Source organism: Streptomyces sp. NPDC053560, from assembly GCF_044544605.1.
Classification (GTDB): domain Bacteria; phylum Actinomycetota; class Actinomycetes; order Streptomycetales; family Streptomycetaceae; genus Streptomyces.
Map to the genome: position 1 here is coordinate 451,946 of NZ_JBITXI010000001.1, position 115,343 is coordinate 567,288.

Below are 115,343 nucleotides of genomic sequence, written 5' to 3' on the forward strand. Positions count from 1 at the left end.
TCAGGCCGAACCGGGTCGGGCCTCGCCCGAGGTGCGTGACCTGTAGCTCCTCGTCTTCTTCGTTGCCGGGAATCCACGTCTTGACACCGCCGACGCACAGCCCGCAGGATCACCCCATGAACCTGTCAGACAGCCAGACAGGTGACCGGGTGCCGCGGCGCGTCAGCGCGATGGAAGCGGTGCTCGCCCACCTCCGCGGCGCCATCGAACGCGGCGACTACGCCATCGGCGACAAGCTCCCCTCCGAAGCGGAGCTGTGCCGCACTCTGGAGGTCAGCCGGCCCGTACTGCGCGAGGCCCTCCGGGCCCTGCAGACCATGGGCCTGACGGTCTCCAGGACCGGCAGGGGCACCTTCGTGGTGGCGACCACCGTCGAGGACCCCACCTTCGGCGACTACGCGGCCAGCGACCTGCTGGAAGTACGCCGCCACATCGAGATTCCGGTCGCCGGGTACGCGGCACTGCGCCGCACCCCGGAAAACCTGGATCACCTGTCCCACCTCCTCGACCGGATGGAGCGGGAGACGGACACCACCGCGTGGGTCGCGATGGACAGCCTCTTCCACCTCGCCGTGGCCGAGGCGGCCCAGAACCCGGTCTTCCGCCGGGTCATCGAGGAGATCCGCGACGCGCTGGCGCGTCAGTCGGCGTTCCTCAACGAGCTGGGCGGTCGGCGCGAGCGGTCCAACCAGGAGCACCGGGCGATTGTCGAGGCGTTGATCGACGGTTCCGAGCGCGACGCGGTGGCGGCCATGTCCCACCATCTCGACCGCGTCGACACCACCCTCACCGACATCGTGCGCCCCACACGTACGGACATACCTACGGAAGGCAGACCCGAGGCGTGAGCGAACAGCATCTCAAAGACGAGACGCGCCCCTCGTCCGGCCACATCGACGCCGGAGACGCGGGTTACAGCAAGTCCCTGAAGTCCCGGCACGTCAACATGATCGCCATCGGCGGTGCCATCGGCACCGGCCTCTTCCTCGGCGCCGGCGGCCGGCTCGCCGACGCAGGACCGTCCCTCTTCATCGCGTACGCCGTCTGCGGCCTGTTCGCCTTCCTCGTCGTACGGGCCCTCGGCGAACTGGTCCTGTACCGCCCCTCCTCCGGCGCCTTCGTGTCCTACGCCCGGGAGTTCATGGGCGAGAAGGGCGCGTACACCGCGGGCTGGATGTACTTCCTCAACTGGGCGACCACCGGCATCGCCGACATCACCGCCGTGGCCACCTACACCCACTACTGGGGCATGTTCTCCGACATCCCGCAGTGGGTGATCGCCCTCATCGCCCTGGCCGTGGTCCTCACCGTGAACCTCATCTCGGTGCGGATCTTCGGCGAACTGGAGTTCTGGTTCGCCATCATCAAGGTCGGCGCACTGGTGATCTTCATGTGTATCGGCATCTACCTGCTGGTCACCCAGCAGCCGGTCGACGGCACCACACCCGGCCCGTCCCTGATCACCGACCACGGCGGCATCTTCCCCGGCGGCCTGCTGCCCATGCTGCTGATCATCCAGGGCGTCGTCTTCGCGTACGCCTCCGTCGAGCTGGTCGGCGTCGCGGCCGGGGAGACCGAGAACCCCGAGAAGATCATGCCGAAGGCGATCAACTCGATCATGTGGCGGGTGGGCCTCTTCTACGTCGGCTCGGTCGTCCTGCTGTCGATGCTGCTGCCCTGGACCGCGTACAGCGCCGACGAGAGCCCCTTCGTGACCGTACTGTCCCGCATCGGCGTCCCGGCGGCCGGCGGCGTGATGAACCTCGTCGTGCTCACCGCGGCCATGTCCTCGCTCAACTCCGGCCTGTACTCCACCGGGCGCATCCTGCGCTCCATGGCCGTCAGCGGCTCGGCGCCGCGGTTCACCACCCGTATGAGCCGCAGTCAGGTGCCGTACGGCGGCATCCTGCTCACCAGCGGCATCTGCGTCCTCGGCGTCGGCCTCAACTACGTGGTCCCCGCCGATGCGTTCGAGATCGTGCTCAACTTCGCGGCGATCGGCATCCTCGCCACCTGGGGCATGATCATGATCTGTCATCTGCTCTTCTGGCAAAAGACCCAGAAGGGCGAGCTGACCCGCCCCGGCTTCCGGCTGCCCGGTTCCCCCTGGACCGAACTCGTGACGCTGGCCTTCCTCGCCTCCGTCCTGGTCCTCATGTACGCCGACGGCGGCGCCGGCCGTACCACCGTGCTGTGCCTACCGCTGATCATCGGAGCGCTGGTCGCGGGCTGGTACGGCATCCGTGGCCGTATCGGGCGTACCTCCACCGAGACCGACGCGTGACCCGCGTACCGGTCACGGCAAACCGCCCCAATTCGACACCCATGATCGACCACCCATGATCGAGACACTGATGCACACCCTGCAGAACCGTTCCCTCGCGGACTCCCGTTCCCTCGCGGAGGCACCCGCTATCTGCGAACCCCACCACGCTCCCGTCGCCCACGTCCTCCGTGGCGGCGTGATCGAGGGCCTCCACTACGGTTCCGTCGCCGTACTCGGCCCCGACGGCGAGGTCCGCTTCCACCTCGGCGACATCGAGACCGCTTTCTACCCACGCTCGGCCCTCAAGCCCGTTCAGGCCATCGCCATGGTGCGGGCCGGACTCCCGCTCGACGGCGAACTGCTCTCCCTCGCCGCGGCCAGCCACTCCGGCGAGGACCGCCACCTCGCCGGAGCCCGGCGGATCCTCGATCTCGCCGGCGCCACCGAGGACGACCTGCGCAACGTCCCGGACCTGCCGTACGACCCGGCCGTCCGCGACAGCTGGGTCCGCGAGCAGCGCCCGGCCTCCCGGCTCGCCCAGAACTGCTCCGGCAAGCACGCCGCGATGCTCTACACCTGCCTGCTCAACGGCTGGCCGCTGGAGAGCTACCTCGCTCCCGACCATCCGCTGCAGACGGTGATCGCCGAGACCGTCGAGGACCTCACGGAGCAGCGCATAGCGCAAGTCACCGTCGACGGCTGCGGCGCCCCGCTGTTCGCCGTCTCCCTGCACGGCCTCGCCCGCGCCGCCGCCCGCATCACCACCGCCGCGCCCAGCACCCCCGAGGCGCGCGTGGCGGACGCCGTGCGCGAGTACCCCGAGATGGCCTCCGGCACCGGACGGGACGTCGCCGCTCTGATGCGCGCGGTTCCCGGACTGCTGGCCAAGGACGGTTTCGAGGGCGTCCAGGTCGCCGCGCTGCCGGACGGCAGCGCCATCGCCGTGAAGATCGCCGACGGGGCGAACCGGGCGCGCACCCCCGTCGCCGCGGCTGCCCTGGCACGGGTGGGCGTCGACCCGGAACTCCTCACCGCGTTCGCCGGGGAGCCGATGCTCGGCGGCGGCCGGCCCGTCGGCGGCGTACGACCGGTCCCCGAGCTGCTCCCCCAGGCCGTCGCCACCCCCGCGTCACCCTGACCCGACGCGGGTCAAGCACCTGGCTCAGCCCACCTCACGAGCCCGACTCAGCACAGCTCCGCGAGCCCGACTCACCCACCCCACGAGCCGGGCTCCCCACCCCACGAGCCGAACTCACCCACCTCGAAGAAGAGGAACCGCACACCCATGACCGCCGCCACCCGCAGCGAACACGACCTGCTCGGAGACCGGGAGATACCCGCCGACGCGTACTGGGGCGTCCACACCCTGCGCGCCGCGGAGAACTTCCCCATCACCGGCACCCCGATCTCCGCCTACCCGCACCTGATCGACGCCCTGGCCACCGTCAAGGAGGCCGCCGCCCTCGCCAACGAGGAACTCGGCCTGCTGGATCCCCGGAAGGCGGCCGTGATCGTCGCCGCCTGCCGCGAGATCCGCGACGGCAAGCTGCACGACCAGTTCGTCGTCGACGTCATCCAGGGCGGCGCCGGCACCTCGACCAACATGAACGCCAACGAAGTCGTCGCCAACCGTGCGCTGGAACTGATGGGGTTCGCCAAGGGGCAGTACCAGCACCTGCACCCCAACGAGGACGTCAACCTCGGCCAGTCCACCAACGACGTCTACCCGACCGCCGTCAAGATCGCGACGGTGTTCGCGGTGCGTGGTCTGCTCAAGGCGATGGCCGTCCTCCAGGACGCCTTCGCCGCCAAGGCCGTCGAGTTCCGCGACGTACTGAAGATGGGCCGTACTCAGCTCCAGGACGCGGTCCCCATGACCCTCGGGCAGGAGTTCTCGGCGTACGCCGTGATGCTCGACGAGGACCGCAGCCGGCTCGCCGAGGCCGTCGAGCTGATCCACGAGATCAACCTCGGCGCCACCGCGATCGGCACGGGCCTCAACGCCCACGCCGGGTACGCGGAGTCGGCCCGCCGCCACCTCGCCGACATCACCGGCCTGCCTCTCGTCACCGCCGCCAACCTGGTCGAAGCGACTCAGGACTGCGGTGCGTTCGTGCAGATGTCCGGCGTGCTCAAGCGCATCGCCGTCAAGCTCTCCAAGAGCTGCAACGACCTTCGCCTGCTCTCCTCCGGCCCGCGTGCAGGCCTCGCGGAGATCAACCTGCCTCCGGTCCAGGCCGGTTCCAGCATCATGCCCGGCAAGGTCAACCCGGTGGTCCCCGAGGTCGTCAACCAGGTCGCCTTCGAGGTGATCGGCAATGACGTCACCATCACCATGGCCGCCGAAGCCGGACAGCTCCAGCTCAACGCCTTTGAACCGATCATCCTGCACTCCCTCTCGGAGTCCATCACGCACTTGCGCGCCGCCTGCCTCACTCTCGCCGAACGCTGCGTGGCGGGCATCACCGCCAACACGGAGCAGCTGCGCGCGACCGTCGAGAACTCCATCGGCCTGGTGACCGCCCTCAACCCGCACATCGGGTACACGGCCGCCACCGACATCGCCAAGGAGGCACTGGCCAGCGGCCGCGGCGTGGCCGAACTCGTCCTGGAGAGGGGATTGCTCCCGGCTGAGCAGCTCGCCGCCCTGCTGCGCCCCGAGGTCGTCGCGGGCAGCGGCGCGCCTCTGGCCTGATGCAGGACCGGGCGACGCCCGGCAGTGCGGACGTCGCCCGGTCCTGCTCCCTGTCAGTGCCTCTGGCCGGCCACCGCCCCGCAGCGGTCGGCGCCACTCGGTGTCCCATGTGAGCCGCCGACCGCCGTGCCCCTCGTCCAGGGGGCTTGAGCCGGTACGTCGCGGCACCGACGCGCCGACGGCGTCGGGCCGGGTGCGCAGCCGGCCCACCGGGCATCTCTTCCTGGCCATCGCGCCATCTACGCGGGCCAGACCGTGCCTAGCGGCGCCGGGTCCGCCGTCGGCGGCGCGCCCGGCCGAAGGCCGCCGCCCCAAGGCGTTCGCGGGGCGAGTTGACCAGCAAGGTACGCCTGACGGCCGAACGGCGCTGCCGTCCGCTGTTCTTCGTGCTCCCCCGGGCAGCGCGGACCTTGATGCCCCGCAAGCCGGGGGCGAACTGCGGACTGTCGGCGGCACCGATCGCCCCGGGTCAGACGGCGGTGGGTCGACCGAAACTCGCTGCCACAGTTCCCTCACACGCCTCAGCCCAGAAAGCTCAACCGAACCTGGCGCTGCGGATTATCCCCATTCGTGTCCACCAGGCAGACCGACTGCCACGTGCCCAGGGCGAGGGTGCCGTTGGTTACGGGGAGGGTGGCGTGAGGCGGTACGAAGGCGGGGAGGACGTGGTCGCGGCCGTGGCCGGGGCTGCCGTGGCGGTGGCGCCAGCGGTCGTCGGCGGGGAGCAGGTCCTGGAGGGCGGCGAGCAGGTCGTCGTCGCTGCCCGCGCCCGTTTCGATGATGGCGATGCCGGCCGTGGCGTGTGGGACGAAGACGTTGAGCAGGCCGTCACGGCCGGCCGCCGCCTCGGCGAGGAACGCCGAGCAGTCGCGGGTGAGGTCGTACACGGTCTCGCCGGAGCCGGTGCTGATGTTCAGTACGTGGGTCGTGAATGCGTTACTCATACTTCCCATGATCGGCGATCCCGTGGAAAGCACGGGTCTGACACACTGCCGCAACAAAGGTCCACGGGCCGAGACGGCGATTGACCGGCCTTCGTCCGCGCGGCTACGTTCTGCGACATGTCTACGTCAGCCTTGCTCACCACGCGCGGTCACATCGACCTGCTGCGGGTGGCTTCCGCCGCCTGTCGCGGCTGCTGACGCACCTTCAGGTTCGGGTCTGGCCGCTACTCACTGTCGCGGTTCCCTCCCCCACGCCCTTGTCGCGGCCGTCGCGTCCATAGCGCTCGTCGCACCCGTTTCCTTCCTCTGCTGTGCATCTGGATGCGCATGCGTACGTAGCTGAGTGCGGGGGCGGCGTTGTTGCGGTGCGGTGCGTTGTGTTGCGCCGGGCTGGTGCCTTGCCCTGTCGCCGCTCCCCCTTTCTTGCCTCTCGCTCGTGGAGCCCTTCATGTCGCTCGATCAGGCCGCTGTGGCCGGTCAATCTTCTTCGCCGCCCGGTGCATCTCCTGTGTTGGTTTCTTCGTCGGCGGATGCTTGCGCCGAGTCGGCCTCGGTGGCCGGCGGTGTCTCCGGGGCCCCGCCTGAGCTCGTTACGCTCGTCCCGGTCTCGGCGCGGCGGCGCTCCGTGCCGCGGTGGCTGCGGCGCACCGTGGGGCCGGTGGGGCTGCTCGTGCTGTGGCAGGTGCTGAGCGGGACGGGCGTGCTGCACCCCGACATCCTCGCCTCGCCCGGCACCATCGCCCGTACCGCCGGAGGCCTCGTCTCCGACGGCACGCTCCCCTCGGCCATGCTGGTGTCGGTTCAGCGCGTACTGGTCGGGCTGGTGCTCGGCGGGATCGTCGGCGTCGCGCTGGCACTCGCGTCCGGGCTGTCGCGGCTGGGTGAGGACCTGGTGGACGCGACCGTGCAGATGCTGCGGTCCATCCCGTGGGTCGGCGTCATCCCGCTCTTCATCATCTGGCTGGGCATCGGCGAGGCGCCGAAGATCGCGCTGATCGCGCTGGGCGTGGCCTTCCATCTGTACCTGAACGTGTACGCAGGGATCCGCGGCGTGGACGCCCAGCTGGTCGAGGCGGGGTCCTCGCTGGGGCTGGGGCGCTGGGGGCTGGTCCGGCACGTCGTACTGCCGGGAGCGCTGCCGGGCGCGATGACCGGACTGCGGTACTCGCTGGCCACCGCCTGGCTCGCGCTGGTCTTCGGGGAGTCGGTCAATGCCGACGACGGCATCGGCTTCCTGATGAACCAGGCGCGGGAGTTCTTCCGTACCGATGTGATCGTGGTCTGCCTGATCGTCTACGCGCTGCTCGGCCTGCTCGCCGATTTCCTCGTCCGTACCCTCGAAAGGCTGCTGCTGCAATGGCGACCGACGTTCACGGGGCAGTGAGCCCGAAGACCGCGGGAGCGCTCGCTCCCGATGCCGCTCCCAATGTCGATGTTGCTGTTGATGTCGATGTCGATGTCGAAGGGGGTTCCGCCGCTGTGCGGGTGGCCGGGCTCACTCGGTCGTTCGATGGGCGTGCGGTCATTGATGGGCTTGACCTGACCGTGCGGCCGGGCGAGTTCGTTGCCCTGCTCGGTCGCAGTGGCTGCGGCAAGTCGACCCTGCTGCGGGTCCTGGCCGGGCTCGACCGGGAGATCGAGGGCGAGGTGTCGGTACCGCGCCGCTCGGCCGTCGCCTTCCAGGCGCCGCGGCTGATGCCGTGGAAGAAGGTGTGGCGCAACGTCCTGCTCGGACTGCCCGGCAACCCCGAACGCGCCGTTGCCGAGCAGGCGTTGGGTGAGGTGGGACTCGCTCACCGAACGGACGCGTGGCCCAAGACGCTCTCCGGCGGCGAGGCCCAGCGTGCTTCGCTGGCCCGGGCGCTGGTGCGCGAGCCCGATCTGCTCCTGCTGGACGAGCCGTTCGGCGCGCTCGACGCGCTGACCCGCATCAAGGCACAGCGGCTGGTGGCCGAGTTGTGGCAGCGGCGCGGGTGCGCGGTACTGCTGGTCACCCATGACGTGGAGGAGGCGCTGCTGCTCGCGGACCGCGCGGTCGTCATGGACCAGGGTGTGCTCGCGTACGAGACGGCCATCGGTCTGCCGCGTCCCCGGGACATCACCGATCCGCGGTTCGCGGAGCTGCGCGGCCGGCTGCTGGAGCGGCTCGGCGTGGACGACACCGAGGCCACCCATGAGGGGCCGCCCGACAGTCGTGACAGCGGCGAGAGTACCGAACAACATTCAGATCCCGTTGACGGCTGACCATCCCGACGCCTGACCACCCCATCGCCTCGACACCTGCCCATTTACCCATCTGCCCACCTGATCGCCCGATCGCCCGATGGCGAACAGAACGACGAACGGAAACGCTGTGATGAGATCCCGCCGACCGGTCCCCGCACTGGCCCCTGCCGCCGCCCTGCTGCTCCCGCTCGCGCTGCTGCTGACGGCCTGCGGTGGCGCGTCCCGGACGGACGGCGGCTCCGCGGGCGGCAAGGGAAGTGGCTCCGACGGCAAGGGTTCGCTGACGCTGCGCGTCGGTGACCAGAAGGGCGGTTCGGAGGCGGTGCTGCGTGCCGCCGGTGAGCTGGACGGCCTGCTGTACCGCATCGAGTGGTCGACCTTCACCTCCGGCCCGCCGCTGCTGGAGGCGCTCAACGCGGGTGCCGTGGACATCGGCGGGGTCGGCAACACACCGCCGGTCTTCGCCGCGGCCGCACAGCAGAAGCTCAAGGTCATCGCCGCCACGCACAGTTCCTCGGCGGGCGAGAGCATCCTCGTGAAGAAGGACTCGCCGCTGAAGCGGCCGGCCCAGCTCAAGGGGAAGACCATCGCCGTCGCCCAGGGCAGCTCGGCCAACTACCAGCTCGTCGCCTCGCTCAAGAAGGCCGGGCTGACGACCAAGGACGTCAAGCTCAGCTATCTGCAGCCGGCCGATGCGCTGGCCGCGTTCACGCGGGGCCGGGTGGATGCCTGGGCGGTGTGGGACCCGTACACCTCGCAGGCGCTGGACCAGGCCGACGCCCGGGTGCTGACCACCGGGAAGGGCGTCGTCAACGGTCTGGCCTTCCAGGTCGCCGCGCCCGCCGCGCTGGAGGACAAGAAGAAGGCCAAGGCGCTCCAGGACTACAACGAGCGGTTGCGGCGCGCCCAGGCCTGGGTGTTCAAGCACCCGCAACGGTGGGCCGAGGTATGGGCGGAGGAGACGGGGCTGCCGGAGAGGGTGGCGCTGGACGCGGTCCGGCGCACCCGCGGCACGGCCGTACCGGTCGCTGTCGACAAGGCCGCCGTCGCCTCCGAGCAGCGCATCGTCGATACGTTCGCGGACGTCAAGCTGATTCCCCGCTCGTACGACTTCAAGGAGTACGTCGACACCCGCTTCAACGGCGACCTGCCGCCGTCGAGCACGGCTCCGCGGTCGTACGAGTCGCAGGAGGGGAAGGAGGTGAAGGAGTCGCGCGAGGGGAAGGGGGACTGAGACGGGGCCCGACCCATTCCGACACGGGGTCCGCTCCGCTCCGACACGGGCCCCGCCCCAGCCGGTGCGGGCATCGCCCCGCCAGGACGAGCATCGCCCTCCCCCGCCCGGGAAGACAACGGCCCCCACGCTGGTTAGTAGAAAAATGGACTACATCAGCGGGGCCCGTGACGTCGAGGTTGTCGTCATCGGTGCAGGTCAGGCCGGGCTCGCCGCCGCGTTCCACCTGCGGCGGCTCGGCTACGTCCCCGACCAGGACTTTGTCGCCCTCGATCACGCGCCGCGGCCGGGCGGCGCGTGGCAGTTCCGCTGGCCGACGCTGACCTACGGCCGGGTCCACGGCATGCATGCGCTCCCCGGCATGGAGCTGACCGGCGCCGATCCTGCCCGCCCCTCCTCCGAGGTCATCGGCGAGTACTTCACCGCCTACGAGGACACCTACGGGCTGCGTGTGCACCGCCCCGTGCACGTCACCGCGGTGCGTCCGGGGCCGGAGCCCGGCGGCCGGCTGCTCGTCGAGTCCTCTGAGGGGGTGTACGCGACCCGGGCGCTGGTGAACGCGACCGGCACCTGGGACCGCCCGTTCTGGCCCCACCTCCCCGGGCAGGCGCGCTTCCGCGGCCGGCTGCTGCACACCGCCGGCTACCGGGGCCCGCAGGAGTTCGCCGGGCAGCGGGTCGTCGTGGTCGGCGGCGGCACCTCCGCCGTACAGCATCTGATGGAGATCGCCGAGGTCGCTGCGGACACGGCCTGGGTGACCCGGCGGCCGCCCGCCTTCCGGGAAGGGCCGTTCGACGAGGGCCGCGGGCGCGCCGCGGTGGCCCTGGTCGAGGACCGCGTCCGCCAGGGCCTGCCGCCGCGCAGCGTGGTCTCGGTAACGGGCCTGCCGATGACCGAGGAGCTGCGCCGGGCGCGGGAGCGGGGCGTACTCGTACGCCGCCCGATGTTCGACCGGATCACCGAGACCGGGATTCACTGGCCCGAGGACGCGCGGGAGGACGGCGTCACCGCCTTCGACGCCGACGCCATCCTCCTCGCCACCGGCTTCCGGCCCGTCATCGACCATCTCGCCCCGCTCCACCTGCGGGGGCCGAGCGGCGGCATCCGGATGGCCGGTACCCGCGTCGCGGACGACCCCCGTATTCACCTCGTTGGTTACGGGCCCTCGGCCAGCACCATCGGCGCCAACCGGGCGGGCCGGGCGGCGGCACGCGAGATACGCCGGCTGCTGGAAGCCGGCGTCCCGGCCGCCGCCTGAGCGACCACGCGCCCCCTCGCGGACCGCTCGGACCGCGAGGGACCGCCCGAACAGCGAGAGGTCATTCGAACCGCGCGGGTGCGCCCGAACAGCGAGAAATCGCTCGAACCGCGCGGGATCACTCGAACCGCGACGGGTCGCCCGCTCCTCTGCGTACGATCTCGGGCTCGTCGCCGGAGAAGTCGATGACCGTGGTCGGCTCGGTGCCGCAGTCGCCGGAGTCGACCACCGCGTCCACCACGTGGTCCAGCCGCTCCTTGATCTCCCAGCCCTGCGTCAGCGGCTCCTCCTCGCCGGGCAGGAGGAGGGTGCTGGAGAGCAGGGGCTCACCCAGCTCGGCGAGCAGGGCCTGCACGACGGTGTGGTCCGGGATGCGGACGCCCACCGTCTTCTTCTTCGCGTGGAGCAGCTGCCGCGGCACCTCCTTCGTCGCCGGGAGGATGAAGGTGTAGCTGCCGGGCGTCGCGGCCCTGATCGCGCGGAACACGTCGTTGTCGATGTGGACGAACTGTCCGAGCTGCGCGAAGTTCTGGCAGACGAGGGTGAAGTGGTGGCGGTCGTCGAGGTGCCGGACCGACCGGATCCGGTCGATGCCGTCACGGCTGCCCAGCCGGCAGCCGAGGGCGAAACAGGAGTCCGTCGGGTAGGCGACGAGCGCACCGGACCGGATGCTGTCGGCCACGGTGGTGATGGTGCGCGGTTGCGGGTTGTCGGGGTGCACGTCGAAGTACTTCGCCATCCACCGACCCTAGGCGATGTGATCGAGAGACGCATCAGAGTGCGCGCCGGGCGCGATCATCGGAGGAGATCCGTACCGCGAGTCGGACATGTCCGGAGTAGCGTAACCGGAGCATCTAAATCCGTATGAAAATTCTGGCGCCGGTGCCGGAATTCCACTTGCGTCGATCCATGACTGACCCATCGCACCACCTCTCGGCGAGTGATCACGTCCGGCAACTCCGACGGCCCGGTCGGCCGGATCGGTCTGGACCATTCCGTATTCCCCGGCGGTCGCGCTCGCCCTGCCGAAAGCCGTTGACACGGCATGGCGCCGCTCGTTCGAATAAGGCGCCCTCGAGCAAACGGGAGTCACATGCGGTGACTTCCAGCTCGGGAATTACGGAGGGGAACGACATGAAGCGCATGCTCCTGACCGCCCTTGGCTCCGCCGCACTGCTCGGTGCGGCCGCTCTCGCCGCCCCGGCCGCGAGCGCCGCGGACACCGGCGTCCAGGCCACTTACTTCACCATCTACCAGCACGACAACTACGGCGGCGGCTGGTGCAACTTCACCGGTGACGACAGCAGCCTTGCCAACAACTACTGGACCAATGCGTCCGGGGCCTGCAACGACGGCGCCAGCTCGATGAAGAACCGCACCAGCCACGACGTCGTGCTGTACCAGACGAGCGGCTACGCCGGGGACAACTACTTCGCGAAGAAGAACTCCGTCGACGGCGACTTCTCGAACAACAGCTTCGACAACAAGGCCAGCTCCGTCGACTTCCGCTGAGCCGGAAGGGCTTACCGAAGGAGTGACCGACCGTCGGGACGCCCAAATGGAGACGCGCCTGAATGGCGACATGTCTGAATGGCGACGCGCCTGAATGACTGAGTGACCAGCGTGTGGGTGCCGGTGACAATCCGGCATCCACACGCTTTCGCGGCCCGAGGAGAACGATGAGAAAGCGCCGGGCGACCGCGGTCGTCTCGCTGGCCCTGCTGGCGGGCTGCGGAACCACCACCCAAGAGGCCCCGTCCGCCCGGGAGGCCCCACCTGCCGTCCCGGCGCCGCCGAGCCCCACCGAGCAGGTGAAGTCCCTGGCTCTCCCGTTCGACCGGTATGAGCTGACCCAGAGCCAGTACAACGCTTCGCAGAACGCGACGGACGTCCTCATCCGGCAATGCATGAAGCGGAAGGGCCTGGACTGGGAGGTCATCGAACGGCCGACCCGCGTCGCGGATCTGACGAACCGGCGGCGCTACGGAGTGGTGGAGAGCAAGGTGGCGCGGGCTTACGGATATCACGCCCCCATTGCGCTGCGTGACCCCGACGGAACGAAAAGGGCGGACGAGAGAAGGCTCCGCACGCTGTCGGCCGCACAGCAGAAAGCGGCCCTCGGGCAGGAAAACGGACAGGGGAGCGGGCAGGAGAGCGGGCAGGGGAACGGAGACAATCAGAATCAGGGCACCTGCAACGCCAAGGCCGCCGCACAACTCGACGATGCGGGCGGCGACTACACGCTCTTCAACGAACTGAGCCCGAAGTACCTCAAGGACTCCCAGCGGGAGCCGGAGGTGAAGAAGGCGATGAACGAGTGGTCCCGCTGCATGAAAGCGGACGGCAAGGACTACGCCACCCCGTACGACGCCATGAACACCAAGAAGTGGTGGCAGGACGCGACGGCTCAGATCGGCGGGGCGGAAGAGCGGGCGACGGCCGTTCGCGATGTCCACTGCAAGGAAGAAAGCGGCCTGGTCGACATCTGGTACACGGCGGAGAGCGCACTGGAGAAGGCGGCGGTCAAGAAGCACGCGAAATACTTCCGGATGCTGGAAGAAGGCAAGGAACGCCACCTGAAGGCCGTCGAGGAGGTTTTGTCGAGGTAGGCCGAAGTAGGTCGAGATAGGTCGGAGCAGATCGAACCCGAAGGCGGGCCCTCGTCTGTCGGGGTACCGGTTGGTTGGCGCCCGCCGCCGCTCAGCCCGGAAAGCGGTCGGTATTGCGGAGGTGCCAGCGGCGTTCGGCGTAGGCCAGGTCGTCGCGCCACAGGCGTCCGGCGACGGCCCGCATGAGGGGACGCAGTACGGGGGCCGCCTTGCGGGCAGCGGCGAAGCCGGGGCGTTCGGAAGCGGCCACGACCGCTTCGATCACCGCGGTGCGCGGCCGGCCGCGGCCGTCGGGGGCGAGCGGCGTGGCGTGCGTCTCGACCACGGAGCCCTCGCCCTCGCCGTCGGTGATGTGCATGACCACCGTGCGGGGCTCCGGTGCGGTGAACACCGCCCGGACGGGCACCACGAGGCGGCCGGCGAGCCGGAACGAGACGTCGACCGCGAAGCCGTCCTCGTACCCGTCCCTGTCCGCACTCGCGCCTGCGTCCCCGTCCCCGTTCCCGTCTGCCGACGCGACGTCCTCCCTCGGCGCCTTCTCCTCCCCCGACGCGATCTCGTCCGCCGGGCCGCTCTCCGGGGCCGTCACGACCGTGAGGTCCACGAAGGAGTACGGGTGGAACCAGGCGCCGTGCCACGGGTCGAGGCGGTTGGCCACGACGTCCTCCGGCTCACAGGTGCCGACGCCGGTGTAGACGGCCGCCACCGACCGGGCGAGCGGCGGACGTTGCGGAATCACCGGTTCGTCGAGCGGTTTCTCCCCGCCGACGTCGTCCAGGCGTACCCAGACCAGTACGCCGTCGTCGTGCACGGGAAGCGGTGACCAGCCGGCGAACGGGTTGCCGTCCAGGGCGAGGCCGTGCCAGTGGCAGACGAGCCGGCCGCAGCGCACGGGGCTGTCGCGCAGCGGCGCACCGAGATGGGGGCAGGCACCCGGGCCGGCGATCAGGCGTCCTTCGGGGCCGCGCCAGACGACCACTTCGTGTCCCGCGACGATGCGCGCCAGAGGGCGGGCGGGTCCGACGTCCCTGGTTGCGCCGACCACGAACCAGTTGCCCGAGGGACGGGCCAGCGCGCGCCGGAGTGCCGCGGCGATCACCGCGGGCTTGGCGTCGCGCCAGGTCGGCCGCTGGCGCTCCCACGGCACGGGGGAACGGCGCAGGCTGAGCGGGAAGCGCCCGCGTGCGGGACGGTCGTCGGCGGTCATCCGGTCTCCCCCGTTCCGGCCGGGCGCAGGAGCGCCTTCCCCGTGCTCGCCGGGCACAGAAGTGCCGCGGGCGCGGCGCCCTTCTGGGACGGAGCGCCGCCCGCCCGAAGTCGTGCGGCCGTCACCCTGGCGAGGCCGTCCAGAGCGACGGCCGCGCGGCGGCGCCTGGGTACGACAGCGCGTCGGTGGAGTACGGCGTGGCCCTCGGCGGCGATGGTGTCCAGGATCGCGCCGTAGAGCACGAAGGCGGTGCGGATGCAGGGGCGCGCCACGGGGTCCAGCATCGCCAGCCCCGGGGCGGCCTCCCGGTACACGCCTCGGGTGAGGTGTTCGGCGGCCCGCAGTGCCTCGGTGATGCGGCGGTCGCGCTGTCCGGTGTCCCGGCTCCAGCGGAGCAGCGGACGGTCGACGCCGTGTGCGGCGAGCAGGTCGGCGGGCAGGTAGATCCGGCCGCGGTCCAGGTCCTCCCCCACGTCCCGGAGGAAGTTGGTGAGCTGGAAGGCCACGCCCAGTGCTGCGGCGTGCGGGGCCGCCAGGTCGCGCGGCACGACCGTGCCGAGTACGGGCAGCATCTGCAGGCCGATCACCGCGGCCGAACCGTGCATGTAGCCGCGCAGCTCTTCGTAGGTGGCGTAGTCGGTGACCACGAGGTCGTCACGCATGGACGCCATGAAGTCGGTGAAGTGGCGGGGGTCGATCCCGTACCGTGCGGCGGTGTCGGCGAGCGCGTGCACCACGGGCTCGGTGCTGTGCCCGTCGCGCAGCCCGGTCTCCAGGGCCCGTTGGAGGCGCTGCAGGGCCGCGCGCCGCTCCGTGGGGGTGGCGCCGTCGTCGAGGTGGTCCACGATGTCGTCGGCCCAGCGGGCGAAGCCGTACAGGGCGTGCACGGCGGGGCGGCGGGCCGACGGCAGCAGGCGTGTGGCGAGGAAGTACGTCCTGCCGTGCCGGGCGTTCAGGTGCCGGCAGCGGGTGTACGCGTCGCGCAGGGCCGGGTCGGTGATGCCGGCGGCATCCAGTTCGCGGTCGGTCATCGCCGGGTGCCTTCCGTGGCCGGACGCGGGGCCCGGGGGCGGGTGCGGGAACGGGGCGGCGGGCCGGTCACCCGGGCGGCTGCCAGTTTGCCGGAGAGCAGGACGGTCGGTACGCCGACTCCCGGCGTGGTGCCGCAGCCCGCGAGAACGGCGTTCTCGGTGCCGCCGACCAGGTTGCGCGGGCGGAACGGGCCGGTCTGCGCGAAGGTGTGGGCGGCGGAGAAGGGTGTGCCGGCGGCGTGCCCTTGTGCGTGCCAGTCGGCGGGGGTTACCAGGCATTCCTCTTCGACCGCGGCGGCGAGACCGTCGAGTCCGCGGCGTTCCAGTTCGCCGAGGAGCCGCGCCCTGTAGCGCGGCGCGAGGTCGCTCCACTGTGCCGCGCTCGGCCCGATGTCGGTGTTGGGGCAGGGCGCCAGGATGTAGTGCAGATGGCGTCCCGGTGGGGCCAGCGAGGGGTCGGTGGCGGTGGGGCGGGTGATGAGCAGGGACGGGTCGGTCATCGGGCGGCCGGTCGCGGTGAGTTCCTCGAAGGTGCGCCGCCAGGCGCGCCCGAAGGACAGCGTGTGGTGCGCGAGGTCCGGCCAGGTGCGGTCGGTGCCCGCATGCAGGACGACCGCCGAGGGCGAGTGGCGCAGCCTTACGGGGCGGCGCGGGCGGCGGCCCAGCAGCCGGTAGGCGACGGGCAGATCGGGAGTGAGGACGACTGCGTCGCACGGGATGCGGCCCTGGGCGGTGTGGACGGCGGTGATGCGGTCGCCGGAGCGTTCCAGCCGGGTGACGTCGTGTTCGTAGCGGAGGTCGGCGCCCGCCTCGGCGGCGGCGTCCGCCATGGCCTGTGGCAGGGCGTGCATGCCGCCGCGCGGGAAGTACACCCCGGCGACGGTGTCCATGTACGCGATGACGGCGTAGGCGGCCAGGGCGCGGGCCGGCGGGACGCCCGCGTACAGGGCCTGGAAGGTGAACACCCGGCGCAGCCGCTCGTCGCGCAGGTGGCGGCCGATCCGGGCGTCGAGCCGGCCGAAGCCGCCCAGCGCGGCGAGCCGGGCCAGGTCCGGGTTGAGCAGTTGGAGCGGTGAGTCGAAGTTGGCGTCGATGAAGCGCCGCATCTGTGCCCGGTAGACCTGCTCCAGCCAGCGGCGCAGGCCCCGGTAGCCGGCCGCCTCGCCGGGGCCTGCGAAGCGTTCGATCTCGGCCTCCATGGCCTCGGCGCCGGTGTGCACGTCGAGGCGGCTGCCGTCGGCGAAGTGCGCCCGGTAGGCCGGGTGCAGGGGGACGAGGTCGACGCGGTCGCGGAGGCTGTCGCCGACCGCGGCGAAGGCCTCGTCGGCGAGGTCGGGCATGGTCAGCACGGTGGGGCCGGTGTCGATGCGGTAGCCGCCCCGCTCGATCCGGCCGGCCCGGCCGCCGGGCAGCGCGCCCCGTTCGAGGACCGTGACCCGGCGCCCGGCGCCGAGCAGGTGCAGGGCGGCGGCGAGTCCGGCGAGGCCGGCCCCGACCACCACGACGTGGTCGGTGGGACCCGGCAGAGTTCTGGTCATCGTGTTCCTCCGTCGGCCGGGCGAGATGGCGGACGCTGTGCGCGACGAGCCGTTTCATCTTCACTGCCGGTGCCCCGAGATCGGATGTCGACACGAGGGCGGGGCGCACTTCGGCGTGAACCGCACTCAGGTGCGATTCGGACAGCATTCGTGGGGCGTCGATCGTCTCGCCCGGGTACGGCGGGAGTCGCGCCCTGCAGGAGAGCGGAATGGCGTGCCTCCGCGTGCCGCGCCCCCGTCCGGCCGTGTGGCACGGGATCCTTCGGGCAGTCGCGTGTCGGGCGCCCGAACAGTGGGGCTCGCACCGGCGCACGGCCATCCGGCCCGCGCCGCCGTACCGGAGGAGGAAGTGCTGTGTTCGACGCCGATGTCGCCGTTGTGGGGGCAGGGGCCGCCGGTCTCTCCTTGGCCCACCGGCTCTCGGCGTCCGGAGCCGGCCGGCGGCCGAGGGTGGCGCTCATCGACGCGCCGCCGGGCCCGCTGCGGGCGCCACGGCGGACCTGGTGCTTCTGGGAGCCCGGCGACGGCGCGTACGAGGCGGCGGTCACCGCGTCCTGGCAGCGGCTGGCCGTGCACGATCACCGGGGCGGCACCACCTCCGGGTCCATCGCGCCGCTGCGCTACAAGATGATCCGGTCCGACGACTTCGAAGCGCTGGTGGAGCGCGAACTGGCGGAGCGCCCCGAAGTGCGCCGTATCGAGGCGGCGGTCGAGGCGGTTCGGGACGTGCCCGAAGGCGCCGAGGTGCACGGTACGACGGCCGGGGGAAGCCCGGTGACCGTGACCGCCCGGTGGGTGTTCGACTCTCGCCCCCTGACGAGTCTGCCGCCCGCCCGCACCACGCTGCTCCAGCACTTCCGCGGCTGGTTCGTCCGCACCGAGCGGCACGCCTTCGACCCCGGGGTCGTACGGCTGATGGACTTCCGTACGCCGCAGCCCTCGCACGGCCTGTCGTTCGGGTACGTGCTGCCCACGGGGCCGCACACCGCCCTGGTGGAGTACACCGAGTTCTCCTCGGCACCGCTGAGCACCGAGGCGTACGAGGCGGCGCTGCGCCACTACACCGGGGACGTGCTCCGGCTGGGCAGCCTGTCCGTCACCGGCACGGAGACCGGCGTGATCCCCATGACGGACGCCCCGTTCACGCGGCAGACCGGGCCGGCCGTCTTCCGGATCGGCGCGGCCGGCGGCGCCACCCGGCCCGCCACGGGGTACACCTTCGCCGCCGTCCAGCGGCAGACTCGGGCCATCGACGCCGCCTACCGCGCGGGGCGCCCTCCCGTGCCGCCCCCGCCGCACCCGGTACGGTCCCGGGCGATGGACTCCGTACTGCTGCGCGCCCTGGACACCGGCAGGGTGGACGGGGCCGACTTCTTCGCGCGGCTGTTCCGGCACGTCCCCGCGGAGCGGCTGCTGCGCTTCCTGGACGGCCGTACGCGCCTGCACGAGGACCTGGCGATCGGGCTGCGCACTCCTGTCCTGCCGATGCTCCGTACAGTGGCCGAGCTGCCGCTGCTGCCCCGCCGGCCCTTCGCGGGGCCGTGACATGCCCCCACCGCCACGCACCTTCGGGTGACCCAGGAGGCTCCATGTTCTTGCCGCGCGACGAGCCGCCCGTCACTGCCCGCCGTGGCCGCGACCGGCGTGCGCGCGTCCTGCAGCCCTCCCCGGGCCGCCCCCGCGTCGAGGGCGAACCGCCCTCCACGGCGGTGATCGGCGGGGGCATCGCCGGGCTGGCCGCCGCCACCGCCCTCGCCGAGCGCGGCGTACGGGTGACCCTGCACGAGCGGGAGCCGGCGCTCGGCGGCCGTCTCGCCGGCCGGCCGACGGAACTCGCCGACGGCAGCGGGGCGACGATGAGCCGGGGCTTCCACGCGTTCTTCCGGCAGTACTACAACCTGCGGGGGCTGCTGCGCCGCGCCGACCCCGGGCTGAGCGCGCTCACCGCGCTGCCCGACTACCCGCTCCGGCACAGCAGCGGACTGCGGGACGGCTTCCGCCGGGTGCCGCGGACGCCGCCCTGGAGCGCGCTGGGCTTCGTGGCGCTCAGCCCGACCTTCCGCGCCCGGGACCTGCTGCGCATGAATCCGATGGCGGCCCTGCCGCTGCTGGACGTCCGGGTGCCCGACATCTACGAACGGCTGGACGGGACCAGCGCGCGGGACTTCCTCGATGCCATCCGCTTCCCCGAGGCCGCGCACCATCTGGCCTTCGAGGTGTTCTCGCGCAGCTTCTTCGCCGATCCCCGTGAGCTGTCGGCCGCGGAGATGGTCCTCATGTTCCACATCTACTTCCTCGGGTCCAGCGAGGGGCTGCTCTTCGATGTGCCCGGAGAGCCGTTCCCGACGGCCCTGTGGGAGCCGCTCGCGCGCTATCTACGAAGCCATGGTGCCGAGTTGTGTACGGACAGCGCCGTGGGCTCCGTGGAACCGGCGCCGGAGGGCGGGTTCACCGTGACCGGTCCGGCAGGCGCCCGGCACCATGACGCGGTGGTGCTCGCGCTGGACACCGGAGGGCTGCGGTCCCTGGTCCACCGCTCCCCCGGCCTGGGGGACGCCGGGTGGCGCGGGCAGGTGGCCCGGCTGCGTACGGCGCCGCCGTTCCTGGTGTCGCGGCTGTGGCTGGACCGGCCTGTCGCGGCGGACCGGCCCGGCTTCCTCGGGACGAGTGGGTACGGCTCCCTGGACAACGTCAGCGTGCTGGAACGGTGGGAGGGCGAGGCGGCCCGCTGGGCCGCGCGCACCGGCGGCTCCGTGGTGGAACTGCACGCCTACGCACTGCCCGAAGGGGCCGACCACGAGCGGGAACAGCAGCGGCTGATCGCCCAGCTGCACGCGGTGTACCCGGAGACGCGCGCGGCCCGTGTGGTCGACGCGCGGCACGAGTGGCGTGCGGACTGCCCGCTGTTCCCGGTGGGCGGGTACGCCGACCGGCCTGCGGTGCGCACGCCGCACCCCGCCCTGATGGTCGCGGGGGACCTCGTCCGTACGGATCTGCCGGTGGCCCTCATGGAACGCGCGGCGACGTCCGGTTTCCTCGCCGCCAACGCCCTTCTGGAGCGCTGGGGCGTACGGGGGCAGACGCTGTGGACCGTCCCGGACCAGGGACGCTCAGCCCCGCTGCGAGCCCTGGCGAGGTGGCAGCGGGGCGACTGACGAGCTGTCAGGGAGCGGCGATTGCGGCCATGGCGCTCCCTTCATGCCTACGGTCTTGGTCTCCCTTCATGCGCACGCTCATGGCTGTCACCGCCCTCCTTCCGTACGGTCATGCCCCTTCGGGGGACGGCGGCATGCTGTCGATGTGGGCGGCCAGCGCATCGTGGGCCCGGTTGAGCACGCCGGTCGCCCGGGGGAAGTCCTTCAGCTGGCCGCCGATGATGTTCAGTGCGGGGAACAGGCAGTCCGGCGGCACGTCACGGGCCGCGAGGATGTCCGCGGTCCAGCGGATGAAGTCGGTGAAGAGGGTGTCGTCGTCCACGTAGAGGGTGGTGGCGAGGAAGTTCACGATGTGCGCGATGTCCTCTGCCGTGTACTGCCGCTGCCGTTCGGTGTAGGTCTTCATGGCGGGCACATGGTCCTCCAATGCGCCCAGCGTGTGCTGCACCAGTTGGACCGTGACCTTCGTGATGAGCGTGTACTCCTGGTCTTCCAGGTGGGCCAGGTCGTCGACCGGCTGCCGTACGGCCGCGGGGTCCGGCCGCGTGAGCCCCTCCTCCAGCCGGTCGGCGGCGCCGCGCGCGTCGTCGGCCCAGACCGCGCCGAGCCGGTGCGCGTACCGGCCGTCGTGGCCGAGTGCGGCGCCGCCGGCCAGCACGGGAACCCCCGCCGACCGGCAGGCGTTGATGGTGGTGTGGACGGTGGGGAGCCGGTCGGCGAGGGAGGCGGAGAGCGCGACGGCGTCGGCCCCGGTGCGGTAGAGGTGTGCGATGAGGTGCGGGGTGGGGACATGGGCGCCGAGGAAGTCCACCTGCCAGCCGCGCAGTTTGAGGACTTCGGCGAGCAGTCGGGCGGGCAGGGCGTGCCACTCGCCCGACACACAGGCGATGGTCAGCCGCCGGCCCGCGGTCCGGCCGCCGAGGCCCCGGCGGTCGGCGATACGGAGGGCGAGCGCGGCCATCACGTGGTCGTTGATGGCCGTGGCGGCGTGTTCCTGCGCGACGGTGATCCGGTTGGCGGCCCACTCGGCGCCGATCCGCTGTTGGACGTGCGCGATCGTGTCGAGCAGGACCGCCTCGGCGGCCAGACCGTCGTCGAGGGCCTTGAAGGCGACCCGCGCGGCCGTGTATTCGTCGCCCTCCGAGACGGCATCCCACAGCCGAGTGCGTACGGCGTCCAGCTCGGGAGCGGCGCCTGGAGTTGAGGAGGGAGTATTCATGTCGTGCACCTGCCTTATAGGTGTTCGTTTACCTGCCTCATAGGTGTGCGTTCGCCGCGGCGGCGTGCGCGGTGCGGGACGCGGTGATGGCGACGACGGCCATGTCGTCGTGGCGCCCCTGACCGATCCACTGCGTGGCGAGCATCTGAATCCGTTCGACGACGGCTTCGGCGGGCATGCCCAGGCACTCCGCCAGGGCGTTCCGCAGCCGCCCCTCGCCGAACATGGCACCCCCCAGCGGCCCGCCCTTGGCCTCCGTGATGCCGTCGGTGTACATCAAGCACGTCTCGCCGGGGCCGAGTTCGACCTCGGCCGTCCGCGCTTCGATCGCCGGCAGCACCCCGACGAGGGTTCCGTGCGTGTCGGCCTCCTCGACCGTGCCGTCGGCGCGCACGATCATCGGTGCCGGATGCCCGGCGCAGGTCAGCCGCAGCCGCACCCGGTCCGCGACGCGCAGCGCCGAGGCCAGGACGAGGGTGGCGAAGCGGGTGTGGTGGGAGGTGACGAGCGCGCCGTTGAGGAGGTTCAGGACGCGGAGGTGGTCGTCGGCCATGGGCAGCAGCGCCTGCAGCGTGTTGCGGATCTTGCCGGTGAGGACGGCGGCCTCCAGGCCCTTGCCGCACACATCGCCCAGGACGACAAAAGTCTCCTGCCGGTCGTCACTACCGGGGTGGACGTCGTAGAAATCGCCGCCCACCCGGGCCCCTTGGCCCGAAGGGCGGTAGCCACCGGCGAACTGTACGCCGTGCACCTGGCGCAGGGTGGGCGGCAGCAACTCCCGCATCAGGGTGGCGGTGATGCTCGCCTGCTCGGCGTAGAGCCGGACGACGGACCACGCGGCCCCGGCACGGGCCGCGAACAGCCGGGCGAAGGACTCCTCGCTCTCGCTGAAGCCGGCGCGCTCCTCGCGGCGCAGCAGGATCAGCGCGCCGGTGGGCACGCCGTGTCCCGGCAGCGGTGTGACCACCACCGAGCCGACGGGGCCGACCAGAGCGCCGGGCACCAGCCAGTCAGGGATCGAACCGGGGTCGATCCAGCAGCCGGACACCGGCGGCAGGCCCTGCAGCGCCTCGCTCAGCCCGGGCACCTGACCGGGGTCCGCGTCGACGGCCCGGCGCACCACGGCGCCCTTGGCGTTGCTGGTGATGACGGACAGCCGGTGGCCGGTCGTCGAGGGGATCACCACTGCGGCGTCCGCTAGGTGACGCGCGGCCAGTTGGGCGGTCACCGTCATGCAACGTTCGACGTTCATGCAGGCCAGCAGGGCGTTGGAGACCTCCGACAGCAGCAGCGCGCGCTGCCGCTCGGTCCGCAGGTCCTCCTCGGCCCGCCTGCGGTCGGTGTCGTCGACCAGCCACCACACGACCTCCCCCTCCTCGCCGAAGGTCGCGTACGCCTCGAAGCTCCGCCCGCCGGCGTCTCCCTGCACCGGCCGCATGCCTTCGCGGCGCGGGGACAGCAGGGCTTCGCGTCCGTGGGAGAGGAGGAGATCGGTGAGGTGGCGGTGCGCGTCGGCCAGCCAGGCCGGTACGACGTCGCACAGCCATGTCCCGGAGGCGGCGCGCGGAAAGAGGAGCACGGCGGCGCGGTTCAGCTCCAGCACGGCGCCGGCGGTGTCCGCCGCCACTACGGGATAGGGCGCGGCGCCCCACGCGGTACCGATTCCGGCACCGCGCCGACCGGCGGCCCCCTTGAAAGTCTCCACGAGTCTCCACGAGCGGACACGAGCCCACGAGCGGGGCGCGCGGCTGCGGCCCCCACCTCCCGGCTTCCGACTGGACACCGTCCTGAGGACCTTCCCGCACCCGTCTCGCCACGGCAACCGGTCCTCCGGATAACACCGATGCCGCATCGAAGCTGATTGAAGACACGCTCAGGAGTGGCGACTTTCTGTCCTCGTCTGCCCGCGCCGGATTCCGTTTCTGACCGGCCGCAGGTGACGGTAGGTCAGGTACGGTGCCGCTCGCCGTTCTCTTCAAAGACCCGGCCGTCACCGCCGGAGACCCTGCCGTCGTCACCGGAGCCCCTGTCGGAACCGCTGGACGCCCGCCCCGCACCGATGGAGGCCAGTGCCACCGCCGCCACACCGGCCCACTGCGGGAGAGCCAGGTGCTGGGCGAGGAAGACGAGCCCGATGAGGGCTCCGACAGCGGGTTCGAGGCTGGTGAGGACGCCGAAGACACCGGGCGGAAGGCGGCGCAGCGCCTCCATCTGGAAGGTGTAGGGCAGCACGCTGGAGAGCACGGCGACCGCGGCGGCGACGGCCAGGACCGACGGGTCCAGGAGGCGCGGGCCGGCCTGGACGATGCCGTACGGCAGGCTGAGCAGCGCACCCCAGCACACGGCGAGCGCCAGCCCGCGGCCGTCCGGTATGTGTGCGGCGAGGCGCTTGCCGACGAGGATGTAGCCGCCCCAGCAGCAGCCGGCGAGGAGGCCGAAGAGAAGCCCGGCGGCGTCCAGCGGCACGCCGGAGCCACTGAGGAGGACGACGCCCGCGGCGGCCAGCGCGGCCCACAGGAGGTCGGCCGGCCGCCGGGAGGAGACGAGCGCGATGGCGAACGGCCCGATGAACTCCATGGTCGTGGCCGCGCCCAGCGGCACCCGCTCCACCGCCTCGTAGTAACTGAGGTGGTGCACCGCGATCAGAGTGCCGGCGCCCAGGGCCAGCGACCACGTCGTGCGGTCCCAGCGGCACCCCGGCCGCCAGACCGCGACCAGCACGATCGCCGCGATCACCAGGCGGAGCGCCACCACGCCCGCCGGCCCCACCACGGGGTACAGACCGGTGGTAAGCGCGGCGCCGCCCTGGAGGCCCAGCACCCCGCCCAGCACGAGCATCGGGGCCGGCACTTTTCTCAGTCCGAGACCGATCAGTTCGGTGGCCGGGCGGCGCAGTGCGGCGGGCGGGGCGATGGTTCCTCCTCGGTAGGCGACGCGGGTGCGCGCCGCAGGGGGCGGCGGGTGCCGGCGGGACATGGTCGTGAGCCGGTCGTGCGTGCGGCCCGGCCGGTCAGCTCCGTACGAGCCGGGCGGCGAGGTCCGCTGTGTGGGGCACCGCCGGTGCGGCGGGCGCGGTACGGAGCCGGGCACGCAGCTCCAGCAGGCGCCCGGCCAGCGCGGCCGTGTCCCCCGCTCCGTACCGCTCGGGCTCGCCGGGCAGATGAGGTGCCAGGGCCGCCCGGCAGGCGTCGCCGAACCGGGTCTCGCCGTCCGGCGTCACCACGGCCCCGTCGTGCGCGGCCATCCGCATCTGCCAGTCCACGGCGTCTTTACGGGTGAGCCCCGCGGGCAGGTCGAGGGTGACCTCGCCGCCCTCGACGCGTACCGGATAGCCGCCGGGCAGGCCGAGCGGCCCCGGCAGGTCGGCCTGGACGGCGTCCCCGGCGGCCAGCCGGGCCAGCACGACGGCGGCGCTGTGCCCCGTCACCGCGTTCAGCTCGGTGCGGGAGCAGGCGCGATGGCGTCGCAGGTGGCCGGTGACGCCCGCCACCGGCCCGTCGTCGAGCCAGGCCCGCAGCTCGTCCCCGGGGTCGCCCGGGGTGTGCAGATGCGCGTGGTGCGCCAGGACGCGCAGCCGCCGCCCGGGCTCCGGGCGCAGGGCCGCCCGCAGTCCCGCCGCGAGGGTCGCCGCGTTCCCGACTCCGCACAGCACCGGCAGCCCCTCCGCGTGCAGCAGGGGGTTCACGGCGTCGGGGTAGCAGGCGTTCACCAGCAGGGCCGGTGCCGCGCTGCGCCGTACCGCCTCGGCGACGCGGCGGGCGAGCAGCGCGTGCAGCGGCAGGCCCACCCCGAAGCCGCCCCGGGCGAGCAGGTCGGTCCAGGCCGACGGTGCGTGCAGGTTCTCCCACGGCGACTGGACGGAGGCGCAGTGCGCCACGACCCGCGGCCGGACGCTGTTCAGCGCCCGTACCAGTGCGTCCGGGTCGGCCGCGTCGACGGTCGTGGCGACGAACCGGGTGGGGCGGCCGGAGACGGCGGCACGTGCGGCGGCCACGGCGGCGATCTCCTGTGCTGCCTCGCCGGAGCGGGCCAGGACGGTCACCCGGTCGGGGGCCGGGTCGGCGGCCACCGCGAGCGAGCAGCAGATCGCCCGGGCCAGCGACCCGCTGCCCACCACGGCGATGCCGCCTGTCCCTGCCGTCATGCCGCCTCCAGGTGGGCGATCTGGATCCGGCGCAGATGGCGGCCGGTGTCGGTGAATGCCGTGCGGGCGTGCAGCATGCGCCAGTTGTCGAAGACGAGCATGTCGCGGCGCTCGTACTGGATGGCGGTGTGCTCCCGGGTGAAGAACTCCCTGGCCGAGTCCAGGAGCGGCCCGATGCGCGGATCGTCCTCGCGCACCAGGTTGTTGAACGAGTAGCGCACGATGGTGCCGTCGGGATGGTCCTCGATCACGGGGTGCCGCGGGTGCAGGTCGAGTCCCAGGTGCCGCATCGCGTCGGTGGTCTCCCAGGACCAGACGCGTTCCCGCAGGAAGGCGCGGTCGCCCTCGTCGAGCGAGGCGATCCAGGCGTGGGCGTCGGCGAGTGTCGTCTCGCCGCCGGCACCGGTGTTGGGCGTCTGGCACCACAGCGCGAGGTACCGCGGGGGCAGGCCCTCGAAGTCGTACCCCTCGGAGTGCGGGTAGAGGGGCTTGGTGTTGCCCGCGTGGTAGAACTCCTCCATCCCGGGCTCCGGCCGGACGTCCCCGACGAGGACGCCGGTGTACTGGGGGACGAAGCCGCCGAGGCCCTTGCAGAACGCCACCGGGTCGAAGGTCTCCGGCACGTTGCTCATGAGCACGTATCCGTGGCGTTCCAGCAGGTCGTCGAAGGTCTTGCGGGCCAGGTCGGCCGCGAGGGGACCGCCGTTGAAGTCGGTGAGGGACAGCAGGCTTTCCGGGTGCCTGGGCATGACTGCTCCTTCTCTTCTGCGTGTCGTCGAGTGGTCCGGCGCTGTCGGCGGCTCAGGCGGGGCGTGCGGCGGCGCGGACCGCCGCGGTGACGTGCCGGGCGAGGTCTCCGGCGTCGTCGGCGGTGACGCGCCGGTGGGCCGGTACGGGGCGGTAGTCGTCGCAGGTGTAGCTGCCCGACCCGTGCACGAGGACGTCGTCGCTGTCGGGCAGCAGTCCGCGGTCGGCGGCGTTGAGGGTTCCGGTGAGGGCCATCACGAGCGACCATTCGCGCAGCCTGCGCGGGTCGGCGGGCAGCGCCGCTCCGGTGTCCGCCAGCATCCGGCGGATCTGCGCGTAGCGGCTCAGGCACTCGTGCAGCGACACCACGACGCCACCGCCCCCGTGGGCGGCGATGAGCGGGTCCATGCGGGCGGACGTCGCCGGGCGGCGGGTGTAGAAGGTGGCGTCCAGTTGCTCGTCGGGGTCGAAGGTGCTGGCAGGGAAGTGCGGGTCGCTGTCCTGCCGGTACAGTCCGTCGCCCGGGTCACGGCGATAGGTGGGCAGGTTGTCGCGGCTGTGGCTCCCGTGCCGGAGGCTGAGCACCATGTCCGGGGTGCCCAGATGCTGTACGAGGAAGTAGCGCGCGGACGGCAGGGGCGCGCCGCCCGCGCGGGCCACGGCGGCGTGCCCGAGGTCGTGGCCCAGCAGCCCGAACGCGCTGGAGACGGAGTGCACATGGGTGCGGCTCGCTGTCCGGGGCAGCAGGTCGCGTTCGGCGAACGCGCGGAGCAGGTCGGCGGCCCGGTAGTTGTCGAGGCCGAGGGTGTACCAGAGCCGTACTCCGTAGCGGCGGCGCAGCTCGTGCGCGTGCGTGGTGACGAAGGCGGTGGCCAGGTCCTTGACCGCGGCCGGCTCCGCGCCGTCGTGGACCACGAGGGGGTTGCGGGCGCGCAGTTCGGGGTCCTCGCTGAGTGCTGAGGACCAGAGTTTGGCCACCGAGGCGGCCGGTACCACGCTGGTGATCTGCAGCTGATCGGCCGTCACGAGGCCGCAAGCAATGGCGCGTTGCACGGCGTCGCGCAGCGCGGTCGCCTTGTTGGCGGAGGACGGCGTGACGATCATGATCCGCTCGCCGGTGTCCGTGATGTGGCGTACGGCGCGGGCCACGATGGTGAGCGAGGCGAGTGTCTTCGTCGTCCGCGTGCCGGGGTTGCGCATCAGGTCGAGCAGGCGGAGCCGGTGCCCGCGGTAGTCCGGGAGGTCGGCCACCGCGATGCCGGAGACGGAGAAGAACCGCTCCAGTGCGGCCGTGGGTTCGGGGAGGCGGAACGCGGGCGAGAACTCCGCGTCGCCGGCGCCGGTCCGGGCCTTCTCCAGTGTCGCGAACTCCGGTGCGAGCGCGGAGCGGTAGTGGGTGAGCGCGTCGGCCACCAGGGAGGGGACGGAAAGCGTGGTCGTCAAGGCATTCCCGTTCGGTGTGGGTGGAGTGCGGTAGAGGTGCGCGCGTGCGGGCCGGGACCCTCGACGGGCCGGCACCGGGGTGGTGCCGGCCCGTCGAGGGCGCCGCGGCGGGGCCGGTGTCAGGCGCCGGCGACCTGGTCGCCGCGGACGAGGCCGCTGCCCGGCGGCACCTCTGCGGGGTCACCGCCGAATCCCGTGATCGTGTTCTTGGCGTCCACGAAAACGACCTTCGGCTCGAAGGTGTCGGCCTCCTGCGGGGTGACCGTGGCGTAGGAGACGATCAGCACCAGGTCTCCCACTTGGGCCTGGCGGGCCGACGGCCCGTTGACGCCGATGACACCGGATCCCCGCGGCCCCTCGATGACGTAGGTCGAAAGACGTGCCCCATTGGTGACGTTGACCAGGTCGACCTTTTCGTGGCGGCGGATGCCGGCTGCTTCCATCAGGTCCTGGTCGATGGTGATCGAGCCGACGTAGTTCAGGTGCGACTGCGTGACGGTGGCGCGGTGGATCTTCGCTTTGAGTGTCTCGAAGTACACGGTGACCCTTCGCTGGAACGTGCGGTCGGACGGCGTGCTCGGAGTGCCGCGGCATCGGTGAGACTGGCAGGCGGCGAACCGGAGCCACAAGCCCTGAAGGACCATGGAATCCGTACGTTTGACAGGGAGTTGGGCGTGGAAACCATGGCCGATCCCCTGTCTTTTACTGCGCTCCCCCACGTCGGAATTCCGCGGTCCGCGCGCTCGGCGAAGATCGCATATTTGCTTTCCTTTTACGGTGGCCGCACGGAGGGGGTCGCGATCGGCCCCGTACGGAGGCGCCCTCCGCACGACGACGGCCGGGGTACGGGGCGTGCCCCGTACCCCGGCCGTGTGGCGGGCGCCCTACTTCTGCGGAGGCGGGCCGTCGAGCGGGCGGCCGAGTACGCCGGGGCGGCGCTGGCGGGGCAGCGGGCCGCCGGGCGGACGGTAGTCGACGCCGAGGGCGTCCAGGCGGGCGAAGTGGCCGGTCATCCGCGACTCGAAGGCGGCGAAGTCCCTATCCGCCGGGGCCGGCAGCCGCGACCAGGCGACCTCGGCGAACGCCGCGAGCCGGGGAAAGACCTGGTAGTCGAAGCGGGCGCGGTTCTGCATCACCTCGCTCCAGACGTTGGCCTGGGTGCCGAGCACGTGGCCGGCCGCCTCTGGCGAAAGCCCCGGCGGCAGGGGGTCGAACCGGTAGACGTCCTCCAGGGTGCGGACGTACGCGATGGGCATCGGCTCGTCGGGGCCGCCGTGTTCCCGGAAGTTGAGGTACACCTGCTGCTCCGGGCACATCACGACGTCGTGCCCGGCCTCGGCCGCGGCGATGCCGCCCGCGTAGCCGCGCCAGGAGGAGACCGCCGCGCCGCCGGGGAGGCCGCCTTCCAGGATCTCGTCCCAGCCGATGAGGCGGCGGCCGCGGGCGGTCAGCCAGTCGTCGAAGTGGCGGATGAACCAGGACTGGAGTTCGTCCTCGTCGGCCAGGCCCAGTGCGGCGATCCGGGCCTGGGCCGCCGGGGACCGCCGCCACTGGTCCTTGGGGCACTCGTCGCCGCCGAGGTGCACGAAGGGCGAGACCTCGGCCGGGAAGAGGTCGAGCACCTCCTCCAGGACGCCTTCGTAGAAGCGCAGGGTGGCGTCGGTGGGCGCGAGGACGTTCGGGTTCACGCCCCAGGTGTCCCACACCTCCAGTGCCGAGGTGTCGATGACGTCGGTGTTGCCCAGTTCGGGGTAGGCGGCGATCGCGGCCTGCGAGTGGCCGGGCACCTCGATCTCCGGGACGACACGGATGTGCCGAGCGGCGGCGTACGCGACGATCTCCCGGATGTCGTCCTGGGTGTAGTAACCGCCGTGCGGCGTCTCGTCCCACAGCTCCGAGGCACGGTGGCCCCACTTGGTCCGCGCGCGCCACGATCCGACCTCGGTGAGCCGCGGGTAGCGCTTGATCTCGATGCGCCAGCCCTGGTCGTCGGTGAGGTGGAAGTGGAAGACGTTCAGCTTGTGCGCGGCGAGCAGGTCGAGGTAGCGCAGGACGTCGTCCTTGGGCAGGAAGTGCCGCGCCACGTCGAGCATCAGGCCGCGCCAGCCGAACCGGGGCCCGTCCTCGATCCGCACGGCGGGCAGGCTCCAGGTGCCCTCGGGGCGAATGGGCGCGCGGCGGAAGGCGTCGGCGCCGAGGAGCTGGCGGAGGGTCTGCGCGCCCCAGAAGACGCCGGCCGGGTCGCCACCGGTGATCCGTACGGAACCGTCGGTGGTGTCGAGCCGGTAGTGCTCCGCGGCGAGCTCGGGGTCGACGGCGAGGGTGAGCGTGCCGGGCGCGCCTGCGGCCCCGGGCGGCAGCGGCAGTCCGAGCGCATCGCCCAGGGTGCCGCGCAGCCACCGCTCGGTGTCCCCGGTGCCGGGGCCGGCCGCGAGCGCGGTGTCCGCGTCCAGCGTGCAGCCGTCGCCGGGGACGGCGGCGCTGCGCACGGGAGCGGGGATGAGTGCGGGGTCCGTGGTGCCGGTCGTCGAACGGTTCATGGTGATCAGTCCTTGACCGCGCCGCCGAGCCCGGAGACCAGGCGGCGCTGTACGAGTACGAAGAAGACCAGTACCGGGACGGTCATGACCGTGGAGGCGGCCATGATCCCTCCCCAGTCGTTCTCATCGGGCTTGAAGAACACCAGCAGGGCCATGGGCAGTGTGGACTGCGAGACGTCGCTGATGAGGAAGGATTTCGCGAACAGGAAGTCGTTCCAGGTGGAGATGAAGGAGAAGACGCTGGTCGCGGCCAGTCCGGGGAAGACCAGCGGGAAGAGGATCCGCCACAGGAAGCGGGCGCGGCTCGCGCCGTCGATGGCGGCCTGTTCCTCCAGCGCCTCGGGCACCGCCTTGACGAAGCCGCGCAGCATCCAGATGGCGAACGGCAGCGAGAAGGCGAGATGCGGCAGGATCAGCGAGCCGAGGGTGTTGAGCTGGCCGAAGTCCCGCATCAGGAAGAACAGCGGGATGGTCAGCGCCTCGACCGGCACCATCTGCGCCACCAGGAACATGATCAGCAGGGTGGTGCGGAACCGGAAGCGGAAACGGGTGACCGCGACGGCGGCCAGGAAGGCGATGAGCGCGGAGGCGACGACGACCGTGCCCGCCACGATCAGGCTGTTGAGGAAGTACCGGCCGAAGTCCTGCTGTGCGAAGACGCGCCGGAAGGCGTCGAGGGAGGGGGCGAGGGTCCAGGGGCGCGGCTCGGTGGACTGGATCTCGCCCGCCGGCTTGAAGGCCGAGAGCACCATCCAGTACAGCGGGAACGCGACAAGGGCCGCGACGATGACGGCGGCGGCCTCGGCGGCGAGCCGGCCGGGCCGTCGGATGCGGAGACGGTTGCGCGGGCGGGTACGGGGACTACGCATGCTGAACGTTCCGGACGGGCTCACAGTTCCTCCCCTTGGCGCCGGACGATGCGCAGGTACACGAGCGTGACGGCGAGCAGGATCAGCAGCATCACCACGCCGATCGCCGAGCCGAGGCTGTACTGCGAGGAGGCGAACGCCTTCTGGTACGCGTAGACGTTGAGCACGAGGTTCTGCCGGGCGATGCCGCCGCCGCCCGTCATCACGTAGATCTGGGTGAAGATCTTGAAGTCCCAGATCACCGACTGGATGGTGACGACGAGGAGGATCGGCCGGAGCATCGGCGCCATGACGGAGCGCCAGATGCGCCACTGCGAGGCGCCGTCGAGCGAGGCGGCCTCCAGGACCTCGGCGGGGATGGCGCGGATGCCGGCGTAGACGGTCACCATCACGAACGGGAACGAGCACCAGACGACTTCGAAGAGGACCAGGGCGAAAGCGCTGTAGCGCCCGTACGTCCAGGAGAAGTCGCCCAGCCCGAGCACCCTGTTGACGGGCCCGAAGTCGGGGTCGAACAGGAAGACCCAGACGGTGGAGCCGGTGATGGCCGGGGTGGCCCAGGCGCCGAGAGCGGCCAGCATCAGGAGGAGCCGGGGCACCGCCCGGATGCGGGTGAGCAGGACGGCGAGGGCGCATCCTACGAACAGGGTGGAGAGTACGCAGGCGGCGGCGAACAGCACGGTGGCGAGGAGCACCCGCCAGAACTCTCCGTCGCCGAAGAGCGTCGTGTAGTTGCCCAGCCCCTGGAAGGAGGTCGGCTGCCCGCCGCTGACCTGGGCCTGGGTGTACTCCAGGAAGGAGATCAGACCGAGCTGGTAGATCGGGTAGACGAGCAGCGCGACGAGCACGGCGAGCGCGGGCAGCAGGTAGAGCCAGGGTGTCCAGCGCGGGTGGCGCAGGCGCGGGGCGGTCAAAGGCGCGGTCCTCACTGCGCGGCGGCGAACGCGTCGTCCATCTTGTCGGCCGCGTCGTCGGCGGCCGTGCCCACTCCCTTACGGCCGCTGACGATCTCCTGGAACATGGTGGGGAGGATCAGCGAGGCGTCGATCTGGCCCCAGGCGGGCGAGGCGGGCACAAACTTGGCCCCGGCGTGCAGGGTCTTCACGAAGGGCTCGACGAACGGCTGCTTTTCCGCGGCCTCGTCGAGGACGTCGCGGTAGGTCGGCAGGAAGCCCATGGCGTCGAACAGCCGGCGCTGGGAGTCCTTGCCGGCCAGCGACTTCATCAGGTCCACGGCCAGGGTGCGGTGCGAGGTGCTCTTCAGGACGCCGATGTTGTTGCCGCCGGCGAAGGCCGGGGCGATGGAGTTCTTCTTCACTCCGGGCAGCGGAACGACGGCGTACTTCCCCTTGACCTTGCTCGCCTCGACGGCGGCATGGCTGAAGTCGCCGCCGATCGCCATGGCGGCCTTGCCCGAGGTGAAGGCGGTGACGGTGGCGTTGCCGCCCAGCGAAGCGCATTTGTCGGCCGGGCAGTTGGCGTCGCCGAAGAGCGAGGCGTACGCGTTGATGCCCTTGCGGGCTTGCGGTGTGTTGACGGCCGCCTTGTAGGTGCCGTCCTTCTTCACGGCGAGTTCGCCGCCGTTGGCCCAGAGGAAGGGCAGGGCTCCGTAGGTGTACGCGCCGCCGACGGCGAGGCCGTAGAGGCCGGGCCGGGCCTTGTGGACCTTCTTCGCGGCGGAGATCAGTTCGGCCTGCGAGCGGGGCGGCTCGATGCCCAGGTCGTCGAGGACGTCGGTGCGGTAGTACAGCGCGCGTACGCCCACAAAGAACGGCGCGCCGTAGACCTTGCCGTCGACGGTCACGGACTGCTCGGCGGTGGGGTCGGCGTCCTTGGCGTCGCCCCACGTCTTGAACTCGCTGGTGACGTCGGCGAGTCCGCCGTCCCGGACGTAGCCGGCGGTGTCGGTGTTGCCGTACTCGATGAGGTCCGGCGCGCTCTCGGGGTCGTTGAAGGCGGCCTTGATGCGCTGGGCGCGGGTGTCGACCGGGATGTACTCGACCTCCACGTCGGTGCCCTTGTGCCGCTTCTCGAAGTCGGCGACGGCCGCGTCGACCACCTTTTCCTTGGGCTTGTTGCCGACCTCGCGGAACAGCCACACGCGCAGCGTCCCGCTCTTCTCGTCCTCCGGTGCGCCGCTGCCCGAGGTCTGGGGCGCGCAGGCGGTGACGGTGACGCCTGCGAGAGCAAGTGCGGCCAGTGGAGCGGCTATTCGGGCGAACGGCTTCATCGATACCCCTACGGATCGAGCGTTGCAACATACGCAATGAACGTTTCGCTCTGCACAACTGGCGTGGAGCATATGGCGACCGAAGAGCGGGGACAAGGTCTACACCAATTCGTGATCCACGCCGGGGGATGCAGAATCGGCCAATCGACTTAAGGCGATTGTCTTAGTAAGACACGCGTCTTACGGTGGCCGGGAAGCCGACGCCCGGAGGAGCCCCCATGACCGACGAGGCCACACCGATTCCTGACTACCCGTTCGACCAGCCCAACGTGCTGGAGCCGCCGCGTGAATGGGCCGAGAGCCGGTCCAAGTGCCCGGTCGCCCACGTACGGATGCCCAGCGGCGACGTCGTAGGCCTGCTGACCGGGTACGACGAGGTCCGCACCCTGCTCGCCGACCCGCGCTTCAGCCGCGACCTGTCCCGCAAGGGCGCGGCCCGCCTGTCGAACACCGAGGACGGCGGACTGTTCAGCCGGACCACCGCCGGCACCGCCGACATCCAGGAGGGGCCCGGGCACCAGCGGTGGCGGCGGCTGCTCAGCCGGGCGTTCACCGTGAAGAAGATGGAGGCCTGGCGGCCCCGCGTCCAGGAGATGGCGGACGAACTGATCGACGCCATGCTCGCCAAGGGCGCGCCGGTGGACCTCCGGAGGGAGCTGGCGCTGCCGCTGCCCGTCCGGGTCATCTGCGCGCTGCTGGGCGCGCCGAGCGAGGACCAGGACAAGTTCGCGCACTGGTCCGAGGTGGCGCTGACGCTGACCAAGTACTCACAGCAGGAGGTCGACGAGGCGTCGCAGGCGTTCCTGGACTACGCCTCGGACCTCGTGGAGCAGAAGCGCGCCCACCCCGGTGACGACCTGCTCAGCGAACTGACCCAGATCTCGGACAGCGAGGACGGCCGGCTCAGCCACGACGAGCTGGTGTCCACCGCGCGCGGCCTGCTGCTCGCGGGGCACGAGACCACCTCGAACATGATCCTCAAGATGACGGCGCTGCTGCTGTCCGAGCGGGAGCGGTACGAGGCCGTGGTCGCCGACCCGGAGCTGGTCACCGGCACCGTGGAGGAGTCCCTGCGGATGGACCCGATCGCCGGCGTGGGCATCCCCCGGTTCATCACCGAGGACATCGAGGTCGGCGGGGAGCCGGTCGGTACGGGCAGCAGCCTGCTGGTCAACCTGGCCGCCGCCAACCGGGACGCACGCAAGTTCCCCGAGCCCGACCACTTCGACCCTCGGCGCGAGAACAACAGCCAGCACGTCACCTTCGGCGCCGGGCCGCACTTCTGCGTCGGCCAGACGCTGGCCCGGGTGGAGCTGAAGGTCGTACTGGACACCTTCGTCCGGCGACTGCCCGGTCTGCGGCTGCGGGACACCCCGGAACAGCTCCGCCAGCGCGACGGGGTGGCCGCCGGTGGCCTGCAGGAACTGTGGGTCACGTGGTGACGCGGTGTACCACAGGACGGCGGGGAACGAGGAGGTAGCATGAAGATCACCGTGGACCAGGACGCGTGCTGCGGCAGCGGGTTGTGCGTGATCAGGGCCGACCGGGTGTTCGACCAGCGGGAGGAGGACGGCGTCGTGTTGCTGCTGGACGAGGCACCGTCGCCGGAGGACTTCGAAGACGTGCGCGCCGCGGCCGCGGGGTGCCCGACCGGAGCCATCCGACTCGCGGAATGAAGACGACCGCGCCGGCCGCCTCGCCGTCCCCCCGCTCGGTGCTCGCACGCAACAAGCTGATGCGCACCGCGGAGCGGCTCTATGCCGAGAGGGGCTTCGCGAACGTCTCCGTACGGCAGATCAGCGAGGCGGCCGGCCAGCGCAACAACTCCGCCGTGCAGTACCACTTCAACGGCCGTGACGAGCTCATCAAGGCGATCCTGTCGAGCTACACGGACGTCATCGAGGAGCGCCGCATCGCGATGGTCGAGGCGCTCGGGAGCCGCCGGACAGTGTCCCTGGAGGAGCACTTCGGGTGCCTCATCATGCCGGGCGTCGAGTACCACATCGAGGCACCGGGGCCGACCTGGGGCGCCCGGTTCTTCGCCCAGGCGCTCGTCGAGCCGGCACTGCGCGCGTACGTCATACAGGAGCACCTGAACACCCCGTCGCACCGCATCCTGGCCACGTACGGCGCGGTGCGGCGGAAGGACGTCGACCCCGGCCTGCTCCAGCGGCACAACGCGATGGTGCGCCAGCTCAGCGTGCACGCCTTCGCCGAGCTGGAGCACGATCTGGCGAAGGGCCGGATCGACCACGCCGAGACGGAGGACCGCTGGCGCCAGCTCGGCCAGGACCTCATCACCGCCCTCTGCGGCCTCTCGGCGGCGCTGCTCGGGCGGGGGTGAGCATCCGGCCCGCCGGTCAGCGGGCCGGACCGGACCGCCCGGCGGCGTACAGCCGTTAGGGGGCTCCCGTCAGCGCATATCCGCTACGGTCTGTCGGCCGTGACACAGCAGCTACGGTCATTCGGCAGCCCCAGCCTCCCGGGCTGCCCGTACGAGCGCGGCGTTGTCCGGTGCTTCCGTGCCGTCGGGCAGGACAAGGACGTCCTCCAGTCCGACCCTCGTGTCCAGCCCCAGCCGGACGGCCGCCCGCAGTACGGGCCACGCACCGCCGTCCTCGCCGTGGAGCAGCACCGGAGTCGGCCGGGCCGGTGCAAGCTCCGCCAGCAGGGCGAGGGCCACGCGCTCGGCCGTCGCCGCATCGGTGTCCGTGACCTCCGCGAGCACGCGCAACGCCCTCCCCGCGAAGGGTGAGGCAAAGAAGCGGCGCGCCGCGTCCGTGCCCGAGAAGATGCCCGCTTCCACCCCCACTTCGCGGTCCAGGAGCGCCTCGGCGACCTGCTCGGCGCCGTCCTCGTGCCAGTTCACGGACGCGTGATCGGACAGCACCGTCCAGGAGCGCACCAGCGCCGCGCGCTCCCCCGGGTCCGGGGCGGCCCACGCGCCGGTCGTCACGCCGATCCGCACGCCGCGCGGCACGGCACGGCGTACGGCGGTGACCGCCTCCGCGACGAGGCGCGGCTCCAGCGCATCGCGTCCCTCGGCGTCCTTGGCGTGCAGATGGATGTCCGCCGCCCCCGCGGCCACCGCCCGGGCGGCTTCCGCGGCCAGCTCGCTCGGTGACACGGGCAGGGTCGGGTGCTCCGCGCGTGTCCGTGGCCCGTTCAGGCATACCTGCAACATGGCCGCGACTATGCCATCACCGGCCGCGGACGGGCCGGGAGCGGACCGGGGGCGGGCCGGGGGCGGCCAGGAGGCGGACAGGAGGTCAGTCATGCGGTGGTCTCGCGGTGCGTGCCCGCCGCCTGCGCGTCGCGGGTCGGCGACTCGCGGGTCAGCGCGTCGTGGGCCAGGGCGGCGTTGTGGGCGAGGTGGGCGGGGGCGAGCAGGGTGTCGTGGGTCCCGGAGCCCACGACACGTACCGACCGGGTGCGGGAACTCTCCTCCCAGCCGGCCCGTTTTCCGAGTACGTACGGCAGTCCGCTCTCCTCGGCGGAGATCACCGTGATCGGAGCGGTGATCGTGCCGAGATTGGGGGTGCGGCAGCAGAAGCCGAGGAAGTCCAGGGCCTGGGCGATGGTTTCCTCGGTGCCGGGGCCGGGGGCCGTGCCGTCCCGGCGGGAGAGTTGGGCGCGCAGGTCCCTCTCGAAGCGGGCCAGGGCCGCGTCGTCGAGCGGTTCGGCGTGGGTGAAGCGGTAGGAGTCCAGCAGTACCAGCTGGGGGACCTCCCGCCCGCGGCGTTCGAGCTCCTTGGCCACTTCGAAGGCGAGGTTGCCGCCGAGGGAATAGCCGAGGAGGGGGCACGGGCCGGCAGGCTGGAGCGATTCGATCAGGTCGGCGCAGCGGGTGATTCCGAGGGCGTCGGGGAGACGGGGGACGTAGTCGAGCGCGATGAGGCTGAACTGGGGCAGGCGGTCCGCCAGTTCGCGGTAGAGCAGGCCGTGTCCGCCGGCCGGCGGGAAGCAGAAGAGGGTGCGTCCGGGGTCCACCTCGGAGCCGAAGCGGACGTACGGCGTGGTGTCGGTGGTGTCTGCAGCGCCGTCGGTGCCGTCGGTGACCGCACACTGCACCGTGCGGGCCATGCCGCGCAGTGTGGTGTCCGTGAACAGCCGGCCGACGGGGATCTCGATGGCGTAATCGGTGCGGAGGTGGTGGATCAGCTCGATGAGGGCGAGGGAGCTGCCGCCGCTCTCGAAGAAGTCGTCCGACGGGCCGGCTTGTTGACCGCCGAGCACGGTACGCCAGTGCTCCGCCATCCGTGACTCGTACGGGGTGGCGGGCGGTTCGGGGGCCCGGTCGGCCGGTGGTCGGGCGGGGGCTGGGAGTGCGTCGGTGTCGAGCTTGCCGTTCGGCGTGAGGGGCAGGGCCGGAAGCTCCACGAAGTGGGAGGGGACCATGTAGGCGGGGAGCCGGCCCGCGAGGTGGCGGCGCAGCTCCGTCCGGTCGGGGCGCGCGCCCTCGGCCGGTACGTAGTAGGCGCAGAGGGCGTGGTCGCCGCCGTCGGCGGGGCGGGTCGTCACATGCACCTGGCGCAGTGCGGCGCAGTCCGCGAGCTGGGCCTCGACCTCACCGGTCGCCACTCGGTGCCCGCGCACCTTGACCTGCCGGTCCGCACGGCCCAGCAGGTGCAGGATGCCGTCGGCGGCCCAGCGGGCGAGGTCGCCGGTGCGGCAGAGGGGACGCGCCGGTGTGCCGCCGCCCGGGGTGCGGTGCGGGAAGCACGGTGCGGTCTCCTCGGGTTCGTCGGTGCCGCCGCTCACGATGTCGGCGCCTTCGCTCATGAGGTCGCCGCCACCGCTCGTGACGCCCGGGCCGCCGATCCAGAGGTCGCCTGTCACGCCGGGTGGCACCGGTTCGCCGTGGCGGTCGAGGACGTATGCCTCGGTGTTGGGCAGGGGGCGGCCGATGGGGACAGTGAGGCCTGCGTCGAGGCCGTCCACCGACCCTTCGAAGTACGTGCTGTCGATGGTGGCCTCGGTGAGGCCGTAGGAGTTGATCAGGCGGGTCGCCGGCCCGCACAGGGCGTGCAGCCGACGGTGTTCGCCGACCCGCCAGGTGTCGGAGCCGACGATGAGGAGGCGCAGGAAGTCGAGCCGCTGTCCGGTCCGTTCGCAGTGACTCAGCAGGGCGCGGGCGACCGCCGGGACGAACTCGGCGCAGTCCACCCGCTCCGTGACCATGGTCCGGTACAGCCGCGCGGTGTCGAGGATCAGGTCGCGGTCGGCGAGGAGCAGGGTGCCGCCGGAGCAGAGGGCGCGCACCACGTCACCGGTGAAGACGTCGAAGCACGGGCCGGCCATCTGCAGGTGGACGTGGGCCTCGTCGGCGAGGCGGTACTCCGCGTGCCAGGCGGCCTGTACCGAGGCGAGGTTGCGGTGGGTCACGCGTACGGCCTTGGGGCGGCCGGTCGAGCCGGAAGTGTGGAGGAGGTAGGCAGGCGCGTCCAGAGGGACCCGGGGCTCGGAGATGCCGCCGGCCGGCACCCTGACCGCCGGTCCGTCGGGGACTGCCAGTGGGTCGGGGTCGGAGACCGCCAGCTCTTCGGGGGTGGTGACCGTGGGGCCGGGGCCCGCCGGGCGGGGGACGGTGGCCCGGTCGGTCACGGTCAGGACGGCGCCGACGTCCGTCACCAGCCGGTCCAGCCGCTCCACGGGGTGGCCGGGGTCGAGGGGCAGGTAGCAGCCGCCCGCCCGCAGGACCGCGAGGAGCGTGACGATCAGCTCCGGTGACTTGGCCATCCGCAGGGCCACCACGGCGCCGTCCCGGACACCCCGTGCGCGCAGCTGCCGGGCCATGGCGCGGGACCGGTCGTCCAGCTCGGCGTAGGTCAGCCGGTGGGCGTCACCGGAGGCGGTGGGGGCCACGACGGCGACGGCCTCCGGGTGCGCGGCGGCCTGTCGCACGATGATCTCGTGGACGGGCAGGTCGTGGCGGGCCGTCCGGCCGCTGCCGCTCCACCGGGTGAGGATGCGGTCCCGCTCCTCCGCGCCGAGCAGCGGCAGCTCGCAGGCGGGCGCCTCGGCGGGAGCGCGGGTGAGCGCGTCCAGCAGGTTCAGATAGTGCCCGGCCAGCCGGCGCACCGTCGCCGCGTCGAAGAGGTCGGTGTTGTATTTGAGGGTGCACTCGAAACGGCCGTCCGACGGGTATTCGTAAGCGGCCAGGGTCAGGTCGAACTGCCCTTCCTGGTCGGGTAGTTGCATGTTCTCGATGCGGTGGCCCGCCAGTTCGTCGCCGAGCTGGTCGGTGAGCAGGGCGAACATCGTCTGGAACACCGCCGAGCGGCTGGCGTCGTGCGGCAGCCCGAGCTTCTCGACGAGGAGGACGAACGGGTACTCCTGGTTGTCCAGCCCGCCCAGCACCGTGTCGCGGGTGCGGCCCAGCAGGTCGGCGACCGAGGGGTTGCCGGCCATGCCGACGTGCAGCGGCAGCGGGTTGACGAAGTAGCCGTAGACCGGCGCGAACTCCTCACGGGTACGCCCGCTGACCGGGCTGCCGACGACGATGTCGTCCTGGCCCGAGTAGCGGTGCAGCAGCAGGTAGTACGCGCTGAGCAGCACCATGAACGGGGTGACGTCGTGGCGGCGCGACAGCGCGTGCACCCGTGCGCCGAGTCCGGCGTCGATCTCGAAGGACTCCGACGCGCCGTTGTGGGTGGCCACGGCGGGACGCGGCCGGTCCGTGGGCAGTTCGAGGTCGGGAACCCGCTCCGGCAGGTGGCCGCGCCAGTAGTCCAGCATCCGCTCCGCTTCGGGTCCGGCGAGCAGCCGCTCCTGCCGGCTCAGGAAGTCCGGGTACCGCGCGGGCAGCGGCGCGAGCGCGGCCGGTCTGCCGGTGCGCAGCGCGTCGTAGACCTCGAAGAGCTCTTCGACGAAGGTGAAGATGGAATGGGCATCGGAGACGATGTGGTGGACGGCCTTCAGGAGGATCCAGCGGTCCGGTCCGGCCTGGTAGAGCCGCAGCCGGATCAGCGGGTCGCTCGTGAGGTCGTACGGCCGCCGGTACTCCTCGACCATCCGCCGCAGCACGGCTTCCTCGTCCTCACCGCGCACGTCGAACAGGGCCGTGTCGGCACGTACGTCCGGCGAGATGCGCTGCACGGGCCGGCCTTCCTTCCGCACGAACGTGGTCCGCAGGGCGGGGTGGCGGGCCAGGAGGGTGCGGAAGGCGGTGAAGACCAGTTCCGGGTCCAGCTCGCCGTGGACCGTCAGCGCGCCGCCGATGTTGTAGGCGTGCGCGTCCGGGTCCAGTTCCTTCAGGAACCACAGCGCCTTCTGGTTGTGCGTGAGGGGGTACTCCTCCTCGGTCCGCTCCTCCTCGGTCCCTTCCCCGTCCGTCTGCCCCGCTGCCGTCCGCTCCTCTTCCGTCCGCAGGTACTCGGCCTCCGTCCGCCCCTCCCCCGCACCCCCGGCGGGCAGCTCGACGGCGAGGGCGGGCTCGGCCACATCAACCGCCGTCAGCCCCTCGTACAGCCGGGTCGCCAGCTCCGTGACCGGCTCGCCGCTGAGCAGGGCCACCACCGGGAGGGCGACGCCCAGTTCGGTGTCCGTCCTGGCCCGCAGCTCCATCGCCAGCAGGGAGTCAAGGCCCAGCGCGAGCAGTCCGGCGGCCAGGTCGATCCGGTCCTGGGGCACGCCCAGTACGGTCGCGACCAGCTCGCCGAAACGCTCGGCGACAAGGTGCCGACGGGCCTCTTCGTCCGGTGCGGCGCGGAAGGCGTCCAGGAAGGTGCCGCGCGCCGTGCCGGCCGGCGCGTCGGCGGCGTCCGCCACCAGGTCCGCGATCAGCGGGGGCGGTGCGGGGTACCAGGCCGCCGCGGTCCGCCAGTCGGTGACCGTGGTGACGGCCAGGTGTGCCCGCTCCTGGCCGATGGTGCGTTCCAGTACGGCCATGCCGGCGGCGGGGGCGAGCGGGCTCATGCCGCGTGCGGTGCGGTAGTGCTCGGCGAGGCCGCGCTCCTGGATCATCCCGGCGTCCCAGGGGCCCCAGGCCAGGCTGAGCGCGGGCAGCCCTTGGGCGCGGCGGTGGTGGGCCAGCGCGTCCAGGAAGGCGTTGCCCGCCGCGTAGTTGGTCTGACCCGCTGTGGTCAGCAGCGCGGCGACGGAACCGAAGAGGACGAAGTGGTCGAGGGGTTCGTCACGGAGGCAGTGGTGGAGGTGGCGGGCGCCGGCCACCTTGGGGGCGTACGCGGCGTCGAACGCCTCCCGGTCCATCTGCGGCACGAGCACGTCTCTTACCTCGCCGGCCAGGTGAAAGACGCCGCGGACGGGCGGCAGCTGCCGGCCGCGGTGGTCGGCGAGCCAGTCCGCGAGCGCGGTCTCGTCGGTGATGTCGAGCGCGACGGGGAGCGGCTGGGCGCCGAGTGCCTCCAGTTCGCGTACGAAGGCGACGCGCTGTCCGGCGGTGCTGTCGGGGTCGATGGTGTGCCACCGGGTGCGGTCGGGCAGCGGCGTGCGGCTCACGAGGATCAGCCGCCGTGCGCCGCGTTCCACGAGGGTGCGGCAGAGCACCTGGCCGAGGGCGCCGAAGGCGCCGGTCACCAGGTAGCAGCCGTCGGGGCGCAGCCGCAGGGGCAGGGGGCGGGTGAGGCCGGCAGCGGGACGGAGCCGGCTGGTGCGGCGGCGGTCGCCGCGCAGCGCGATCTCCTCCTCCCCCGCGGTGGAGAGTTCGCGCCAGAGCGCCGTGGCGTCCCCTGTGGTGGCGTGCGCCGGGAGGTCGATGAGTTTGCCGCGTCGGTCGGTGAGTTCCTGCTGCCACAGGACGCGGCCGACGCCCCAGGCCGCGGCGCCCAGCGGTTCGACCGGGTCGCCGTCGGCCGCCGCCTGCGTGCCGCGAGTGACGATGTGCAGCCGGGCGCCGGGCTGTGCGGCGGGCAGCAACTGGGCGAGGCGGACCAGCGAGCGGGCGCCGAGGTCGCGGCATCGTGCCAGGTCGGCCCCGGTGCTGTCGGCGAGCGGTGGCTGGTCCAGGTTCCACAGGTGGACGACGGCGTCGAAGCGGGCGTCGAGGTCGGCGAAGAGGCGTGGCAGGTCGTCGTCGGCGTCCGGCCGTACGGTGGACTCGTCCGGGCCGTGCGCGTACCGGATACCCGGCCGTACGAGGTGGCAGCGGGTCCCGTGTTCCCTGGCCAGTGCGGCCAGTTCTTCGGCGACGGGGCCGGAGTCGGCGAGGAGGAGCAGCGCTTCGGGCGGTGCGGTGGTGTCCGCCGGTGGTGGGCTGTCGGTCCAGACGATCTCGGTGAGCCAGTTGTCGAGGGTGGCGGGGCCCGCGGCGGCCGCGGCGTGGTCGACGTCCACCGCGCGGAGGCCGGTGACGCGGCCGAGCGGCGCGCCGTCGTCGGCGTACAGCGCGAGGTCGCCGGTGATCTGCGCGTCGTCCCGCTGGGTGACGGTGGCGTGTACCCAGAGCGGCCCGTCGCCCACGGGGTCGAGGCGGACCTCGGCGATCGAGAGCGGCAGCCGGATCCCGCCTGACGTCCGGCCGTCCGCTGCCAGGACGGTGGTCAGGAGGGTCTGGAACGCGGCGTCGAGCAGAGCGGGGTGGCAGTGGTCCGAGGCCTGCCCGTGGCTCAGCCCGTCCGGCGGCCGGATGCGGGCGAGCGCCTCGTCGTGGCCGGTCCAGACGTCCTCAATGCCTTGGAAGGCGGGGCCGTACTGGTATCCCTGGCCGGCCAGCGCGGCGTAGCAGTCGGCGCCGGAGAGGTGGTGACGGGTGCGGGCGCGGACCGCTGCGGGGTCGAGTGCGGGGCCGGGAGCGCGCCGCTGGCCGGCGCGGACCACGCCGGTGGCGTGGACGGTACGGCCGGTCTCTCCCTGTGCCGTGGCTGCGGTGAAGGCCGCGCTGTCGGGGTCGAAGGAGAACTGGACGGCGGCCGGGCGTGCGTCGTCGAGGAAGAGGGCCTTGGCGAGCCGGATGTCGGCCAGTGCGGCCGGGGCGCCGCCGGTCATCGTCCGTACCGCCTGTGCCGCCATCTCCAGGTAACCGGCTGCGGGGAAGACGGTGTTGCCCTGGATGCGGTGGTCGGCCAGGTAGGGCAGCTGCTCGGTGTCGAGCCGGGCCTCCCAGGTGGGCCGGGCGTGTGCGGTGCGACGGCCCAGCAGCGGGTGGTCGCGGTGGCCGAGGCGGAGCCGCGCGATGCCTTCGGGCTCGGCCCAGTACCGGTCCCGGCGCCAGGGGTAGCGTGGCAGCGGGACCGGGCGACCGGCCGGCTGGAGGACGTGCCAGTCCGGCTCGGTGCCGAGGGTGTGCAGCTCGGCGAGGGTCCGCAGGAACCGCTCCGGCTCGTCCTCCCGGCGGTGCAGCGAGGCGAGGGTGCGGCCTTCGATGCCCTTGGCGGCGAGGCATTCGGTGATCGATTGCCCGAGCACCGGGTGCGGCCCGACCTCCAGGAAGAGGCGGTGGCCGTCGTCGGCCAGCCGGTCGACGGCCGCCCGGAAGCGGACAGGCGCGCGGACGTTCTCCCACCAGTAAGCGGCGTCCAGTTCCTCGCCGGACGCGACGCCGGCCCGGGCGGTCAGGTACAGCGGTAGTTCGGCCGTACGCGGCTTGAGGTCCGCCAGGCCGTCCAGCAGTTCGTCCCGGACCGGGTCCATCCGCACGCTGTGGTACGGGACGTCGACCGACAGGAAACGGGCGAAGACCTGCTCCCGTTCGAGGCCGGCCGCGAGGTCGCGGAGCGCGTCCGTGTCGCCGGAGAGCGTGACGCCTGAGGGGCTGTTGACCGCCGCCACCGACACCAGGTCGCGCAGTGGGCGGAGCCTGCGTGCCGCCTCCGCCTCGGTGAGTCCGACGGCGAGCATGGTGCCGGTGCCGGTCAGCCGCTGCTGGAGGCGGCTGCGGTGCAGGATGATGCGGACGGCCTCGGGGAGGCTGTAGACGCCGGCTTCGTAGCAGGCGGCGACCTCGCCGGTGCTGTGTCCGACCACGGCGTCGGGGCGTACGCCGTAGCTGCGCCAGAGTGCGGCGAGGCCGGTCTGGAGCGCGAAGTTGGCGGGCTGGGCGAGCCAGGTCTCCCCCATTCTCGACGTGGTCTCGTCCGCGGCCAGTTCGTCGAGCAGGGACCAGCCGGCCTGCTCCCGGATTTCCCGGTCGCAGGCCTCAACGGCGGTCCGGTACACCGGTTCGGTGGCCAGGAGGCGACGTCCCATGCCCCACCACTGCGGTCCCATGCCGGTGAACACCCAGGCGGTGCGGCGCTGTTGGCGCTCCCGTCGGCGGCCGGTCAGCACCCGCGGATGCGGCTCCCCCCGCTCGTACGCGGCGAGCGCCTCGTCCAGCGTGCCGGGGGCGTCCGGGGAGTACACCACCGCGAGCCGGTGCTCGTGGTGTTCGCGGCGATGGGCGAGGGTGTGGCCGACGTCGGCGAGCGGGGGCGGTGTGCCGGGCGTGCCGGAGAGTTCGGCGCGGAGGCCGGCCGCGAGGTCGCGCAGCCCGTCGGGGTGGCGGGCGCTCAGCGGCAGGATGGTGGGGTGGTTCCGCGGCGTCCGGGGTGCCGGCCGCGGCTCGTGCGGCGGTTCCTCCAGCAGGACGTGGGCGTTGGTGCCGCCGAAGCCGAAGGAGTTGACGCCGGCCCGGGCGGGACCGGCGTGCGCGGGCCAGTCGACCAGCCGGTCCGGGATGTCGAAGGGCAGCCCGGCCGCGTCGATGGCGGGGTTGAGGCGTTCCAGGTTGAGGTGCGGCGGGACCCGGCGGTGCTTCAGGGCCAGTACCGTCTTGATCAGTCCGGCGACGCCGGCTGCTGACTCACTGTGCCCGATGTTGGTCTTGACGGAGCCGACGTAGCACGGCGCGCCGGGCGGGCGTCCGGTGGCCAGGACGCGGGCGAGCGCGTGGGCCTCGACGGGGTCGCCGACGGGGGTGGACGTGCCGTGCGCCTCGACGTACTGGAGGCTGCCGGGTTCGATGCCCGCCTCGGCGCACACCCGCCGGACCAGGGTGACCTGCGCGTCCTCGCGCGGCACGGTGATGCCGTTGGTCCGGCCGTCCTGGTTCACGCCGCTGCCGAGCACCACCGCGTGTACGGGGTCGCCGTCGCGCACCGCGTCGGCCAGCCGTTTCAGTGCCACCACGCCGACGCCCTCGGCACGGACGTAGCCGTCCGCCGACGCGTCGAAGGCGCGCGAGCGGCCGTCGACGGAGAGGAAGCCGCCCTTGGTCTCGGCGACGGTGTACTGCGGGGCACAGTGCAGCAGTGTGCCGCCGGCCAGCGCGAGGTCGGTCTCGCCGCGCAACAGGCTCTGCCGGGCGAGGTGGAGGGCCACCAGGGAGGAGCTGCAGGCGGTGTCGAGGGTGACGCTGGGGCCGCGGAAGTCGAAGGCGTGCGAGATGCGGTTCGAGACCATCGTCATCATGGTGCCGGTGGCGGTGTGCGTGCCCACGAAGTCCAGGTCGGAGAAGTGCAGCACGTTGTAGTCCGCCGTGAACGCGCCGATGAACACGCCGACGTCGCGGCCCGCGAGGCCCGCCGGCGGCTGGCCGCCGTCCTCCAGGGCCTCCCAGGTGACCTCCAGGAGCTTGCGCTGCTGCGGGTCGAGGTGCGCGGCCTCGCGAGGGCTGATGCCGAAGAACTCCGGGTCGAACTCGTCGAAGCCGTCGATGTATCCGCCGCGGCCGCCGACCAGCCGGCCGGGCTTGGCCCGGTCCCGGCTGCGCAGCGTGGTGATGTCGTACCGGTCGGCCGGGGTCGGGACGATGCAGTCCCGGCCCTCCGCGAGGTTCCGCCAGAACGCCCGGTGGTCGTTGGCGTGTCCGGGCAGTCGGCAGCCGATGCCGATGATGGCGATCCGGTCACGGAGGTCGCAATCGGGCGCTTGAGTCATGAGCGCACGATAAGGGGGCAACCCTGGATCGGTCGGGCACCGATGCTGACGACACGTCACTTCAGCTTGTCGGACAGTCGCCCCGCCGGAAGGGGCGCCGCGCTGCTCGGCCCGCCGGGCAGGACGTAGCCGGAACCGTCCTCCGCCCCCCAGCCCACCTCGGCCGTACGCCTGTTGAGCGGGTCGGCGTCGGCGAACACGCACAGGGCCCGCAGCCGCCGGCGGAGGCGGCGGGGGTCGGCGGGCGGGCCGCCGGGCGAGATGTCGGCGGCCAGTTTGTACGACCCGCGGCTGCCGGTGCGCAGCAGGTACGTCAGGTGCCAGACGTCGGTGCCGGGCAGCCGGTCCAGCAGCGAGGAGGTGAGGTCGTCGCGGTCGGTGATGCCGTCGGCGAGCAGCAGCACCTGACCGGTGGCCCGGTGGCCGCGCCAGAGGAACGTCACCGCGCGGTCACCGGCCGCCCCGGCGGCCTCTTCGATCAGGGGCGTACCGCGCCGCTCGGCGTCCGCCCAGAATGCGGCGAGCAGGGTTCCGCGTTCGGCTTCGGTGGCGGTGGCGAGCCGGGCGGCGAGGCGTTCGACGCAGGGTCCGGCCGTGCGGAACGGCCGCGAGTCCTGAGCGTCGGGACCGACGAGGACGTACATCTTTCCCGCTTTCCTGAGCGACGGGCGGCCCCTGTGACCACCCCGCCGCGACCATGTTTACTTAGGTTAGCCTAAGCTAACTTTATTGGTCATACGGATCTGCCCCGCCCCGGGAGGCCGCCCATGCGTCTGCTCGTCACCGGCCGCGCCGGATTCACCGGCTCGCCCTTTCTCAGGGCACTACTGTCCACCACTCCCGTCAGCACCCCGCGCGCCGTCACCGTGCTCGACCCGTCCGCCGGCTCCGGCCCCGCCGGACCACCCCCCTTCGCCGGCCGCAGCTGCATCGACCACGTACCCGGCGACCTCCACGACCGGCCGCTGATCCAGGAGTTGATGCGCCACCATGAGCTGGTCGTCCACCTCGCCGAGGAACCCGACGCGGCCCGCGCCGCCGCCGTCGACCTGCCGGGCACCCGCGCCCTCCTCCAGTCGGCCGTGCACGCCGGGGTGACCCGGTTCGTCTACGTCTACGACCACTACCGGGCGCTGCGGCTGACGCTCGGCGGCGGCGCGGCCGGTCAGGTGCACGACCTCGGCGACGGGGCCGAACTGACCGCGGCCGAGCTGACCGGACGCCTGCTCACCGAGTGCGGCCGCGCGGGAGGCACGCGATGAGCTGCTGGCTGGTGACCGGCGCCGACGGCGAGGTCGGGCGCAGACTGTGCGCGCTGCTGCGCGCGAACGGCCAGCGGTTCCTGCCGCTGGGCCGGGACGATCTCGACCTCGGCGACGCGGCGGCCGTGCAGTCGACCCTGCTGCGCACGCGTCCCGCCGTCGTCGCGCACTGCGACGCCCGGCCCGGCGCGGGCGCGATGCCCTCCGGCCCGCGCGCCGTCCGCGGCGACCTCGACGCCTTGCGGGTGCTCGCCCGCGCCTGCGGCCGGCTCGACGCCTGCCTGCTGCACCTGGCCGCGGGCCGGACGCTGTGCACGACATCGCTGTACGCGGCGCACGGCCGCACCGTGGTGCACGAGGAGCTGCCGGACAGCGCGCCGGGCACCCCGCGACGGCACCCCGACGGCGGCTGCCGGGCACCGGACTGGGTGTGCGACGTGGCCGAACGGCTCTACGCGCTGGGCAGCACGCCGGGCGGCGGCCGGGCAGCCGGCTGGCCCCGCCCGGCACCCGCCGTCAGCGGTGCGCGCGGGCACCACTGAGCAGCCGGCCGTCATGGGCGGCGCGGCCGGGCACACCGAGCGGTGTGTGCGGGCCGCACTCCGCCAGCACATCGAACAGGCCCGCCACATGCGTACGCAGGCGCGCCGCCGTGTAGAGCCCCGGGTGGGCGGCGCAGTCGATGCGCAGCCCCGAAGCGCCGCCGTCGGCGCCGACGGTGACGGCGAGGTCGTGGACGGGCCCGTCGGTGAGGGGGTGCGCGAGGGCGGGCGCGCCCGCGAGGGTGAGGCCGTCCCCGGGCTCCCGCTCGGCGATCAGCGGGCCCACCAGGGCCGGTCCCACAGCGCCGCGTCCGAGGTCGCGGCGGAGGTCCGCCAGCGGGTAGCGCTGGTGGCGCCGGGCGGCCCGCAGGCCGAGGACGGTCTGCCGGATCAGCGTCGCGAAGGTGTCGTGCGGACGCACCGTCAGACACAACGGGAGGACGTTGCGCAGCACACCGGGGACACTCAGCGCCGTCGGCCCGGTGCGGCCCGGCATCGGCACCCCGAGCACGACATCGGCCACGCCGGTGGTCCGCGCGACGTGCAGTCCCAGTGCCGCGGTGAGCACCTCGGCCCGGGTGGCGTCCAGCCCGGCGGTCAACTGGCCGATTCTCCGGACGAGGTGACCGGGTACGGCCACGCCGTCACGGAGGGCGGTGCGGGCGGGCGGCGCGGTGCGGCCCGCGAGCACGGGCGGCGCGGGGCGGTCGCCCAGGGTGGCGGACCAGTGAACCCGGTCGGCCGTGTACTGGTCGGACGCGCGGTACGCCGCCTCGTCCGCGATCAGCGCCGAGAGCCGGCCGAAGGGGCTGTCCGGCGGGCGCAGTCCGGCGGCGAGCGCGTCGTACACCTCGGCGGTCCGCCGGACGAGGAGGCCGCGCCCGAAGTCGTCCATGACGAGGTGGTGGACGCGCCGGTACCACAGCCAGCGGTCCTCCCCGACCCGGAACAGCGCGTACCGGAAGAGCGGTCCGCCCTGCGGGAAGGGGCGTTGCAGGTCCGCCGCCATCCAGGCGTGCGCCTCGGCGTCCGGGTCCGGCCGGTCGCGCAGATCAGCGCGGTGCAGGGGGAAGCCCTTGCCCGGCGCCTCGATGACGAGCGCGCACTGCCGGGGGCCGTCGGCGGTGGCGAAGACCCGCATGCGCAGCGCGCTCGCCTCGCCGACCGTGCGCTGGAGGGCCTGCGCGAACAGGCGCGGCTCCAGCGGGCCGAGGATCTCCCGGTACTCGGCGCTCTGGTGTGCCGGACCGTCGGGGCCGTACCGCGCGTCCCACACCTCGCGCTGGGCCGCGGTGAGCGGCAGGGCGCGGGGGCACGCGGACGACGGGACGCATGACGCGCCGGCGAGCGGTTCCGGTATCGGCATGACCCACCCCGATCTCAGTAAGGTTAGCCTAACCTAACATGATCCTTCGGGTGCCTGCGAAGTGGTGGAGGCCGTGGCACCCGTGCCCACCGACGCCGAACTCCGCGAGCGGGGCGGCCATGCTGCGCGGCATGGCGGCGGCGGGGCTGACCGGCGGGCACGCGAGGGACGCGGGCGGGGGCAGCCTCGCCACGTACGCGGCGCTGGAGGAGCAGGACGCGCTCGGCCTGCGGGTGCGCGTGGCGCCCTGTAGCCGGCCCAGCGCCGACGACGACGCGCCGGACGCGCTGATCCGGACGCAGGGCACGGGCGGCCGGCTCTGGCAGGCCGCCGGGGTCAAGCTCTTCATGGACAGCACCATCGACAACGGCACCGCCCGGCTGGAACGCCCGGACTGCCACGGCGAGTCCACGCACGCCTTCCGGCCGGACCCGGGCGCCTACACCCGCGCCGTCACGGCACTGCACCGGGCGTGCGTGCCCATCGCCACGCACGCCATCGGCGACGCCGCCGTACGCCATGTCCTGGACACCGTCGAGAAGGCCACGGCGGAGAGCGGCCGGCCGCGGGGGCACCGCGTCGAACACATCGAGACCGTCCCCGACGACACCCTCGACCGCTTCGCCGCGCTCGGGGTCGCCGCGTCGATGCAGCCCACCCACTGCTGCGAGTGCACCCGGGCCGACCACACGGACAACCGGTCACGCCGGCTCGGCGAGGAGCGGGCGGGGCGCGCCTGGCACTGCCGCGGCCTGTAGGACTCGGGCGCCACTGTCGTCCTCGGCTCCGACGGGCCGATCGCCCCGTACGCGCCGCTCGCCGTCATGGCCGGCGCCCGGCATCGTCGCCCCGGCCTGACCCTGCCCCCGCACGGCCCCGATCAGGCGCTGGCGCCCCTGGAGGCGCTGCAGGGCCGCACCGTGAACCCGGCCCGGGCGGCCGGGAGGAGGGCCGAGGCGGGCCGCCCGGCCGTCGGGTACCGCGCCGGTCTGACCGCGTTCGCCGACGACCCGCTCGCCGTCGCCGACCTCGCCGCGCTGCCCGTCCTGCTCACCGTCGTCGACGGCCGGCCCACACACCGGGACGCCGCGCTCTGACCCGCGGCTGAGGCCCCGGCCGGGCCGTACCGGTAGCCGCCCTCAGGCGCCGTCCCGCGGCCCGGCCGCCACCGGCGGCATGTTGAACGGCGTCACGATCTGGATCGTGGCGGGCGGGAAGGCGCCTTCGGGCGGCAGGGCGCCGTGCGCACGCATCACGGTCTGGCAGGCACGGCGCATGTCCTGCCGCAGATCGTGGTGGAGGACGGCGGAGATACGGCGCTCGCGCAGCAGCCGGGTGTTGTCCTGGTCGAGATCGTGGGCGATGAAGACGGCGCACTCGCGGCCGAGGTCGTCGAAGGCGTCCACGGTCGCGGCGTTGCCGCCGCCCATCGAGTAGACCGCCGTGATGGCAGGGTCGCGCCGGAGTGCCGCGAGGACCAGGTCCCGCTGGGTGGCGTCCAGGCCGTCGCTGTCGGTGACCTCCACCAGCGTGCGGTGCGGCTGGGTGCTGCGCATGGCGCTGCGGAAGCCCATCTCGCGCTCCTCCTCGCCCCGGAAGAAGCCGCGGCTGATGGTGGTGAGGACGTTGCCGGGCCGGTCGCCGAGCCACTGGCCCACGAGGTAGGCGGCCGTGGTGCCGGCGGCCCGGTTGTCGATCCCCACGTACGCGCGGCGCGCGCTGCCGGGCAGGTCCGTGACGAGCGTGACGACGGGGATGCCGGCGGCGGCCAGCCGGCCGACGGCCGCGGCCACCTCCGGGACGTCCGGCGCCTTGAGGACGACGCCCTGGCTACCGCGCTTGGCGATCCTGTCCAGCGTGGCGACCAGCTCGCTCACGGGACCGGTCTCGCGGAAGTGGAAGCGCGAGCGCACCACCGCGGGGCGCAGCGCGGGCAGTTCGGCCTCCAGGGCGGTGCGCACCGCCGACGAGAACCGCGCCGGTGACTGCATCACGATGTCGATCATGAATGTGCGGCCGCCGATCCGTACCTGGGTGCGCTGCCGGTCCAGGTCCTCGATGGCCTGCCGCACCTCGCGTGCGGTGTTCGCCCGTACGCCGCCCCTGTTGTGCAGCACGCGGTCGACGGTGGCTTCGCTCAGCCCGGCCTGCCGGGCGATCTCACGGATCGGATAGGGGTGTGCCATGGCGAATCCTTGCGCGGCAGTGAGGGGTTTTTGAGGGATGGCTGAGGGTTGCTTGAGGGATACGGGGCTCACAAGAATGACAGAGCCCACTGCTCACCGGAAGGAACCGGCATGTACGCGCACCGCGCTGCGTCCCACCCCTGGCTGAGCGGCGCAGACTGCTCGCTCGACGCCTTCCGCACCCTGGTCGAACGGACCACCGACCCGGCCGGCTTCCCCGCCGCCGACACCATCGAGCAGAACGTGCCCCGCTACTCCGGCGACCGGCTGCGCACGCTCACCGCCACCCCGGACGGCCGCCGCGCCGTGCAAGCAGAGCTGATCCGCGCCCTGTTGGACGGGCCCGGCATCGTCGTCCTCACCGGTGCCTTCGACGCCGCCGTCACCGACCGCGCCACCGACTCCTTCCGCGCCCTCATCGAGGAGGAGCGGGCGGTCGGTACCGCGCGCGGCGACCACTTCGCCAAGCCCGGCGCCAACGACCGCGTGTGGAACGCCCTGGAGAAGACGGCCGTCCGCGCGCCGGAGGCGTTCGCCGACTACTACGCCAACGGCCTCGTCGCCCTGGTGGCCGAGGCCTGGCTCGGGCCGGGCTACCAGGTCACCTCGCAGATCAACGTGGTCAACCCCGGCGGCGCGGCGCAGAGCGTGCACCGCGACTACCACCTCGGTTTCCTCTCCCAGGAGCAGGCGGCCGGCTATCCGGCGCACGTGCACCGCCTCTCCCCCACCCTGACCTTGCAAGGCGCCGTCGCCCACTGCGACATGCCGGTGGAGTCCGGGCCGACGCTCTACCTGCCGTACTCGCAGACGTACGAACCGGGCTATCTCGCTTGGCGGCGCCCGGAGTTCATCGCGTACTTCGAGGCACACCACGTGCAGCTGCCGCTGGCCAAGGGGGACGCGGTGTTCTTCAACCCCGCGCTGTTCCACGCCGCCGGGCACAACCGCTCCGCGGACATCCGGCGGATGGCCAACCTGCTGCAGATCTCCTCCGCCTTCGGCCGTGCCATGGAGGCCGTCGACCGCGAGGCGGTGGTCAACGCCCTCTTCCCCGTCCTGCTGCGCCGCAAGGCCGCGGGCGCCGGCGAGGAGTGGCTGCGGAACGTCGTCGCCGCCTCCGCCGAGGGCTACCCCTTCCCCACCGACCTGGACCGGGACGCGCCGGTCGGCGGCCTCGCGCCGCCGTCCCAGGCGGACACCGTGCGGCAGGCGCTGGCCGAGGAGTGGACACCGGAAGCACTGCGCAAGGAACTGCGGGCCGGCGCCGAACGACGGCGCGGCTGAGAGAGCGGAGAGAAGCGGACATGGCACTGCGGGAACTGCTGGCCGACAGGATCGTGCTCATCAACGGCGGGAGCCAGGGGGTCGGCGCCGGGGTCGCTCGCGCGGCCGCCCGGGAAGGCGCCACCGTCGTCGTCACCGGACGCCGCGCGGAGGTCGGCGAGGCGCTGGTGGCCGAACTGACCGCGACGGGCGCCAAGGCCGCCTTCCGCCGCGCCGACCTGGCCGACCCCGCGCAGGCACGCGGCAGCGTCGAGGACGTGGTGGCCGCGTACGGGCGCATCGACTGCCTGGTCAACGCGGCGGGGCTGACCTCGCGCGGCTCGCTGCTGGACACGACGCCCGAGCTGTTCGACGCACACATGGCTGTCAACCTGCGGGCGCCGTTCTTCGCCATGCAGGCGGCCGTCGCCGACATGGTGGCGCGCAAGGCGCCGGGCACCATCGTCAACATCGGCTCCGACTGCGCGCACGGCGGCCCGCCGCACCTCGCACCGTACTCCGCCGCGAAGGCCGGGCTCGCCGGCCTGACCAAGAACGCCGCGCACGCCCACCGCTGGGACCGGATCCGGATCAACGCTCTCAACATCGGCTGGACGGAGACCGAGGGCGAGGACGCCGTCCAGCGCGCCTTCCACGGCGCGGGCGACGACTGGCTGGAACAGGCGGCCCGTACGCAGCCGATGGGCAAGCTGGGCCAAGTCGACGAGATCGCCGACTTCGTCGTCCTCCTCCTGTCCGACCGCAGCGGGGTCGTCACCGGCTCGGTCATCGACTGGGGCCAGCACGTCATCGGCGGCTCGGACTGACCTCGCGTACGCACGGAAGGAGCGCGCGCATGCGCCTCGGCATCATGGGTCTCGGCAGGATCGGGACCTTTCACGCACAGACCCTCGCCTCGCTGGACGCGGTGGGCTCCCTCGTGGTCACCGACCCGGTCGCCGCCGCCGTCTCCGCCGCGGCGGACCGGCTGGGCGCCGAACCGGCCGACTCGCCGGAGGCGGTACTCGCCTCCGGGGTGGACGGTGTGGTGATCGCGGCGGCGACCGACGCGCATCCCGCGCTCCTCCACGCGGCGGTCGAGGCCGGGCTGCCCGTCTTCTGCGAGAAGCCGGTGGCCCGCACCCCGCAGGAGAGCCTGACCGTCCTGAAGGCGGTGGAGGCGAGCGGGGTGGCGGTCCAGATCGGCTACAACCGGCGCTTCGACCCCGGCTTCGCGGCCGCGCGGCGCGCCGTCGTCAGCGGCGAGCTGGGACCGCTGCACACCGTACGCTCCACGACCCTGGACCCGGAGCCGCCGCCCGCCGCGTACGTGGCGGTCTCCGGCGGCATCTTCCGCGACTGCGCCGTGCACGACTTCGACACGGTCCGCTGGGTCACCGGGCGCGAGGTCACCGAGGTGTACGCGACCGGCAGCAACCGCGGCGCCGAATACATCGCGGCGGCGGGCGACGTCGACACCGCCTCCGCGATCCTCACCCTCGACGACGGCACTCTGGCCGTCGTGTCGAACACCCGGCACAACCCCCGCGGCTACGACGCCCGGCTGGAGCTGCACGGCATGAAGGACAGCGTCGCCGCCGGCCTGGAGGACCGGCTGCCGCTGCGCTCGGTGGAACCGGGCGTCGCCTTCCCCGGCGGCACCCCGCACCACTTCTTCATGGACCGCTTCGCCGCCGCCTACCGTGCCGAGCTCACCGCCTTCACCGAAGTCGTCGCGGGCACCCGCCCCTCCCCGTGCACCGTCGCCGACGCGCTGGAGGCGGGGTGGATCGCCGAGGCGTGCACGCTCTCGCTCCATGACCGGCGGCCGGTGCGCATCGAGGAGGTACGCACGGCCTGACCACCGGTTCCGCGGGATCTCCGGCGACCGTCGTGGGTGCCGGCAGCCACGTCATGGGATGCTGGAGCCTCCATGGATCATGGCGAGCAACGGGAGAGTACGGCAGCGTGATGGCAGCGATACGGCGGGCCCGCACCGGCACCTGGGACCGCTTCGCGGCGTCCGACCCCGGACTGCTGCGGCTGATGGCGGGGCTGCGGACGGTCGGCGCGATCACGCTGACCCTCGCGGTCCTCGCCCTGCTCGGCACGGACGTCACGCACATGGTGGCGGGCGCGATGGCGGCGATGGTCGGCACCTTCGCCATCAAGGAGAAGGAGGTGCGCGGGCAGGCCATCACGCTCGCCTGCGCACTGCCCGTCGCCCTCGCCTCGATGTCGCTGGGCGCGCTGCTGCACTCCCAGATCATCGCCGGTGACATCTTCTTCGTCCTGCTGATCTTCGCCGCGGTGTACGGCCGCAGGTTCGGCGACCGCGGCACGGCTCTCGGCCTCATCGGCTTCCAGGTCTACTTCGTCTCGCTGTTCGTCCGCGCCACCACCGACACCCTGCCGGAGCTGTACCTGACGCTGACCGTCGCGTTCGCGTGCAGCGCGGTCGTACGTTTCGCCGTGGTGCCGGAGACACCCCAGCGCACGCTGGGACGGCTCCGCGAGGCGTTCCGGGCCCGGCTCGCCCAACTGGTGGCGGCCCAGCTCGAACTGCTCGACGCCACCCCGGAGGACCTGGACAAGGTCCTGGACACCCTGCGGCAGCGCACCGCCCGGCTGCACGAGGCGGCCCTGATGATCCAGGGCCGGCTGGACGAGGGCACCCGGGACGCGGCCACCGCCGCCCGGCTGCAGCGCCGCGTGGCCGACGCCGAGATCGCCGCCGAGCGGCTCGGCGTCACCCTGCTCAACGCGCGCAGCGCCGAGCGCGCCGACACCATCACGCTGCACCTGCCGCACGCGCCGGTGCAGGTCGCCGAGCACCGCATGCCGACCGAGGACGCCACGACCATCACCCTCCGCCGGGACCTGAACGCGCTGCACCTGCTGATCGCGCGGCCCGCCGCGGACGGGCGCGGCATGGCCGTAGCCCACGTACGGAACCGGCTGCTCGGCTACCGCGACGAGGACAAGCTGCCGCCCGCCTCGCCCGCCGTCCAGGACGTCTTCCGTGGCATCGGTGAGGCGGCGCGCGCCGTGCTGGGTCTGCGGCTGGCGCTGGACGGACCGCAGGACGCGTCCGACGACAGCCCCGCGACGGCCCGCTCCCGCGAGGAGTTCGACGCCGAGGACGTGGCGATGGCCGGCCTGGACGAGGAGGCGGAGGACAAGGCCGACGAGGAGCGTACCGGGCTGCGGCGGCCCACCACCCGGGCCGCCTTCCAGGTCGCGGTGGGCTCGACGCTGGCCATCATCGGCGGCGAGTTCCTCTCCAGCCAGCGCTGGTACTGGGCGGTGCTGACCTGCTGGGTGGTCTTCCTCAACACGGCCTCGACCGGCGAGATCATGGTCAAGGGGTACCGCCGGCTGGTGGGCACGGTCCTCGGCGTGGTCGCCGGTGTGGCGCTCGCCGGCCTGGTCGGAAACCACACCTGGCTCGCGTTCGGCCTGGTCCTGCTCTTCATCTTCGGGATGTTCTTCACCGCCCCGCTGTCGTACGCGCTGATGTCCTTCTGCGTCACCGCGATGCTCGGCCTGCTCTACACGCTGCTGAACACCTACAGCCTGGACGTGCTGATCCTGCGCATCGAGGAGACGGCGCTCGGCGCGGCCTGCGGCATCATCGCGGCCGTGCTGGTGCTGCCGGTGCACACCGACAGCCGCACGGACGAGCTGCTGGGCACGGTGCTGGAGCGGCTGCGGGACGTGGTGTCGGCGGCGGTGGAACAGCTCAGTGGCGGCCCCGCCGTCGACCTGCTGGACAAGGCGCGGGACCTGGACACCGCGCTGGACGATCTGCGCGCCTCCACCCAGCCGCTGACGCACCCGATCACGCCGCTGCGGGTGCGCCGGCAGACCGCGCGCTATCTGGTGGCGCTGCTGGAGACCTGCGCGTACCACGCCCGTTCGCTGGCGGCGACCGCCGAGCTGGTGCCGTACAGCAAGAACGTCGCGGCCGACCCGCGGCTGGAGCGGGCGGGTCTGCGCATCGCCCGGAACATCGACGTCATAGTGGCGCGGGTGGTGGACGAGAGCGCCCGCGGCGAGGTCACCGCCGGGGCGAGCATCGCCTCGATACTGGACGTGGACGACACCGGCGCCCCGCGCTCCGGCACCGTCACCTACCGGGTGCTGCGCCACCTCCAGCGCCTCGACGAGGGCGTGGTCGGCCTCGCCCGGCCGTTGGACGTGCCGGTGGCCGGGCGCAGCGTCGGCTCGACCGGCTGAGGCCCGCCCCCTCCGCGGGCCCCGCCGGCGTCACGCCCGGCTCAGCAACTCCGCCACCAGCGCCCCGACCTGCTCCGTCTCGATGAGGAAGCCGTCGTGCCCGTACGGCGACTCGATGGTGCGGACGCGGTCGGCGCCGGGCAGCGCGGCCGCCAGCTCCGCCTGCTGGGCGAGCGGGTAGAGCCGGTCGGAGTCGACGCCCGCGACCAGCGCGGGCATCCGGGCCCTGCCGAGCGCCGCGGCCGTACCGCCCCGGCCGCGGCCGACGTCGTGGCCGTTCATCGCGTCGACCAGGGTGAGGTAACTCCCCGCGTCGAAGCGGCGGACCAGCTTCGCCGCGTGGTGGTCGAGGTACGAGGCGACCCGGTAGCGCCCGCCCCGCCAGGGGTGCTCGCCCGGCTGCGGTGACTGCTCGAAGCGGGCGGCCAGCTCCGGCTCGCTGCGGTACGTCACATGGGCGATGCGGCGGGCGGTGCCGAGGCCGTGGTGCGGGCCGCCGCCCGGCGGCGCGTCGTGGTACCGCCCGCCCCGCCACCCCGGGTCGGTGCGGATGGCGGTGGTCTGGATCGTGCCCCGGGCGATCTGTTCGGCGGAGGCGGCGGCCGGGCAGGCGAGCGCCAGCAGCGCGCCCGTACGCTCCGGACGGCTCACCGCCCACTCCAGCGCGCGCACGCCGCCCATGGAGCCGCCGATGACGGCGGCCCAGCGCCGGATGCCCAGCGCGTCGGCGAGGGCGGCCTCGGCGGCGACCTGGTCGCGCTGGGTCAGGTACGGGAAGTCCGGTCCCCAGCGCGCCGTTCCGGTACGGAGCGAGGCCGGGCCGGTGCTCCCCTGGCAGCCGCCCAGCACATTGGGCGCGACGACGCACCACCGCCGGGTGTCCAACGGCGCGCCCGGGCCGATCAGTGCGTCCCACCAGCCCGCTGTCGGGTGACCGGGGCCGGCCGGGCCCGCGGCGTGACTGTCCCCCGTCAGGGCGTGCAGGAGCAGGACGGCGTTGGACGCGTCCGGCGCGAGCCGCCCCCACGTCTCGTACGCGATCCGTACGCCCGGCAGCTCTCCGCCGGCCTCCAGGGGCAGCGCGCGGGGCAGGGTCACCCAGGCGCGGCGGCCGGGCGGGTCTCCCTCCCGCCAGGCGCCGCTGGCGGGAGGGAGAGCGACCGTGGCGGACGCGGCGGCCGTGCTCAGGACGCCGCCTTCGCGGCCCGGAACCCCGCCTCCAGATCGGCCTTGAGGTCGTCGGTGTTCTCCAGGCCCACCGACAGGCGCACCAGGCCGGGACGCACAGTTCGGGGGCGGAACCGGCGGCGGCAGGGCCCGTGCCGCGCTCTTTCCTGGACCGGTGCCACGGACCGTAGGACGCGCCGAGGGGCTCCCGGAAGCCCGTGCGCCATCTGGCCACGAAGCCGCAACACCGGCCATGGAGCGGCAACACTGCGGATACGTAAAGGGGTTGGCGGACGCCTAGGGGCAGCCCTCGGGAGGGGTGCTCACGCCACGCGCGAGTCGGCCGGCGCGGACTCCCCGTCGTCCTCGATCAGGTGGACGTCGTTGACGTCGATGTTGACCTCGACGACCTCCAGGCCCGTGATGCGTTCCACCGCGGCGACGACGTTCTCCCGTACGTCCCGTGCCACGTCCGTGATCGGTACGCCGTACTCCACGACCAGGTCCAGGTCGATGGCCGTCTGCCGCTCGCCGACCTCGACCTTCACGCCACGGCCGACGTTCGGACGGCCGCCGGGCACCCGGTCGCGGACGGCGCCGAAGGTGCGGGACAGGCCGCCACCCATGTCGTACACACCGGGGATCTCCCGCGCCGCCATGCCCGCGATCTTGACGACCACGACGTCCGCGATGGCGGTCCTGCCGCGTGTCGCCGCGGGCTGGTCGGCACCGGCCGCGCCACCGCTCAGGGTGGTGTTGCCGGTCGCGGCACCGCTCTTCGGGGCGGTGCTCTCCTTGGCGGCGTTCACCTGCTGCTGCGTCATGGGCTTCTCCTGGGTCGGACGGGTGCGATCCGGTTCCGCCACCCGCTCTCGACCGCTTGGACCCGCCGCTGCCGGATTCGTCACGCGGTCCGCCGGATTTCTTCGGCGGCTCCCGGCGCGGCCCGTCAGCCGCCGGCCGGCCGACTCCCCGCCGAGGCCGGTACGGGGGCCTCCTCGGCCTCCTTGCCGGTCTTCGGGCGGGGTACGAGCGGCATACGGAAGGCCCAGTCCATCCGGGGCTCCATCACCGGGCGGAAGAAGCGGCGCACCGGGGGCGAGGTGAGGGCCAGCGCGAGGGCGACGCCGAAGACGGTGACGGCCAGTTCACCGGCCGGGGTGTGCCAGAACGCCGCGTCGAACCAGCCCTTCCAGGCGGCGGTGCGCACGAAGAAGCCGTGCAGCAGGTAGGCGCAGAGGGTGCCGGCGCCGAGCGCGGTGAACCACGTGCGGCGGCGCGGTACCAGCGCCAGGAACGCCACCGAGAGCACGAGCGAGCAGAGCGTCGTACCCAGCACCATCGCCACGCCGACCGGCCAGGAGACGTGCAGCTCGCCCCAGCTGTGATTGTGCATGGCCCACTGTGCCGTCATCCGGCCCTTGGCCCAGTACGCGAAGGCCGCGCCCGCCAGCAGCACCGGTACGGACGCGATCCGCACCCACCGGGCACGCAGCAGCTGCCAGTGCTCGGGGCGCAGCACCAGGCCGATCACGAAGAAGGGCAGGAACTGGAGCACGCGGTCGAGGTTGAGGACGCCGCTCACCGAGGTGGCCGCGCCGACCAGCGAGACGGCGAAGGCGAGACCGACCGCGACCCACCAGCGCATCGCCCGCCACAGGGGCGCCGTGAGCCGCCATACGAAGAGCGCCGCGAGGAACCAGGTGAGGTACCACGGGGAGAGCAGGCTGAGGTCGTTGTGCCGGCCGTCGACGGCGTTGCCGTACAGCGTGTAGGCGGTTTCGAAGAGGAGATACGGCACCGCGACGCCGGTGATGAGCCGCTTGCCCTGCTCGGGCTTGAGGACGAAACTCCGCGAGAAGTAGCCGGAGATCACGATGAACAGCGGCATGTGGAACATGTAGAGGAACAGGTACGCGGACCACACGGCGTGGCTGTCCTTGAGCGGCTGCCAGGCGTGGCCCGCCACGACCAGCACCATGGCCAGCAGTTTCGCGTTGTCGAAGAATGGATCGCGTCCTGCCCCCGGCACGTCCGGCGAGCGCTGTCCCACGTGGCCTCCTCAGCGATGACCGCGGTGCGCCACCCGCTGTCCCCACCGGTCACCGTGAGCGGGACGGCCCACCCTCCTCCTACACGTTGTAGGGCACGACCCTAGGGCCCCATGGGGCGTGGCGTCGAATGTCCCACCACTGTGTCGGATGTCCCACCACTGTGCCGGACGGCGGCCGTGTGACTCACCGGGGTTCGTAGGTGCGCTCCGCCCCCTCTGCCGGTGAACCGTCGGTCAGGCCCGCGCCGCCGGTCGCCGCCGCTTCGGCCTGCGCCGCGCGGCCGCCCGCCTCGAAGACGATGCGCTCGTCCACCACCCGCGTCGGGGCGGCGGCCGGCGCGTCGGCGGGCACCTTGAGCACCTTCAGGTTCTGCCGCTGCCGCAGCGGGTCGGCGTGCCGGAGGACTTCCTCCGGGGAGCTGTCCATGTCCACCGGCTCGGCGTGAATGTGTACGACAGCGCCGGTGTCCCCGTCGTAAACGACATAGCTGACCGTTTTCATCGTGCGCCCTTCCCGTCGGCCTCTCGAATCTCAGGTCATGCCAGATTTCAGGTGATGTCGTAGAGGATTCCCTCGGCACGGTGGCCGCCGCCGTCGCTGCGGAGTTTTACGGTCACCCGCGTCGCATTGTTGAGGAATTCATCGATGTTGAGCCGGCGGATGTTGTCCGCCGGGGCGTCGGCCGGATCGTCCCGGACCCCGCAGAGCACCTGGTCACTGCCGCTCCGGACGCACACCGTCGAGATGAACACCTGCCCGTGGGCGTCCCCGAATTTTCCGGTGAGCCCGCCGGTGATGAGATATCGGCGGTCCGGATTCAGCGCAAGGGTCACGGAAGACGTCAGACGTCCCGTAACCCACAGAAAATACCGGCTGACCACGAACACGACTGCCTCCCCCGGTCAATTTCCGATGACGGCAGCATAAAAACGGCCGATGCGCCCGGCAATCCCGGAATTCGCCGCGCCGAAAACACGACGGGCGTGCCGGGCGGTACGGGCGATGGCCGGGTGGAGCCCGCGGCGCCCGCCCCCGACATCCGGCCCCGGCACCCGACGCCCCGCCCGCGGGCGCTCCCGGCTGCGAACAGACGAACACGGGAGCGGTTGTTCCCCAGAACGCGTGATCGCCCACTAAAGGGCTTTCTTTAGTTGCCTGAGGCAGGTGAAGCTTACGGGGCGCAAGCGACGGGCTGCAGACCGTTACCGCGCCGCCCTCGGCCGAAGTCCCTTTCCGGAGCGGGGGCGTGTCCCAGAAACGCACCATGTACAAGGAGAACGACCCGATGGACTTCCTCACCAACGTGCTGGCCGGCGTCATCCACTTCGTGGGCTGGCTCGTCTGACGGAACCGCATCACCGGGCGCCGCTCCCCCTCGTCCCAAGGGGGAGCGGCGCCCGCCGTCGTACGGGCCCGCCGGCCCGGAAAACGCCGTTACCGGTCGCGGTCCAGGTACTTCAGGACCGCGAGCACACGGCGGTTGTCGTCGTCCGACGGCGGCAGGCCCAGTTTTCCGAAGATGTTCGACGTGTGTTTGGCGACCGACCGCTCCGTGATGAAGAGCTGCGCGGCAATGGCGGCGTTCGACCGCCCGCCGGCCATCAGCTCCAGCACCTCCAGCTCGCGCGGCGAGAGCCCCTGCACTGAGCTCTCGTCCGAACGCATCGACATCAGCTGAGAGATGACCACGGGGTCCATCGCCACACTGCCGGCCGCGACCCGTCGTACCGCGTCGATGAACTGATCCACATGGAAAACGCGGTCCTTGAGGAGATACCCGATACCCCCACTGCCGTCGGCCATCAACTCACGGGCGTACAGGTGCTCCACATGCTGCGAGAGTACGAGCACCGGCTGACCGGGCTTCTCCCGGCGGGCGGCGAGGGCACACTGCAACCCCTCGTCGGTCTGGGACGGCGGGAGTCTGACATCGACCACCGCGATGTCCATTTCCACTTCTTTGAAGGCGCGCGTGAGTTCGGGACCGGTCTCCACGGCCGCGACCACTTCGAAATCGTATGCCTCCAGCATACGGACCAGCCCATCGCGCAGCAGGAAGAGATCCTCGGCGACGACAACGCGCACGGCAACTCCAGCGTGATAACGGCGGGGCCGCCCACGGAACCGCCGACGGCCAGTACGCCCCTGAAAGTACCGTGTCGCCGATCACGCATGTCCGGTGATCCGACTGCTTCATGATCCGGCCCGACCGGAGGCACGCCTTCCGGGGCGCGTTCAGGGGCGCGCCTTCAAGAGCACGCCGTCAAGCGCTCGGCAATCGCGGCAGCGGTCGGCCGGTGCATCTCGCCCTCGACCGCGCCGTGCCGGAGGAAGACCACGCGATCCGCGTACGAGGCAGCGACCGGGTCATGCGTGGCCAGCACGACGGTGCGCCGCGCGGCGTGGACGTACCCGCGCAGCAGGGCGAGGGTACGGTGCGCGGAGGGCGCGTCCAGGGAGCCGGTCGGCTCATCGGCGAGGATCGTGGCGGGGCGGCCGGCCAGGACCTGGGCGACGGAGACGCTGTGCCGCTGACCGTCCGGGAGTTCGCTCGTACGCCGGTGCCGTACCTCATGGAGTCCGAGCCGGCGCAGCACCGCTTCCACCCGCTGCGGGTCCGCACCGTACCCGGCGACCCGGCGTGCCAGGGCCACGTTCTGATATGCCGTCAGGCCATGTTGCGCCCGGCCGGCGTCGGTGAGCAGGCCGATCCTGCCGCGCCGCAGCAGCGTCAGTTCCTGCTCGCTCCGGTCGGCCAGGGCGATGCCGTCGAGTGCGACCCGGCCCGAGTCCGGCCGGTCCGTGCCAGCGGCGCAGCGCAACAGCGTGCTCTTACCGGAGCCGGCAGGCCCCACCACCGCCGTGAAGGTTCCGCTGCCGAAGCCGAGAGTGACACCCGCCAGCGCGGTCACCCGGCCGCAGCTGCCGGAGAAGAGCCTGCGTACCTCGTCCAGTTGCAGGGCCGGTGCGGCTGCGGCACTGCTTGCCTTCGGCATGGGATCTCCGTCCTGGTGAAGGTGCTCGGCTTGCGGGCGGGCCGCTCCCGAGGCTAGAAACCGGCCCTCACCGTGCCCAGCCGGTTACGTACCGGAGTCGGGAAGCAAAGGACACCCACCCGAGGTGTCGCCAGATACACCCCTGACCGGGCCCCTGCCCCAATGCCAAGAACGCCCCGTCCGTCGAGACTGGGGGCACACTCAAGGAGTCGGTTCGGGTGGAGGAGGAAGAACGGGTGAACAAGCAACGGGTTCTGGGCGCTTTGCTCACGGCCGCGCAGGGACTGGCACTGGCCCTCGCCGCATTGGCGGGAGGCGTCGTGCTGCTCGTGCTGTCGGTCGTGTCCATCGCCCTGATCCCCATCGGCATCGGCGCCTTCACCACCCCGCTCGTGCTCTCGGCGGTGCGTTCACACGCCAATGTGCGCCGGCGGTTCGCCGCCCAATGGGGCGGCATGCGCGTCCCCGAGTCGTACCGCCCCTTCCCCTCCGACATGCGCAACGGCATCGTCGGGATCATGGAGCGCTGCAGCCTGCTGGTGAAGGACCCGGCGACCTGGCGCGACCTGCGGTGGCTGGTGCTCGACACGACGCTGGGGTTCCTCACCGCCGTACTGCCCGCCGCGCTGACCGTCTACGGCCTCCACGGCGTCCTCCTGCTCTGCGGCCTGTGGCAGCCGCTGGCCGACGGCGACGGAGCGAACTGGTACACCTTCATCCCCGTCGAGGGCTGGGGCACCGCCGCCCTCGCCGCGCTGGTCGGTGCCGGCCTGCTCGCCGTGTGCAGCGGCCTCAACCCGCGGCTGCTGCACGTCCATTTCCTGCTCAGCCGCTACCTGTTGGCGCCGCCCCGTGAAGTGGCGCTGAACGAGCGGATCGACCAGCTCACCGAGTCCCGGCACGAGGCACTGGACGTCTCCGCCGCGGAACTGCGCCGCATCGAACGGGACCTGCACGACGGTGCGCAGGCCCGGCTGGTCGCCATGGGAATGAGCTTCGCGACGATCGAGGCGCTGGTGGACAAGGACCCCCAGCATGCGAAGGTGCTGCTGGCGCACGCCCGCGAAACCTCCGCCGAGGCGCTCACGGAGCTGCGGGACCTGGTGCGGGGCATCCACCCGCCGGTGCTGGCCGAGCGTGGACTGGGCGATGCGGTACGGGCCCTGGCGCTGCGGATGCCGATGACGGTCAAGGTTGACATCGATGTGCCGGGCCGGCTCGACGAGCCGGTCGAGTCGGCGGCGTACTTCGCGGCCAGCGAGGCGCTGACCAACGCGGCGAAGCACTCACAGGCCCAGCAGGTGACGGTGGGCATCCAGCACCGGGACGGCATGCTCCGTATCAGTGTCGGCGACGACGGTCAGGGCGGTGCGAGCGTCGGGCACGGTTCCGGCCTCACCGGTATCGAGCGGCGGCTGGGTGCTTTCGACGGGAAGCTCACGGTGACCAGCCCCCAAGGCGGCCCCACGATGGTCACCATGGAGATCCCCTGCCGCCTCATCCCGGACATGCCGACCGTCTAGGCCCGCCCGCGGCCGGGTGAAACCGGCCGGGCGGCCCACCCCGCGCACTTGTTGTCGTGCAACTTTCGGCCAGCTGGATCAACTCGCGCCACTCCTACACTGACGACTTCACACGGGAACAAGGTTTTTGTTCTGGACGGGGGTCGTCGTGGCGATTGATCTGATTGACCGCAAAAGCGAACTGAGACTCTTCGACTCAGCGCTGTCCGCCGCCGGTGCCGGACACGGCAGGATCGTGCTCGTACAGGGCGCGGCCGGCGTCGGAAAGAGTTCGCTCCTCGATGCGTTCGCGCAACGCGCCATGCTGTCGGGATGGGAGGTGCTGCGCGCGGTAGGCACGGAGTCCGAGCGCACCGTACAACTGGGCGTGCTGCGACAGCTGACACAGGCCGCGGCCGCCGCGGGACTGCCGGAGCTGCCGCTGCCGGCGCACGTGCCGCCGCGGGTCGAGGACATGCAGCAGTTCTGTGAGGCGGTGCGCGGCCTCGGGAGGCGGGCGCCGCTGGTGTACTGCATCGATGACCTGCACCACGTGGATGCCGCGTCGTTGCGGCACTTCCTCTTCCTCTCCCGGCATCTCGGCGCCGCGCGGGTGCTGGTCGTGGCCGCCGTCTCGCCGCATCAGAGCGCTCCGGACGCCACGCTCAGCGCCGAGTTGCTGCACCGGCCCGACCTCCGGCACATCCGGCTCGGGCTGCTGAACCCGCAGGCCACGGCGTACGGCGTCACTGGCGTCGCCGCCTACGGTCAGCAACCGGGCGACGAGGCGACGGCCGCCTTCCACACGCTTACGGGTGGCAATCCGCTACTGCTCAAGGCGCTGCTCACCGAGCGTCGTTCGACGGCCGACCGCACCAGCACCGCATCGTTGCCGCAGCCCTCTCCGGGCGGGCTGTTCAGCCAGGCCGTCGCGGCATGCGTGCGGCGCAGTGGCCAGGTGGCACGGGACGTCGCAGGGGTGGTCGCCGTGCTGGACGACCACGCCACCACGGAGCTGGCCGCTGAGCTTCTGGGCCTGTCGATCTCGGCGACGGCGCAGGCGGTGACCGCGCTGGAGACCTGCGGTGTCCTCCAGAAGCTCCGCTTCCGCCACCGGGACGTACGGACCGCCGTCCTGGACGGCCTCGGTCCGGACGTGCGTGCCGGGCTGCACCGCGACGTGGCCGTCCTGCTGCATGCGCGGGGCCTGGACCTGTCCACCGTGGCCCGCCATCTGGCCGCGTCGCAGAACGATCCCCGGCCGTGGTCGCACGTGCCGTGGGCGACCGACGTACTCCAGGAACAGGCCGACCGCGCGCTGGCGGACGGCCATCCCCGGCAGGCGTCCGACATGCTCCGGCTGGCCTGCCGGATCTGCCCGGACGAGGGCCGCCGGCTGGAGCTGACGCTCCGGCACGCCGCGGTCATGTGGCGGTGCGATCCGCGGACGGCGGAGCGACTGCTGCAGGCGCCGCTGGCGGCCCGGACCGCCGGCACACTGCCCGCCCCGGCCCACCCGCTGCTCACCCGGCTGCTGGCGGAGCAGGGCCGGATCGACGCGCCGTCGGGCCCAGCGCGTACGGCCGCGCCCGACCCGTCGGTCGTTCTTCACACTCTTACTCAGGAGACTCAGCCGACGTTCTGCGTCCCCTCGACGGCATGGTGGCCGACGCCCGGGACACCCGGCGAGTCCGCTGCGGCGGATGCCGAGCAGCTGCTGCAGAACACGGTGCTGACGGCCGGCACACTGCATGCGCTGATCCGGGCGGTGCAGGCCCTCCTGCATGCGGGCCGTCCCGACCAGGCCGTCGTGTGGTGCGAGAAGCTCTGCTCGGAGGCCGAGGGGCAGCATGCTCCGGGCTGGTCGGCCGCCTTCGCCACGCTCTACGCCGAACTGCTGCTGCGCCTCGGCGACCTGTCCGGTGCCGAGCAGCAGGCGCTGGCGGCCATGGACCAGCTGCCACAGTCCCGTACCGGCTTCTACGCGTGCGCCCCGGCCGCGGTCCTGATCCGCGCGCGTACCGCGTTGGGGCGTCACGCGGCGGTGGCCCAGCAGCTGGAGCACCCGGTGCCCGAGGAGCTCCTGGAGAGCGTGCACGGGCTCGCGTACCGGCGGGCACGCGCCCTGCACCTGTTGATGACGGGCCAGTTCGAGCCGGCGCTGGCGGGCTTCCTGGAGGTCGGCCGGGCGGCCCAGCAGTGGCGGCTCGACTCGCCCCTGTTCCTGCCGTGGCGCACCGATGCCGCACAGGCGCTGATCCGTATGGGTGAGCCGCAGCAGGCGAAGCAGCTCGTACTGCAGCAGCTCTCCTCCCCCGACGTCCGGTATCCCTGGGTGCGCGGTGTGTCACTGCGGCTGCGCGCCCGGTTCACCGACGACCGGCAGGGCCTCGCGATGCTGGAACAGGCCGTCGAGGAACTGCGCCGGTCCGGGGACCGGCTGGAACTGGCCCGTGCGCTGGCCGATGCCGGGCGGCTGGCGCAGACGCAGGGAGACAACGCCAAGGCCGGCATGATGACGCGCCGCGCCTGGAGCCTGGCGCACGCCTGCGGAGCCGAGGCGCTGCGCGAGGAGATCCTCCCGGGTCTCGCCTCCCGGGCCGAGCCACGCGGCCGGCAGCAGGCCCCCACCGTCCGTGCGGCCGCCGCCGGCAAGCTGAGCGACTCCGAGCGACGGGTGGCGGCGCTGGCCGCGCACGGCTACACCAACCGCGAAATCTCCATGAAGCTCTACATCACCGTCAGCACGGTGGAGCAGCATCTGACGCGGGTCTACCGCAAGCTGCGCATCACGCGCCGCCAGGACCTGCCCATGGACCTGCAGATGAGTGTGCTGGACCTGGTGTGAGCGAAGAGGCCCCTTCCCCGCCGGGCGGGGGAGGGGCCTCCTTTCTCGTCAGTCTCTCGTCAGTGACAGGTGGCGACCGGCCACTTGTCGTCGTGGACGCCGGCCGGGCGTGCTCCTCTGGACGCAGCCTCTGTCAGCCGATTTCCGCGCACGCTTACCCCCGAATCACTTTACGGACATTCCACACGAACGACCGCGCTCTTCACCATCGTCCGCACTGCTCTGTCGGGCGCCGCGGGCCCGGGCGGCGATCAACACCCTGCCGATGAACTTAATCTCCCCCCAAGCCTTCCCCGATGGCTTAAAGTTGCATGGCAGGCTTTACACGCCAGGGGGAGGCAACAGCGTTGCACGGAATCGAAGGTTCCAGATCCCGGTTCGCAGAGCTGGACGAGATGAGCGCCGCGGCTTACCGGCTGGCCGTTCACTCAGGCCGGTTCGTCGGTCAAGAGATTGCCGAAGAATTAAATCTGACCGCCGAGGAAACTCTTCGGACCGAACGCATTCTGACCCGCCTGCATCTGCTGCAGCCCACCCCCGGAAAGCCCGACGAACTCGTACCGAGCAGCCCGGACGCCGCGGTGGCCGAACTCGTCGGCGACACGGAAGATCACATCCGAAGCCTGCAACGGGCCGTGACGAGCATTCGCAGCACGATGCTGTCACTGATGCCGGCCTACTTCGAGGGCCGCCGCCGGCGCAATCGCCATGAGGCCTTCGACCTGATCACCGACGTCGACGCCATCCGCGCCCTGCTGCGTGAGCACCGCGAACACGCCAGATCCGAGATTCTCACCGTCCAGCCCGACGGCGCCCAGGGGGCCCCGCTGCTGGCCTCGCTGCGGGACTCCATGCTGGAGACACTCCAGCGCGGGGTGCGGCTGCGCACCATCTACCAGCACACGGCACGCGGCGACCTCATGACCAGTTCCTATGTGCGTGAGGTGAGCGCGGAGGGCGCCGAGATACGCACCACGAATGAACTGATCGACCGGATGATAATCTACGACAGGGAAGTCGCCTTTCTGCCGGAGCAGGACATCGACGGGCCCGGACGCAGCGCCGTGATCGTACGGGAACCGAATCTCGTCGCCTTCATGTGCAAGGTCTTCGAGTATCAGTGGCAACTCGCCACTCCGTTCCTGCCGGATTCCCCGCAGCCGGAACCCATCACCGATGAACTGAAACTCTCGATAATCCGGCTGATGAGCCGCGGATACAAGGACGAGATGGTGGCACGCAGGCTCGGCATGTCCGTGCGCACCTGCCGGCGGCACATCGCGGAACTCACCGAGGGCCTCAACGCCGTCAGCCGTTTCCAGGCCGGGGTCAATGCCGCACTCAACGGCCACGTGGATCTGCATGACATCGCGTAGCTGACGCCGGCGACGGCCCCGTGTCGTACACGGCCGCGCTGACGCAGTGCCCACTGGGCAGTACGGAGGTGTGGAACACCCACTGGTCTCCCGTCCCCGGCATGCCGTCCGGCCGGACGATGCGTACGGGCTCCCCGTCGGGTCCGAACCCGAACTCCGTGGCACGCAGGTTCAGGCCCTGCCCGATGGCCTTGGTGTACGCGTCCTTCAGCGTCCGCAGGCGCACCAGCGCGGGGTTGCGGTCCGGCTCGGCCAGCCCGGAAATGGTGACCAGCTCGTACGGCGTGCACACGCTCCGGGCCATTCCCCGGTCGTACAGCGGCCGGTCCGTGCGCTCGGCGTCCACACCGATCAGTCCCCGCGCGGTGGCACCCACCACGAGCAGGTCCTCGGTGTGGCCGAGACTGATGTCGATCTGCTCGCAGCCGCGCAGATACGGCCGCCCGGTGGGGCCATAGGCGAGTTCGAGCTCCTCGGCGGCGCAGTCCCGTACCGCGGCCGCCGCATGCTTCAGGAATGCGCGCGAGGCGGCGTACCGGGCTCGGATGTCGGGGTGGGCGATACCCAGATAGCGGGTCCAGTCGCGGCCGAGCAGCTCGCGCAGCGAGGCGTTCTCCGGCTCCGTGGGGAGCCACGGGGCGAGCTCGGTGTGGAGCAGTACGGTGCCGCACTCCGCGAAGTCGGTGCGGGCCTGCTCCCACCCCTGAGTACGGCCGGACACCGCGATGGGGGCACGCACCTCCATCAGACCCGCTCCAGGGCGAGACCGGCCTTGATCCAGTTGCTGCTCTCCACCGCCAGACTGAGGGCCCGCTGCCCACGGCGCATGTCGGGCAGCAGTCGAGCAGCCTGCAGGAAGGCGAGCGCGTTCCCGGTGTTGCCGGTGTCCGTCACACAGCTGACCTCGCGTACGCCTGTGACGTCCAGGTGCTTCATGACGCGCTCGGTCATCCTTCCCGAGAGCTGCGGTGGCAGCAGGAAGGACACATCGTGCAGGTTCCAGCCGAGGCTGTCGAGCAGATCCCACATGATCTCCGCCGACAGCGACGGCACGCTCTCCTCGATGGCGTTGTGATCCTCGTAGGTCGTGACGCGTTCCCGCTCCCGGGCGGCATAGCGGCAGCAGTCGATCACCTGGCCGCTGGGGCGGCCCCGGCCGGCGAACTGGTGGAGCACACCGCGTACCGCGAGACGTTCGCCAAGGGGCTCGGCGGTCAGCACGGCAGCGCCCGCGCCGTCACCGAGCAGCAGATAGTTCACCAGCTCCTCGGTCGGCAGCTCGGCGAGATTGCGGCGGACGTCGAGGCAACGGGACATGACATCACCGCCGATGGCCAGTCCGGCATGGCGGCCGGAGCGGATCAGCGACTGAGCCAGTTCCAGGATCTGCACCGGGCCCGAACAGCCCGCGTGTAACTGGTAGGCAGGTACGTAGTTGAGGCCGAGCCGGTCGGCGACCCGGGTCGCGGTGGTCGGCAGCAGCATGTCGGGGGTCATGGTGCTGAGCACCAGGAAGTCGATGTCCGACGGTTCCAGGCGCGCGGCGGCCAGTGCCCGGTCGGCGGCCTCGACGCACAGATCGGTGAGGGAGTGGACGTCCGTGCCGCATGTGATGTCCCGCGCGAAGTGCCGGGTCCTGGTGCCGACGAAGATGTCCACCCATTCGCCGCTGACGCCGAACAGCCTGCCCAAGGATTCGTTGTCCACCGGCTCCCCTGGCAGGGCGGTGCCGATCGCGGCGATATGCGCCACCGTCGGTCTCATGCGGGCCGTCCTCTCACCTGGTCCGGTTCTCGTGGTGCCCGCTCCATCGGCCGGCGCGCCGTGCGTCGACGTGCCATCGCTGGCACATCGACGTCTGACGGGCCGGCTCCCCCGAGACCGGTACGTACAGGTGAACATCAGCCGTTCACCGTAGAGTTGTGGAGATCGTAGCCCCGTTTCGCCCTGAATTCGGCGAGGAATTCGTGGCGTGTCCGCGACCGAGTTTCACGGAGTGGGCCGGATATCCGGTGGCCGGGATTCCGGTCGTTGAGATTCCGGAACAGCCGCGGCTCGCAATTCGTGGATACGGCCGCCGGGCCTCCGGTGTGGTCCCCGGGCCTGCCGGCGACGGTGGCTCTCAGCGGGCCGTTACCGGCGTTACCGGCGACATCAGCTCCGTGGCCCGGCGTGCCAGGGCGGAGCGGTCCACCTTGCGGTTGGAGTTCAGCGGCAGCTCCGGCAGATGCGCGTAACGGCGGGGCAGCATGCCGTCCGGCAGCACCTCCCGCAGGGCACGGGAAAGGACCCTCGGGGAGACCTTCTCGCCCGTGTAGAAGACCACGAGTTCGGTGCCGCCGTCCTCCGGCCGGTACGTGACGGCGACCGCGTCGTCCACCCCGTCCTGGCCCCGCAGCGCGTGCTCGATCTCGACGAGTTCGACGCGCCAGCCCTGCACCTGGACCTGGGCGTCCAGCCGGCCGAGGTACACCAGCTCGCCGTCGTCGAGGCGGCGTATCCGGTCGCCGGTGCGGTACCAGACTCGGCCGTCCCGTGCCACGAACCGCCCCTCATTGTCGGCCGGGTCCAGGTACCCGCTGACCATCTGCGGTCCGGTGATGAGGAGTTCCCCTTCGTCGGCCGCCGGCCGGTCGTCCTCGTCGACCAGCAGATGGTCGTGCCCGTCATGCACCCGCCCGATCGGTACGAGTCCGTTGACGCTGCGTTCCGGCGAGGTCCCGGGGTGCCAGCGGTGACCGGTGATGGTGACGGTCAGCTCGGTCGGGCCGTAGATGTTCGCCAGGGCGGAGGCGGGCGCCGCGGCCTGCCAGTCGGCGGCGTCCCGGCTCCGCAGCGCCTCCCCGGCGAAGAAGCTCCAGCGCAGGCCGGACAGCGCGCCCGGGGTGAGCCCGCCCATCCGGCGGAGGAGGGCGATGGCGCTCGGGGTGGAGAACCACACGGTGATGCCGTGCTCGGTGAGGAAGCGGGGCATGTCCACATAGGCCTGCGGTGGCACGTACGCGACGCTCGCCCCCGCGCCCCAGGCGCAGAACAGGTCGAACATGCCGCAGTCGAAGTTGAGGTCGAACGTCTGGGTGAAGACGTCGTCCCGGGTGAAGTCGTACTGCTCGTCGATGCATGCGAAGTAGTGGCGGGTGTTTCCGTGGCTGATCGGGACTCCCTTGGGGACGCCCGTCGATCCGGAGGTGAAGAGCATGTACGCGGGGTCGGAGGCGGCCACCGGGCGGGGCTCGGCCAACGGCGGCGCGCCCCCCGCCAGCTGCCCGTCGGCATCCGGAGCCACCACGGGCAGCTCCACTCCCCCGTCCCTGAAGAGGTCGCGGGACCGGGCCAGCCCCCGTTCGTCGACGACCAGTACCTGTACGCCGGCGATCCGCAGCATGCGCAGATTGCGGGCCGCGGGAAAGTCCGGGTTGAGGGGCACGACCGTGGCGCCCGCGTACAGCGCCGCGAGAATGCCGACATAGCCCTGCAGGGTCTTGCCGGCCAGCACCCCGACAGCGGGCGGGGCGTCCCGGCGACCGGCGGGCATGTGGGCGAGCAGCGATCCGGCCCACTTCAGCGCCAATTCATGGGCACGGCGGTAGGTGATGTCCTCGGTTCCGAGTCGAATCGCGGGACGGTCGGGGGAAAGGGACAGCCCGCGCAGAAATCGGGAGTACAGCGCGGAGTTCGGGTTCCCGGTCATGCTGCCTCGCTTTACAGAAGATAGGGGTCGAAAAGGGTTTCCAGCGCTGTTGCGGAGTATCTAGCGTCTCCACCGGAGAACCGAGTGCCAGCAACCGCTGCCGGCGTTACGGCCGGCAGCACAGCGGAAAGGGTGACCGCGATGAGCGCCAAGTGGGATGACCAGTTCGAGGAACTGGTCCGGGGATTTCTGCCGTTCATGGACGCAGCGGAGTCGCTGACCGAAGACCTGAACATGAGAGAGGCCGGCCTTGATTCGCTCGGCGCCGTCGAACTCCTCGCCGCGCTGGAGGACCTCTACCAGGTGCGGTTCGTCGACGACGCTCTGACGATGGACACCTTCGCCACCCCTGGGGTCCTGTGGGGGACGGTCTCGAAGCTGTCCACGGCGGCCGCGGGCTGACCGGCACCCGTCTTCCCGGCGCGACCGCCACCGATCCCGGTTCAGGCGGTCGCGCTCTGCCGTGGCGCCGGAGGACGGCGGCGCGGCCGCATGGCCAGCCGCGGATCGACGCCGGTCACCGCGAAGTTCTTCGTCGCGACAGGGACCCGCCCGAACAGCGCGTCCTGCCCGGTCACGAAGATCCTGCGCACCCCCCGCTCCCTCAGCGAGTCCAGCGCCACCGGCCAGTCCACCCGGCGGACGCACCCGTCGAGCAGCAGATTCCGTACGGCATCGCCGGTGGTCAGCAACGCGCCGTCGTGGTCGGAGACGACGGGCGTGTGCGGCTCGGCGAACGTCAGCCGGTCGATGATCTCGGCGGCCGCCTTCTTCCGCAGCCCTTCGAAGGCGGGTGAGTGCATGGGCGGGCGCATGAGGTACAGCGGCAGCCCGCCGAGCGCGCGCAGCCTGCCCTGGAGCCACTCGATCCGGTTCCCGGCGAGCGTGAGCATGTGGAAGTCGTGGTCGACGGTGCACGTCAGGTCGTGCCACTCGCCCTGCTCGTCCAGTTCAGCCCGCAGCTCGCGCAGCCGGTCCGCCGGCACCCGGGCGAAGGACTGCGTCACGAGGCCGGCGTGCTCCGCCGCGAAGTACGCGTCGAGGCAGCGGGCGAACTCCGCGGTGAGCCGAATGCCGTCCTCGGCGCTCAGCGCCCCGGAGTACACCGCCGCGGCCTTGTTGCCGAAGCTGGGCCCAAGACATACGGCCGGCTCCGCGTCGAGAGTGGCGCGGGCCCACTTCGCAAGCGCCAGGCAGTTCACCAGGAAGGCAACCTGCGCGTACTCGGAATAGTCGCCCTCCGCCTCGCGGAACCGCTCCACGAGCGAATATCCGAGCGTCTCGTCCGCGATACCGACGAGCTCCCTGGCGAAGGGGTTGAGCAGCATGAATTTCGCCACGTCCGCAAATGCCGTCGGCCCCATGCCGGGAAATACGAATGCGGCGTCGCCTTCAGTCTCCATGCCCCCCAGTGTGAATTCCGGGCGGCGGCATATGTACCCCTACGGACCCCAGAGGCCAGCGGGACATCGCTGAGCAACGCTGAACATCGCCGAAAATTTCTCAAATGCTCTTGAGGTACCCGGTCATGACTTCCTGGAAGAGCTCCGGCTCCTCCAGGTGCGGGAGGTGGCTGGACTCCTCGAAGAGCTCCCAGCGGACGTCGGGGATGAGGTCCTGGTACGGCTGTACGGTCACTGGCGTCGCCTCGTCGTGCCGCCCGGAGATGAGCAGGGTCGGTACGGCGATATCCCGCAGGTACGGCTCCACGGACCAGTCGCGCAGCGTGCCGACGACATGGAACTCGCTGGGGCCGTTCATCGTGAAGTAGACGGTCGGGTCGTTGTACACCTCGTAGAACGACGCCTGGTAGTCGCGCGGCCAGGGCTTGAGCCGGCAGACGTGCTTCTCGTAGAAGGGCGTCATGGCTTCGTAGTACTCGTCGCTGCTGGTCGTACCCGCCGCCTCGTGGCGCAGCAACGTCTCGTTGACGCCCGGCGGCAGCTGCGCCCGCAGCACCGCCATCTCCTGGAGCCACAGGGGATAGGAAGCGGGCGCGTTGGCGATGACGAGCCCGCGCAGGCCCGCGGGCCGGTCGCCCGCGTGCCGGGCGGCGAGCAGCCCGCCCCAGGACTGTCCGAACAGCACGTAGTTGTCGGCGATGCCGAGCGCCTGGAGGAGGTTCTCCAGCTCGTCCAGGAAGAGCTGGACGGTCCAGAAATCGGCGCCCCGGCCCGGCAGATGGGTCGAACCACCGTTGCCGAGCTGGTCGTAGTGCACCACCGGGCAGCCCGTTCGCTCGGCCAGCTCGGCAAGGTTCAGCAGATAGTCATGGGTGCTGCCGGGCCCGCCGTGTACGGCGACCAACGCGGGACGCCCGGAGTCCAGATCGCCGGTGACGCGGTACCACGTCTTGTACTCACCGAACGGGACGGTTCCCTTACGGCTGGGAGCCACGGCCATGTCCACCACCCTTTACCGCTGTGCAGTTCTTCCTCTTACCGCTGTGCAGTTCTTCCTGACGGTAGGCGAAGGGGGGCGGCCGGCGGGCCCCCTACCGCCCCCTGTTCCACGGCTCGGAGCCATCGATTCCACGGCTCGGGATCGTGAGGTTCACGGCTCGAAGCCGCCAGGGCCCACCGTCAGTGCTCCCCCGTCACAGCTCGGCCACCCACTCCTCGACCACGCGAGCGGTGCACTCCGCCTGCTCCTCCACGATGGTGAAGTGGGTCGCGGGCACCAACCGGTGGGTGTGCGGGGTGAACCAGGGCTCGGCCCGCCAGGAGTCACCGGCATCCGCCGCCCGCTCCGGTGCCAGGAACGGTTCATCGGCCCCGATGAACAGCACCGGAGTCTCCGGCTCTGCCAGACCGAACCGCGGCAGCATGTCGAAGTACGCACTCATCGCCGACAGTCCGGTGCTGTTGAACAGCCCGAACTCCTCGTCGCGGTCCACAAGCGCGGCCGACATCTCCTGGAACACCTGCGCCTGCATGCCACCGCCTTCTTCACCGGTCACCCGGTACGTGTCGACGAGCACCACCCCGTCGGGCCGCTGCCCGCCCCGCTCCCGGGCCGCCTTTTCCAACTGGAGCGCCGTGGCGTGCGCGAGGATGCCACCGGACGAATAGCCGAGCAGTACGAACGGCTCGCCCTCGGCCGCCGCCAGCACGCCCTCGGCCAGCACCTCCACCAGGGCATCGACGGATGCCGGGAGACGGTCGTCGCGGGTGAATCCGGGCATCGGCAGCGTCACCACCTTGCGCCGCCCCCGGAAGGTTGCCGCGAACCGCGCGTGCTGGTGCGTACCCCCGGTGGCCATCGGCGTACTGAGGCAGATGATCCGGGTCCGGCCCGGGCCGTCCGCCAGACTGACCGGCGCCGGAAGTACGCCCAGCTCGGCCGCGGAGCCGAAGGCGGGCCGCAGCTCGGCCACGGCCCGCAGCAGACCGAACGCCAGGGTGGTCCGGCCCGCGCGGATCGCGTTGCGGAAGAGACCGGTGACCGTGTCGGCGGGGTCAGGAACGTCTCCGCTCACGGCCCTGGTACCGACGGCCGGCGACTGCGCCCCGGCCATGCCTGCCGCCGTTCCGCCGCCCGGCTGCGCGGCGTACGCCGTGACCAGCATCTGAGCCAGCCCCACCGGATGCTTGTTGTCGAAGACCGCCATCGGCGGCAGCGAGAGTCCCGTCGCGGACTGCAACGCGGTGCGCAGCTCCATGGCACTGAGCGAGTCGAAGCCGGCTTCCAGGAAGTCCCGTTCGGGATCGATCGCCTCCGCGCCGCGGTGCCCGAGCACGGCCGCCGCACGCTCGACGACAAGCGTGAGCAGCGCCTGTTCGCGCTCCTCGTCGGTGCCCAGGCCGTCGAGTTGTTCACGGAGTCGGGCGGCCGCGTTGCCGGAGTCGGCCGCGGTGGCGGCCGGCCGGCGTACGGGCCGGCGAACGAGCGCCCGGAAGAATTCCGGTACCTCACCCTCGAAGCTCTTGGCCAGCGCCTTGAGGTCGAGGTGGAGGGGGAGGAGGGGCTGGGCCGGGGTTCGGGTCGGGAGGGTCACCGCGGTGTCGAAGAGCGCGAGTCCTTCGGCGGCAGTGAGGGCCCGGAGACCACTACGGGCCATGCGCTGCAGGTCCGCCTCGCTCAGCCCGCCCGCCATCCCCGCGGCCTCATCCGCCCACAGACCCCAGCCCAGCGACAGCGCCGGCAGCCCCTGCGCCCGGCGATGCGCCGCCAACGCGTCCAGGAACGCATTGGCCGCCGCGTAATTGCCCTGACCGGGCGCACCGAGGGTGCCTGCGGCCGAAGAGAAGGTGATGAAGGCGGTGAGATCGGGCCGGTCGGCGGTGAGGTAGTGGAGGTTGAGCGCCGCGTCCACCTTCGGGCGCAGGACCGTATCCATACGGTCGGGGGTGAGGGCGGGGATGATGCCGTCGTCCAGGACACCGGCCGCGTGGACGACGCCCGTCAGGTCCGGGATGCTTGCCACCACCTCGGCCAGGGCCGCGCGGTCGGCCGCGTCGCACGCCACCGCACGCACCTCCGCCCCCAAACCGGTGAGCTCGGAGACCAGCTCGGCCATGCCGGGTGCGTCGGGTCCGCGACGGCTGAGCAGGACCAGCTTGCGTACACCGTGCTCGGCGACCAGGTGCCGGGCGAAGAGGCCGCCCAGCGCGCCTGTCGCACCGGTCAGCAGCACGGTTCCGGAGTCGGAGAAGTACGGAGAGGTCTGGGATACGGCAGGCTCGGCAGACGCGGCGACGACGCGGGCCAACCGCGCCCCGTAGACCGACCCCGCACGCACGGCCACCTGCGACTCACCCGACGCCAGCGCCAGCACCACGGCCTCATCCGGGTCCGCATCGCACACATCGACCAGCACAATCCGCAGCCCCGGATTCTCCGACTGCGCCGACCGCACAAGGCCCCACACCGCAGCACCCGCCAGGTCAGGGACGCACTCCTCGCCGGTCACCGCAACCGCGCCCCGAGTCACCACAACCAACGGCACGTCAGCGTCGTCCGTATTCAGGTACGACTGCAACCGGGACAGCACGGCCTTCGTCGCCGCACGGACATCCTCGGCGTCGCTCCCCAACTGGCTGCGCACCACCACCGCACCGGACGCCACCGGCACACTCGCAGTCGCACTCGCCCCGGCAGACAGCGGCGTCCACACCACCTCGAACAGCGAGTCGTGATACTCGGTACGCGCTGCCGCGAGCTGCTCGGCCGGAAGCGCGCGCAGAGTCAGCGACCTGACGGTGGCCACCGGCTTGCCCTCGGCGTCGGCGACGGCCAAGGCCACCCCGTCTCCCCCGGCCGTCGGTGTCAGCCGGACCCTGAGCCGCGAAGCGCCCGTCGCGTACAGGGAGACACCGCTCCACACGAATGGCAGCCGCGCGGACCGGTCGTCTGCATCGCGCAGCCCCATGCCGTGGAGGCAAGCGTCCAGGAGTGCCGGATGCAGACCGTAGCCCTCCCCGTCGCCCTCCTCCGCCAACTCGACCTCGGCAAACACGTCGTCTCCGGACCGCCAGGCAGCCCGCAGCCCCTGGAACACCGGCCCGTACTCAAGGCCGGCCACCGCCAACCCGTCATACAGTCCCCCGACGGCGACCGGCTCGGCACCCGCCGGCGGCCACTGCGCCAGATCGACCGACGGCGGCACCGCCCCTGCGGTCGCAACGGTCACCACGCCTTCGGCGTGACGCACCCACGGAGCGCCCTCATCCTCCGGACGCGAGTACACACTCACCGCCCGCGCGCCGGTTTCATCGGCCGTGCCCACGACAACTTGGACGGTCACCGCACCGCTCTCGGGGAGGACCAGCGGCGCCTGGAGGGTCAGTTCCTCCAGTACGTCGCAGCCGACCTCCTCGCCCGCGCGCAACGCCAGCTCAACGAAGCCCGTCCCCGGAAAGAGCACCGAGCCACCCACCACATGGTCGGCAAGCCAGGGCAGCGCGGCAGTCGACAGCCGGCCGGTGAACACCACGCCGTCCGACTCGGCCAGCGACACCGCCGCACCCAGCAGCGGATGACCGGTCGTCTCCAGGCCGGCCGAGTGCACACCGCCGAGGTCCGCGGCGATCCACGACTCTGCCAGGTAGCCGAGCGTGTCAAGCCAGTAGCGGCGGCGTTGAAATGCGTATGTGGGCAGGTCAACGCGGTAGGCGCCGCGTCCCTCGAAGAAGACGGACCAGGCCGTCGACACACCCGATACATGCAACTGCGCGATGGCGGTGAGGAAAGCAACGGACTCCGAACGGTCCTTGCGCAGGGCCGGTAGGAGAACCGCGGCGTCGGATTGCACGGTCTGCCGGGCCATCGCGGTCAGGACGGCGTCCGGCCCCAGCTCCAGGAAGCGCGTAACCCCCGCGCTCTCCAGTGCACGGATACCGTTCGCGAAACGCACCGCCTCGCGGACATGCCGCACCCAATAACCCGGAGCCGTCAGCTCATCCGTGACCCGGTCACCGGTGAGCGTCGAGACGAGGGGAATCCGCGGCGTGTTGTACGTCAGCCCCTCGGCCACCGCCCGGAACTCATCCAGCATCGGCGCCATCAACGGCGAATGAAACGCATGCGACACCTTCAGCCGCGTCGTCTTACGCCCCTCGCCCTCAAAGTGCCCCTGAACGGCGAGGACCGCGGCCTCCTCACCCGAGACCACGACGGACTCCGGCCCGTTGACGGCGGCAATACCCACCGCACCGGACAACAGGTGCGGCAGCACCTCCTCCTCCGAAGCCTGCACCGCCACCATCGCGCCACCCACAGGCAACGCATCCATCAACTTCCCACGCGCCGACACCAACCTCGCCGCATCCGCCAGCGAAAACACCCCGGCGACATGCGCCGCCGCGATCTCACCAATGGAATGCCCGGCCACGAAATCCGGACGCACACCCCAGGACTCCACCAGCCGGAACAGCGCCACCTCGACCGCGAACAACGCAGGCTGAGTGAAACGCGTACGGTTCAGCAGCTCCGCGTCCTCGCCCCACATCACCTCCCGCAGCTCGGGTCCGAACTCCGCCAGCACCGCATCGAACGCCTCAGCGAAGACCGGGAACGACGCGTACAGCTCCCGGCCCATCCCCAGCCGCTGCGCCCCCTGCCCCGTAAACAGGAACGCCGTACGGCCCTTCGTACGGGCCACGCCCTGCACCAGCCCCGCGCTCGGCCGCCCCTCGGCCAACGCCGCCAGACCACCCAGCAGCTCGTCCCGCCCCGCACCGACCACCACCGCACGATGTTCCAGCAAGGGGCGGGAGCTCACCAGGGAAGCTCCGACATCGAGCGTCCGTATGTCTGTATCGCCCTGAACATGGGCCAGCAGCCGTTCGGCCTGACCGCGCAGGGCCTCCGCCGACTTGGCCGACAGCACCCACGGAACCGCAACACCTTCGGGCAGCGCCGTCACCGGCTCAGGGGCGTCGGCAGCCGGGGCATCCGGCGCCTGCTCAAGGATCACATGTGCGTTGGTGCCACTGATACCGAAGGACGACACGGCCGCCCGCCGCGGACGCTCCACCGCCGGCCAAGGGCGGGCTTCGGTCAACAGCCGGACGTCGCCCGCCGCCCAATCCACCTGCCGCGACGGCTCATCCACATGCAGGGTCTTCGGCAACACACCGTGCCGTATCGCCTGGACCATCTTGATGATCCCGCCGACACCAGCGGCAGCCTGGGCGTGGCCGATGTTCGACTTCAGCGAGCCCAACCACAACGGCTCGCCCCCGGCCCGTTCCTGGCCGTACGTCGCCAGCAACGCCTGCGCCTCGATCGGATCACCCAGCGTCGTACCCGTGCCGTGCGCCTCCACCGCATCCACATCAGCGGCAGCGAGACGCGCGTTCGCCAGGGCCTGCCGAATGACACGCTGCTGAGCCGGACCGTTCGGTGCGGTCAGCCCGTTGCTCGCGCCGTCCTGGTTGACAGCCGTGCCCCGCACTACCGCGAGGACCGGATGGCCGTTGCGGCGCGCGTCCGACAGCCGCTCCACCAGCAGCACTCCCACGCCCTCGGCCCATGCCGTGCCGTCAGCGGCCGACGCGAAGGACTTGCACCGGCCACTGCGCGACAACCCACGCTGCCGGCTGAACTCGACGAAGGTCTCCGGCGTGGCCATCACGCATACCCCGCCGACCAGAGCGAGCGAGCACTCCGCCGACCGCAGGGCCTGTATCGCCCAGTGCAGCGCGACCAGCGACGACGAGCAGGCCGTGTCCACCGTCGTGGAGGGGCCCTCCAGGCCGAGTACGTACGAGACCCGGCCGGAGGCGATGGATCCGGTGTTCGCGTTGGCCGGGTAGTCGTGGTACATCATCCCGGCGAACACACCGGTCCGGCTGCCCTTCAACGTCACAGGGTCGATCCCCGCGCGCTCGATCGCCTCCCAGGAAGCCTCCAGCAGCAGCCGCTGCTGCGGGTCCATGAGGCGCGCTTCGTTCGGGCTGATGCCGAACGGGTCCGGGTCGAACTCCGCCGCGTCGTGCAGGAACCCGCCCTGGTTCACGTAGGTGGTGTTGGGCCGTACGCCCTCCGGGTCGAAGAGCCGCTCCACATCCCAGCCCCGGTCGGCCGGGAACTCGGACACGGCGTCGACGCCGTCCCCGACCAGCCGCCACAGATCGTCCGGGCTCATGACACCGCCGGGGTAACGGCAGGCCATACCGACGATGGCGATGGGTTCGCGAAGCTCGGCGGTCAGCTTGCCGTGCTGCGCGCGCAGCCGCTCGGTCTCCTTCAACGACGCCCGGAGCGCCGCTACCAGCTTCTGCTGCTTCTCCTGCGCGCTCTGCGTGTTCTGCGCGTCCTGCTTGTCGTGTTCGCCGGAGCCGGCCATTACAGATCCTCCGCTTCCCCTGTGGCGGCAGCATCGATGCCGTCCAGCGCCATGCTGATCAGACTCTCGGTGTCCATGTCGTCGATGTCGCCGATGCCATCGATGTCGCCGATGCCATCAAGGCCGTCGAGGGGCTCCCCAGCCGTCCCCTCGCCGCCGACGTGCGGTGCGTTGGCCAACCGGCCGGCGTCGGTCACCCCGCCGAGTTCGAGCAGGCTCTGCAGCAGGCCAGCGTCACGCAGCCTGCTGAGCGGGATGGTCCGCAGCACGCTGCGGATCTGCTCGTCCTCGCTGCCGGCTCCGCCCCATCCGCTCACGTCCAGGTGCTCCGACAAATGGGCGGCGAGCGTCTGCACGCTCGGATAGTCGAAGACCAGCGTCGACGGCAGCCGGAGGCCCGTCTCCGCGTTGAGAGCGTTACGGAACTCGACAGCACTGAGCGAGTCGAAGCCCAGGTCCCCGAAGACACTCCCGGGCTCGACGGCGTCCGCGTCGTCATGGCCGAGAGTCGCCGCAACGTGCCTACGGACCAAGTCGAGCAGAGCTTGCTCCCGCTGCTCCGGGGACAGCCCGGCAAGCCGGTGCTTGAGCGCTTCCGCGGCGGCGATTGATCCCTGGGCGCCCCCTGCTGCTCTGGTAGCAGAGCGGCGGACCGGACGACGGACAAGTCCGCGGAACAGCTCCGGGATCTCGCCGCCGCCGCTCTGTGCATGCGCGGCGAACGTCTCGACGTCGAGGTGGAGGGGGAGGAGGGCGGGCGCCGGGAGGGTCGCCGCGGTGTCGAAGAGCGCGAGTCCTTCGGCGGCAGTGAGGGCCCGGAGACCACTACGGGCCATGCGCTGCAGGTCCGCCTCGCTCAGCCCGCCCGCCATCCCCGCGGCCTCATCCGCCCACAGACCCCACGCCAGGGACTGCGCGGGCAGCCCCTGCGCCCGGCGATGCGCCGCCAACGCGTCCAGGAACGCATTGGCCGCCGCGTAGTTGCCCTGCCCCGGATTGCCGAACACACCGGCCGCGGAGGAGAACACCACGAAGGCGGTGAGACCGGGCCGGTCGGCGGTGAGGTGGTGGAGGTTGAGCGCCGCGTCCACCTTCGGGCGCAGGACCGTATCCATACGGTCGGAGGTGAGGGCGGGGATGACACCGTCGTCCAGGACACCGGCCGCATGGACGACGCCCGTCAGGTCCGGGATGCTTGCCACCACCTCGGCCAGGGCCGCGCGGTCGGCCGCGTCGCACGCCACCGCACGCACCTCCGCCCCCAAACCGGTGAGCTCGGAGACCAGCTCGGCCATGCCGGGTGCGTCGGGCCCGCGACGGCTGAGCAGGACCAGCTTGCGTACACCGTGCTCGGCGACCAGGTGCCGGGCGAAGAGGCCGCCCAGCGCACCCGTCGCACCGGTCAGCAGCACGGTTCCGGAGTCGGAGAAGTACGGAGAGGTCTGGGATACGGCAGGCTCGGCAGACGCGGCGACGACGCGGGCCAACCGCGCCCCGTAGACCGACCCCGCACGCACGGCCACCTGCGACTCACCCGACGCCAGCGCCAGCGCCACGGCCTCATCCGGGTCCGCATCGCACACATCGACCAGCACAATCCGCAGCCCCGGATTCTCCGACTGCGCCGACCGCACAAGGCCCCACACCGCAGCACCCGCCAGGTCAGGGACGCACTCCTCGCCGGTCACCGCAACCGCGCCCCGAGTCACCACAACCAACGGCACGTCAGCGTCGTCCGTATTCAGGTACGACTGCAACCGGGACAGCACGGCCTTCGTCGCCGCACGGACATCCTCGGCACCACTCCCCGACTGACTGCGCACCACCACCGCACCGGACGCCACCGGCACACTAGTAGTCGTCGGCATCGGAAGCGGTGACCACACCTGCTCGAACAGCGAGTCGTGATACTCGGTACGCGCTGCCGCGAGCTGCTCGGCCGGAAGCGCGCGCAGATTCAGTGTGCGAACATCAGCGACCGGTCGGCCCTCATCATCCGCGAGCGCCAGCGCGACACCCTCCGCACCCGCCGGGGACAACCGCAGCCGAACCCGCGAAGCACCCGTGGCGTACAGGGACACCCCGCTCCAGGCGAACGGGAGCCTGGCGGTGGTGTCGTCGTTGTCCACCCGCAGGCCGATCGCGTGGAGGCAGGCGTCCAGCAGGGCCGGATGCAGACCGTAGCCCTCCCCGTCACCCTCCTCCGCCAACTCGACCTCGGCGAACACCTCGTCCCCTGACCGCCAGGCAGCCCGCAGCCCCTGGAACACCGGCCCGTACTCAAGACCCGCTACCGCCAACCCGTCGTACAGCTCCCCGACAGGGATCGGGTCGGCTCCCGCCGGCGGCCACTCCCCCAGATCGACCGACGCCGGTGAGGCGCCCGAGGTCACCACGCCCACCGCGTGACGCACCCACGGTGCGCCCTCGTCCTCCACACGCGAGTGCACGCTCAGCGACCGAGTACCGGCATCATCCGCCGCAGCCACCGACACCTGGATCTGAACGCTGCCACGCTCAGGGATGACCAACGGCGCCTCAAGAGTCAGCTCTTCCAGTACGTCGCAGCCGACCTCATCGCCCGCGCGCAGCGCCAATTCGACGAATCCCGTCCCCGGGAAGAGCACCGTGCCACCCACCACGTGGTCGGCAAGCCAAGGGAGCGAGGTAGTCGACAGACGGCCGGTGAACACCACGCCGTCCGAGTCGGCCAGCGACACCGCCGCACCCAGCAGCGGATGACCGGCCGCCCCCTGGCCGATGGTGGCAGGGTCGGCCGTGGTGTGTGCGGCGTCGACTCGCCAGAACGTCCGGCGCTGGAAGGCGTACGTGGGCAGCGGTACGCGACGGCCGCCACCGAGTCCGGCGAACAGTGCCCGCCAGTCCGGCGAGGCCCCCGCCACGTGGAGCCCCGCCACGCCCGTGACCAGGGCAGCGGTCTCGGGGCGGTCCTTGCGCAGCGCCGGCACGAGGACTGCGGTCTCCGAATCCACGGTCTGCTGGGCCATCGCGGTCAGGACGGCATCCGGCCCCAGCTCCAGGAAGCAGGTGACGCCCTCACCCTCCAGGGCACGGACGGCATCCGCGAAACGCACCGCCTCACGCACATGCCGCACCCAGTAGCCAGGGGAGGTCAGTTCACCAGTGACCGGAGCGCCAGTCAGTGTCGAAACGAAGGGAATGAGCGGCGTGTTGTACATGAGTGAGGTGGCCACCTGCTCGAACTCGACGAGCATCGGCTCCATCAACGGCGAGTGGAAGGCATGCGATACCCGCAGCCGGCTGGTCCTGCGCCCCTCACCCTCGAAGTGCGCCTTCACCGCCAGCACCTCGGCCTCGGCACCGGAGACCACGACCGCGTTCGGGCCGTTGATCGCCGCGATCCCCACCGAATCCGGCGAGGATAGCTGCGCCAGCACCTCCTTCTCCGTCGCCTGCACGGCCACCATCGCGCCACCCGCCGGCAACGCATCCATCAACTTCCCACGCGCCGACACCAACCTCGCCGCGTCGGACAGGGACAACACCCCGGCCGCATGCGCCGCCGCGATCTCACCGATCGAATGCCCGGCCACAAAGTCCGGGCGTATCCCCCAGGACTCCAGCAGCCGGAACAGCGCCACCTCGACCGCGAAGAGCGCGGGCTGAGTGAAGCGCGTGCGATTCAGCAGCTCCGCATCCTCGCCCCACATCACCTCCCGCAGCTCGGACCCCAATTCCTCCAGCACCGCATCGAACGCCTCAGCGAAGACGGGAAACGACGCGTACAGCTCCCGGCCCATCCCCAGCCGCTGCGACCCCTGCCCCGTGAACAGGAACGCCGTACGGCCCTTCGTACGGGCCACGCCCTGCACCAGCCCCGCGCTCGGCCGCCCCTCGGCCAACGCCGCCAGACCACCCAGCAGCTCGTCCCGCCCCGCACCGACCACCACCGCACGATGCTCGAACGCAGCGCGATCGGTCACCAAGGAAAACGCCGCGTCCACAACGCCCACATCGGCGCCCTCGGCAAGATGAGCCAGCAGCCGCCCGGCCTGACCGCGCAGCGCCTCGGCCGACTTGGCCGACAACACCCACGGAATCGCTACGCTTTCGGGAAGCGCGGCGGTCGGGGCGGGGGCATCGGCAGCCGGGACATTCGGCGCCTGCTCAAGGATCACATGTGCGTTGGTGCCACTGATGCCGAAGGAGGACACGGCCGCCCGCCGGGGGCGCCCCGCCTCCGGCCACGGACGCGCCTCCGTCAGCAACCGGACATCGCCCGACGCCCAATCCACCTGCCCCGACGGCTCATCCACATGCAACGTCTCCGGCAACACACCATGCCGCATCGCCTCGACCATCTTGATGATCCCGCCGACACCGGCAGCGGCCTGCGTATGCCCGATGTTCGACTTCAGCGAACCCAACCACAACGGCTCACCCTCGGACCGCTCCTGGCCGTACGTCGCCAGCAACGCCTGCGCCTCGATCGGATCACCCAACGTCGTACCCGTACCGTGCGCCTCCACCGCATCCACATCCGACGGGCTCAACCGGGCCGCCGCGAGAGCCTGCCGGATCACCCGACGCTGCGACGGGCCGTTCGGAGCGGTGAGACCGTTGCTCGCGCCGTCCTGGTTCACGGCGGAGCCCCGCACCACCGCGAGGACCGGGTGACCGTTGCGTTGGGCGTCCGACAACCGCTCCACCAGGAGCATTCCTACGCCCTCACCCCAGCCCGTACCGTCCGCGGCCGACGCGAAGGACTTGCACCGGCCACTGCGCGACAACCCGCGCTGCCGGCTGAACTCGATGAACGCCTCGGGGGTGGCCATGACCGCAACGCCGCCCGCCAGCGCGAGCTCGCACTCCCCCGACCGCAGCGCCTGAATCGCAAGGTGCAACGCGACCAGGGACGAAGAGCACGCCGTGTCCACGGTCACCGCTGGCCCCTCCAGACCGAAGACGTAGGAAAGACGTCCGGAGGCCACGGAGCCGGTGTTCGTGTTGTCGGCGTAGTCGTGGTACATCATCCCGGCGAACACACCGGTCCGGCTGCCCTTCAACGTCGCAGGGTCGATGCCCGCGCGCTCGATGGCCTCCCAGGTGGTCTCCAGCAGGAGCCGCTGCTGCGGGTCCATGGCCAGCGCCTCGTTCGGGCTGATCCCGAAGAACGCCGGGTCGAACTCGGCGGCATCGTGCAGGAACCCGCCCTCGCGCACATAGCTGGTGTCGGAGCGCTGGGAGGTCGGGTCGTAGAGGGCATCGATGTCCCAGCCCCGGTTGTCCGGGAAGGGAGACACCGCGTCCACCCCGTCGGCCACCAGGCGCCACAGGTCCTCGGGCGTTGCCACGCCGCCCGGGTAGCGGCAGCTCATCGCGACGATCGCGATCGGATCGTCGTCGGTCGCGGTGACGCCTCCGTTGCTGATCGGCTGGGCCGTTTCCTGCCGACCCGCTATCTCGCGTGCCAGCACCCGTGCGAGGGCAGTCGGCGTCGGGTAGTCGAAGACGAGGGTCGCGGGCAGGCGCTTGCCGACCGCCTCGCTCAAGCCGTTACGGAACTCAACGGCGCTGAGCGAGTCGAAGCCGAGGTCTCCGAAGGCCTGGTCCGGTTCTATCGCCTCGGGTCCGGAGTGACCGAGGATCGCAGCCGCCTGGGTACGCACGATCTCCAGAAGCAGCGCGTCGCTCTCCTCCGCCGTGAGACCCGCGATGCGCTGCTCCAACGCCGAGGCCGACCCGGTCGCCGTGCTCCGGCCGTTTGTGGCCGCGCGGCGGGCGGGGCGGCGCACCAGCCCTCGGAAGAGTTCGGGTACCTCGCCTCCGAAGCTCTCGGCCAGCGTCTTGAGGTCGAGGTGGAGGGGGAGGAGGGCGGGCGCCGGGAGGGTCGCCGCGGTGTCGAAGAGCGCGAGTCCTTCGGCGGCAGTGAGGGCGCGGACGCCGGTACGGGCCATGCGCTGCAGGTCCGCCTCGCTCAGCCCGCCCGCCATCCCCGCGGCCTCATCCGCCCACAGACCCCAGCCCAGCGACAGCGCCGGCAGCCCCTGCGCCCGGCGATGCGCCGCCAACGCGTCCAGGAACGCATTGGCCGCCGCGTAATTGCCCTGACCGGGCGCACCGAGGGTGCCTGCGGCCGAAGAGAAGGTGATGAAGGCGGTGAGATCGGGCCGGTCGGCGGTGAGGTGGTGGAGGTTGAGCGCCGCGTCCACCTTCGGGCGCAGGACCGTATCCATACGGTCGGAGGTGAGGGCGGGGATGATGCCGTCGTCCAGCACACCGGCCGCATGGACGACGCCCGTCAGGTCCGGGATGCTTGCCACCACCTCGGCCAGGGCCGCGCGGTCGGCCGCGTCGCACGCCACCGCACGCACCTGAGCACCTCGCTCGGCGGCGAGTTCCGCGATGAGCTCGGGCATGCCGGGTGCGTCGGGCCCACGACGGCTGAGCAGGACCAGCTTGCGTACACCGTGCTCGGCGACCAAGTGCCGGGCGAAGAGGCCGCCCAGCGCGCCCGTCGCACCGGTCAGCAGCACGGTTCCGGAGTCGGAGAAGTACGGAGAGGTCTGGGATACGGCAGGCTCGGCAGTGACGCGCGCCAGCCGCGCGCCATAGACCGATCCGCCACGCACGGCCACCTGCGACTCACCCGACGCCAGCGCCAGCGCCACGGCCTCATCCGGGTCCGCATCGCACACATCGACCAGCACAATCCGCAGCCCCGGATTCTCCGACTGGGCGGACCGCACAAGGCCCCACACCGCAGCACCCGCCAGGTCAGGGACGCACTCCTCGCCGGTCACCGCAACCGCGCCCCGAGTCACCACAACCAACGGCACGTCAGCGTCGTCCGTATTCAGGTACGACTGCAACCGGGACAGCACGGCCTTCGTCGCCGCATGGACATCGTCGCCGCTACTCCCCAGCTGGCTGCGCACCACCACCGCACCGGACGCCACCGGCACACTCGCAGTCGCACTCGCCCCGGCAGACAGCGGCGTCCACACCACCTCGAACAGCGAGTCGTGGAAGGAAGCCCGGGCCGCCTTCAGCTGCTCGGCCGATATCGGGCGCAGGACCAGGGAAGCGACCTCGGCGACCGGTCGGCCTTCGGCGTCCGCGAGCGCCAGTGCGACACCCTCCGCACCCGCCGGGGACAACCGCAGCCGAACTCGCGATGCGCCCGTGGCATACAAGGAAACACCGCTCCAGGCGAACGGAAGCCGCGCGGACTCATCGTCCCCGTCCCGGAGGCCGATCGCGTGGAGGCAAGCGTCCAGGAGGGCCGGATGCAGCCCGTACCCTTCCCCGTCGCCCTCCTCCGCCAGCTCGACCTCGGCGAACACCTCGCTCTCGGCGCCCGCGGACCGCCAAGCGGCCTTCAGCCCCTGGAACACCGGCCCGTACTCAAGACCGGCCACCGCCAACCCGTCGTACAGATCTCTCACGGGGATCGGCTCGGCGTCCGTCGGCGGCCATTGCCCCAGATCGAAGGCGGGGACCGGCGCGCCTGAAGCGAGGGTGCCCACGGCATGCCGGGTCCACGAAAGATACGCGTCCTCACCACGGGCGTAGACGGCCAGGGACCGCGTACCGGCTTCGTCGGGGGCACGCACGACGATCCGGACGTTCACCCCACCCTTCTCCGGCAGGATCAGCGGCGCCTGGAGGGTCAGTTCCTCCAGTACGTCACAGCCCACCTCCTCCCCCGCACGCAACGCCAGCTCGACGAATCCCGTCCCCGGGAAGAGCACCGTGCCACCCACCACGTGGTCGGCAAGCCAGGGCAGCGCGGCAGTCGACAGCCGGCCGGTGAACACCACCTCGTCCGACTCCGGCGAGGCCACCATCGCTCCGAGCAGTGGATGGCCGGTCACGTCCAGGCCGGCGGAGACGATGTCGTCGGTGCCCGCTCCGGCCCAGGCGTCGGCCCAGTATTCGCGGGTGTCGAGCCAGTACCGCCGGCGCTGGAAGGCGTACGTGGGCAGCGGTACGCGACGGCCGCCACCGAGTCCGGCGAACAGTGCCCGCCAGTCCGGCGAGGCCCCCGCCACATGGAGCCCCGCCACGCCCGTGACCAGGGCGGCGGTCTCAGGGCGGTCCTTGCGCAGGGCCGCTACGAGGACTGCGGAGTCGGACTCCACGGTCTGCCCGGCCATCGCGGTCAGGACGGGATCCGGCCCCAGCTCCAGGAAGCGCGTAACGCCCTCACCCTCCAGGACCCGGACGGCATCGGCGAAACGCACCGCCTCACGCACATGCCTCACCCAGTACCCCGGAGCCGTCAGCTCATCCGTGACCCGGTCACCGGTGAGCGTCGAGACGAAAGGAACCTGCGGCACGTTGTACGTGAGGCCCTCGGCCACGGCCCGGAACTCATCGAGCATCGGCTCCATCAACGGCGAATGAAACGCGTGCGACACCTTCAGCCGCGTCGTCTTACGCCCCTCGCCCTCAAAGTGCGCCTGGACAGCAAAAACAGCGGCCTCGTCGCCCGAGACCACAACGGATCCCGGACCGTTCACCGCGGCGATGCCCACCCCGTCGGAGAGGTACGGCAGCACCTCCTCCTCCGAAGCCTGCACCGCCACCATCGCGCCACCCACAGGCAACGCATCCATCAACTTCCCACGCGCCGACACCAACCTCGCCGCATCTGCCAGCGAAAACACCCCGGCGACATGCGCCGCCGCAACCTCACCGATGGAATGCCCAGCCACGAAATCCGGGCGCACACCCCACGACTCCAGCAGCCGGAACAGCGCCACCTCGACCGCGAACAACGCAGGCTGAGTGAAACGCGTGCGATTCAGCAGCTCCGCGTCCTCGCCCCACATCACCTCCCGCAGCTCGGGTCCGAACTCCGCCAGCACCGCATCGAACGCCTCGGCGAAGACCGGGAACGACGCATACAGCTCCCGGCCCATCCCCAGCCGCTGCGACCCCTGCCCCGTGAACAGGAACGCCGTACGGCCCTTCGTACGGGCCACGCCCTGCACCAGCCCCGCGCTCGGCCGCCCCTCGGCCAACGCCGCCAGACCACCCAGCAGCTCGTCCCGCCCCGCACCGACCACCACCGCACGATGCTCAAAGGCAGCGCGATCGGTCACCAAGGAAAACGCCGCGTCCACAACGCCCACATCGGCGCCCTCGGCAAGATGAGCCAGCAGCCGTCCCGCCTGACCCCTCAACGCCTCGGCCGACTTGGCCGACAACACCCACGGAATCGCAACGCCCTCGGGAAGCGCGGCGGTCGGCGACGACTCCCCCGGGTACGCCTCGTCCGGCGCCTGCTCGATGATCACATGCGCATTCGTCCCGCTGATGCCGAAGGAGGACACGGCCGCCCGCCGGGGGCGCCCCGCCTCCGGCCACGGACGCGCCTCCGTCAGCAACCGGACATCGCCCGACGCCCAATCCACCTGCCCCGACGGCTCATCCACATGCAACGTCTCCGGCAACACACCATGCCGCATCGCCTCGACCATCTTGATGATCCCGCCGACACCGGCAGCGGCCTGCGTATGCCCGATGTTCGACTTCAGCGAACCCAACCACAACGGCTCACCCTCGGACCGCTCCTGGCCGTACGTCGCCAGCAACGCCTGCGCCTCGATCGGATCACCCAACGTCGTACCCGTACCGTGCGCCTCCACCGCATCCACATCCGCAGGCGAGAGGCGCGCGTTCGCCAGGGCCTGGCGGATCACCCGGCGCTGCGACGGGCCGTTGGGAGCGGTGAGGCCATTGCTCGCGCCGTCCTGGTTGAGGGCGCTGCCCCGTACGAGGGCGAAGACCGGGTGCCCGTTGCGGCGCGCGTCCGACAACCGCTCCACGAGGAGCATGCCGACGCCCTCACCCCACGCCGTGCCGTCCGTGGCGGCCGCGAAGGACTTGGCCCGGCCGTCGCGGGCCAGGCCGCCCTGCCGGCTGAACTCGACGAAGGCCTCGGGGGTGGCCATGACCGCAACGCCGCCCGCCAGCGCGAGCTCGCACTCCCCCGACCGCAGCGCCTGAATCGCCCAGTGCAGCGCGACCAGGGACGAAGAGCAGGCGGTGTCGATGGTGACCGCGGGCCCCTCCAGGCCGAAGACGTAGGAGACGCGGCCGGAGGCGATGGCTCCCGTACCGGAGTTGGCGGCGTAGTCGTGGTACATCATTCCGGCGTACACGCCGGTCCGGCTGCCTCTGAGCGCTGCCGGGTCGATGCCCGCGCGCTCGATGGCCTCCCAGGATGCCTCCAGCAGCAGCCGCTGCTGCGGGTCCATGGCCAGCGCCTCGTTCGGACTGATCCCGAAGAACGCCGGATCGAACTCGGCGGCATCGTGCAGGAACCCGCCCTCGCGCACGTAGCTGGTGTTGGGGCGTACGGACTCGGGGTCGTACAGCTCCGCCACATTCCAGCCGCGGTCGGTGGGGAACTCGGAGATCGCGTCCACGCCGTCCGCGACCAGCCGCCACAGCTCCTCCGGGCTCGTGACACCGCCGGGGTAACGGCAGGCCATGCCGACGATCGCAATCGGGTCGTCATCGGCGTCGAGCAACGCAGCCGGTCCCGAGGCGCTGCCTCCTGAGGCCGTAGCCGCGAACGTCGCCGGTACGGCACTGCCTCCGTCCGGGCCGGACAGCTCGTCCAGCAGGTGGCGCGCCAGGGCCTCCGGGGTCGGGTAGTCGAAGACGAGCGTCGCGGGAAGGCGCAGCCCGGTGTCGTCCTTGAGGCCGTTGCGCAGTTCGACCGCGGCGAGGGAGTCGAAGCCCAGTTCACGGAAGGCCCGCGTCGGCTCGATGGCCTGGGCGTCGCCGAAGCCGAGTACCAGTGCCGCGCGGTGGAGAACGAGGTCCAGCAGGGCGGCTTCCCACTCCTCCTCGGGCAGCGCGGCCAACTGCCGTTGCAGTGCACCGGATTCCGCCTGGCTTCCGGTGCCCGCGCGGCGGCGGCGCGCCGTCACGGGGACGAGAGCGTGGAAGACGGCGGGCAGGGTCTCACCCTGGGCACGGAGCGCCGGGAGGTCGAACGCGGCCGGGACCAGGGTGGCCTCGCCGCTGTTCAAGGCGGCGTCGAAGAGCGCCGTACCCTCCTGGTCGGTCAGCGCGGAGATGCCGCCCTGTTCCATGCGGGCGCGATCGGCCGCGTCGAGCGTGCCGGCCATGCCGGAACTCCACGGTCCCCAGGCGAGGGACTGCCCGGGCAGGCCCTGTGCCCGGCGATGGGCGGCCAGGGCGTCGAGGAAGGCGTTGGCGGCGGCGTAGTTGCCCTGCCCGGGCGCACCGAGGGTGCCCGAGCCGGACGAGAAGAGCACGAAGGCCGTCACGCCGGGGTGGCCGGCGGTGAGGTGGTGGAGGTTGAGCGCCGCGTCCACCTTCGGGCGCAGGACCATTTCCATACGGTCGGGGGTCAGGGTGGCAATAACACCGTCGTCCAGGACACCGGCCGCGTGGACGACGCCCGTCAGGTCCGGGATGCTTGCCACCACGTCCGCCAGCGCCGCACGGTCGGCCGCATCACACGCCACCACCCGCGCCTCGGCGCCCAACTCCCTCAGCTGCGCGACCAGTTCGGGTACCCCCGTCGCCTCGGGGCCGCGACGGCTGAGCAGTACCAGCTTGCGCACACCGTGCTCGGCGATCAGGTGCCGGGCGAAGAGGCCGCCCAGCGCACCCGTCGCACCGGTGAACAGCACCGTTCCGGAGTCGGAGAAGACGGAGGCCGGGCCGGCGGTGGGTTCGTCAGCAGTGGCCACGCGGGCCAGCCGCGGCGCGCTGACCAGCCCGTCCCGCACCATGACCTGCGGCTCGCCCGACGCCAGGGCCAGGGCCATGGCCTGCGTCAGCGCCTCATCGGCCGGAGTGCCGACGCCGTCCGCATCGGGCGCATCGGCCAAGAGGCCAACGCCAATGCCGGCCGCATCAGGCACCTCTGGCACATCGGCCAGCACGATCCGCAGCCCCGGGTTCTCGGACTGCGCCGACCGTACGAGGCCCCACACCGCGGCCCCTGCCAGGTCGGTCACCTCGCCGTCGCCGTCCCGTGCGACCGCGCCCTGAGTGAGCACGACCAGCGGCTCGTCCGCTTCTTCGGCCACGTACGCCTGCAGCTCGGCCAGTACATGGGTCGTCGCCGCGCGTACGGCGGCCGCGTCGGTGCCCGCGGGGCTCCGGACCACCCGGGCGCGGTTCCCTTCGCCCGTACCGCCCCAGCCCGTGCCGTCCGCTCCGCCCGGCTGTGCGGGGACCGGCGTCCAGGCCACCCGGAACAGCGAGTCGTGGAGGGAGGCGCCGGCCGCGGCCAGCTGCTCGTCCGAGATCGGGCGCAGCACCAGGGAGCCGACGGTGGCCACGGGCCGCCCCTCGGCGTCCGCGACCGTCACGGTCACGCCCTCCGCACCAGGCGTGGGCGTCAGCCGTACCCGCACCCGGGAGGCGCCCGACGCGTACAGAGATACGCCGCTCCAGGCGAACGGAAGGGCGGCGCGTTCCCCGACCACACCTGTGAAACCCACCGCGTGCAGCGCCGCGTCCAGCACCGCCGGATGCAGGCCCAGCCGTTCGGCCGTCTCCCGCCCCTGTGCGGGCAGTTCGACCTCGGCGAACACCTCGTTCACGCCGTCGCCGGAGTCCGCACCGTCGCCGTAGTCGGCCCCGTCGCCGGAGTCCGCGGCCCGCCAGGCGGCCTTGAGCCCCCGGAAGACCGGGCCGTACGAGAGACCGACCTCGGCGAGGCCGTCGTAGTGTCCTTGCAGATCGATCGGCTCCGCACCGGCCGGCGGCCACTGGGTCAGTTCCGCACCCGGTTCGGCGAGCCCGGTGCCGAGGGCGCCCGCCGCATGCTGGGTCCACGGTGCGTCGGCCGCGCCCCCGTGCGGACGGGAGTGGATGGTCAGCGGACGGATACCGAATGCGTCGGCCGGGCCCACCGCAACCTGAATCTGCACATCGCCGTTCTCCGGCAGTGCCAGCGGCGCGAAGAGCGTCAGCTCCATGAGGGTGTCGCAGCCGACCTGGTCCCCCGCGCGGACCGCGAGCTCGACGAAGCCGGTGCCGGGGAACAGGACGATGCCGCCCACGACGTGGTCGGCGAGCCAGGGGTGTGTGGTGGTCGAGAGGCGCCCGGTGAGGACCGCGCCTTCGGTGTCGGCGATCGACACGGCCGCGCCCAGCAGCGGGTGGTCGACGGAGTCCAGCCCGGCCGACCCGAGGTCCTCAGCGCCGGGCTCGGGTTGCATCCAGTACCGCTGCCGCTGGAAGGCGTAGGTCGGCAACTCCACGCGGCGTGCACCGTAACCGGCGTACAGCGCCTCCCAGTCGACGGTCATGCCACGGGTGTAGAGCCTGGCAACGGCGGCGAGCAGGGCGGCGGGCTCGGAGCGGTCCTTGCGCAGCGCCGGCACGAGAGCGGCGGACTCGGGCTCCACGGTCTGCTGGGCCATCGCGGTCAGGAGGGCGTCCGGCCCCAGCTCCAGGAAGCGTGTGACGCCCTCGGCCTCCAGCGCACGGATACCGTCGGCGAAACGCACCGCCTCGCGGACATGCCGCACCCAGTAGTCGGGCGTGCTCAGCTCGGCGGCCGGAGCACCGCTCACATTCGAGACCATCGGTACGGACGGCTCGCTGTACGTGAGTCCCTCGGCCACGGCCCGGAACTCATCCAGCATCGGCTCCATCAACGGCGAATGAAACGCATGCGACACCTTCAGCCGCGTCGTCTTACGCCCCTCGTCCTCAAAGTGCCCCTGAACGGCGAGGACCGCGGCCTCCTCACCCGAGACCACGACGGACTCCGGCCCGTTGACGGCGGCAATACCCACCGCACCGGACAACAGGTGCGGCAAGACCTCCTCCTCCGAAGCCTGCACCGCCACCATCGCGCCGCCCACCGGCAGTGCGTCCATCAGCTTGCCGCGCGCGGCCACCAGCCGCGCCGCGTCGGGCAGGGGCAACACCCCGGCGACATGCGCCGCCGCGATCTCGCCGATGGAATGCCCGGCCACGAAGTCCGGGCGGACGCCCCAGGACTCCACCAGCCGGAACAGCGCGACCTCGAAGGCGAAGAGCGCGGGCTGAGTGAAGCGCGTACGGTTCAGCAGATCCGCGTCCTCGCCCCACATCACCTCCCGCAGCTCGGGCCCGAACTCCGCCAGCACCGCATCGAACGCCTCGGCGAAGACCGGGAACGACGCGTACAGCTCCCGGCCCATCCCCAGCCGCTGCGACCCCTGCCCCGTGAACAGGAACGCGGTGGGGCCGTCCGACACCAGTCCCTGTACGACTCCCGGGGCAGGGCGGCCCGCGGCCAGTGCGGCCAGCGCGTCGCCGTAGCCGTCCGGGGTCTCGGGCAGGAGCACGGCCCGGTGTTCCAGACCCGCGCGGGTGGTGGCGAGGGAGTACCCGATGTCCAGGGCGCGGAGCTCGGGGTGCTGGTCGAGGTGCGTGGCGAGGCGTGCCGCCTGGGCGGGCAGGGTCTCGGCACTCCGCGCCGAGACGGGCCAGGGCAGCGGAGTGGCCGGCGCGAGCGCGGGCCGTGCCTGGGGAATTTCGTCCGCGGGCTCCTCGCGCGGCGCCTCTTCGACGATCAGGTGTGCGTTGGTGCCGCTGACGCCGAAAGCCGAGACCGCTGCCCGGCGCGGCTGCTCGGCCTGCGGCCAGTCGCGGGCCTCGGTCAGCAGCCGGACGTTGCCGGACTGCCAGTCGACATGGGTGGTGGGCCTGTCGACGTGGAGCGTCCGGGGCATGACGCCCTGCTGGAGCGCCTTGACGAGCTTGATGATGCCGCCGACTCCGGCGGCGGCCTGGGCATGGCCGATGTTGGACTTGAGAGAGCCCAGCCAGAGCGGAGCGTCCGCCGGGCGGCCCTGTCCGTACGTCGCCAGCAGCGCCTGGGCCTCGATGGGGTCGCCGAGCGTGGTGCCGGTGCCATGGCCCTCGACCAGGTCGACCTGGTTGCCGGTGAGCCGGGCACCGGCCAGGGCCTGGCGGATGACGCGCTGCTGCGACGGGCCGTTCGGGGCCGTGAGACCGTTGCTCGCGCCGTCCTGGTTGACCGCCGAGCCCCGGATGACCGCGAGGACCGGATGGCCGTTGCGGCGGGCGTCGGAGAGACGTTCCAGTACGAGCAGGCCGGCGCCCTCGGACCAGGCGGTGCCGTCGGCGGCGTCCGCGAACGCCTTGATCCGGCCGTCGCGGGCGAGGCCGCCCTGCTTGCTCATCCCGACGAACGGGCCGGGCGTCGACATCACCATGACGCCGCCGGCCAGTGCGAGGGTGCACTCACCGTCGCGCAGCGCCTGAGCGGCCAGGTGCACGGCGACCAGCGAGGAGGAGCAGGCCGTGTCGACGGTGACCGCGGGCCCCTCCAGGCCGAGGGTGTAGGAGACCCGGCCGGCGATGACGGCGGCGACCGCCGCCGTGCCCATGTACGCAGCGGACGCCTCTGGCGCGGCGTTGAGCAGATCGCCGTAGTCCTGGAAGCCGGAGCCGGCGAACACGCCGGTCTGGCTGCCGCGTACCCGGTCGGGGGCGATGCCGGCGCGTTCCAGCGCCTCCCAGGAGAGTTCCAGCATGATCCGCTGCTGCGGGTCCATGGCCTGGGCCTCGCGTGGCGAGATGTTGAAGAATCCCGGGTCGAACGCGGCGACGTCGCGCACGAAGCCGCCCTGGGGGGTGATGCCGGCCGCGGTGTGCCGGGCCAGGTCCCAGCCGCGGTCCGCGGGAAACTCCCCGATGGCGTCGCCGCCCTCCGCGACCAGCCGCCACAGGTCCTCGGGGGATTCGATGCCACCGGGGTAACGGCAGCTCATGGACACGATCGCGACCGGGTCCTGTTCCCTGGCCTCGAACTCCTGGAGCCGCTGCCGTGTCTGGGCCAGGTCGGTGGTGACCCGCTTGAGGTACTCGAGGAGCTTCTGGTCGTCAGCCATTCCCAGCCTCACAACATCCTTGTTCGTGCGGCGGCAGCACCGGCCGCCGTGCAGCTCTGCGAAGAGTTCTCGGGCCCGGACTCCTCCGGGCGGGGTCAGCCGAGGCCGAGTTCCCGGTCGATGAAATCGAAGACGTCGTCGGCGGTGGCGTCGGCGATCCCGGCGGGGACGGCAGCCGTGCCTTCCGTCTCCCCGGCTGCCTCGCCGGCCCTGGCGAGCAGGGTTCGCAGCCGGTCGACGAGCCGTCCGCGCCGGATCTCCTCGGGTGGCAGCGCGGTGACGAACGCTTCGATGCGGTCGAGTTCGGCGAGTACGGACAGCCCGTCCGCCGGACCGTCCTGACACAGTTCCGTACGCAGGAAGTCCGCCAGCGCGGCCGGGGACGCGTGGTCGAAGACCATCGTGGACGGGAGCCTGCGGCCGACCGCGGCGCTGAGCCGCTGGGTGACGTCCACAGCGGCGACCGAATCGAAGCCGAGGTCTTCGAAGGGCCTGGCCGGGTCGAGCTGTTCGGGACTGTCGTAACCCAGCAGTTCGGCAACCTGGGTACGGACGAGGTCGAGCAGCGCGCGGCCCTGCTGGGGTGCGGGCAGCGCCGCCAGGCCGGCCACGAAGTCCGGTCCCGTGCCACCGGAACCGTCGGCGCCGGAGCCAGGGCCGGGGTCCAGCGCCGCCCGGGCCGCCGGCAGTTCGTTCAGCAGCGGGCAGGCACGGGCGAAGCCGTACGTGGGCGCGAAGCGCGACCACTCGATGTCGGCGAACACCAGGTGGCTCTCGTCGTGATCGAGCGCCTGGCCCAGCCCTTCCAGGCAGCGGCCGGGATCCATCGGCGGCGCGCCGATCCGGCGCAGTGCCGCGCCGAGTCCGGCGTCCACCATGCCGCTGTCCCAGGAGCCCCAGGCGATGGAGGTCGCGGTGCGGCCGTGCACCCGGCGGCGCTGGGCGAGTGCGTCGAGGTAGGCATTGGCTCCTCCGTACGCGGCCTGCCCCGCGCTGCCCCATACGGCGGCGCCGGAGGAGAACAGGACGAACGCGTCCAGCGGCCGGTCGCCGAGGAGTTCGTCCAGGTGCCGGGCGCCCGCCACCTTGGCGCGCCCGGTTTCCGCGAACTCCTCGACCGACAGCTCGGTCAGCGGTGCGATGCGCTGCATCACACCGGCGGCATGCACCACCGCGGTGAGCGGGTACTCCTCCGGCACCGCCGCCAGCACGTCGCGCAGCGCTTCACGGTCGGCGACGTCGCAGGCCTCGACCGTGACCCGCGCGCCGCGCTCGGTCAGCTCGCGTTCCAGCTCGGCGACGCCTTCGGCGTCCCGGCCACGGCGGCTGGTGAGGAGCAGGTGTCCGGCCCCGCGGTCGGCCAGCATCCGGGCGACATGGGCACCGAGGCCGCCGGTACCGCCGGTGATGAGGACCGTGCCGCCGGGGCGCCACTCCCGCGGCGGCACCGCCGTGCCGAGCGGGGCAGGCGTCATGCGCTGGGTGTGCCGGCCGCCGGACCGCACGGCGATCCTGTCGTGGCCCTCGGTAGACGACGCGGGCGCCACCGGAGCCGCGAGTACGGCGCACACCTGGTCCAGAACCTTCGCGTCCATGGCCTCGGGCAGATCGATCAGACCGCCCCAGGTGTCCGGGTGGTCCAGGGCGAGTCCCGCGCCCATGCCCCAGAGCATGGCCTGCTGGGGACTGCCGGGCTCCTCGTCCGCGGTGACAGCGACGGCACGCGCCGTCACGCCCCACAGTCGCGCCGTGATCTGCGCGTCCGCCAGGGCCTGCACCAGCGTGACGGTGTCGGCGACGCCCCGGGCGAGGTGCGGGTGCCGGGGGTGCGGTGCGTCGTCGAGCGCGAGCAGCGAGAGGACGCCGGCGAGCTGCCGCCCGTGGCCCGCGACACTGCCGACGGCGTCGGCCACCTGCCGTGCGAGAACGGTACGGTCGGCCCCCGTCGCCTCCAGGTGGAGGAGCTGGTCGGCGCGCGCGGCCAGCCCGTCGAGGAGCGCGGCGGCACGCTTGTCGTCCCGGTGTCCGGCCGGCACGACGACCAGCCACGTGCCCGGCAGGGCGGCCTGCGGCGCGTCGTCCGCGACCGGCGTCCAGGTGAGTCGGTACCGGGAGCTGTCGAGCCCGGCCGACAGCTCCCGGGCACCGGCACCGCTCGACATCGCGGAGGGCCGGCCGTCGTCGCCCGCGGCCCGGTCGAACCAGTACCAGCGGCGCTGGAAGGCGTACGTGGGCAGGTCCACCCGCCGGGCACCCCGCCCCGCGTAGTACGCCTGCCAGTCCACCCGCGCACCGGCCACGTGTGCCGCACCGAGCCCCAGGGCGAGTTCGCCCGCCTCGTCATGGCCGCGGCGCAGCAGCGGGACGAAAGCGGCGTCGCTGCCGTCGGCCAGGCAGGACGGGCCGGTGGCAGACAGCGCGGCAGCCGGGCCGACCTCGACGAAGGTCACGACACCGGCCTTCTCCAGCGACCGCACGGCATCCGCGAAACGCACCGCCTCGCGGACATGCCGCACCCAATAACCCGGAGCCGTCAGCTCATCCGTGACCCGGTCACCGGTGAGCGTCGAGACGAGGGGAATCCGCGGCGTGTTGTACGTCAGCCCCTCGGCCACCGCCCGGAACTCATCCAGCATCGGCGCCATCAACGGCGAATGAAACGCATGCGACACCTTCAGCCGCGTCGTCTTACGCCCCTCGCCCTCAAAGTGCCCCTGAACGGCGAGGACAGCGGCCTCCTCACCCGAGACCACGACGGACTCCGGCCCGTTGACGGCGGCAATACCCACCGCACCGGACAACAGGTGCGGCAGCACCTCCTCCTCCGAAGCCTGCACCGCCACCATCGCGCCACCCACAGGCAACGCATCCATCAACTTCCCACGCGCCGACACCAACCTCGCCGCATCGGACAGGGACAACACCCCGGCCACATGCGCCGCCGCGATCTCACCAATGGAATGCCCGGCCACGAAATCCGGGCGTATCCCCCACGACTCCACCAACCGGAACAGCGCGACCTCGAAGGCGAAGAGCGCGGGCTGAGTGAAACGCGTACGGTTCAGCAGCTCCGCATCCTCGCCCCACATCACCTCCCGCAACCCCGGCTCCAGCACCGCCAGCACCGCGTCCAGCGCCTCGGCGAAGACCGGGAACGCCGCATACAGCTCCCGGCCCATCCCCAGCCGCTGCGACCCCTGCCCCGTGAACAACACAGCGGTGGGGCCGTCCGACACCTTGCCGCGTACCGTGCCCGCCGGGGTCTCGCCGTCCGCGAGCCGGGTCAGGCCGCGCAGCAGCTCTTCGTGGGTACGGGCAAGGAGGGCCGCCCGGTGTTCCCATGCGGACCGCGTGGTGGCAAGGGAGTGCCCCAGGTCGAGGAGGGGCGTCCCGGTGCTGTCCAGGTGGTCCCGCAGGCGCTGTGCCTGGCCGTTGAGCGCTTCGGGGCTGCGGGCGGAGAGAAGGAGCGGAACCGGTGCCGCGGGCCCCTCAGTCGCTCTGACCGCTCGCTCCGGCTCGGACGCGAGCGGCGCCTGTTCCAGCACCACGTGTGCGTTGGTGCCGCTGAGACCGAAGGAGGACACGGCCGCCCGCCGGGGGCGCCCCGCCTCCGGCCACGGACGCGCCTCCGTCAGCAACCGGACATCGCCCGACGCCCAATCCACCTGCCCCGACGGCTCATCCACATGCAACGTCTCCGGCAACACACCATGCCGCATCGCCTGAACCATCTTGATGATCCCACCGACACCGGCAGCGGCCTGCGTATGCCCGATGTTCGACTTCAGCGAACCCAACCACAACGGATCACCCTCGGACCGCTCCTGGCCGTACGTCGCCAGCAACGCCTGCGCCTCGATCGGATCACCCAACGTCGTACCCGTACCGTGCGCCTCCACCGCATCCACATCCGACGGGCTCAACTGACTGACTTTCAAGGCTTGTTGGATGACGCGCTGCTGTGACGGGCCGTTCGGCGAGGAGAGGCCGTTGCTCGCGCCGTCCTGGTTCACGGCGGAGCCCCGCACCACCGCGAGGACCGGGTGACCGTTGCGTTGCGCGTCCGACAACCGCTCCACCAGGAGCATGCCTACGCCCTCACCCCAGCCCGTACCGTCCGCGGCAGCCGCGAAGGATTTGCAGCGTCCGTCCGGTGCCAGCCCGCGGTCCTGGCTGAAGCCCACGAAGGAATCGGGTGTGGTCATCACGGTGACACCGCCGGCCAGCGCGAGCGTGCACTCGCCCGAGCGCAGCGACTGGATCGCCAGGTGCAGCGCGACCAGGGAGGACGAACAGGCCGTGTCCACCGTCACCGCGGGGCCCTCCAGCCCGAGGGTGTAGGCGATGCGTCCGGAGACGACGCTGGCCAGGCGGCCGTACCCGTTGGCTGCGTAGTCGTGGTACGCGACGCCGGCGAAGACGCCGGTCCTGGAGCCTTTGAGGGAGGTCGGGGCGAGGCCGCCGCGCTCCAGGGCCTCCCAGGCGGTCTCCAGGAGCAGCCGCTGCTGCGGGTCGGTCTCCCTGGCCTCCCGCGGGCTCATCCTGAAGAAGTCGGCGTCGAACTCCCCCGCGTCGTGCAGGAACCCGCCCTCGCGGCTGTAGGTCTTCCCAGGAGTGGCCGGCTCGGGGGCGTAGAGGTTCTCGATGTCCCAGCCGCGGTTGCCGGGGAAGCCGGTGATGGCGTCACGGCCGGCGGCCACCAGGTCCCACAGCTTCTCCGGGGTGTCCACACCGCCGGGAAAGCGACAGGCCATGGAGACGATCGCGATCGGCTCGTGGTCCTTGGCCTCGGCCTCGCGCAGCCGCCGCCGTGTCTGCTGGAGTTCGGCGGTGGCGCGCTTGAGGTAGTCGCGGAGCTTGTCGTCGTTCCCCATCGCCATCAGCCAATCTCCAGGTTGTCCAGCGCCTGGAACAGTTCGTCGTCGGTCGCGGACCCGTAGTCCTCGGATGTGCCGTCGTCCGCCGGGCCGGCGCCGCGTGCGTCCCGCCATCTGCGCAGGGCCGCCTCCATGCGGGCGGCGATGCGCGCACCGGCCTCGCCGTCCGGCCCGTGCGCGAGGAGCTCGGCGTTCAGGGCCGCCTCCACGCGGTCGAGTTCGGTGAGGGCGCGGCGGGCGGGGTCGTCGCCGTCCGCAACGGTCTCGGCGAGCAGGAGTTCGGTGACGGCCCGGGCTGCCGGATGGTCGAAGACGAGGGTGGCCGGAAGGCTGTGACCGGTGGCCGCCGTCAGTCGTCTGCGCAGTTCGACGGCGGCGACCGAGTCGAAGCCCAGTTCCTGGAAGGCGCGGTCCGGCTCCACGTCGTCGAGGGATTCGATGCCGAGGACTCCGGCGACGTGGCGGCGGACGAATTCCAGGGCCGCGCGTGCCCGTTCGGTCCCGGCGAGTTCGGTGATGGCCTGCCAGCGGGCGGTGTCACCGGTCCCGGGCGGCGTGCCGTCCAGGTCGCCGTCCCGGCCCTGAACGGGCGTGGGTACGGTGCCGGGTTCCGCGGCGAGCCAGTACGGCTTGCGCTGGAAGGCGTACGTCGGGAGGGCGACGCGGTGGGCGTCCCTGCGGGCGTAGAACGCCGGCCAGTCCACTTCGGCGCCACGGGCGTGCAGCTGCGCGAGCGCGGCCACGACGGTGGTCTCCTCGTCGCGGTCCCGCCGCAGCGCCGGGACGAAGGCGGGCTCCCGGCCGTCCTGCCGGGTGGTGACGCTGCCGGGCCCTGTGCCGCAGAGGACCGCGTCCGGACCGAGTTCGAGATAGGTGTCGACGTGCCGCGCGTCCAGGCAGCTGACGGCATCGGCGAAGCGGACCGCCTCCTTGACGTGCCGGACCCAGTAGGCCGGATCCGTCAGCTCGTCGGTGACCGGGGTCCCGGTGAGCGTGGAGACGAACGGGATCTGCGGCGGGGCGTACGACAGTCCGGACGCGATCTCCTCGAACTCGGCGAGCATCGGCTCCATCAGGGGCGAGTGGAAGGCGTGCGAGACCTTCAGCCTGGCCACGCGGCGGCCGGAAGTCGCGAAGTGGTCCTGGAGTGCCTGGACCTGGGCCTCAGCGCCCGAGACCACGACGGAGTCCGGGCCGTTGACCGCGGCGATGGTCACCCCGTCGGTCAGCCGCTGCCGTACTTCTTCTTCCGTGGCCTGTACGGCCGCCATGGCTCCGCCCGCGGGCAGCGCGTCCATCAGTCGGCCGCGTGCGGACACCAGCTTCGCCGCGTCGGCGAGGGACAGGACATCGGCGACCCGGGCGGCGGCGATCTCGCCGATCGAGTGGCCGGCCACGAACGCGGGGCGTACACCCCAGGACTCCACCAGCCGGTAGAGCGCCACCTCGAAGGCGAACAGCGCGGGCTGGGCGTACGCGGTACGGTTCAGCAGGTCCGCGTCCTCGCCCCACACCACCTCCCGCAGCGGGCGGTCGAGGTGCTGGTCGAGTTCCGCGAGCGCGGTGTCGAAGGCGCGCGCGAAGACGGGGAAGGCGCGGTGCAGGTCGCGGCCCATGCCGAGACGCTGTGCGCCTTGTCCGGTGAAGAGGAAGGCGGCCGGGGCGCCGGAGCGGGCCTGTTCACGTACGGCTCCCGGCGGGAGCTCTCCCGCGGCGAGCGTCTCCAGGGCGCGGAGTGCCTGTGCGGTGTCCTGTGCCACGAAGGCGGCGCGCCGCTCCAGGGGTGCCCGGGTGGTGGCGAGCGAGTACGCGAGGTCGACGGGCCGGGCCGACGGGCTCTGCCGCAGCCGCTCGGCGAGCCGGCCGGCCTGTGCCCGCAGGGCGCCCGCGGTACGGGCGGAGAGCACCCACGGCAGCGGGACGGCCGGGTCCACGGGAGCCGGTGCGGCGGGCTCGTCGGTCCCGTCCGTCGGGGCCTGCTCCAGGACGACGTGCGCGTTGGTGCCGCTGATGCCGAAGGACGAGACACCCGCCCGGCGTGGCCGCCCGGCGTCCGGCCAGTCGCGGGCCTCGGACAGCAGCCGGACCGCGCCCGCGTCCCATTCGACCTTGCTGGAGCGCTCCTCCGCGTGCAGGGACTTGGGGAGGACGCCGTGGCGCATGGCTTCGACCATCTTGATGATGCCGGCGACGCCGGCCGCGGCCTGGGCGTGCCCGATGTTGGACTTGACGGACCCCAGCCACAGCGGGCTGCCGTCCTGGCGGTCCTGGCCGTAGGTCGCCAGCAGGGCCTGTGCCTCGATCGGGTCGCCCAGCGTCGTACCGGTGCCGTGCGCCTCGACCACGTCGACCTCCGACGGGCCGATCCGCGATGCGGCCAGGGCCTGCTGGATGACGCGCTGCTGCGACGGGCCGTTCGGCGCGGACAGGCCGTTGCTCGCGCCGTCCTGGTTCACGGCGGAGCCCCGCACCACCGCGAGGACCGGGTGACCGTTGCGGCGTGCGTCCGACAGCCGCTCGACCAGCAGCAGACCGACGCCCTCGGAGAATCCGGTGCCGTCCGCCGACTCGGCGAAGGAGCGGCAGCGGCCGTCGGGCGACAGGCCCTGCTGGAGGCCGAACTCGATCAGCACCTCCGGGGTGGCCATCACGGTGACACCGCCGGCCAGCGCGAGCGTGCACTCGCCCGAGCGCAGCGACTGGATCGCCAGGTGCAGCGCGACCAGGGAGGACGAACAGGCCGTGTCCACCGTCACCGCGGGGCCTTCGAGACCGTAGGTGTAGGAGAGGCGGCCCGAGGCGATGGAGCCGGTCGCGCTGCTGTTGGCGTAGTCGTGATACATGGCGCCGGTGAAGACGCCCGTGGGGCTGCCCTTGAGGGTCCCCGGATCGATGCCCGCGCGTTCCAGCAGCTCCCAGGAGGACTCCAGCAGGAGCCGCTGCTGCGGGTCCATGGCCAGCGCCTCGTTCGGGGCGATGCCGAAGAACTGGGCGTCGAACTCGGCGGCGTCGTAGAGGAATCCGCCGGAGGTCGTGTACGTCCTGCCGGGCGTGCCGGGCTCGGGGTCGTAGATCCGCTCGATGTCCCAGCCCCGGTCGGCGGGGAACTCCGATACGGTCTCGCGCTCCTCCATCAGCAGCCGCCAGAGGTCCTCGGGGCCGTTGATGCCGCCGGGGAAGCGGCAGGCCATGGCGACGATCGCGATCGGCTCGTCGTCGGGCCGCCCGGTGCCGGGCGTGGGCACGGCGGCACCCGCGGCGGCGCCGAGCGCCCGCTCCTTCAGGAGGAGCGCGACCGCTCGGGCCGAGGGGTGATCGAAGATCAGCGTCGCGGGCAGCCGCAGGCCGGTCGCGGCGCTCAGCCGGTTGCGGAGCTCGACCGCGGTCAGCGAGTCGAACCCGAGCTCCTTGAAGGCACGGTCGGGTGCCACGGCGTCCGGCGAGGCATGGCCGAGCACGTCGGCGGTCCGGGTGCGGACCAGGTCCAGCAGGAACCGGTCCTGCTCGGCGTCCGGCAGACGGACGAGCCGGTCCTGAAGGGTGCCGCCGCCCGCGGCGCCGCCGGTACGGGCGGACTGGCGGGCCGGGACACGTACCAGGTCACGGAGGACCGGCTGGGCCTCGCCGGCCAGCGCCTGAGTACGCAGCGCGGGGAGGTTCAGGTGCATGAGGAGTTGCAGGGGCGTGCGGGCGGGGTCGCGCAGTGCCGCGTCGAAGAGCGCCAGCCCCTCCGCGGTCGACATGGCGGGGAAGCCCTGCCGGGCCAGCCGTTCGATGTCCGCCTCGCCGAGCTGCCCGGTCATGCCGGTGCCGGCCGCCCACAGTCCCCAGGCCATGGAGGTCGCGGGCAGTCCGGCGGCCCGGCGGTGGTGGGCCAGGGCGTCGAGGAAGACGTTGGCGGTCGCGTAGTTGGCCTGGCCTCCTGCCCCCAGGGTGCCGGCGGCCGAGGAGTACAGGACGAACAGCGCGAGGTCGCGGTCGGCGGTCAGCTCGTGCAGGTGCCAGGCGGCGTTCGCCTTGGGCGCGAGTGCCGCGTCGATGCGCTCGTCGGTGAGGGACGCGACGATGCCGTCGTCGAGGATGCCCGCGGAGTGCACCACCCCCGTCAGCGGGTGCGCTTCGGGGAGGTCGGCGAGGAGTTGACCGAGTGCGGCGCGGTCGGCGACATCGCAGGCGGCGACGGTCACCTGGGCGCCCTCGGCCCGGAGCTCGGCGACGAGTGCGGGGACGCCGGGAGCCGCCGCGCCCCGGCGGCTGGTGAGCAGGAGGTGACGGACTCCGTGCTCGGCGACCAGGTGCCGCGCGGTGATCGCGCCCAGGCCGCCGGTGCCACCGGTGATCAGGACGGTGCCTTCCGGGTCGAGGACCGGGACGGCGTCGGTACCGGCGGGCTGGGCGGTCGCTTCCGGGGCGTGGCCGAGGCGGGGCAGCAGCGCCCGGCCGCCGCGCAGGACGAGTTCGCTCTCACCGTGGTCGGTCGCGGCGAGCAGGGCCCGCAGTGACTCTTCGGTGTCATCGAGGTCCACGAGGCCGAACCTGCCGGGGTTCTCGGCCTGGGCCGCGCGCACCAGTCCCCAGACGGGAGCGACGGTCAGGTCCGGGCCGGCCGCCGGGTCAGGGCCGGCCGGTGCCGGTACGGCGTTCCGGGTCACGAAGACGAGCCGGGTGCCGGCGAGCCGCTCGTCCACGAGCCAGGTGCGCAGCAGTTCCAGGGCCCGGTGTGCCACGGCCCGTACGCCGGCCGGCACGTCGCCGGGCGCCACGTCGCCGGGCGGCACGTCGCCGGGCGGCGTGTCGGCGGCGAGGGGTACCAGGACGACCTGCGGCGCCTCACCGGCCAGCAGCTCTTCGAGGTCCGCCGCGTGCGGCAGTTCCAGGCCGGTCGGCGCGCGCCCCAGCACGACGCGGCCGGCCGTCTCCTGAGGGGACTCCGGGAGCTGGGTGGCCACCCACCGCAGGTGGTACGGGCGCTCGTCCCTGCCCCCGCCGGCCGCTTCGAGCTGCTGTGCCGAGACGGCCCTGGCGACGAGCGCGCCCACGCTCAGCACAGGAGCGCCGGTCTCGTCGGCCGCGTGGACGGCAGTGCCGCCCTGGTCCGCGGGGGCGAGGCGGACCCGCAGCGCGGTGGCGCCGCTCGCGTGCAGCACGACGTCGTTCCACACGAACGGCAGTACCGTGTCGTCGCTCTCGTCCCCGTCGGCGACCAGGTCGGGGTGGAGCGCGGCGTCCAGCAGCGCGGGGTGCAGGCCGAAGCGGGCGGCGTCGGCATGCGCCCGGGCGTCGAGGGAGATCTCGGCGAACAGCTCGTCGCCGCGCCGCCAGGCCGCCGTGAGGCCCTGGAAGACCGGCCCGTACGCATAGCCACGGGCCAGCAGCCGCTGGTACGCGCCGTCCAGGCCGATCGGCTCGGCACCGGGCGGCGGCCACTGGGCGAGGTCGAAGGCGGGGGCCGGGGCACCGGTGGTGAGGGTGCCGGTGGCGTGGCACGTCCAGGGGGCGCCTTCGGCAGGGCCACGGGAGTGCACGGCGACCGGCCGGGCGCCCCGGGCGTCGGCCCCGCCGACCCGTACCTGGAGGTCGACGGCGCCGGTCTCCGGCAGGACCAGGGGGGCCTGGAGGGTGAGTTCCTCCAGGACGTCGCAGCCGGCCTCGTCGCCGGCGCGGACGGCCAGTTCGACGAAGGCGGTACCGGGCAGCAGCACCGTGCCGAGCGCTTCGTGGTCGGCGAGCCAGGGATGGGTCTGCCGCGAGATACGGCTGGTGAAGAGGTGGCCGCCGAGTTCGGCGGGCTCGACGGTGGCGCCCAGCAGGGGGTGGTCGAGCGCGGCCTGGCCCACGCGCTGGATCTCGGTGCCGGGCATGGGCACGTCGAGCCAGTAACGGGTGCGGCGGAAGGCGTAGGTCGGCAGGTCGACGGTGTGGCCGGAGGCGAAGAACGGTGACCAGTCGACGGGCACCCCCCGGACGTACGCCTCGGCGAGCGATGCGGTGAAGTCGGCGAGGCCGCCCTGGTCGCGGCGGAGCGATCCGATGAGGGCGGCGGCGCTGCCGGTGGCCTCGATGGTCTCGCCCACGCCGATCTTGAGGATGGGATGCGGGCTGGACTCGACGAAGAGGGCGTGGCCGTCGGCGAGGAGGGCCCTGGTGGCGTCCTCGAAGCGTACGGTCTGCCGCAGGTTGCTGTACCAGTACTCGGCGTCGAGCGCGGCGGTGTCGAGGGCCGCGCCGGTGACGGTCGAGTAGAAGGCGACGGAGGCGGTACGCGGCGTCACCGGTGCGAGCAGGGTGAGGAGTTCGTCGCGGACGGCTTCGACGTAGTGCGAGTGGGAGGCGTAGTCGACCGGGATCTTCTTGGCACGAACGCCGTCGGCGGTGAGCCGCTCGTGGACCTCGTCCAGGGCGGCGGTCTCGCCGCACACGACGGCGGTGCCGGGTCCGTTGACGGCCGCCAGCTGTATCCGGCCTTCCCAGGGCCGCAGCCGCTCGGCGAGCTCCCGGGCCGGGAGCGGTACGGACATCATGCCGCCCTTGCCGGCCAGGCTCCGGCCGATCAACTGGCTGCGCAGGGCGACGACGCGGGCGCCGTCCTCCAGGGACAGCGCGCCGGCCACGGTCGCCGCGGCGATCTCGCCCTGCGAGTGGCCGACGACGGCGGACGGCTCCACGCCGTACGACCGCCACAGGGCTGCCAGGGAGACCATGACCGCCCAGAGCACGGGCTGCACCACGTCGACCGGGTCCAGCGTGGGGGCGTCGGGCTCCTGACGGAGGACGGCCAGCAGGTCCCAGTCGACGAAGGCGGCCAGCGCGTCGCGGCACCGCGTCATCTGCTCCGCGAACTCCGGTGCCGCGTCGAGGAGATCGACCGCCATTCCGGCCCACTGCGAGCCCTGGCCGGGGAAGACGAAGGCGAGCCGGGGGCTGCCCGCGGCACCGGTGATCACCGCGGCCTCGTCGCCCGCGGTGCCGTCCTCGGCCAGCGCGTCGAGCCCGGCGAGCAGCCCGTCACGGCCTCCGGCGACGACGACCGCGCGGTGGGTGAGCGCGGCGCGCGTGGTGGCCAGCGAGCGGGCGACGTCCACGGGCCGGTATGCGGGGCGCTCGGCCACGTACCGACGCAAGCGGGCGGCCTGGGCCCGCAGCGCTTCCGGACTCTTTCCGGAAATGGTCCACGGAATGACGGAAAGCAATTCCGCACCGCTCACCGAAGGCACCCCCATAAACGGCATGATTGACAGAATGATTGGCGGGCAGCCAAGAATTCAGGATCTATGGACAACGATCCTGGTAGCGGCGGGTCGCCCCGCCAACCCCTTACTTGATTGCCCGGCCCCTATTCAGTCCGCGACGAGGGAAATGGCGGCGACCGGGCAGACCTCGGCCACCGGGCCCACTTCCCCGGCCGGCTCGGCGGCGAGCAGCACGACCCGGCCGTCCCGCTCGCTCTGGTCGAAGAGGTCGGGCCGCGCGTGGACGCACGCGCCCGATCCGACGCAGCGTTCTCGGTCGACGTCGATACGCATCGGGTCCTCCGGACCGGTCAGGCGGCGTCGGCGGGCGCGGGCTTGAGCAGGTCGCCGAACTCCGGGTACTGGGCGATGGCCTGCTCGCGCGTGAGCGGCGCGCGGCGCGGCCCGCGGGCGACGGTCAGCAGCGCCGACAGGGTCATCATGCTGCTGGGCGGCGCTTGCAGGGCCGCCACGTTGAACGACGCGTTGGACAGCGCGGCGTTCTCCGTCGTCATACGGGCGAACCGTGCGGTGAACCGGCGCATCAGTTCCGGGGCGCGCTTGATGGTCAGCTCGGCCCCGGGGAACCACTGATCGGCGCCGACGGCCATCTGCCAGGGCCCTTCGGCGGCCTTGGCGATCGCCTGCTGCGCGGCGCGGCCGAGGCCCGGTGCGATGCCGTGACGGCCGGCTTCGGTACGCAGGGCCAGCGCGCCGAGTGCGGCGATCGACATGCCGGTGGCGTAGTTCGGGTTGAGGGTGGTGGCGGCGTCGCCGATGACGACGAGGCCATCGGGCAGCGGCAGCTTCTCGTACCGGCGGCGCCAGTTGGGCATGCCGCGGTAGGCACGGATGGGGCCGGCGGGGGTGGCCGCGGCCATCAGGTCGGCGATGACGGGATCGCGCAGTTCCCTGGCGAACGCCTCGAAGCCGGCCTCGTCGGTGGGCGGCCGGCCGCCGCGGGTACCGATCAGGGCGACGATCCAGCGGTTGCCCTCGTTGGGCAGCAGCGCGGCGCCGCGGCCGGGGCTTCCGGTGCCGGACCGCGCCTGGATGAGTACTCCGGGGAACTCCTCGGGCGTGCCCTCGGGCGCCTCGTAGAGCCGGCTGGCATAGGCGAAGCCGGCGTCGACCCGCTCCTCCTGGACGTCGGGCAGCCCGAGCCCGGTGAGCCACTCCGGGGTCCGGGAACGGCGGCCGGTGGCGTCGACGACGAGGTCGGCTTCGATGGTCTCGGCCTCGGCGCCCGCCCGCTCGATACGCACCCCGGTGATGCGCCGGCGGTCGCCGGCCGGCCCGGTGGCCTTGGCCGACTCGATCACGGTGATCTTCTTGTCGGCCAGTACCCGTGTCCGGACGACGTGGTCGGTGAGCTCCCGGCTGCAGGCGATGACGTACGCGTCGCCGCGGTGCCGCCGGTACCAGCCCTCGGCGGAGAGCGTCAGCAGGTCACCGGGCATACCGCGACGCCGGGCACCGGCCGCGAACAGCGCGTCAGTGGTGCCCGGGAGCAGGTCGTCGAGCGCCTGCGCGCCGCCGCTCATGAGCATGTGGTTGTGATGGCCCTGCGGCAGACCCTTGCGCGGGGCCGGGCCGTCGGGGAACCGGTCGCTCTCGATGACGGTGACGCGGTCGGCGCTGCGGGCGAGCGCCGCCGCCGCGAGCATGCCGGCCATCCCGCCGCCGAGCACCACTGCACTGGTCATGGTCTGGAGTCCTCCTGGAATGAAGTGCGTGCGGTGCGGCGGCCTGCGTCCGTGCGGATCACTGCGCGACACCGGAGACGGCGAGGAACTGCCTCATGCGGTCCGCGGCGAGCGCGGGATCCGGGAAGAGGCCCAGCTCGTCGGCGAGCCGGTAGGCCGTGGCGAGGTGCGGCACGGACCGGGCGCCGTGCTCGGCCCACACCATCCGGAAGTGCTCGGCGTGGCCCGCCAGCCAGGCCAGGAAGACCAGGCCGGTCTTGAAGAACAGCGTGCTGCGTCCCGGGCCTTCGAAGACGTGCCGGGCCAGCGCGAGGGTGGGGTCGAGGCGGTCGCGGAAGCCCTGCTCGTCGCCCGTGTCGAGGGTACGGAACGCCTCGGCGGCGACCGGCGCGATGAGGTCGAAGACGGGCGAAAGGGCGTCGCTGTGGCCCTGCGCGTCGCCCGCGATCAGGTCGGTGTAGGTGTCGTAGTCGCCGGTGTAGAAGCGGATGCCGTCGGGCAGCCGGCGCCGCAGCGCGGTCTCCGCCTCCGCGGACAGCGGAGCGACCTTGACGCCGTCGATGCGGTCCCGGTGGGTGGCGATCAGGTCGAGGAACGCCCGGGTGGACTCCTCGGCGCCGGCGTGCCCCCAGTACCCGGCGTGTCCCGGCACCCACTCGGGCAGCAGCCAGTGGAGCACGGCCGGGCGGCTGGTCTGCGCGAGGAGCGTGGCGTAGACGCCCGCGTACTCCTCGGGGGTGCGGGCGGCCTGCGCGAGGGCGGTGCTGGCCTGAATGATCGCGGTGGCGCCGGCTTCCTCGACGACCTCCAGCTGCTCCAGGTACGCCTTCTTGACGTCGTCGATGCTGTGCTGTGCGAACGGGTCGAGCTGATCGGTCCATACGCCGGCGGCGAGCCGGCCGCCGACCGCGCGAGCCTCGGCACCGGAGCGGCGGATCAGTTCCGCGGCGGTGGGCCAGTCGAGACCGGCGCCGCGGTGTGCGGTGTCCAGGGCCTCGGCAACGGTGAAGCCGTGGGCCCACAGGTGCCGGCGGAAGGCGAGGGTGGCGTCCCAGTCGAGCGACTGGGGCGGGGGCGGGCCGAGCGGCGGGCCGAACGGCTCGTTCGGAGCCAGCGGGTCGCCGACGACGTGCGCCGCGGCGAGTACGGAGCGGCCGGCGAAGGGAGTGCTGTCGGGCGTGAAGGAGCGCGGCGCGCCGGCCGGCCGGTAGGCCGTCAGGCTGCCGTCGGGCTCGGGGAGGTTGATCACGGGGCCTCTTCTCGGTGGGCCTGGTTCACCAGGTGACGGGCAGGGAGTGCATGCCGTGAATGAGGGTGTGGCTCTTGAACTGGAGCTCGTCCTCGGGGACGGCGAGCCGCAGGCCCGGTATGCGGGCGAAGAGGGTGTTGAAGACGATCTCCAGTTCGACCCGCACCAGGGAAGCGCCGGGGCACTGGTGGTTGCCGTGACCGAATGCCGAGTGCAGCTTGATCTCGCGGTGGATGTCGAACCCGTCGGGGTTCTCGAAGACGGTTTCGTCGCGGTTGGCCGAGCCGTTGAGCGCGATGATGCCCTCGCCCGCGCGGATCAGCTGCCCGCCGATCTCGATGTCCTCCAGCGCGACCCGGCCGGTGGCGGAGTCGGCGATGCTCAGATAGCGCAGCAGTTCCTCGACCGCCCCGTCGGTGAGGCCGGGGTCGGCCTTGATCTCGGCCAGCTGCTCGGGGTGGTTGAGCAGCGTCGCGGTGCCCAGGGCGATCATGTTGGTGACGGTGTCGAAGCCGCCGAAGAGCAGCATGCGGGCGAGCGCCACGATGTCGCCGTGCTCCAGCGTGCGCTCCTCCTTGTTGCGCTCGATGATCCGGCCGAGCAGATCGTCGCTGCTGTCCGCGGTCTTGGCGGCGACCAGCTTGTCGAGGTAGGCGTCCATCTCGGCGGTGGCGGCGCCCACTTCCTCGGGCGTGACATCGCTCTTGACGGTCTTCTCGGCGAACGCGCGGAAGGTGCTGATGTCGGCGAGCGGGACGCCCATCAGCTCGCAGAACAGCAGCGACGGCACGGGGATGGCGAGCGCCTCGACGAGGTCGACGGGGCCGCCCTTGGCGAGCATGGCGTCGATGTGCTCGTCGACGATCTCCTGGATGCGCGGGCGCAGGGCCTGCATCCGCTTGACGGTCAGCTCGGGGATGATGGCGCGCCGGCGTACCGTGTGGTCCGGCGGGTCCATCGCCACCAGCGGGAGTTCCATGGTCTGCAGGACCTCGTCCGGCACGGGGAACTGCAGCGGATAGCCGGGGAGCTTGACGCTGGAGCTCATCTCGGCGGCTGTCAGGACCCGGCGAACGTCCTCCTGCCGGGTCACGACCCACACCTCGCGGCCCGAGAGCGCCAGCCTGACCTTGGTCACCGGGTTTCCGGCGCGCATTTCCGCGTACGCGGGCGGCGGGCTGTAGGGGCACTTCCGTTCCATGGGAAAGGACGGAAGAGGGGTGGCGGATTCCACGCTGGTGGTGTCAGTCATGGAATCAGGCTAGGCGTCGAATAGACCTTCCCTACCCCCTAATTGACCCCTAAAGAAGGGGCGGGAGAGAAATGCCGGCGAGACGGTACGGGCGCGACGCGCCAATGGGTTCAGCGCCCGTCCCGGGGGTGGACGGACGCTGAACCGGTTTTCCGGATATGGCTTGTGCGGAGCGGGCCGGCCCCTTAGGCGGGCAGTGCCGCCTCCATGGGGCGCACCTTCAGCGCCTGCCAGGTCGGCACCAGGGTCGCGCCGATGGTCAGCAGTCCCGCGAACCCGACCGTGGCGAGGTACATCCAGATCGGTCCGGTCGGGGTCAGCGAGTCGGCCCGGGCGAGGCTGAAGGGAATCAGCGTCATCGGAGCGACCAGCGTGCCGAGGAAGATGCCGATGCCCGCGGTCATGCCGCCCTCGAAGGCCATCATCCGCAGCACCTGGGCGCGGGTGGCGCCGGTGAGCCGCTGGAGCCCGAACTCACGGGTGCGGCCGCGGATCGCCAGCCACAGGGTGTTCATCACCGAGATGGTGATGTAGCCCAGGAGCGTGCCGATCATGAGGTAGCTGACCAGGGCCTGCGCGCCGAGGTGGTGAGCGAAGGCGTCGGTGAGCCGGTCGCGGTCGACGACCTCGGTGCCGGGCAGCTGCTCGGCCACCGTACCGAGGGCCGCCGCCAGCTGTGTGTCGTCCGCGCCGCCCTTGGGGGCGACCACGATGTGGCTGGGCAGCGGGCTCCGGGTGTGCTGGGCCAGGGTCGCCGCCGGCATCATGATCGTCTCGAAGCTGGGCTTGGCCTTGACGAGCGCGACGATCTTCAGCTTCTCGGTGGCTCCGTCACCGAAGCGCAGCGTGATGCTGTCGCCGACGCCGGCCTTGAGCTCCTTGGAGAACGCTTCCGCGATGGCCACGGAGTTGCCCTTCATCGCGGCGAGGCTGCCCTCGACCTCGTCGGCGGCGCCGACCTTCGCGGCCGCCTCCGGGGTGTAGCCGAGGAACTGCCAGCCCTCCAGGTCCTTGTTGCCCCACGGGTCCTTGGGGGACTCGATGAAGCCGGTGCTGGCCACGAACTCCGAGGCAGCGCCGACCTCGGGCAGCGCCCTGACCTTCTCCAGTGCTCCCGGCGCGAGGCCGTCGGCTCCGCCGCGCAGGACGGCGTCGCTGGCCAGGTTCTCGGTGTAGACGCTCTTGACGCTGCTCTCGGTCGAGATCAGGTAGAGGTTGGCGGTGGCGATGCCGGTCAGCAGCATGATCGGGGTGACGATGGCGGCCATCCGGACCGCCCTGGCACGGGTGTTGAGCGCCGCGAGGTATCCGGAGAGGCCGGAGACCGCGCGCAGCAGCGGGGACAGCACCGCGGTCAGGCCCTTGGCGATGACCGGTCCGAGCAGTGCGAGACCGATCGCGAAGAAGATCGACGCGAAGGTGGCGGGGCTGGCGATGAGCGGCCCGGTCACCAGGTTCAGCGCGACGTACCAGAGCTGGGCGCAGAGCAGGAAGCAGATCACCGCGATGATCGGGCGCACCTTGCCCAGCCGGAACTTCGCACCGCCGTCGTCGGCGAGCGCCTCGGCCGGCTTGGTCAGCGTCGAGCGCCGGCCGGCGACGATCGCGGCGATACCGGAGGCGAACAGAGCGACCACGACGGCGATGGCCGTGGGCAGCCAGCCGCGGTAGAAGACG

Annotated in this window: 67 protein-coding genes and 4 pseudogenes (1 of these 71 cut by a window edge); 27 read left to right on the top strand and 44 right to left on the bottom strand. The window is 71.9% G+C overall.

Annotation, left to right across the window (positions count from 1 at the left end):
* Window positions 1-170: 170 nt before the first annotated feature.
* From ACIGQF_RS02020 to aspA, 4 genes are all read left to right on the top strand, one after another.
* Window positions 171-848, top strand: coding sequence for a FadR/GntR family transcriptional regulator (locus tag ACIGQF_RS02020; protein ID WP_399704760.1), 678 nt, complete (start codon window positions 171-173; stop codon window positions 846-848).
* Window positions 845-2,284, top strand: coding sequence for an amino acid permease (locus ACIGQF_RS02025; protein ID WP_399704201.1), 1,440 nt, complete (start codon window positions 845-847; stop codon window positions 2,282-2,284). Before ACIGQF_RS02020 ends, ACIGQF_RS02025 begins: the two co-directional genes overlap by 4 nt.
* Window positions 2,285-2,339: 55 nt before the next feature.
* Window positions 2,340-3,404: an asparaginase gene (locus ACIGQF_RS02030; protein ID WP_399704202.1), complete on the top strand. Its 1,065-nt coding sequence runs from the start codon at window positions 2,340-2,342 to the stop codon at window positions 3,402-3,404.
* 147 nt (window positions 3,405-3,551) lie between these two features.
* Window positions 3,552-4,961 carry an aspartate ammonia-lyase gene (gene aspA / locus ACIGQF_RS02035; RefSeq protein ID WP_399704204.1) on the top strand — a complete coding sequence of 470 codons (1,410 nt, stop codon included), beginning with the start codon at window positions 3,552-3,554 and terminating at the stop codon, window positions 4,959-4,961.
* A gap of 521 nt (window positions 4,962-5,482) precedes the next feature.
* Here the strand turns inward: aspA and ACIGQF_RS02040 are convergent.
* A complete protein-coding gene (locus ACIGQF_RS02040; RefSeq protein ID WP_399704207.1) occupies window positions 5,483-5,905 on the bottom strand; it encodes a secondary thiamine-phosphate synthase enzyme YjbQ in 423 nt (140 codons plus the stop codon).
* A 117-nt stretch (window positions 5,906-6,022) separates the two neighbouring features.
* On the opposite strand from ACIGQF_RS02040, the gene ACIGQF_RS02045 reads away from it, so the two are divergent.
* From ACIGQF_RS02045 to ACIGQF_RS02065, 5 genes are all read left to right on the top strand, one after another.
* A complete protein-coding gene (locus ACIGQF_RS02045) occupies window positions 6,023-6,103 on the top strand; it encodes a putative leader peptide (RefSeq protein ID WP_361564494.1) in 81 nt (26 codons plus the stop codon).
* A gap of 250 nt (window positions 6,104-6,353) precedes the next feature.
* Complete coding sequence (locus ACIGQF_RS02050; protein ID WP_399704209.1) at window positions 6,354-7,289, top strand: ABC transporter permease; 936 nt, start codon at window positions 6,354-6,356, stop codon at window positions 7,287-7,289.
* Window positions 7,262-8,149, top strand: coding sequence for an ABC transporter ATP-binding protein (locus ACIGQF_RS02055; protein WP_399704211.1), 888 nt, complete (start codon window positions 7,262-7,264; stop codon window positions 8,147-8,149). The genes ACIGQF_RS02050 and ACIGQF_RS02055 overlap by 28 nt, the downstream gene beginning before the upstream one ends.
* Window positions 8,150-8,261: 112 nt before the next feature.
* The gene (locus tag ACIGQF_RS02060; protein ID WP_399704213.1) at window positions 8,262-9,365 is read left to right on the top strand and encodes an ABC transporter substrate-binding protein; all 1,104 of its coding nucleotides are present in this window, start codon (window positions 8,262-8,264) and stop codon (window positions 9,363-9,365) included.
* A gap of 145 nt (window positions 9,366-9,510) precedes the next feature.
* A complete protein-coding gene (locus ACIGQF_RS02065) occupies window positions 9,511-10,623 on the top strand; it encodes an NAD(P)-binding domain-containing protein (RefSeq protein WP_399704216.1) in 1,113 nt (370 codons plus the stop codon).
* 118 nt (window positions 10,624-10,741) lie between these two features.
* Here ACIGQF_RS02065 and ACIGQF_RS02070 read toward each other — a convergent pair whose 3' ends face one another.
* On the bottom strand, window positions 10,742-11,362 hold the full coding sequence (locus tag ACIGQF_RS02070; protein ID WP_399704219.1) for an L-threonylcarbamoyladenylate synthase: 621 nt from the start codon (window positions 11,360-11,362) through the stop codon (window positions 10,742-10,744).
* Window positions 11,363-11,757: 395 nt separating this feature from the next.
* Here ACIGQF_RS02070 and ACIGQF_RS02075 point away from each other — a divergent pair, with 395 nt between their 5' ends.
* Together ACIGQF_RS02075 and ACIGQF_RS02080 are read left to right on the top strand one after the other, a co-directional pair.
* Window positions 11,758-12,135 carry a peptidase inhibitor family I36 protein gene (locus ACIGQF_RS02075; protein ID WP_399704221.1) on the top strand — a complete coding sequence of 126 codons (378 nt, stop codon included), beginning with the start codon at window positions 11,758-11,760 and terminating at the stop codon, window positions 12,133-12,135.
* Between the two features lie 113 nt (window positions 12,136-12,248).
* Window positions 12,249-13,232 (top strand): hypothetical protein, encoded by a 984-nt coding sequence (locus tag ACIGQF_RS02080; RefSeq protein WP_399704223.1) that lies wholly within the window; start codon window positions 12,249-12,251, stop codon window positions 13,230-13,232.
* Between the two features lie 91 nt (window positions 13,233-13,323).
* Here the strand turns inward: ACIGQF_RS02080 and ACIGQF_RS02085 are convergent, their stop codons facing one another.
* The 3 genes from ACIGQF_RS02085 to crtI are packed head-to-tail and all read right to left on the bottom strand — an operon-like array spanning window position 13,324 to window position 17,008.
* Window positions 13,324-14,439, bottom strand: coding sequence for a DUF5914 domain-containing protein (locus ACIGQF_RS02085; protein ID WP_399704225.1), 1,116 nt, complete (start codon window positions 14,437-14,439; stop codon window positions 13,324-13,326).
* Window positions 14,436-15,470: a phytoene/squalene synthase family protein gene (locus ACIGQF_RS02090; RefSeq protein ID WP_399704228.1), complete on the bottom strand. Its 1,035-nt coding sequence runs from the start codon at window positions 15,468-15,470 to the stop codon at window positions 14,436-14,438. Before ACIGQF_RS02090 ends, ACIGQF_RS02085 begins: the two co-directional genes overlap by 4 nt.
* Window positions 15,467-17,008: a phytoene desaturase family protein gene (gene crtI, locus ACIGQF_RS02095; protein WP_399704231.1), complete on the bottom strand. Its 1,542-nt coding sequence runs from the start codon at window positions 17,006-17,008 to the stop codon at window positions 15,467-15,469. Before crtI ends, ACIGQF_RS02090 begins: the two co-directional genes overlap by 4 nt.
* A 354-nt stretch (window positions 17,009-17,362) precedes the next feature.
* On the opposite strand from crtI, the gene ACIGQF_RS02100 reads away from it, so the two are divergent.
* Together ACIGQF_RS02100 and ACIGQF_RS02105 are read left to right on the top strand one after the other, a co-directional pair.
* Entirely contained in the window at window positions 17,363-18,553 is a 1,191-nt protein-coding gene (locus tag ACIGQF_RS02100; RefSeq protein ID WP_399704233.1) for a lycopene cyclase family protein, read from the top strand.
* Window positions 18,554-18,597: 44 nt separating this feature from the next.
* Window positions 18,598-20,163, top strand: coding sequence for an FAD-dependent oxidoreductase (locus tag ACIGQF_RS02105; protein ID WP_399704236.1), 1,566 nt, complete (start codon window positions 18,598-18,600; stop codon window positions 20,161-20,163).
* 109 nt (window positions 20,164-20,272) lie between these two features.
* Here the strand turns inward: ACIGQF_RS02105 and ACIGQF_RS02110 are convergent, their stop codons facing one another.
* From ACIGQF_RS02110 to ACIGQF_RS02160, 11 genes are all read right to left on the bottom strand, one after another.
* Entirely contained in the window at window positions 20,273-21,382 is a 1,110-nt protein-coding gene (locus ACIGQF_RS02110; protein WP_399704238.1) for a B12-binding domain-containing protein, read from the bottom strand.
* A gap of 37 nt (window positions 21,383-21,419) precedes the next feature.
* Window positions 21,420-23,087 carry a SpoIIE family protein phosphatase gene (locus tag ACIGQF_RS02115; protein ID WP_399704240.1) on the bottom strand — a complete coding sequence of 556 codons (1,668 nt, stop codon included), beginning with the start codon at window positions 23,085-23,087 and terminating at the stop codon, window positions 21,420-21,422.
* A gap of 242 nt (window positions 23,088-23,329) precedes the next feature.
* A complete protein-coding gene (locus tag ACIGQF_RS02120) occupies window positions 23,330-24,358 on the bottom strand; it encodes an EamA family transporter (protein WP_399704243.1) in 1,029 nt (342 codons plus the stop codon).
* 34 nt (window positions 24,359-24,392) lie between these two features.
* Window positions 24,393-25,526: a hypothetical protein gene (locus ACIGQF_RS02125; protein ID WP_399704246.1), complete on the bottom strand. Its 1,134-nt coding sequence runs from the start codon at window positions 25,524-25,526 to the stop codon at window positions 24,393-24,395.
* Entirely contained in the window at window positions 25,523-26,275 is a 753-nt protein-coding gene (locus tag ACIGQF_RS02130; RefSeq protein WP_399704249.1) for a TauD/TfdA family dioxygenase, read from the bottom strand. Before ACIGQF_RS02130 ends, ACIGQF_RS02125 begins: the two co-directional genes overlap by 4 nt.
* Window positions 26,276-26,327: 52 nt before the next feature.
* Window positions 26,328-27,716, bottom strand: coding sequence for a DUF6002 family protein (locus ACIGQF_RS02135; protein ID WP_399704252.1), 1,389 nt, complete (start codon window positions 27,714-27,716; stop codon window positions 26,328-26,330).
* 119 nt (window positions 27,717-27,835) lie between these two features.
* Window positions 27,836-28,255: an aspartate 1-decarboxylase gene (gene panD, locus ACIGQF_RS02140; protein ID WP_399704255.1), complete on the bottom strand. Its 420-nt coding sequence runs from the start codon at window positions 28,253-28,255 to the stop codon at window positions 27,836-27,838.
* 345 nt (window positions 28,256-28,600) lie between these two features.
* Window positions 28,601-30,256, bottom strand: coding sequence for a beta-N-acetylhexosaminidase (locus ACIGQF_RS02145; RefSeq protein ID WP_399704257.1), 1,656 nt, complete (start codon window positions 30,254-30,256; stop codon window positions 28,601-28,603).
* 5 nt (window positions 30,257-30,261) lie between these two features.
* Window positions 30,262-31,125, bottom strand: coding sequence for a carbohydrate ABC transporter permease (locus tag ACIGQF_RS02150; RefSeq protein ID WP_399704259.1), 864 nt, complete (start codon window positions 31,123-31,125; stop codon window positions 30,262-30,264).
* 20 nt (window positions 31,126-31,145) lie between these two features.
* Window positions 31,146-32,039, bottom strand: coding sequence for a carbohydrate ABC transporter permease (locus tag ACIGQF_RS02155; protein ID WP_399704262.1), 894 nt, complete (start codon window positions 32,037-32,039; stop codon window positions 31,146-31,148).
* An 11-nt stretch (window positions 32,040-32,050) separates the two neighbouring features.
* Complete coding sequence (locus ACIGQF_RS02160; protein ID WP_399704265.1) at window positions 32,051-33,355, bottom strand: extracellular solute-binding protein; 1,305 nt, start codon at window positions 33,353-33,355, stop codon at window positions 32,051-32,053.
* Window positions 33,356-33,573: 218 nt separating this feature from the next.
* Between ACIGQF_RS02160 and ACIGQF_RS02165 the strand changes: the two genes are divergently transcribed.
* The 3 genes from ACIGQF_RS02165 to ACIGQF_RS02175 are packed head-to-tail and all read left to right on the top strand — an operon-like array spanning window position 33,574 to window position 35,699.
* A complete protein-coding gene (locus ACIGQF_RS02165; RefSeq protein WP_399704268.1) occupies window positions 33,574-34,797 on the top strand; it encodes a cytochrome P450 in 1,224 nt (407 codons plus the stop codon).
* Window positions 34,798-34,836: 39 nt separating this feature from the next.
* Complete coding sequence (locus ACIGQF_RS02170; protein WP_399704272.1) at window positions 34,837-35,031, top strand: ferredoxin; 195 nt, start codon at window positions 34,837-34,839, stop codon at window positions 35,029-35,031.
* Window positions 35,028-35,699, top strand: a complete 672-nt coding sequence (locus ACIGQF_RS02175) for a TetR/AcrR family transcriptional regulator (RefSeq protein WP_399704275.1) — start codon at window positions 35,028-35,030, stop codon at window positions 35,697-35,699. Before ACIGQF_RS02170 ends, ACIGQF_RS02175 begins: the two co-directional genes overlap by 4 nt.
* A 117-nt stretch (window positions 35,700-35,816) precedes the next feature.
* On the opposite strand, the gene ACIGQF_RS02180 is transcribed toward ACIGQF_RS02175, so the two are convergent.
* The 3 genes from ACIGQF_RS02180 to ACIGQF_RS02190 all read right to left on the bottom strand — a co-directional run bounded on the left by ACIGQF_RS02180 (window position 35,817) and on the right by ACIGQF_RS02190 (window position 46,815).
* A complete protein-coding gene (locus ACIGQF_RS02180) occupies window positions 35,817-36,539 on the bottom strand; it encodes a 3-keto-5-aminohexanoate cleavage protein (protein ID WP_399704277.1) in 723 nt (240 codons plus the stop codon).
* Window positions 36,540-36,628: 89 nt separating this feature from the next.
* The gene (locus tag ACIGQF_RS02185) at window positions 36,629-46,171 is read right to left on the bottom strand and encodes an amino acid adenylation domain-containing protein (RefSeq protein ID WP_399704280.1); all 9,543 of its coding nucleotides are present in this window, start codon (window positions 46,169-46,171) and stop codon (window positions 36,629-36,631) included.
* A gap of 56 nt (window positions 46,172-46,227) precedes the next feature.
* A complete protein-coding gene (locus tag ACIGQF_RS02190) occupies window positions 46,228-46,815 on the bottom strand; it encodes an enterochelin esterase domain-containing protein (RefSeq protein ID WP_399704283.1) in 588 nt (195 codons plus the stop codon).
* Between the two features lie 123 nt (window positions 46,816-46,938).
* Between ACIGQF_RS02190 and ACIGQF_RS02195 the strand changes: the two genes are divergently transcribed.
* Together ACIGQF_RS02195 and ACIGQF_RS02200 are read left to right on the top strand one after the other, a co-directional pair.
* Entirely contained in the window at window positions 46,939-47,433 is a 495-nt protein-coding gene (locus ACIGQF_RS02195) for an NAD-dependent epimerase/dehydratase family protein (protein ID WP_399704285.1), read from the top strand.
* Window positions 47,430-47,975: a sugar nucleotide-binding protein gene (locus ACIGQF_RS02200; RefSeq protein ID WP_399704287.1), complete on the top strand. Its 546-nt coding sequence runs from the start codon at window positions 47,430-47,432 to the stop codon at window positions 47,973-47,975. The genes ACIGQF_RS02195 and ACIGQF_RS02200 overlap by 4 nt, the downstream gene beginning before the upstream one ends.
* Here ACIGQF_RS02200 and ACIGQF_RS02205 read toward each other — a convergent pair.
* Window positions 47,950-49,341 carry a condensation domain-containing protein gene (locus tag ACIGQF_RS02205; RefSeq protein ID WP_399704290.1) on the bottom strand — a complete coding sequence of 464 codons (1,392 nt, stop codon included), beginning with the start codon at window positions 49,339-49,341 and terminating at the stop codon, window positions 47,950-47,952. The two genes, ACIGQF_RS02200 and ACIGQF_RS02205, sit on opposite strands and share 26 nt — an antisense overlap.
* Before the next feature lie 52 nt (window positions 49,342-49,393).
* Between ACIGQF_RS02205 and ACIGQF_RS02210 the strand changes: the two are divergent.
* Window positions 49,394-50,438, top strand: a pseudogene (locus tag ACIGQF_RS02210) (amidohydrolase family protein); the annotation flags it as partial.
* A 42-nt stretch (window positions 50,439-50,480) separates the two neighbouring features.
* Here the strand turns inward: ACIGQF_RS02210 and ACIGQF_RS02215 are convergent.
* On the bottom strand, window positions 50,481-51,527 hold the full coding sequence (locus ACIGQF_RS02215; protein ID WP_399704292.1) for a LacI family DNA-binding transcriptional regulator: 1,047 nt from the start codon (window positions 51,525-51,527) through the stop codon (window positions 50,481-50,483).
* Window positions 51,528-51,638: 111 nt separating this feature from the next.
* Between ACIGQF_RS02215 and ACIGQF_RS02220 the strand changes: the two genes are divergently transcribed.
* From ACIGQF_RS02220 to ACIGQF_RS02235, 4 genes are all read left to right on the top strand, one after another.
* Window positions 51,639-52,814: a phytanoyl-CoA dioxygenase family protein gene (locus tag ACIGQF_RS02220; RefSeq protein ID WP_399704295.1), complete on the top strand. Its 1,176-nt coding sequence runs from the start codon at window positions 51,639-51,641 to the stop codon at window positions 52,812-52,814.
* A gap of 20 nt (window positions 52,815-52,834) precedes the next feature.
* Window positions 52,835-53,620 carry an SDR family oxidoreductase gene (locus ACIGQF_RS02225; RefSeq protein ID WP_399704298.1) on the top strand — a complete coding sequence of 262 codons (786 nt, stop codon included), beginning with the start codon at window positions 52,835-52,837 and terminating at the stop codon, window positions 53,618-53,620.
* Window positions 53,621-53,649: 29 nt separating this feature from the next.
* Window positions 53,650-54,654, top strand: a complete 1,005-nt coding sequence (locus ACIGQF_RS02230; protein ID WP_399704300.1) for a Gfo/Idh/MocA family oxidoreductase — start codon at window positions 53,650-53,652, stop codon at window positions 54,652-54,654.
* A gap of 110 nt (window positions 54,655-54,764) precedes the next feature.
* Window positions 54,765-57,032 (top strand): FUSC family protein, encoded by a 2,268-nt coding sequence (locus ACIGQF_RS02235; protein ID WP_399704302.1) that lies wholly within the window; start codon window positions 54,765-54,767, stop codon window positions 57,030-57,032.
* Between the two features lie 30 nt (window positions 57,033-57,062).
* Here ACIGQF_RS02235 and ACIGQF_RS02240 read toward each other — a convergent pair whose 3' ends face one another.
* The 8 genes and pseudogenes from ACIGQF_RS02240 to ACIGQF_RS02275 form a co-directional block, all read right to left on the bottom strand.
* On the bottom strand, window positions 57,063-58,220 hold the full coding sequence (locus tag ACIGQF_RS02240; protein ID WP_399704763.1) for a homoserine O-acetyltransferase: 1,158 nt from the start codon (window positions 58,218-58,220) through the stop codon (window positions 57,063-57,065).
* Window positions 58,217-58,318: pseudogene (locus tag ACIGQF_RS02245) on the bottom strand (PLP-dependent transferase); the annotation flags it as partial. The gene ACIGQF_RS02240 and the pseudogene ACIGQF_RS02245, both read right to left, overlap by 4 nt.
* A 204-nt stretch (window positions 58,319-58,522) precedes the next feature.
* Window positions 58,523-59,023, bottom strand: coding sequence for an Asp23/Gls24 family envelope stress response protein (locus ACIGQF_RS02250; RefSeq protein WP_399704304.1), 501 nt, complete (start codon window positions 59,021-59,023; stop codon window positions 58,523-58,525).
* Window positions 59,024-59,148: 125 nt separating this feature from the next.
* Window positions 59,149-60,252 carry an acyltransferase family protein gene (locus ACIGQF_RS02255; protein WP_399704306.1) on the bottom strand — a complete coding sequence of 368 codons (1,104 nt, stop codon included), beginning with the start codon at window positions 60,250-60,252 and terminating at the stop codon, window positions 59,149-59,151.
* Between the two features lie 184 nt (window positions 60,253-60,436).
* The gene (locus ACIGQF_RS02260; RefSeq protein WP_399704309.1) at window positions 60,437-60,754 is read right to left on the bottom strand and encodes a hypothetical protein; all 318 of its coding nucleotides are present in this window, start codon (window positions 60,752-60,754) and stop codon (window positions 60,437-60,439) included.
* Between the two features lie 47 nt (window positions 60,755-60,801).
* Window positions 60,802-61,140, bottom strand: a complete 339-nt coding sequence (locus ACIGQF_RS02265) for a hypothetical protein (RefSeq protein ID WP_399704311.1) — start codon at window positions 61,138-61,140, stop codon at window positions 60,802-60,804.
* 547 nt (window positions 61,141-61,687) lie between these two features.
* The gene (locus ACIGQF_RS02270; RefSeq protein WP_399704313.1) at window positions 61,688-62,338 is read right to left on the bottom strand and encodes a LuxR C-terminal-related transcriptional regulator; all 651 of its coding nucleotides are present in this window, start codon (window positions 62,336-62,338) and stop codon (window positions 61,688-61,690) included.
* A gap of 164 nt (window positions 62,339-62,502) precedes the next feature.
* Window positions 62,503-63,249 (bottom strand): ABC transporter ATP-binding protein, encoded by a 747-nt coding sequence (locus ACIGQF_RS02275; protein ID WP_399704315.1) that lies wholly within the window; start codon window positions 63,247-63,249, stop codon window positions 62,503-62,505.
* A gap of 218 nt (window positions 63,250-63,467) precedes the next feature.
* On the opposite strand from ACIGQF_RS02275, the gene ACIGQF_RS02280 reads away from it, so the two are divergent.
* The 3 genes from ACIGQF_RS02280 (at window position 63,468) to ACIGQF_RS02290 (ending at window position 68,975) form a co-directional block, all read left to right on the top strand.
* Window positions 63,468-64,772 carry a sensor histidine kinase gene (locus tag ACIGQF_RS02280; protein ID WP_399704317.1) on the top strand — a complete coding sequence of 435 codons (1,305 nt, stop codon included), beginning with the start codon at window positions 63,468-63,470 and terminating at the stop codon, window positions 64,770-64,772.
* 148 nt (window positions 64,773-64,920) lie between these two features.
* Complete coding sequence (locus ACIGQF_RS02285) at window positions 64,921-67,599, top strand: AAA family ATPase (protein ID WP_399704320.1); 2,679 nt, start codon at window positions 64,921-64,923, stop codon at window positions 67,597-67,599.
* A 347-nt stretch (window positions 67,600-67,946) separates the two neighbouring features.
* Window positions 67,947-68,975, top strand: a complete 1,029-nt coding sequence (locus tag ACIGQF_RS02290) for a hypothetical protein (protein ID WP_399704323.1) — start codon at window positions 67,947-67,949, stop codon at window positions 68,973-68,975.
* Here ACIGQF_RS02290 and ACIGQF_RS02295 read toward each other — a convergent pair.
* The 3 genes from ACIGQF_RS02295 to ACIGQF_RS02305 form a co-directional block, all read right to left on the bottom strand.
* On the bottom strand, window positions 68,941-69,720 hold the full coding sequence (locus tag ACIGQF_RS02295) for a 4'-phosphopantetheinyl transferase family protein (RefSeq protein ID WP_399704325.1): 780 nt from the start codon (window positions 69,718-69,720) through the stop codon (window positions 68,941-68,943). The genes ACIGQF_RS02290 and ACIGQF_RS02295 overlap by 35 nt on opposite strands.
* On the bottom strand, window positions 69,720-70,739 hold the full coding sequence (locus ACIGQF_RS02300) for a 3-oxoacyl-ACP synthase III family protein (RefSeq protein ID WP_399704328.1): 1,020 nt from the start codon (window positions 70,737-70,739) through the stop codon (window positions 69,720-69,722). The genes ACIGQF_RS02295 and ACIGQF_RS02300 overlap by 1 nt, the downstream gene beginning before the upstream one ends.
* A 358-nt stretch (window positions 70,740-71,097) precedes the next feature.
* Complete coding sequence (locus ACIGQF_RS02305; protein WP_399704330.1) at window positions 71,098-72,666, bottom strand: AMP-binding protein; 1,569 nt, start codon at window positions 72,664-72,666, stop codon at window positions 71,098-71,100.
* A 141-nt stretch (window positions 72,667-72,807) separates the two neighbouring features.
* Between ACIGQF_RS02305 and ACIGQF_RS02310 the strand changes: the two genes are divergently transcribed.
* Window positions 72,808-73,068, top strand: coding sequence for a phosphopantetheine-binding protein (locus ACIGQF_RS02310; protein ID WP_399704334.1), 261 nt, complete (start codon window positions 72,808-72,810; stop codon window positions 73,066-73,068).
* A 41-nt stretch (window positions 73,069-73,109) separates the two neighbouring features.
* On the opposite strand, the gene ACIGQF_RS02315 is transcribed toward ACIGQF_RS02310, so the two are convergent.
* From ACIGQF_RS02315 to ACIGQF_RS02370, 12 genes and pseudogenes are all read right to left on the bottom strand, one after another.
* Window positions 73,110-74,069: an ACP S-malonyltransferase gene (locus ACIGQF_RS02315; protein WP_399704336.1), complete on the bottom strand. Its 960-nt coding sequence runs from the start codon at window positions 74,067-74,069 to the stop codon at window positions 73,110-73,112.
* Between the two features lie 100 nt (window positions 74,070-74,169).
* Window positions 74,170-75,069, bottom strand: a complete 900-nt coding sequence (locus tag ACIGQF_RS02320; protein ID WP_399704338.1) for a proline iminopeptidase-family hydrolase — start codon at window positions 75,067-75,069, stop codon at window positions 74,170-74,172.
* 193 nt (window positions 75,070-75,262) lie between these two features.
* On the bottom strand, window positions 75,263-81,457 hold the full coding sequence (locus ACIGQF_RS02325; protein ID WP_399704341.1) for an SDR family NAD(P)-dependent oxidoreductase: 6,195 nt from the start codon (window positions 81,455-81,457) through the stop codon (window positions 75,263-75,265).
* On the bottom strand, window positions 81,457-97,359 hold the full coding sequence (locus ACIGQF_RS02330) for an SDR family NAD(P)-dependent oxidoreductase (protein ID WP_399704766.1): 15,903 nt from the start codon (window positions 97,357-97,359) through the stop codon (window positions 81,457-81,459). The genes ACIGQF_RS02325 and ACIGQF_RS02330 overlap by 1 nt, the downstream gene beginning before the upstream one ends.
* A gap of 89 nt (window positions 97,360-97,448) precedes the next feature.
* Window positions 97,449-99,026: an SDR family NAD(P)-dependent oxidoreductase gene (locus tag ACIGQF_RS02335; RefSeq protein ID WP_399704769.1), complete on the bottom strand. Its 1,578-nt coding sequence runs from the start codon at window positions 99,024-99,026 to the stop codon at window positions 97,449-97,451.
* A 59-nt stretch (window positions 99,027-99,085) separates the two neighbouring features.
* Window positions 99,086-106,591, bottom strand: a pseudogene (locus ACIGQF_RS02340) (beta-ketoacyl synthase N-terminal-like domain-containing protein); the annotation flags it as partial.
* 72 nt (window positions 106,592-106,663) lie between these two features.
* Window positions 106,664-109,459 (bottom strand): annotated as a pseudogene (locus ACIGQF_RS02345) (acyltransferase domain-containing protein); the annotation flags it as partial.
* Between the two features lie 108 nt (window positions 109,460-109,567).
* Window positions 109,568-109,753, bottom strand: a complete 186-nt coding sequence (locus ACIGQF_RS02350; RefSeq protein ID WP_399704344.1) for a ferredoxin — start codon at window positions 109,751-109,753, stop codon at window positions 109,568-109,570.
* Window positions 109,754-109,770: 17 nt separating this feature from the next.
* A complete protein-coding gene (locus ACIGQF_RS02355) occupies window positions 109,771-111,165 on the bottom strand; it encodes an NAD(P)/FAD-dependent oxidoreductase (RefSeq protein WP_399704347.1) in 1,395 nt (464 codons plus the stop codon).
* Between the two features lie 58 nt (window positions 111,166-111,223).
* The gene (locus ACIGQF_RS02360; protein WP_399704350.1) at window positions 111,224-112,414 is read right to left on the bottom strand and encodes a DUF993 family protein; all 1,191 of its coding nucleotides are present in this window, start codon (window positions 112,412-112,414) and stop codon (window positions 111,224-111,226) included.
* Between the two features lie 25 nt (window positions 112,415-112,439).
* On the bottom strand, window positions 112,440-113,666 hold the full coding sequence (locus ACIGQF_RS02365; protein WP_399704351.1) for a cytochrome P450: 1,227 nt from the start codon (window positions 113,664-113,666) through the stop codon (window positions 112,440-112,442).
* A gap of 185 nt (window positions 113,667-113,851) precedes the next feature.
* Window positions 113,852-115,343, bottom strand: the 3' portion of a protein-coding gene (locus ACIGQF_RS02370) for an ABC transporter permease (RefSeq protein ID WP_399704353.1). The gene runs 1,049 nt beyond the window's last position; only the last 1,492 of its 2,541 coding nucleotides appear in the window; its start codon lies beyond the right edge, outside the window; the stop codon is at window positions 113,852-113,854.

Bases quoted from the DNA above. Each gene is read 5' to 3' on its own strand.
- ACIGQF_RS02215 (WP_399704292.1), bottom strand. From the start codon at position 51,527: ATGGCACACCCCTATCCGATCCGTGAGATCGCCCGGCAGGCCGGGCTG.
- ACIGQF_RS02150 (WP_399704259.1), bottom strand. From the start codon at position 31,125: ATGCGTAGTCCCCGTACCCGCCCGCGCAACCGTCTCCGCATCCGACGG.
- ACIGQF_RS02305 (WP_399704330.1), bottom strand. From the start codon at position 72,666: ATGACCGGGAACCCGAACTCCGCGCTGTACTCCCGATTTCTGCGCGGG.
- ACIGQF_RS02175 (WP_399704275.1), top strand. From the start codon at position 35,028: ATGAAGACGACCGCGCCGGCCGCCTCGCCGTCCCCCCGCTCGGTGCTC.
- ACIGQF_RS02160 (WP_399704265.1), bottom strand. From the start codon at position 33,355: ATGAAGCCGTTCGCCCGAATAGCCGCTCCACTGGCCGCACTTGCTCTC.
- ACIGQF_RS02260 (WP_399704309.1), bottom strand. From the start codon at position 60,754: ATGAAAACGGTCAGCTATGTCGTTTACGACGGGGACACCGGCGCTGTC.
- ACIGQF_RS02130 (WP_399704249.1), bottom strand. From the start codon at position 26,275: ATGCCCAGGCACCCGGAAAGCCTGCTGTCCCTCACCGACTTCAACGGC.
- ACIGQF_RS02220 (WP_399704295.1), top strand. From the start codon at position 51,639: ATGTACGCGCACCGCGCTGCGTCCCACCCCTGGCTGAGCGGCGCAGAC.
- ACIGQF_RS02125 (WP_399704246.1), bottom strand. From the start codon at position 25,526: ATGACGGCAGGGACAGGCGGCATCGCCGTGGTGGGCAGCGGGTCGCTG.
- ACIGQF_RS02090 (WP_399704228.1), bottom strand. From the start codon at position 15,470: ATGACCGACCGCGAACTGGATGCCGCCGGCATCACCGACCCGGCCCTG.
- ACIGQF_RS02075 (WP_399704221.1), top strand. From the start codon at position 11,758: ATGAAGCGCATGCTCCTGACCGCCCTTGGCTCCGCCGCACTGCTCGGT.
- ACIGQF_RS02230 (WP_399704300.1), top strand. From the start codon at position 53,650: ATGCGCCTCGGCATCATGGGTCTCGGCAGGATCGGGACCTTTCACGCA.
- ACIGQF_RS02165 (WP_399704268.1), top strand. From the start codon at position 33,574: ATGACCGACGAGGCCACACCGATTCCTGACTACCCGTTCGACCAGCCC.
- ACIGQF_RS02040 (WP_399704207.1), bottom strand. From the start codon at position 5,905: ATGAGTAACGCATTCACGACCCACGTACTGAACATCAGCACCGGCTCC.
- ACIGQF_RS02235 (WP_399704302.1), top strand. From the start codon at position 54,765: ATGGCAGCGATACGGCGGGCCCGCACCGGCACCTGGGACCGCTTCGCG.
- ACIGQF_RS02350 (WP_399704344.1), bottom strand. From the start codon at position 109,753: ATGCGTATCGACGTCGACCGAGAACGCTGCGTCGGATCGGGCGCGTGC.
- ACIGQF_RS02205 (WP_399704290.1), bottom strand. From the start codon at position 49,341: ATGCCGATACCGGAACCGCTCGCCGGCGCGTCATGCGTCCCGTCGTCC.
- ACIGQF_RS02310 (WP_399704334.1), top strand. From the start codon at position 72,808: ATGAGCGCCAAGTGGGATGACCAGTTCGAGGAACTGGTCCGGGGATTT.
- ACIGQF_RS02295 (WP_399704325.1), bottom strand. From the start codon at position 69,720: ATGGAGGTGCGTGCCCCCATCGCGGTGTCCGGCCGTACTCAGGGGTGG.
- ACIGQF_RS02085 (WP_399704225.1), bottom strand. From the start codon at position 14,439: ATGACCGCCGACGACCGTCCCGCACGCGGGCGCTTCCCGCTCAGCCTG.
- ACIGQF_RS02320 (WP_399704338.1), bottom strand. From the start codon at position 75,069: ATGGCCGTGGCTCCCAGCCGTAAGGGAACCGTCCCGTTCGGTGAGTAC.
- ACIGQF_RS02225 (WP_399704298.1), top strand. From the start codon at position 52,835: ATGGCACTGCGGGAACTGCTGGCCGACAGGATCGTGCTCATCAACGGC.
- ACIGQF_RS02275 (WP_399704315.1), bottom strand. From the start codon at position 63,249: ATGCCGAAGGCAAGCAGTGCCGCAGCCGCACCGGCCCTGCAACTGGAC.
- ACIGQF_RS02355 (WP_399704347.1), bottom strand. From the start codon at position 111,165: ATGACCAGTGCAGTGGTGCTCGGCGGCGGGATGGCCGGCATGCTCGCG.
- ACIGQF_RS02315 (WP_399704336.1), bottom strand. From the start codon at position 74,069: ATGGAGACTGAAGGCGACGCCGCATTCGTATTTCCCGGCATGGGGCCG.
- ACIGQF_RS02335 (WP_399704769.1), bottom strand. From the start codon at position 99,026: ATGCTCTGGGGCATGGGCGCGGGACTCGCCCTGGACCACCCGGACACC.
- ACIGQF_RS02030 (WP_399704202.1), top strand. From the start codon at position 2,340: ATGATCGAGACACTGATGCACACCCTGCAGAACCGTTCCCTCGCGGAC.
- ACIGQF_RS02045 (WP_361564494.1), top strand. From the start codon at position 6,023: ATGTCTACGTCAGCCTTGCTCACCACGCGCGGTCACATCGACCTGCTG.
- ACIGQF_RS02050 (WP_399704209.1), top strand. From the start codon at position 6,354: ATGTCGCTCGATCAGGCCGCTGTGGCCGGTCAATCTTCTTCGCCGCCC.
- ACIGQF_RS02020 (WP_399704760.1), top strand. From the start codon at position 171: ATGGAAGCGGTGCTCGCCCACCTCCGCGGCGCCATCGAACGCGGCGAC.
- ACIGQF_RS02325 (WP_399704341.1), bottom strand. From the start codon at position 81,457: ATGGCCGGCTCCGGCGAACACGACAAGCAGGACGCGCAGAACACGCAG.
- ACIGQF_RS02055 (WP_399704211.1), top strand. From the start codon at position 7,262: ATGGCGACCGACGTTCACGGGGCAGTGAGCCCGAAGACCGCGGGAGCG.
- ACIGQF_RS02195 (WP_399704285.1), top strand. From the start codon at position 46,939: ATGCGTCTGCTCGTCACCGGCCGCGCCGGATTCACCGGCTCGCCCTTT.
- aspA (WP_399704204.1), top strand. From the start codon at position 3,552: ATGACCGCCGCCACCCGCAGCGAACACGACCTGCTCGGAGACCGGGAG.
- ACIGQF_RS02065 (WP_399704216.1), top strand. From the start codon at position 9,511: ATGGACTACATCAGCGGGGCCCGTGACGTCGAGGTTGTCGTCATCGGT.
- ACIGQF_RS02145 (WP_399704257.1), bottom strand. From the start codon at position 30,256: ATGAACCGTTCGACGACCGGCACCACGGACCCCGCACTCATCCCCGCT.
- ACIGQF_RS02120 (WP_399704243.1), bottom strand. From the start codon at position 24,358: ATGTCCCGCCGGCACCCGCCGCCCCCTGCGGCGCGCACCCGCGTCGCC.
- ACIGQF_RS02300 (WP_399704328.1), bottom strand. From the start codon at position 70,739: ATGAGACCGACGGTGGCGCATATCGCCGCGATCGGCACCGCCCTGCCA.
- ACIGQF_RS02180 (WP_399704277.1), bottom strand. From the start codon at position 36,539: ATGTTGCAGGTATGCCTGAACGGGCCACGGACACGCGCGGAGCACCCG.
- ACIGQF_RS02170 (WP_399704272.1), top strand. From the start codon at position 34,837: ATGAAGATCACCGTGGACCAGGACGCGTGCTGCGGCAGCGGGTTGTGC.
- ACIGQF_RS02365 (WP_399704351.1), bottom strand. From the start codon at position 113,666: ATGACTGACACCACCAGCGTGGAATCCGCCACCCCTCTTCCGTCCTTT.
- ACIGQF_RS02110 (WP_399704238.1), bottom strand. From the start codon at position 21,382: ATGAATACTCCCTCCTCAACTCCAGGCGCCGCTCCCGAGCTGGACGCC.
- ACIGQF_RS02060 (WP_399704213.1), top strand. From the start codon at position 8,262: ATGAGATCCCGCCGACCGGTCCCCGCACTGGCCCCTGCCGCCGCCCTG.
- ACIGQF_RS02200 (WP_399704287.1), top strand. From the start codon at position 47,430: ATGAGCTGCTGGCTGGTGACCGGCGCCGACGGCGAGGTCGGGCGCAGA.
- ACIGQF_RS02185 (WP_399704280.1), bottom strand. From the start codon at position 46,171: ATGACTCAAGCGCCCGATTGCGACCTCCGTGACCGGATCGCCATCATC.
- crtI (WP_399704231.1), bottom strand. From the start codon at position 17,008: ATGACCAGAACTCTGCCGGGTCCCACCGACCACGTCGTGGTGGTCGGG.
- ACIGQF_RS02190 (WP_399704283.1), bottom strand. From the start codon at position 46,815: ATGTACGTCCTCGTCGGTCCCGACGCTCAGGACTCGCGGCCGTTCCGC.
- ACIGQF_RS02070 (WP_399704219.1), bottom strand. From the start codon at position 11,362: ATGGCGAAGTACTTCGACGTGCACCCCGACAACCCGCAACCGCGCACC.
- ACIGQF_RS02250 (WP_399704304.1), bottom strand. From the start codon at position 59,023: ATGACGCAGCAGCAGGTGAACGCCGCCAAGGAGAGCACCGCCCCGAAG.
- ACIGQF_RS02105 (WP_399704236.1), top strand. From the start codon at position 18,598: ATGTTCTTGCCGCGCGACGAGCCGCCCGTCACTGCCCGCCGTGGCCGC.